103 protein-coding genes, 2 tRNA genes and 1 pseudogene (2 of these 106 only partly in view) are annotated in these 115,343 nt (G+C 70.6%); 35 read left to right on the forward strand and 71 right to left on the reverse strand.

The window, feature by feature from the left end; genetic code table 11:
* A protein-coding gene (gene mobF / locus BJ998_RS19000) for a MobF family relaxase (RefSeq protein WP_312890200.1) crosses the window boundary here: on the reverse strand, positions 1-4,383 show its 5' portion. The gene continues 78 nt to the left of window position 1, outside the view; the window shows 4,383 of its 4,461 coding nt (coding positions 1-4,383); it begins with the start codon at positions 4,381-4,383; the stop codon falls past the left edge of the window.
* Positions 4,384-4,401: 18 nt separating this feature from the next.
* Between mobF and BJ998_RS48645 the strand changes: the two genes are divergently transcribed.
* On the forward strand, positions 4,402-4,536 hold the full coding sequence (locus BJ998_RS48645) for a hypothetical protein (RefSeq protein WP_281392969.1): 135 nt from the start codon (positions 4,402-4,404) through the stop codon (positions 4,534-4,536).
* Positions 4,537-4,615: 79 nt separating this feature from the next.
* On the opposite strand, the gene BJ998_RS19005 is transcribed toward BJ998_RS48645, so the two are convergent.
* From BJ998_RS19005 to BJ998_RS19040, 8 genes are read right to left on the reverse strand one after another with little or no spacing between them, the layout of a single operon-like run.
* Positions 4,616-5,926: a hypothetical protein gene (locus tag BJ998_RS19005; protein ID WP_184863494.1), complete on the reverse strand. Its 1,311-nt coding sequence runs from the start codon at positions 5,924-5,926 to the stop codon at positions 4,616-4,618.
* The gene (locus BJ998_RS19010) at positions 5,919-7,010 is read right to left on the reverse strand and encodes a cell envelope integrity TolA family protein (protein WP_184863496.1); all 1,092 of its coding nucleotides are present in this window, start codon (positions 7,008-7,010) and stop codon (positions 5,919-5,921) included. Before BJ998_RS19010 ends, BJ998_RS19005 begins: the two co-directional genes overlap by 8 nt.
* Entirely contained in the window at positions 7,007-7,828 is an 822-nt protein-coding gene (locus BJ998_RS19015) for a hypothetical protein (RefSeq protein ID WP_184863498.1), read from the reverse strand. Before BJ998_RS19015 ends, BJ998_RS19010 begins: the two co-directional genes overlap by 4 nt.
* Positions 7,825-9,513, reverse strand: coding sequence for a DNA cytosine methyltransferase (locus BJ998_RS19020; RefSeq protein ID WP_184863500.1), 1,689 nt, complete (start codon positions 9,511-9,513; stop codon positions 7,825-7,827). The genes BJ998_RS19015 and BJ998_RS19020 overlap by 4 nt, the downstream gene beginning before the upstream one ends.
* Positions 9,510-9,893: a hypothetical protein gene (locus BJ998_RS19025; RefSeq protein ID WP_184863502.1), complete on the reverse strand. Its 384-nt coding sequence runs from the start codon at positions 9,891-9,893 to the stop codon at positions 9,510-9,512. The genes BJ998_RS19020 and BJ998_RS19025 overlap by 4 nt, the downstream gene beginning before the upstream one ends.
* A complete protein-coding gene (locus tag BJ998_RS19030) occupies positions 9,890-11,929 on the reverse strand; it encodes a type IV secretory system conjugative DNA transfer family protein (protein ID WP_184863504.1) in 2,040 nt (679 codons plus the stop codon). Before BJ998_RS19030 ends, BJ998_RS19025 begins: the two co-directional genes overlap by 4 nt.
* Positions 11,926-12,285 carry a helix-turn-helix domain-containing protein gene (locus BJ998_RS19035; protein WP_221338059.1) on the reverse strand — a complete coding sequence of 120 codons (360 nt, stop codon included), beginning with the start codon at positions 12,283-12,285 and terminating at the stop codon, positions 11,926-11,928. The genes BJ998_RS19030 and BJ998_RS19035 overlap by 4 nt, the downstream gene beginning before the upstream one ends.
* Positions 12,282-12,509: a helix-turn-helix domain-containing protein gene (locus BJ998_RS19040; RefSeq protein ID WP_246488620.1), complete on the reverse strand. Its 228-nt coding sequence runs from the start codon at positions 12,507-12,509 to the stop codon at positions 12,282-12,284. Before BJ998_RS19040 ends, BJ998_RS19035 begins: the two co-directional genes overlap by 4 nt.
* 195 nt (positions 12,510-12,704) lie before the next feature.
* On the opposite strand from BJ998_RS19040, the gene BJ998_RS19045 reads away from it, so the two are divergent.
* Positions 12,705-13,061, forward strand: coding sequence for a GntR family transcriptional regulator (locus tag BJ998_RS19045; RefSeq protein ID WP_184863506.1), 357 nt, complete (start codon positions 12,705-12,707; stop codon positions 13,059-13,061).
* 227 nt (positions 13,062-13,288) lie between these two features.
* Positions 13,289-14,524 (forward strand): helix-turn-helix domain-containing protein, encoded by a 1,236-nt coding sequence (locus BJ998_RS19050; RefSeq protein ID WP_221338060.1) that lies wholly within the window; start codon positions 13,289-13,291, stop codon positions 14,522-14,524.
* 40 nt (positions 14,525-14,564) lie between these two features.
* Here the strand turns inward: BJ998_RS19050 and BJ998_RS19055 are convergent, their stop codons facing one another.
* The 12 genes and pseudogenes from BJ998_RS19055 to dnaA form a co-directional block, all read right to left on the reverse strand.
* The gene (locus tag BJ998_RS19055; protein WP_312890201.1) at positions 14,565-15,857 is read right to left on the reverse strand and encodes a tyrosine-type recombinase/integrase; all 1,293 of its coding nucleotides are present in this window, start codon (positions 15,855-15,857) and stop codon (positions 14,565-14,567) included.
* An 86-nt stretch (positions 15,858-15,943) separates the two neighbouring features.
* A tRNA-Ala gene (locus tag BJ998_RS19060) sits at positions 15,944-16,016 on the reverse strand.
* A gap of 50 nt (positions 16,017-16,066) precedes the next feature.
* Positions 16,067-16,183: pseudogene (locus BJ998_RS46595) on the reverse strand (DLW-39 family protein); the annotation flags it as partial.
* Between the two features lie 253 nt (positions 16,184-16,436).
* Positions 16,437-16,510 (reverse strand) — tRNA-Ile (locus BJ998_RS19065).
* A 49-nt stretch (positions 16,511-16,559) separates the two neighbouring features.
* Positions 16,560-17,426 (reverse strand): DUF3566 domain-containing protein, encoded by an 867-nt coding sequence (locus tag BJ998_RS49190; protein WP_184863508.1) that lies wholly within the window; start codon positions 17,424-17,426, stop codon positions 16,560-16,562.
* A gap of 46 nt (positions 17,427-17,472) precedes the next feature.
* A complete protein-coding gene (gene gyrA / locus BJ998_RS19075; RefSeq protein WP_184863510.1) occupies positions 17,473-19,986 on the reverse strand; it encodes a DNA gyrase subunit A in 2,514 nt (837 codons plus the stop codon).
* A 49-nt stretch (positions 19,987-20,035) separates the two neighbouring features.
* Positions 20,036-22,012 carry a DNA topoisomerase (ATP-hydrolyzing) subunit B gene (gene gyrB / locus BJ998_RS19080; protein WP_184863512.1) on the reverse strand — a complete coding sequence of 659 codons (1,977 nt, stop codon included), beginning with the start codon at positions 22,010-22,012 and terminating at the stop codon, positions 20,036-20,038.
* A 271-nt stretch (positions 22,013-22,283) separates the two neighbouring features.
* The gene (locus tag BJ998_RS19085) at positions 22,284-22,799 is read right to left on the reverse strand and encodes a DciA family protein (RefSeq protein WP_312890202.1); all 516 of its coding nucleotides are present in this window, start codon (positions 22,797-22,799) and stop codon (positions 22,284-22,286) included.
* Positions 22,800-23,001: 202 nt separating this feature from the next.
* The gene (gene recF, locus BJ998_RS19090; RefSeq protein WP_184863514.1) at positions 23,002-24,138 is read right to left on the reverse strand and encodes a DNA replication/repair protein RecF; all 1,137 of its coding nucleotides are present in this window, start codon (positions 24,136-24,138) and stop codon (positions 23,002-23,004) included.
* 3 nt (positions 24,139-24,141) lie between these two features.
* Positions 24,142-25,056, reverse strand: a complete 915-nt coding sequence (gene gnd / locus BJ998_RS19095) for a phosphogluconate dehydrogenase (NAD(+)-dependent, decarboxylating) (RefSeq protein WP_184868775.1) — start codon at positions 25,054-25,056, stop codon at positions 24,142-24,144.
* Between the two features lie 34 nt (positions 25,057-25,090).
* Positions 25,091-26,227: a DNA polymerase III subunit beta gene (gene dnaN, locus BJ998_RS19100; RefSeq protein WP_184863516.1), complete on the reverse strand. Its 1,137-nt coding sequence runs from the start codon at positions 26,225-26,227 to the stop codon at positions 25,091-25,093.
* A 1,338-nt stretch (positions 26,228-27,565) separates the two neighbouring features.
* Entirely contained in the window at positions 27,566-29,113 is a 1,548-nt protein-coding gene (dnaA, locus tag BJ998_RS19105; RefSeq protein WP_184863518.1) for a chromosomal replication initiator protein DnaA, read from the reverse strand.
* A 565-nt stretch (positions 29,114-29,678) separates the two neighbouring features.
* Between dnaA and rpmH the strand changes: the two genes are divergently transcribed.
* The 8 genes from rpmH (at position 29,679) to BJ998_RS19145 (ending at position 35,045) form a co-directional block, all read left to right on the forward strand.
* Entirely contained in the window at positions 29,679-29,822 is a 144-nt protein-coding gene (gene rpmH, locus BJ998_RS19110; protein ID WP_084579815.1) for a 50S ribosomal protein L34, read from the forward strand.
* A 12-nt stretch (positions 29,823-29,834) separates the two neighbouring features.
* The gene (rnpA, locus tag BJ998_RS19115; RefSeq protein ID WP_184863520.1) at positions 29,835-30,221 is read left to right on the forward strand and encodes a ribonuclease P protein component; all 387 of its coding nucleotides are present in this window, start codon (positions 29,835-29,837) and stop codon (positions 30,219-30,221) included.
* Positions 30,218-30,484, forward strand: a complete 267-nt coding sequence (gene yidD / locus BJ998_RS19120) for a membrane protein insertion efficiency factor YidD (RefSeq protein WP_184863522.1) — start codon at positions 30,218-30,220, stop codon at positions 30,482-30,484. The genes rnpA and yidD overlap by 4 nt, the downstream gene beginning before the upstream one ends.
* 4 nt (positions 30,485-30,488) lie before the next feature.
* Positions 30,489-31,580 carry a membrane protein insertase YidC gene (gene yidC / locus BJ998_RS19125; protein WP_184863524.1) on the forward strand — a complete coding sequence of 364 codons (1,092 nt, stop codon included), beginning with the start codon at positions 30,489-30,491 and terminating at the stop codon, positions 31,578-31,580.
* Positions 31,581-31,608: 28 nt separating this feature from the next.
* Positions 31,609-32,142: a Jag family protein gene (locus tag BJ998_RS19130; protein ID WP_184863526.1), complete on the forward strand. Its 534-nt coding sequence runs from the start codon at positions 31,609-31,611 to the stop codon at positions 32,140-32,142.
* A gap of 205 nt (positions 32,143-32,347) precedes the next feature.
* Positions 32,348-33,034 (forward strand): 16S rRNA (guanine(527)-N(7))-methyltransferase RsmG, encoded by a 687-nt coding sequence (gene rsmG, locus BJ998_RS19135; protein WP_184863528.1) that lies wholly within the window; start codon positions 32,348-32,350, stop codon positions 33,032-33,034.
* Positions 33,035-33,141: 107 nt separating this feature from the next.
* The gene (locus BJ998_RS19140; protein WP_184863530.1) at positions 33,142-34,059 is read left to right on the forward strand and encodes a ParA family protein; all 918 of its coding nucleotides are present in this window, start codon (positions 33,142-33,144) and stop codon (positions 34,057-34,059) included.
* Complete coding sequence (locus tag BJ998_RS19145) at positions 34,056-35,045, forward strand: ParB/RepB/Spo0J family partition protein (RefSeq protein ID WP_184863532.1); 990 nt, start codon at positions 34,056-34,058, stop codon at positions 35,043-35,045. The genes BJ998_RS19140 and BJ998_RS19145 overlap by 4 nt, the downstream gene beginning before the upstream one ends.
* A 189-nt stretch (positions 35,046-35,234) precedes the next feature.
* On the opposite strand, the gene BJ998_RS19150 is transcribed toward BJ998_RS19145, so the two are convergent.
* Entirely contained in the window at positions 35,235-36,188 is a 954-nt protein-coding gene (locus BJ998_RS19150; protein ID WP_184863534.1) for a D-alanine--D-alanine ligase family protein, read from the reverse strand.
* Positions 36,189-36,209: 21 nt separating this feature from the next.
* The gene (locus BJ998_RS19155) at positions 36,210-37,529 is read right to left on the reverse strand and encodes an aminotransferase-like domain-containing protein (RefSeq protein WP_312890203.1); all 1,320 of its coding nucleotides are present in this window, start codon (positions 37,527-37,529) and stop codon (positions 36,210-36,212) included.
* A 155-nt stretch (positions 37,530-37,684) separates the two neighbouring features.
* Between BJ998_RS19155 and BJ998_RS19160 the strand changes: the two genes are divergently transcribed.
* On the forward strand, positions 37,685-38,323 hold the full coding sequence (locus tag BJ998_RS19160; protein WP_116174433.1) for a GNAT family N-acetyltransferase: 639 nt from the start codon (positions 37,685-37,687) through the stop codon (positions 38,321-38,323).
* Between the two features lie 45 nt (positions 38,324-38,368).
* Here BJ998_RS19160 and BJ998_RS19165 read toward each other — a convergent pair whose 3' ends face one another.
* The 9 genes from BJ998_RS19165 to BJ998_RS19205 all read right to left on the reverse strand — a co-directional run bounded on the left by BJ998_RS19165 (position 38,369) and on the right by BJ998_RS19205 (position 48,801).
* Positions 38,369-39,514: an N-acetylmuramoyl-L-alanine amidase gene (locus BJ998_RS19165; RefSeq protein ID WP_184863536.1), complete on the reverse strand. Its 1,146-nt coding sequence runs from the start codon at positions 39,512-39,514 to the stop codon at positions 38,369-38,371.
* Between the two features lie 202 nt (positions 39,515-39,716).
* Positions 39,717-40,043, reverse strand: a complete 327-nt coding sequence (gene trxA, locus BJ998_RS19170; RefSeq protein WP_184863538.1) for a thioredoxin — start codon at positions 40,041-40,043, stop codon at positions 39,717-39,719.
* A gap of 31 nt (positions 40,044-40,074) precedes the next feature.
* On the reverse strand, positions 40,075-41,052 hold the full coding sequence (gene trxB, locus BJ998_RS19175) for a thioredoxin-disulfide reductase (RefSeq protein WP_184863540.1): 978 nt from the start codon (positions 41,050-41,052) through the stop codon (positions 40,075-40,077).
* Positions 41,053-41,166: 114 nt separating this feature from the next.
* Positions 41,167-42,054 carry an RsmA family anti-sigma factor gene (locus BJ998_RS19180; protein WP_184863542.1) on the reverse strand — a complete coding sequence of 296 codons (888 nt, stop codon included), beginning with the start codon at positions 42,052-42,054 and terminating at the stop codon, positions 41,167-41,169.
* Entirely contained in the window at positions 42,051-42,668 is a 618-nt protein-coding gene (sigM, locus tag BJ998_RS19185; protein WP_184863544.1) for an RNA polymerase sigma factor SigM, read from the reverse strand. The genes BJ998_RS19180 and sigM overlap by 4 nt, the downstream gene beginning before the upstream one ends.
* Positions 42,669-42,787: 119 nt before the next feature.
* Positions 42,788-44,356 carry a protein kinase family protein gene (locus tag BJ998_RS19190; protein ID WP_312890204.1) on the reverse strand — a complete coding sequence of 523 codons (1,569 nt, stop codon included), beginning with the start codon at positions 44,354-44,356 and terminating at the stop codon, positions 42,788-42,790.
* 70 nt (positions 44,357-44,426) lie between these two features.
* Complete coding sequence (gene murJ, locus BJ998_RS19195) at positions 44,427-46,085, reverse strand: murein biosynthesis integral membrane protein MurJ (protein WP_246488621.1); 1,659 nt, start codon at positions 46,083-46,085, stop codon at positions 44,427-44,429.
* Positions 46,082-48,274 carry a DUF6049 family protein gene (locus BJ998_RS19200; protein WP_184863546.1) on the reverse strand — a complete coding sequence of 731 codons (2,193 nt, stop codon included), beginning with the start codon at positions 48,272-48,274 and terminating at the stop codon, positions 46,082-46,084. The genes murJ and BJ998_RS19200 overlap by 4 nt, the downstream gene beginning before the upstream one ends.
* A complete protein-coding gene (locus tag BJ998_RS19205; RefSeq protein WP_184863548.1) occupies positions 48,271-48,801 on the reverse strand; it encodes an NUDIX hydrolase in 531 nt (176 codons plus the stop codon). Before BJ998_RS19205 ends, BJ998_RS19200 begins: the two co-directional genes overlap by 4 nt.
* 92 nt (positions 48,802-48,893) lie before the next feature.
* On the opposite strand from BJ998_RS19205, the gene BJ998_RS19210 reads away from it, so the two are divergent.
* The gene (locus tag BJ998_RS19210; protein WP_312890205.1) at positions 48,894-50,345 is read left to right on the forward strand and encodes a CCA tRNA nucleotidyltransferase; all 1,452 of its coding nucleotides are present in this window, start codon (positions 48,894-48,896) and stop codon (positions 50,343-50,345) included.
* A gap of 16 nt (positions 50,346-50,361) precedes the next feature.
* On the opposite strand, the gene BJ998_RS19215 is transcribed toward BJ998_RS19210, so the two are convergent.
* On the reverse strand, positions 50,362-51,645 hold the full coding sequence (locus BJ998_RS19215) for an MFS transporter (protein ID WP_312890206.1): 1,284 nt from the start codon (positions 51,643-51,645) through the stop codon (positions 50,362-50,364).
* A gap of 72 nt (positions 51,646-51,717) precedes the next feature.
* Between BJ998_RS19215 and BJ998_RS19220 the strand changes: the two genes are divergently transcribed.
* Positions 51,718-52,290, forward strand: coding sequence for a YqgE/AlgH family protein (locus BJ998_RS19220; RefSeq protein WP_184863550.1), 573 nt, complete (start codon positions 51,718-51,720; stop codon positions 52,288-52,290).
* A 20-nt stretch (positions 52,291-52,310) separates the two neighbouring features.
* Here the strand turns inward: BJ998_RS19220 and BJ998_RS19225 are convergent, their stop codons facing one another.
* Positions 52,311-52,718 (reverse strand): SdpI family protein, encoded by a 408-nt coding sequence (locus BJ998_RS19225; protein ID WP_312890207.1) that lies wholly within the window; start codon positions 52,716-52,718, stop codon positions 52,311-52,313.
* Positions 52,719-52,784: 66 nt separating this feature from the next.
* Here BJ998_RS19225 and BJ998_RS19230 point away from each other — a divergent pair, with 66 nt between their 5' ends.
* The gene (locus BJ998_RS19230; protein ID WP_184863552.1) at positions 52,785-53,939 is read left to right on the forward strand and encodes an esterase-like activity of phytase family protein; all 1,155 of its coding nucleotides are present in this window, start codon (positions 52,785-52,787) and stop codon (positions 53,937-53,939) included.
* Here BJ998_RS19230 and BJ998_RS19235 read toward each other — a convergent pair.
* A complete protein-coding gene (locus BJ998_RS19235; RefSeq protein ID WP_184863555.1) occupies positions 53,936-55,267 on the reverse strand; it encodes an outer membrane protein assembly factor BamB family protein in 1,332 nt (443 codons plus the stop codon). The genes BJ998_RS19230 and BJ998_RS19235 overlap by 4 nt on opposite strands.
* A 164-nt stretch (positions 55,268-55,431) precedes the next feature.
* Between BJ998_RS19235 and leuS the strand changes: the two genes are divergently transcribed.
* The gene (leuS, locus tag BJ998_RS19240) at positions 55,432-58,233 is read left to right on the forward strand and encodes a leucine--tRNA ligase (RefSeq protein WP_184863557.1); all 2,802 of its coding nucleotides are present in this window, start codon (positions 55,432-55,434) and stop codon (positions 58,231-58,233) included.
* A 31-nt stretch (positions 58,234-58,264) separates the two neighbouring features.
* Here leuS and BJ998_RS19245 read toward each other — a convergent pair whose 3' ends face one another.
* Entirely contained in the window at positions 58,265-59,020 is a 756-nt protein-coding gene (locus tag BJ998_RS19245) for a TetR/AcrR family transcriptional regulator (protein WP_184863559.1), read from the reverse strand.
* Between the two features lie 110 nt (positions 59,021-59,130).
* Here BJ998_RS19245 and BJ998_RS19250 point away from each other — a divergent pair, with 110 nt between their 5' ends.
* Both BJ998_RS19250 and BJ998_RS19255 read left to right on the forward strand, forming a co-directional pair.
* Entirely contained in the window at positions 59,131-61,284 is a 2,154-nt protein-coding gene (locus BJ998_RS19250) for an MMPL family transporter (RefSeq protein WP_184863561.1), read from the forward strand.
* A 236-nt stretch (positions 61,285-61,520) separates the two neighbouring features.
* Complete coding sequence (locus BJ998_RS19255; protein ID WP_184863563.1) at positions 61,521-61,787, forward strand: glutaredoxin domain-containing protein; 267 nt, start codon at positions 61,521-61,523, stop codon at positions 61,785-61,787.
* 1 nt (position 61,788) lies between these two features.
* Here the strand turns inward: BJ998_RS19255 and BJ998_RS19260 are convergent, their stop codons facing one another.
* Together BJ998_RS19260 and BJ998_RS19265 are read right to left on the reverse strand one after the other, a co-directional pair.
* Positions 61,789-62,829 (reverse strand): YncE family protein, encoded by a 1,041-nt coding sequence (locus BJ998_RS19260; RefSeq protein WP_184863565.1) that lies wholly within the window; start codon positions 62,827-62,829, stop codon positions 61,789-61,791.
* 167 nt (positions 62,830-62,996) lie between these two features.
* Complete coding sequence (locus BJ998_RS19265) at positions 62,997-64,931, reverse strand: DUF2339 domain-containing protein (RefSeq protein ID WP_184863566.1); 1,935 nt, start codon at positions 64,929-64,931, stop codon at positions 62,997-62,999.
* Positions 64,932-64,998: 67 nt separating this feature from the next.
* Here BJ998_RS19265 and BJ998_RS19270 point away from each other — a divergent pair, with 67 nt between their 5' ends.
* Together BJ998_RS19270 and ptsP are read left to right on the forward strand one after the other, a co-directional pair.
* Positions 64,999-65,892, forward strand: coding sequence for a ribokinase (locus BJ998_RS19270; protein ID WP_184863568.1), 894 nt, complete (start codon positions 64,999-65,001; stop codon positions 65,890-65,892).
* Positions 65,893-65,895: 3 nt separating this feature from the next.
* The gene (ptsP, locus tag BJ998_RS19275; protein WP_184863570.1) at positions 65,896-67,554 is read left to right on the forward strand and encodes a phosphoenolpyruvate--protein phosphotransferase; all 1,659 of its coding nucleotides are present in this window, start codon (positions 65,896-65,898) and stop codon (positions 67,552-67,554) included.
* A 44-nt stretch (positions 67,555-67,598) separates the two neighbouring features.
* On the opposite strand, the gene BJ998_RS19280 is transcribed toward ptsP, so the two are convergent.
* The gene (locus tag BJ998_RS19280; protein ID WP_184868782.1) at positions 67,599-68,237 is read right to left on the reverse strand and encodes a response regulator; all 639 of its coding nucleotides are present in this window, start codon (positions 68,235-68,237) and stop codon (positions 67,599-67,601) included.
* 11 nt (positions 68,238-68,248) lie between these two features.
* Positions 68,249-69,403, reverse strand: a complete 1,155-nt coding sequence (macS, locus tag BJ998_RS19285) for a MacS family sensor histidine kinase (RefSeq protein ID WP_312890208.1) — start codon at positions 69,401-69,403, stop codon at positions 68,249-68,251.
* Positions 69,404-69,511: 108 nt separating this feature from the next.
* Between macS and BJ998_RS19290 the strand changes: the two genes are divergently transcribed.
* The gene (locus BJ998_RS19290; RefSeq protein ID WP_312890209.1) at positions 69,512-70,726 is read left to right on the forward strand and encodes a GGDEF domain-containing protein; all 1,215 of its coding nucleotides are present in this window, start codon (positions 69,512-69,514) and stop codon (positions 70,724-70,726) included.
* On the opposite strand, the gene BJ998_RS19295 is transcribed toward BJ998_RS19290, so the two are convergent.
* Complete coding sequence (locus tag BJ998_RS19295) at positions 70,727-71,863, reverse strand: AI-2E family transporter (RefSeq protein ID WP_184863574.1); 1,137 nt, start codon at positions 71,861-71,863, stop codon at positions 70,727-70,729.
* Positions 71,864-72,062: 199 nt separating this feature from the next.
* Here BJ998_RS19295 and BJ998_RS19300 point away from each other — a divergent pair, with 199 nt between their 5' ends.
* Both BJ998_RS19300 and BJ998_RS19305 read left to right on the forward strand, forming a co-directional pair.
* Positions 72,063-72,944: a hypothetical protein gene (locus tag BJ998_RS19300; protein WP_184863576.1), complete on the forward strand. Its 882-nt coding sequence runs from the start codon at positions 72,063-72,065 to the stop codon at positions 72,942-72,944.
* A 199-nt stretch (positions 72,945-73,143) separates the two neighbouring features.
* The gene (locus BJ998_RS19305; protein WP_184863578.1) at positions 73,144-76,584 is read left to right on the forward strand and encodes a beta strand repeat-containing protein; all 3,441 of its coding nucleotides are present in this window, start codon (positions 73,144-73,146) and stop codon (positions 76,582-76,584) included.
* Positions 76,585-76,633: 49 nt separating this feature from the next.
* On the opposite strand, the gene BJ998_RS19310 is transcribed toward BJ998_RS19305, so the two are convergent.
* The gene (locus BJ998_RS19310) at positions 76,634-77,488 is read right to left on the reverse strand and encodes a GGDEF domain-containing protein (protein WP_184863585.1); all 855 of its coding nucleotides are present in this window, start codon (positions 77,486-77,488) and stop codon (positions 76,634-76,636) included.
* A 107-nt stretch (positions 77,489-77,595) separates the two neighbouring features.
* Positions 77,596-78,471 carry an exonuclease domain-containing protein gene (locus BJ998_RS19315; RefSeq protein WP_184863587.1) on the reverse strand — a complete coding sequence of 292 codons (876 nt, stop codon included), beginning with the start codon at positions 78,469-78,471 and terminating at the stop codon, positions 77,596-77,598.
* Positions 78,472-78,506: 35 nt separating this feature from the next.
* On the opposite strand from BJ998_RS19315, the gene BJ998_RS19320 reads away from it, so the two are divergent.
* Positions 78,507-78,800, forward strand: a complete 294-nt coding sequence (locus tag BJ998_RS19320; protein WP_184863589.1) for a hypothetical protein — start codon at positions 78,507-78,509, stop codon at positions 78,798-78,800.
* On the opposite strand, the gene BJ998_RS19325 is transcribed toward BJ998_RS19320, so the two are convergent.
* Positions 78,787-79,146 carry a DUF3224 domain-containing protein gene (locus BJ998_RS19325; RefSeq protein WP_184863591.1) on the reverse strand — a complete coding sequence of 120 codons (360 nt, stop codon included), beginning with the start codon at positions 79,144-79,146 and terminating at the stop codon, positions 78,787-78,789. The two genes, BJ998_RS19320 and BJ998_RS19325, sit on opposite strands and share 14 nt — an antisense overlap.
* 31 nt (positions 79,147-79,177) lie before the next feature.
* On the reverse strand, positions 79,178-80,125 hold the full coding sequence (locus BJ998_RS19330) for a GlxA family transcriptional regulator (protein WP_184863593.1): 948 nt from the start codon (positions 80,123-80,125) through the stop codon (positions 79,178-79,180).
* Positions 80,126-80,226: 101 nt separating this feature from the next.
* Between BJ998_RS19330 and BJ998_RS19335 the strand changes: the two genes are divergently transcribed.
* The gene (locus BJ998_RS19335; RefSeq protein ID WP_184863595.1) at positions 80,227-80,916 is read left to right on the forward strand and encodes a DJ-1/PfpI family protein; all 690 of its coding nucleotides are present in this window, start codon (positions 80,227-80,229) and stop codon (positions 80,914-80,916) included.
* Between the two features lie 9 nt (positions 80,917-80,925).
* Positions 80,926-81,834, forward strand: coding sequence for an oxidoreductase (locus BJ998_RS19340; protein ID WP_184863597.1), 909 nt, complete (start codon positions 80,926-80,928; stop codon positions 81,832-81,834).
* Here BJ998_RS19340 and BJ998_RS19345 read toward each other — a convergent pair.
* The 16 genes from BJ998_RS19345 to BJ998_RS19420 all read right to left on the reverse strand — a co-directional run bounded on the left by BJ998_RS19345 (position 81,815) and on the right by BJ998_RS19420 (position 93,916).
* Entirely contained in the window at positions 81,815-82,189 is a 375-nt protein-coding gene (locus BJ998_RS19345) for a VOC family protein (RefSeq protein ID WP_184863599.1), read from the reverse strand. The two genes, BJ998_RS19340 and BJ998_RS19345, sit on opposite strands and share 20 nt — an antisense overlap.
* A 154-nt stretch (positions 82,190-82,343) precedes the next feature.
* On the reverse strand, positions 82,344-83,168 hold the full coding sequence (locus BJ998_RS19350) for a class I SAM-dependent methyltransferase (protein ID WP_184863601.1): 825 nt from the start codon (positions 83,166-83,168) through the stop codon (positions 82,344-82,346).
* Positions 83,165-83,503: a VOC family protein gene (locus tag BJ998_RS19355; RefSeq protein ID WP_184863603.1), complete on the reverse strand. Its 339-nt coding sequence runs from the start codon at positions 83,501-83,503 to the stop codon at positions 83,165-83,167. The genes BJ998_RS19350 and BJ998_RS19355 overlap by 4 nt, the downstream gene beginning before the upstream one ends.
* Positions 83,500-83,670 carry a ribbon-helix-helix protein, CopG family gene (locus tag BJ998_RS19360; protein ID WP_184863605.1) on the reverse strand — a complete coding sequence of 57 codons (171 nt, stop codon included), beginning with the start codon at positions 83,668-83,670 and terminating at the stop codon, positions 83,500-83,502. The genes BJ998_RS19355 and BJ998_RS19360 overlap by 4 nt, the downstream gene beginning before the upstream one ends.
* A gap of 39 nt (positions 83,671-83,709) precedes the next feature.
* Positions 83,710-84,813: a serine hydrolase domain-containing protein gene (locus tag BJ998_RS19365; RefSeq protein ID WP_184863607.1), complete on the reverse strand. Its 1,104-nt coding sequence runs from the start codon at positions 84,811-84,813 to the stop codon at positions 83,710-83,712.
* 44 nt (positions 84,814-84,857) lie between these two features.
* Positions 84,858-86,045, reverse strand: a complete 1,188-nt coding sequence (locus BJ998_RS19370; RefSeq protein ID WP_184863609.1) for a cytochrome P450 — start codon at positions 86,043-86,045, stop codon at positions 84,858-84,860.
* A 12-nt stretch (positions 86,046-86,057) separates the two neighbouring features.
* On the reverse strand, positions 86,058-86,858 hold the full coding sequence (locus tag BJ998_RS19375) for an ABC transporter permease (RefSeq protein WP_184863610.1): 801 nt from the start codon (positions 86,856-86,858) through the stop codon (positions 86,058-86,060).
* A complete protein-coding gene (locus BJ998_RS19380) occupies positions 86,855-87,796 on the reverse strand; it encodes an ATP-binding cassette domain-containing protein (protein WP_184863611.1) in 942 nt (313 codons plus the stop codon). The genes BJ998_RS19375 and BJ998_RS19380 overlap by 4 nt, the downstream gene beginning before the upstream one ends.
* A gap of 34 nt (positions 87,797-87,830) precedes the next feature.
* On the reverse strand, positions 87,831-88,676 hold the full coding sequence (locus BJ998_RS19385; RefSeq protein WP_184863612.1) for a DUF4097 family beta strand repeat-containing protein: 846 nt from the start codon (positions 88,674-88,676) through the stop codon (positions 87,831-87,833).
* A 73-nt stretch (positions 88,677-88,749) separates the two neighbouring features.
* Positions 88,750-89,280, reverse strand: a complete 531-nt coding sequence (locus BJ998_RS19390; RefSeq protein ID WP_184863613.1) for a YlcI/YnfO family protein — start codon at positions 89,278-89,280, stop codon at positions 88,750-88,752.
* A gap of 178 nt (positions 89,281-89,458) precedes the next feature.
* Positions 89,459-90,820 (reverse strand): replicative DNA helicase, encoded by a 1,362-nt coding sequence (gene dnaB / locus BJ998_RS19395; protein WP_184863614.1) that lies wholly within the window; start codon positions 90,818-90,820, stop codon positions 89,459-89,461.
* A gap of 404 nt (positions 90,821-91,224) precedes the next feature.
* Entirely contained in the window at positions 91,225-91,680 is a 456-nt protein-coding gene (rplI, locus tag BJ998_RS19400; protein ID WP_184863615.1) for a 50S ribosomal protein L9, read from the reverse strand.
* A gap of 18 nt (positions 91,681-91,698) precedes the next feature.
* The gene (gene rpsR / locus BJ998_RS19405; RefSeq protein ID WP_184863616.1) at positions 91,699-91,941 is read right to left on the reverse strand and encodes a 30S ribosomal protein S18; all 243 of its coding nucleotides are present in this window, start codon (positions 91,939-91,941) and stop codon (positions 91,699-91,701) included.
* Between the two features lie 52 nt (positions 91,942-91,993).
* Positions 91,994-92,482, reverse strand: coding sequence for a single-stranded DNA-binding protein (locus BJ998_RS19410; protein WP_184863617.1), 489 nt, complete (start codon positions 92,480-92,482; stop codon positions 91,994-91,996).
* A 4-nt stretch (positions 92,483-92,486) separates the two neighbouring features.
* On the reverse strand, positions 92,487-92,783 hold the full coding sequence (gene rpsF, locus BJ998_RS19415; protein ID WP_116174880.1) for a 30S ribosomal protein S6: 297 nt from the start codon (positions 92,781-92,783) through the stop codon (positions 92,487-92,489).
* 116 nt (positions 92,784-92,899) lie between these two features.
* Entirely contained in the window at positions 92,900-93,916 is a 1,017-nt protein-coding gene (locus BJ998_RS19420; protein ID WP_184863618.1) for a hypothetical protein, read from the reverse strand.
* 120 nt (positions 93,917-94,036) lie between these two features.
* On the opposite strand from BJ998_RS19420, the gene BJ998_RS19425 reads away from it, so the two are divergent.
* From BJ998_RS19425 to BJ998_RS19440, 4 genes are all read left to right on the forward strand, one after another.
* Entirely contained in the window at positions 94,037-94,807 is a 771-nt protein-coding gene (locus BJ998_RS19425; protein WP_184863619.1) for a deoxyribonuclease IV, read from the forward strand.
* Positions 94,804-96,078 (forward strand): glycosyltransferase 87 family protein, encoded by a 1,275-nt coding sequence (locus BJ998_RS19430; RefSeq protein WP_184863620.1) that lies wholly within the window; start codon positions 94,804-94,806, stop codon positions 96,076-96,078. The genes BJ998_RS19425 and BJ998_RS19430 overlap by 4 nt, the downstream gene beginning before the upstream one ends.
* Positions 96,062-97,357 carry a glycosyltransferase family protein gene (locus tag BJ998_RS19435; RefSeq protein ID WP_184863621.1) on the forward strand — a complete coding sequence of 432 codons (1,296 nt, stop codon included), beginning with the start codon at positions 96,062-96,064 and terminating at the stop codon, positions 97,355-97,357. The genes BJ998_RS19430 and BJ998_RS19435 overlap by 17 nt, the downstream gene beginning before the upstream one ends.
* Positions 97,358-97,434: 77 nt before the next feature.
* Entirely contained in the window at positions 97,435-98,529 is a 1,095-nt protein-coding gene (locus BJ998_RS19440) for an SGNH/GDSL hydrolase family protein (RefSeq protein ID WP_312890211.1), read from the forward strand.
* A gap of 54 nt (positions 98,530-98,583) precedes the next feature.
* Here BJ998_RS19440 and BJ998_RS49565 read toward each other — a convergent pair whose 3' ends face one another.
* The gene (locus BJ998_RS49565) at positions 98,584-98,877 is read right to left on the reverse strand and encodes a type II toxin-antitoxin system Phd/YefM family antitoxin (RefSeq protein ID WP_376775875.1); all 294 of its coding nucleotides are present in this window, start codon (positions 98,875-98,877) and stop codon (positions 98,584-98,586) included.
* Between BJ998_RS49565 and BJ998_RS19450 the strand changes: the two genes are divergently transcribed.
* Positions 98,876-99,346, forward strand: coding sequence for a hypothetical protein (locus tag BJ998_RS19450; RefSeq protein ID WP_184863624.1), 471 nt, complete (start codon positions 98,876-98,878; stop codon positions 99,344-99,346). The two genes, BJ998_RS49565 and BJ998_RS19450, sit on opposite strands and share 2 nt — an antisense overlap.
* Here the strand turns inward: BJ998_RS19450 and BJ998_RS19455 are convergent.
* The 4 genes from BJ998_RS19455 to BJ998_RS19470 form a co-directional block, all read right to left on the reverse strand.
* Entirely contained in the window at positions 99,316-100,893 is a 1,578-nt protein-coding gene (locus tag BJ998_RS19455; RefSeq protein ID WP_312890212.1) for a glycosyltransferase family 87 protein, read from the reverse strand. The two genes, BJ998_RS19450 and BJ998_RS19455, sit on opposite strands and share 31 nt — an antisense overlap.
* Before the next feature lie 48 nt (positions 100,894-100,941).
* Entirely contained in the window at positions 100,942-102,879 is a 1,938-nt protein-coding gene (locus tag BJ998_RS19460) for a transglycosylase domain-containing protein (RefSeq protein ID WP_184863626.1), read from the reverse strand.
* Between the two features lie 35 nt (positions 102,880-102,914).
* Complete coding sequence (locus BJ998_RS19465) at positions 102,915-105,686, reverse strand: transglycosylase domain-containing protein (protein ID WP_184863628.1); 2,772 nt, start codon at positions 105,684-105,686, stop codon at positions 102,915-102,917.
* A gap of 94 nt (positions 105,687-105,780) precedes the next feature.
* Entirely contained in the window at positions 105,781-106,185 is a 405-nt protein-coding gene (locus BJ998_RS19470) for a DUF5318 domain-containing protein (protein WP_184863630.1), read from the reverse strand.
* A 204-nt stretch (positions 106,186-106,389) separates the two neighbouring features.
* On the opposite strand from BJ998_RS19470, the gene BJ998_RS19475 reads away from it, so the two are divergent.
* Together BJ998_RS19475 and BJ998_RS49195 are read left to right on the forward strand one after the other, a co-directional pair.
* Positions 106,390-107,466 (forward strand): inositol-3-phosphate synthase, encoded by a 1,077-nt coding sequence (locus tag BJ998_RS19475; RefSeq protein WP_184863632.1) that lies wholly within the window; start codon positions 106,390-106,392, stop codon positions 107,464-107,466.
* 147 nt (positions 107,467-107,613) lie between these two features.
* On the forward strand, positions 107,614-108,585 hold the full coding sequence (locus BJ998_RS49195) for a GDSL-type esterase/lipase family protein (RefSeq protein WP_184863634.1): 972 nt from the start codon (positions 107,614-107,616) through the stop codon (positions 108,583-108,585).
* On the opposite strand, the gene BJ998_RS19485 is transcribed toward BJ998_RS49195, so the two are convergent.
* On the reverse strand, positions 108,555-109,532 hold the full coding sequence (locus BJ998_RS19485; protein ID WP_184863636.1) for a hypothetical protein: 978 nt from the start codon (positions 109,530-109,532) through the stop codon (positions 108,555-108,557). The two genes, BJ998_RS49195 and BJ998_RS19485, sit on opposite strands and share 31 nt — an antisense overlap.
* A gap of 132 nt (positions 109,533-109,664) precedes the next feature.
* On the opposite strand from BJ998_RS19485, the gene BJ998_RS19490 reads away from it, so the two are divergent.
* Positions 109,665-109,829, forward strand: a complete 165-nt coding sequence (locus BJ998_RS19490; RefSeq protein ID WP_184863639.1) for a hypothetical protein — start codon at positions 109,665-109,667, stop codon at positions 109,827-109,829.
* 230 nt (positions 109,830-110,059) lie between these two features.
* Positions 110,060-110,743 (forward strand): SDR family oxidoreductase, encoded by a 684-nt coding sequence (locus tag BJ998_RS19495; RefSeq protein ID WP_184863641.1) that lies wholly within the window; start codon positions 110,060-110,062, stop codon positions 110,741-110,743.
* A gap of 9 nt (positions 110,744-110,752) precedes the next feature.
* On the opposite strand, the gene BJ998_RS19500 is transcribed toward BJ998_RS19495, so the two are convergent.
* From BJ998_RS19500 to trmB, 4 genes are all read right to left on the reverse strand, one after another.
* Positions 110,753-112,090, reverse strand: coding sequence for an amidohydrolase family protein (locus BJ998_RS19500; RefSeq protein WP_184863643.1), 1,338 nt, complete (start codon positions 112,088-112,090; stop codon positions 110,753-110,755).
* A 12-nt stretch (positions 112,091-112,102) separates the two neighbouring features.
* Complete coding sequence (locus BJ998_RS19505; protein WP_184863645.1) at positions 112,103-113,263, reverse strand: sensor histidine kinase; 1,161 nt, start codon at positions 113,261-113,263, stop codon at positions 112,103-112,105.
* A 269-nt stretch (positions 113,264-113,532) separates the two neighbouring features.
* The gene (locus BJ998_RS19510; RefSeq protein ID WP_312890213.1) at positions 113,533-114,660 is read right to left on the reverse strand and encodes a nitric oxide synthase oxygenase; all 1,128 of its coding nucleotides are present in this window, start codon (positions 114,658-114,660) and stop codon (positions 113,533-113,535) included.
* Between the two features lie 154 nt (positions 114,661-114,814).
* Positions 114,815-115,343: the 3' portion of a tRNA (guanosine(46)-N7)-methyltransferase TrmB gene (gene trmB, locus BJ998_RS19515; protein WP_221338915.1), read on the reverse strand. The gene runs 119 nt beyond the window's last position; only the last 529 of its 648 coding nucleotides appear in the window; the start codon falls outside the window, past its right edge; the stop codon is at positions 114,815-114,817.

Here is a 115,343-nt window from a genome sequence, read left to right on the forward strand (position 1 = left end):
CTGGTCGTCGGCGTGCCAGCGGGTGACCTGCTCGGTGTAGGCGTCCTCGGCGGCACGCTCGTGGTCGTCGGCCTGGCGGGCCGCGATCTCCGCCAGGGCCCGCTGCGCCTGCGTGATCGCGTGCGCGGTCTCCTCCGCGCTGGGCACCCGGACCGTGTCCTCCTTGATCGGGGCTGGCTCGGTCGCGGCGATCTCCCGCAGGTCCGGCACGCCCGTCTCGGCCGCATCCTCGTTCGGGACCGGCTCGACCGCGGCCAGGTCCTCGGCGCGCTCGGCCGTGACGTCGGCCAGGTCGTGCTCGTCGGTGACCTCGCGGTGCGGGTCCTCGGCCGACATCGCCTCGTGGTGGGCCGCCAGCCACTCCTCAGCCGTCACGAACTCGTCGACGTGCCCGGACTCGGCGTGCCGCGCGGACAGCTCCGCCTGCGCCCGGTCCTTCGCGGCGCGCGTCTCGGCGGTGTGCGCCAGCCACTGCGCCCGCGCGTAGTCGACCTCGGCCAGCTGCGCGGCGCGCTGCTCCAGCGCCTCGGCCAGTGCCTCCGCCTCGGCGGCCTCCCGCTCCACCTGCTCGCGCTGCTGCTCGTCCTCGATGCCGGCGGCCTCGGCGTGGCGCAGCGCGGCCTGCTGCCGCTGCTGGGCGATGGCCTGGCGGGTGCCGGCCAGCTCGTTGGCCACATACCGCGGGGCCCACGCCTCCTCCCGCGCGTGGGCACGGATCCGCAGCCGCAGCTGGCCGTCGCTCATCTCCAGCTCGTCCCTGTCGGCCTCCGGCCGGCCCAACGCGCGCCAGGCCGCGCGCCACGACGCGTACGCCTCAACCTGGCCCGGCTTGGGTGCCGGGCCCAACGCGTCGGCCGGGTCGTCGTGCCCGACCAGCTCCCGGTGCGTGGCCACCGTCGCCGCCTTGCTCGTCCACACCGCGCGCTCGCGCGGGTCCTCCGGCAGCGGGCCGAACGCCTCCACCGCCCACTGCGGCGGCTGCGCAGCAGCCTGGTTGCCCAACTCGACACGGCGGGCGTCGGCCGCGGCGGCGAGGGTGTCCACGTAGCGCTGCCATTCCGGGTCCTCCACCTTCGGAGCCCAGTCGGCGAACCGATTCCCGCGCGGGTCCAGCGTCACCGCCGCGGTGATCCGGTGGTGGATCACGTGCGTGAGCTGCCGGGCCCCGTCCAGCGACCGCTCGGTGACCGCGTCGGCCAGCACTCGGCGCGGGTCGTGCCCGGCCAGCTCGGCGCGACGCAGCAGGCGGCCCAGCGCGGGTCCGCTGTCCTCGGCGGCCAGCCGGGCCCGGTCCTCCTGCGACAGGTGGCCCTCGTCGACCAGCTCGTCCAGCCACCGCACGGTCCGATCGGCAGTCGCCAGCTCACTGGCGTAGGCCAGCAACTCCGCCGGTGTCCGAATGTTGCCGGCTTCCCTTGTGGACTCCACAGCGGTGGCCAACGCCGACTGCTCCGGCGCGGCCGCCTCCAACGTCGCGGCCAACACCGCCTCCGGTGTCCGCCGCACCTCGTCCTTCGCTGAGCCGTCCGCCTCGTCAGCGGGGCGGGTCACGGTGGTGACGTGCGCGGTGTTGCCGTGCCGGCCGCGGCTCATCCCCACATACAGCGCGCTCGCGGCCGTGCCCGCGGTGACCACCGTGTGGCAGGTGTCCACCGTCATGCCCTGCGCCGAGTGCACGGTGGAGGCGTAGCCCAGGGTGAGGTGCTCGGCCACGTAGGAGGCGGGCAGCGTCATCCGGTCGCCGAGTTGCTCGCCGGCCGGGCCGCGCCCGAGCAGGCGCGCGACGACCATGCTTCCGTCCTCCCGGGTCTCCACCACGCGGTACTGCTCGCGGTTGATCGGGCCGCGCCGGTTGCCGGCGTAGCCGGCCAGATGCCAGCCGTTGCGGCGGGCCTGCACCAGGTCACCGACCCCGGCGTAGGTGCCTTGGGCGGCCAGCGGCACCCCGGTTTCGGTGACCTTGCCCAGGCGTACCAGCTCGGCGCGGATGCTCGCCGACAGTCGGGCGGCCTGCTCGTTGCTGTCGACGATCAGCAGCGAGTGGCGGCCGCCCAAGGTGTCCGCGAGCCACGCGCGGGTCGCGGAGGCTTCGGCGTCCTCGGTGCTGCCGCCATCGATCAGACGGCCCTGCTTGTGGTATCGCTTCAACACGGTGGCGTCCCCGGAGCGCAGCCGCAAAGAAGCGATCCGCTCCCACCCGGCGGAGAACCGGCGGGCCTCTGCCAGCTCGTAGCTCGCGCCGGCTTGCGCCAACAGTTCCATGCCGCCGGCCGCGCCGACTGCGGCCAACTGCCGGTGGTCTCCGGTGAGCAGCAGCTTCGCGCCGGCGGTGGTGACGTGCCGGTGGATCACCGCGAGGTCGGCGGTGTTGGCCATCGCCGACTCGTCGACCACCACCAGGTCCCCGTTGCGCAACTGCCACTCGCGGTCCTGCTCGCTGGCGCGGCCTTGGCCGATGCGGTGCTGAACGCCCAGCCACTGCGCGATGTTGCGGGCGGAGACTCCTTCCCCAGCCAGCACTTCGCTGGCGACCTGGCTGGACGCCAGGCCGATCACGCGCCGCTGCTGGCCGTCCCACAACGCGGGGTCCTGCCATGCCTTCGCGAGGGCACCGACCACGAAGGACTTCCCCGTCCCGGCCGGGCCGACCAGGCTCTCCACGTTCGCGCCGGACGTGAGCACGCCGCGCACCGCGGCCGCCTGGTCCACGCCGAGCTCGATCCCGGTCTCGGCCAACCCGGTGACGAACGCGTCCACCGAGACCGACGACAGCGCCGGCGCGTCCCGCTTCACGGTGGCGGCCAGCAGCGCCCGCTCGCTGCGCACGTGCGCGGCGGTGGCGTACAACTGCTGTCCAGGGGCCTGGAACGAGGACTGGCCGTTGGCCAGCCGCAACTCGCGCGGGATCACGTCATCGCCCGGGCGGTCGGCGTCCAACGCCACCGCCGACTTCAACGCCTCCATGGTCAGCCCGTCCAACAGCTCCGTGATCTGCCGCCCGGTGAGGGAACCCAGGTGGTCGGGCAGGGCGTCGCTGATCGCGCGGGTCAGGTCCGGCGCCGTCCAGGCGGCTTTCTTCGACTGCACGTCGGCCAACGCGGTCTCGATCACCGCGTCCCGCGACCAGCGCTGCGGCTCCCGCTGCTGCCCGGACTGGTTGAGCACCTGGCGGGCGACGCCCGCGAGGCCGCCGGCGACCTCGGCGCGCAACTCCCGGTCCCAGCGCTCCAGGCGCTGCTCGACGGTCTCCCCGTCGTGCGACTTCGCCTTGCGCGTGGCGAACGTGGCTTGGCGCTGCAACCGGTCCAGCTCCAGCGTGTTCGGGGCGCGCCCGAACTTCGTCTCGAACGCCTGCACCAACTCGGCGGTGCGGCGGGTGATCGCGCGGCGGCGGGAGCTGAACAGCTCCATCACCTCCGGCGCCACCCCCACGACCTCGCGGGCCTTGCCGTCCGGGCGGGTCGCGAACTGCACCCCGAGGGCACGGGTGAGGTGTTCTTCCATCGTCCGCTCGCCCACGGCGGCGGCCGCGCCTCGGAACTTGTGGATCCCTTTGGAGTCCAGCGTCCGCCACACCCCGTCCGGGCCTTGGACGCGGTTGAGGATCGCGTTGTGGATGTGCAGCTGCGGGTCGTGCTCGCGGGAGTCGTGCTGGAAGAACGAGGCCACCACCCAGTCGTGCGCGTCGGCGAACCGGCCCGCGGCTCCGCCGTGGTGCCCGATCCGCACATAGCCGGCGTGCTCGGCCAGGTAGTCCAGGGCGGCGCGGTTGCCGGCCCAGATCGCGTCCTCGACCGCCTGCTTGTGCGCCGCCCAGGACTGCACGGCCCGCTCGGCGTCAGCGCGGCGGCGCTGCCACACCTCGGCCTGGTCCGGGTCGGCGTCCGCCAACTCGGCCGCCTGCCGCGCGGCGTTGCCGGCCCGCACCTCCTGGGCCTCGAACGCGGCGTGCAGCACGGTGACCGACTTCTGGACGCTGAACGTCGCGTCCAAGAACGGGACGTTCCGGCGGGCCCGCTTGGACGCGTCCAACCGGAGCTCGGCGCGGCGTTCAGCGCTGGCGTTCGGCTCGGCGTCCAACGCCGCGTTGTACAACTCGTCCTCAGACAAGTACTTACGCCCGGTGTGTCCAAGCGTGGACGCCTCCGTCCACTTGGACGGGTCCTTGAACGCCGGGTCACGCGGGTCGATGAACCGCTCGTACACCGCGGTCATGTCCTGCTCGTCGACCAGCCCGGTCAGGCCCAGCGCCTCGGCCCCGGCGCCGTGCCAGCGGCCCGGCGGCTCCCCGTCGGCGACCGCGCCCGTGTAGTAGTTCTCCCGCCCGGCGGCGACCTGCTCGGTCAGGTACTTCGGCGAGTAGCCGGTGGCGATGCTCAGCACCACGACCACCCCACACCCGTGCTCGAAAACGACACCGCGAAGATCAACACCAAGGGCGCGGTGGCCGCGCCCGGCGTCGCCGGCAACGCCGGCGCGCCACACCTTCGGATCGTGATGCCTAGGTGTGCACGTTCTTTGGTGGTGGGTTCTTGATACTGAGAGTGATTGATAGGTGACTGACTGGTGATGGTGACTGGTGAGCTGATGGTGCTGAGATGTGGGGTGGTCGTGATCATGACTGGGTGCTCGCTTGCTCGATGTCGTGCACGATCTGGAGCTGACCGGGTTGCTCTCGGAGCTCCTTGAGCGCGTTGCCGGCGGTGCCGCGCGAGGTGCCCGCCAGGGCCATCAGCTCCGAGACGGTGGGCAGCTGGCCGCCATGGGCGGCGGCATGTCGGCGGGCGGCAGCCCGCGCCCGGTCCTTCGCCAGTGCGCCCGCGTGCGGCGACGCCTCGTGTTCACCGTCCGTCCCGACCGGCAGCGGCAACCACCGCGCCGACCGCGCGCTCGACGGCATTGGACGGTCACCGCTCGCCGACGGCCCCGACGGCTGAACACCGCCGTGGACAACTACCGGCTGAACAGTTGGACGCTGCTCGTCGTTAGACACCGTGGACGCCTCGTCTACTCCCCCGGCCGTACGGAACGCGTCCACTCGCGTTGCCCCGCGCGCCACGCCGTTCCCCGAGCGCGGTCGAGCGTTGCCGGTAGCCGGCTCCCACGGCGACGGCGGCGTCAGCTTGGTCAACGCGTCCAAGCTCTTCAACGCCGCCAGCTCCGCCAACATCCGCTCCCGGGCGTCCTGGTCGTAGGCGACGCCGGCCACCCGCACCGCGCGGGCCAGCCGCTGCTGCCGGAACCGGCCACCTTCGGCGGCGGCCAAGCGGGCGGCCCGCACCGCCGCCCGGTGCCGAGTCCTCGTGGCCGCGTCCCGGTCGTCGTTGGCCAGCCCGAACCGCGACAGCACGCGCTCGCGCATCTCCTTGACCAGCTGTGCCCACCCGGTCGACGCTGACGGCGAGGCGTGGCGGATTTCCACCCCGAGAGCCAGGTGCAACGCCACGATGCCCAGCACCGGGCCGAGCGCCACGCGGGCGATGCCCTCCCAGAAGTCGGACTCCGCGATCGCCATGTACGCCGAGAGCACCGTCAACATCCACGCGACCGCGCGCGGCGCGCCCGGCTGCCCGTCCGGCTGGCGCACATTGGCGCGCATCCCGTAGGCGCACGCGACGAACGCGGCCTCCAGCACCGCGAACATCACCACGCGCTCGGGCACGTCGGTGATGTGCAGCCGCTCCCCGAAAAACCGCCACGACGTGTTCACCGACACCCCGGTCGACATGCAAGCGACCACGTAGAACAGCGGCGCACCCGACGTCGGGTCCTCACCGCGACGACGCGCAACCGCGGCGGCCAGAGCCCGAACCAGCCGCCGCAGCACCACGACCACGACGACCAGCACGACGACGGCCACAGCCGCGCCGGCGGCGGTCACCAGCAGCGGATTGCCCTGCCACAACCTGATCAGCCGATCAAGCATCGCCCAGCACCTCCCCCGCCAGCACGCGGTCGGCTTCCCGGAGGGACTCCTCGGCGGCCAGGTCCTCGGCCTGCCACCGGGCCAACTGCTCTGTGCTGGCCTCCTCGGCCACATCGGCCTCCACCTGGGCATCGGCCAACTCGTGCAGCTCACGCACGGCCTCGCCGGCACGCTCGACCGCACAGCGCGCGCGCCACCGCGCCTCCCACGCCTGCTCGGCCGCGTACTCGGCACGCCACTGCTCGGCCTGGAGTTCCGCGCTGGCGTCGGCCAGCCGGGAGAACTGCTCGGGCGTCACCCCGACACGGGCCAGATCGGCATCAGTGATCATGCCCTCCGGCAGCTGCTCAACACGGGCGCAGATCGCCACGGTCGCATCCGCATCGGCGTCGGCTGTAGACCTGGTGGCGGGCACCGCATGCGGAGGTCGCCACGGATCAGGCCCCTCGACCGATACAGCCTCGTCGTCGATGTGGCTGGCAGCCCTCACGCGGTGGCCGTCTCCCGACTCCAATTGGTGTGGCCAGATGACATCTGCCTCGGCTTCGATCACGGCGTCCAACTCGGCCTCAAATTCAGGCCGCATTGCCTCAAGTCGTGCCGACTGCTGCTCCCGCCACTCCCGCCAGAACGCGGAATCCTGCGACCCGAACGGATCCACCACCGTGTCAGAGTCCGCGTCTGGGCTGGGCATGGTACGGCTGGTTGCGTCGGCCGGTTCTGCCGCGACCGGCCGCCACGGGTCGGGCCCTTGCCGGTCGATCGTCTCTGTCTGGCCGACGCTGCTCGGTGGAGCCTCGGGAACGACGGGCTCGTAGTACTGCGCCGACCAATCCGACACGGGTTCGGTCACCGTCAACGTCGCTCCGGTGCGGCGATTGCGTACGACGTCACCGACGTTGAACTCGGCCGCCGCTTCACTACGGATACTGGCGGCCTGCCTGCGGAGCAGCTCCCCGCGCAGGCTCCGATCGTGCGGAGCCAAAGCGTCCGCGTCCGCCAGGATCTGGTCGGCCCACACGGGATCGCGCCTGCGGAGCTCGGCCCACCGCGGGCCGGTCCGCCCCTCGAACTCGCCGTTCATCGCCTGCCACCTCCCCAGCCATGCCGGGTGCTCGCCTGCTCCAAGTTGCGCTCGCTCGGCTCCGGCGCGGGCTCACCACGACGCATCGCCCACCACGCCGCGATCGGCTCCATCGCCTCGGCCACCGGCACCACCGGCTGAGACTGCTGCTGGGCGCCGCGCGGCAGGTGGTTCTCCAGGGAGCACGTGCCCACGATCTGCTTGATTCGCCGCACCACACCCGGCCGGTACCGGTCGTGCCAGTCCCCCGCCCGGTTCACCGTCGCGTCCTCCGCCCGGTAGGCCAGGCACCAGGAGGCCATCAGCCACAGCAGCTCCTCGACCACGTCGGGGTGCCACAACCAGCAGTCCGGCAGACCCTTGGCGGCGTCGGCATAGCGCAGGTACACCTCCCCCATCCACTCCGACAGGTCCCGCAACAAGCCGTTGGCAGCGGCGAAGTCCTGCGGCATGTCCAACCAGGACGGCGCCGGCGTCGGCTTCGGCCGGCGGATCTTGGCCTGCACCTGCTCGGCCAACTCCCCCACCACCCGGGCCAAGTCCTCGACCTGCGCGGCCAGGCCGTGCATCGGCTGCACGATCCGGCGCAGCGCCTCGACCTCACGGGCCAGGCCGGCCACCGACGCGGCCGTGGCGAACTCCTGCTCGGTCGGCTTGGCCTCCTCGGCGGTCTCGCGCTGGCGACGCTCGCAGGCATCCCGGTTCGCGCACTGCACCTCACGCGGCGCATCGGCGGACTCGTAATAGACGCCCGGCACCGGCTCGAAGTCCCGTACACCTCGGCGTCCACACAGGACGCACGTCATGATCTCGGTCATGCCGTTCGCACCTCGTCTCCGGTGATGGCCTCGACCACGGCAGCGATCAGGTCACGCGCGATCGGCGGCGTGACCGCGTTGCCACACATGCGGACCTGTTCCCGCTTGTTGCCCAGCAGCACGAACTGCGCAGCGAATCCCATGCCGCGCTTGACCTCGTCCGGCAGCATCATTCGGAACACGCAGTCGTTGATGTCCGGCAGCGCCTGCACCACCGCGTCGCCGGCCACGGTGGTCTGCGTCGGCAACGGGCCGCGCAGGGACCGGAACATGCCGGTGTCGTAGGCGTAGAGCACGTTCGGGTCCCACAACCGGGTGTCCGCCTCGGTGCCCTGCCACGGCGTGAGCGAGAGCAGCCCGTGGTGGTTGCCGCCGGCGGCGAAGGTGTCCAGCGGCTCCGTGCTCGACTTCGACCGGTTGTTGTTGCGCAGTGGCACCAGCACCAGCGCCTCGGACTCACGGGTCGTGCGGGTGCGCATCGGCTCCCACAAGGGCTGGCTGTCGTCGTTCCAGGTGCCGCCGGCCGGCACGAGCAGTCCGGTCTCGTTGCGGGCGGTCTGCGCTCGGTGCGGCTCCAGCGCGCTGCGGGCCACCTTGCCGTCACGGCCCTCGGCCGGCACGAGGAACAGGTAGCGTCGCACCGCGCTGCGCAGCGCGTCCACCTGGGACTGCGGGCCGAACTGGTTGAGGGCAGTGGCGATACGGGCCATCGTCTTCGGGAACAGCGGCCGCTTGCGGTCCCCGATCCGGGTGCCCGGCGTGCCCAGGTCGATCGCGGAGATCGCCGGCAACGTGTACGGGTGCACGATGCCGTGCCGACACGAGACCTGCGGGCAGCGGTAGGTGTACTGCTCCCAGTACGAGCCGTACGGCCGGCGCGGGTCCTTGGGCGCCGTCATCGCGTTGACCGGCCGGTCGCAGGTCGGGCACCACGCGGTCGGCCTGGTCCACTTGTCGAAGTCCGGGTCCCGGTACTTCTCCAACCAGAACACCACGTACACGCGGTCACGCAACTGTGGAGCCGGCGCGCCGAGCTTGTGCGCGAACGCCGAGTTCAGCGTCAGCACCTTGTGCCGGTACCCCAGCTTGCGCATCCTCGCGATCCACTTGGGGAAGTACCACCACTTCAGCAGTTCCGGGGTGTTCTCCACGATCACGGCCCGGTACCTGTGGTGCTCGGCGAACCGGGGCACGTCGTGCATCAGCGCCCGGGACCGCTGCTTGGCCTCGGCCGGCAGCGCCTGCTTCTCGTCGTCCTCGTCATCGGTGTTGTCGAGGTCAAACAGGGTCGGCCGGGTGGCCTCCTCGGTGAAGTCCCGCCGCTCACCACGCGCGCCGGACCAGAACGTGCAGCTGGGCGAGGCCCACAGGAAGTCGGTGCGTGGGTAGCGGCGGGGGTCGACGTCGTGGATGTCGGCCACGTCGTGGTCGACGTGCGGCATGTTCGTGTTGTGGGTCTCGACCGCCAACGACCAGTGGTTGCTTGCCATCCGCACGCGGACACCGGGCACGGCCTCGGCACCGCTGGAAGAGCCGCCGGCGCCGCAGAACAGATCGGTGACGGTCCAGTCGCCGCCGCCGGGCCGTCCTTGGGCCGCGAACTCCGGGAACTCCAACAGCACATAACGGAAGAACTCGTCGTCGACTGCCTGCTGGTTGGGCTGCTCGAACAGGAGCGTGGTCATCGCCGACCACCCGCCTGCGCGATCACCTGCGCCACCCACGCGCGCAGGTCGGTGCTGGGCAGCCGCCGCGCCTCACGGGTGTACCGCTCGGCGACCGCCATGTACTCCGGGCTCGCCGGCCGCGCGGTGTTGAAGGTCATGCCGATCAGCCGCTCGGCGACCAGGTCGTAGAGCTCCCAGTGCTCCAGGTCCAGCGTCACCGTCGCACCGGACAGCGCGGTCACGGGGATGGCCGCGACGCGCGTCTGGCCGTAGAGGTGGAACGGAACGTTCAACGAGACGTGCCGCTCGGCGTCGGACAGGCCCACGGTGACCGCGCTGATGCTCAGGGCGTGTCCGTTGACCCACCGTTCGTGGCCGATCAGGTTGAGGTGCATCATCGCGACCGGCTCCCCTCGTGCTCGTCGACCGGCTGCTCGTTGATCGGCGCGGCCGGCAGGGCCGGCGGCTGCTCCAGTGCTGTCGCGGCGGCGTCGACCACAGCGGACACGGCGGAGCGCATCGCGGCACGACGGGCCCGAGCCGCGCTCCATCGCGTGGTCATTCCCGTCACCCACGCGCCCACATGGTCGCTGGCGGTCACCCCGGCCGTGATCCAGGCGTTGAGGCGGGCCGACCAGATCGCGGCCAGCCGGGCCCGCCACACCTGCCGCTGGTACGCCTTGACGTCGCGGCGCTTCCACGCCATCTGCACCCGCCCGATCGCCGGCGCCATCCCCCGACGGATGATCACCACGCGGCCAAACGGCAACTGCGCGATCTGCCCGGCCGACAACACCGGCACCCGACGCGTGGTGTGCGACTGGCGGTCACCGTCCACATCGAACGTGTCGACCTTCTCGTCCCGGTCCCCCGTCAACGTCGAGTAGGCGCCCAGGTCGTCCGGGTCCCGACTCCCACCGAAGATCATCAGCGTGGCGACGTTGTTCAAGATCGCGGCCGCGCCGGTGTCGCCCCACCGCTGCCGCAGCTGCGCCCGCGACTGCGCCGCGATGTGGATCGTGACGTTGCGGCCCCCCATGTCGGCGGTCCAGTTGTCCAACGGGATCGGGCAGATCAACGCCGCTTCGTCCAACGCCAGCGTTAGCGGCGGGTCCAGCCGGCCGCCCGGCATGGTGCCGGCGATCCGCCGGGACTCCCGCGCGATGTGCCCGGTCAGCGCGGTGACCAGCGGGGCGACCACGCCGTCCTCGGCGCCCAGCATGTAGACCGTGCCGCGGGTGTCCAGCAGCTGCTGCACGTCGAAGCCGTCGCCGGTCGCCGACGCGGCCGCAGTCGAGTCGGTCAGCCAGCCCAGGGCGGGCATGATCGTGGCGCAGATCGACGAGCGGGTGCGGTCGTTGGTGCCCAGGAACTGCTGCGCGTCCGACTCGAACGCCGGCTCCGGCGACCGCCGCAAACAGCGCTGCACGTCGGTGGCAGCCGCCTCCGGGTCGGCGACCCAGGCCAGCACGTCGCGCATCGTCGCGCCGCCCAACGCGGCGGCGTGCATCAACGCGGCCAACACGCGGCGGGCCTGCCCGGCCCAGAACTCCCGATCCCCACCCGCCCCTGGGGCGGACACCCCGGACAGCAGGTCGGTGGCCCGGGTGGTGGCGGTGGTGGGGTTGTCGCAGCCAGCCAGCGGGTCGAACGTGATGGTCGAGGGCAGCCCGCCCATGCCGCTGGGGTTGAACACGTGCACCGGGCCCAGCCGGCGGCGCAGCGGGCCGGTCGTGTTGAGCAGGTCGGTGCGGGTGCTGGTGGCGATCACCGCGCCCGGGGCGTCCAGGATCCGACCGGCCAGTTCACCGGTCTTCCCGCTACGCGGACCACCGATCCGCAGCGTCACGTCCTCCACCGGCGACCAGATCCGCAGCATCCCGACCCGGGCCAGCGGGGTGGCCAGCTCCCGGATCGGCACCAGCAGCCGCCGCCACCAGGTCACCTCACGCAGGCTTGGCCGCAGCACCGACGCCTTGCGGCGGGCGGCGAACCACGACGACGTGCGGAAGATCGACCAGGCCGAGGCCACGCCGTCGTTGCGGCGCCCGCGCGCGGCCCACCGGTTCACGGTGCCAGCCGAACCGCCCTGGCGGTGCCACCACCGCGCCACCGCCAGCAGCACCAACAGGCCGCCGATAACCAGCGGGTACGGCCAGTACTCCCGGCCCGGCGTTGTGGTGGGCAGATCACCGGTCGCGAACCACACCGACCAAGCGACCGCACCAGCACCGAGCAGACCGAGACGGGCCAGGGGCCGCTGCCCGATCGAGGCGATTAGAGCCAGCAGCACGATGACGCCACCGATCGTGATCAGCCAGGGCCACGCCTGCGTCGGGAACTTGCCGGCGGGCAGGCCACGCAGCAGCCAGCCAGCGGCACCGATCACGACACCCACGAAGGCGACGGACAGAAGGTCTCGCGACTTACTCATGCCGCACCTCCAGCGCGCTGAGCGGTCCACTGCTGGGTCCAGGTCTCGGCGTCGATGCACTCCGCCGTCTCGATCGCGTCGTTGAGCAGCTGCTCAACCGCCTTCGCCGGCACGACGTACCGGCCCTGTCGGCCACCGATCCGCAGCTGAACGGCCGGGAATCCACCGGCCTGGATCAGGCGGTAGAGGTACTCCTGCGAGATGCTCAGCAGTACGGCCGCCTCCGACACCGAGTACGTCGGAACACCAGCCGACCGCTTCTGCAATGCGGTGCGCATCGCGGCAGTACGAACAAGTTCACGGGCGGCGGTGCGCTGCACCGGAACGCCGCCAGCGAGATTCGGCCGCTCGGTCATCGGACACCGCCCGCCGGCTGCGCGGTCTTCGCGCCCGGGGTCTCGCACGCCGCCAGGTACTCCAGGAACGCGTCGCCCGGGATCCGGACCGCACCCTTGCCCGTTCCCACTCGAACGGCCCGCAGCGCACCGGACTCGACGGCCCGGTAGATCGTCGTCAGCGAGACATCCAGCGCCTCAGCCAGGAACTTCACCCGATACAGCCGGGTAGGCTCAACCTGCATCGTTGCTCCCAAGTTTTCGATGCGGGCCCCGGCTGGTGTTGCAGCACCGGTCGGGGCTTCTTGCTGTGCGGCGGTCGCTCCCGCGACGCGGGATCGGAGCGCCAACAAGGACAGCTTAGACGTCTTAGATGCCTCGGGCAATGCAGCGAAAGGAGCAAAGACAGCTCGGATGGCCAAGCTCGTATGCTTGTCAACATGGAACGGCTCGACCTGGACGACTCCAGCCCGTCGTACATGCAGGTGGCCGCCCGGCTGCGCGCCGCGATCGACGCCGGAACTCTGCAGCCGGGCGAGCAGCTGCCTACGCACAAGGCGCTTGCGGATCAGTACAAGGTGGCTGTCGAGACCGTGAAGCGGGCGCTTGGCGAGTTGCGAACCGCGGGCCTCATCGTCACCAGGCAGGGAAAAGGCTCCTTCGTCCGCAGCGATAGGCAGCCGGAGCGCCGCACCCAGTCGACGGATCTCGGACGGCAGGTTGAGGAACTGACCCGCGAGTTGAGCGCGGTCAAGGAACGGCTGGCCGCTGTCGAGGCGCGGTTGGAGCCGAGGTAGTCGTTCGGCGTTGCAAATGGGCGCGGTAGTCGCCCATTCGTCTGGTGGTGCTGCGTTTGCTGTCATGTCACCAACGATCGGCTTCGCAGCATGGTGCTCGGCAGTGTTAGTGCAGGTGACAGCGTTGCCGGCCGGTGATGTGACCGGATCACCAGCGCGACACCTCCCGTGTCACCACCGCGCAGTGGGAGACTGGAGGAGAGCGAACCAAGGGCGCTGGAGGTGTCATGAGCGACGGAGTGCCGGAGTGGGCGCGGCGCATCAAGGCCCTGCGCGATGCCCGAGGGCTCTCGCAGACAGCGGCAGTCGCCCGGATGCGGGAGCACAGCGATGACGAACTTCCGGAGTCGGATCACCTCGTTCGCCGCTGGAAGGCGTGGGAGCGTGGCGACAACAAGCCGAGTCCGGTCTATGCACCGCTGATCGCCGCGGCGCTCGGCACTGTGACGGCTACGATCTTCCCGCCAGAGCAACGCCATGATTCAGCTGACATTCTTGCTGTTACCGGTATGACGACGTTCGATATCGTGAGTCGGATCGAAGTCTCCGACCTCAACGACGCGGCGTTGACCGGGCTCCGAATGACGGTCGATCGTTTGTGCTCCGAGTACGCATCACAAGATCCGCTCAATCTGATCGTCGAGGGCCGACAGTGGTTGCGCCGAATGGTCGAAGTTCAGAACGGCCGGCTCACCTTCGCTCAACGCCGCGAGACGCTTGAGCTCATGGGTTGGCTCGCCCTTCTGGTCGGATGTCTCGAATACGACCTTGGCGACCGACGCGCGGCCGAGGGAACTCGACAGTCCGCGCTTCGCATCGGACTGGAAGTCGGTAGTCCAGGTATTGTTGGCTGGGCACACGAGATGCGCGCCTGGTTCGCACTCACGTCCAATGATTACCGAGGCGTCATCGCCGCGGCCGAAACTGGGATCGAAGCAGCACAGCCCCACAGTGTCGCCGTACAACTGCTGGCGCAGCAGGCCAAGGCTTACGCCCGTATGGGCAGGAAAGACGACATGAACGCCGCGTTGGAGCGCGGCCGACTGTTGCTCGACAGGTTGCCCTATCCCGAAAACGTTGAGAACCACTTCGTGGTCGACCCCGCTAAGTACGACTTCTACGCGATGGATTGCTACCGCCACGTCGGCGAAGACAAGTTGGCGCGAGCATTGGCCGACGAGGTGATCCGGTTCGGCACGGACATACATGGCGAAGAACGCTCGCCCATGCGGATAACCGAGGCGCGTATAACCCTTGGCGTGGCCGCCGCACGCGAAGGCGATCTCGAAGAGGCACTCAGCCACGGTCAACGTGCAATCGCGTCCGGAAGGCGTTCCATCCCGTCACTGGCGATGGTGTCGCGCGACCTAACGGACGTTCTTACCGATCGCTTTCCCCGCGAAGCGGATGCCATCGCCTACGTCGACGAAATCCGCAACATTCAGCGCCCGCCGTTGGCGTGACGGCCGCAGCTGGCTGATGCCGGCCCCACCGCGCCTGCACTTACTTCGGCCGCTTCAGCCGGTTGCCGAGGATCTCGGCTGCCCGCTTGTCGGCTTGGTCGGTCCAGGCGCTGTATACGCGCAGGGTGGTGCCCGGCGCGTGGCCAAGCCGACCGCCGACCGTTCGGACATCGACGCCAGCGGTGAGCAGCTGGGTGGCGGAGTAGTGGCGCATAGCGTGCAGGTGACTGTCGATGCCCAGGCGCTTGCAGAGGCGGGCATACCGGTGGGTGATCCCGCTGCCGTTGCAGGGGCGGTCATGCGTCGGGCTGTAGGAGAACACGTAGGCGTCCGCGGTCGTGCTGACATCGAGGTCGCGGCACGCCTTCTCGTAGCGCTCATGGTGCTCTGTGAGCAGCTCGACGGTGACCGGGTCGAGGGAGACCCGACGCATGGTGCCGGTCTTGGTGTCCCAGCAGTAGAGGGCGGAGTCGGTGAGGTCGACGTCCCGCCAGCGCAGGGCGACCAGCTCCCCGCGGCGCAGGCCGGTGACGTTGACGAGCCACACCAGCGTGCCCCACGCAGGGTCCTCCGCCCAGGCGCCGTCCACGATGCGCGCGGCCTGGTCGACCGTCGGCGGCTTGGGTTGGGGCTTGGGCTGCTCGGGCTTCTTGGCAACCTCGGCGGGGTTGCGGTCGATCCAGTCCCACCGCACGGCGGCCGACAGCGTGCCGGCGATGATGAAGTGGATTTTCAGGATCGAGGCGTTGGCCAGGGGCCGGCAGGCGTGCGGCTTGCACTCGGTGACCTGGCAACTCGCAGTGGCGCAGTCGTGATCGGGGTAGCCGCCAGCTGGCGGCCGACCGGGCGGGTACTTGTGGCGCACCACCCGGCACTCATGGTCGCCCTCGACGCGGTGATCGACTCCTGGCCGTCCGTCGCAGCGAGCGCGGCAGCGTCGCAGCTCGGCGTAGAGCTTCTCCAGCACCCGGGCCGACACCTTCGACATCGGCTCCTCGCCGAGTCCAGGCTTGCCGTTCACCGTGGCGTTGATGTACCGGCGGACGTACATCTCGTAGGTCTCGCGGGTCGCCTGCTCCAGTTCCTGGACGCGCAGCCACTCCTCGATCGCGTAGCCGAGGGTGCCCTTCGTGCGGGCCTGGTTCTGCTTGTCGACTTGGGCCAGCAGGCGGGTGAGGATGCGCTGCGCCTCGGCCTCGTCGGTGGTCGACTCGTCGAGGTAGACGCGCTTGCCGGTGACAGGGTCGGTACCGGCGTAGACCAGCACGCGGAAGGAGTTCCCGCGCTTGACGATGGAGCCTCGCTGGCGCCTCTTACGACCGGGTTGCCGCACGCTCCGAGCGTACTCGCAACCACTCTGACAGCCAGTGATCAACTAATGTGATCATGAAAGCTGGCGTTGTCGCTGGTCAGATACCGTGGAGACAAGGGGAATCGAACCCCTAACCCCCGCCTTGCAAAGGCGGTGCTCTGCCAATTGAGCTATGTCCCCGAGGGGCCGCGACCGTCAGGCCGTCGTACCCCGGTGTTCGCCCAACCTCAGTCGGTCGGAGCCGTCGCCTCGCGCCACAGGTCGGCCTCGGCCTTGGCGGAACGCTGCCGCCGCACGAAAAACAGCACGACCCCAGCCACAGCCGCGAGCGCGATGAGCTTCTTCACGTCGAGTCGCCTCCTTGGCGCTTGCCACCCCTACACAGGACAGGTAGTCCCAACATACACGTGCTTCCCGACCAGGCACCCGGCTCCATCGCACCCCCACGGTCCGAAGGGCGACGGCGAAGCCGAGCCCGAGTCGGGGGTTCGAGGGGGCGGAGCCCCCTCTGCGGGGCGTGGGGCGGAGCCCCACAAGACACCGGAAACGATAAAGGTCTGGAAGCTGCGCTTCCAGACCCACTACACCCAATCGGTTCCGTGGGCCCAGGAGGACTTGAACCTCCGACCTCTTCGTTATCAGCGAAGCGCTCTAACCGCCTGAGCTATGGGCCCTTACGGGGGAGAAGATTACCGTACTCCTCTCCCCTGATCCAAACCGGGTCTACTCCCGCTCGGAGAGGGTCACTTCGACGCCTCCGGCCAGGTCAGCGGACACGTTGTAGATGAACGCGCTGACGGTGGCCATCGCAGTGAACAGGATCACGTTCACGAGTCCGACGACGGCGGCGATGCCGAAGACGCGGCCGGCGCTGATGAGGTCGCCGCCGCTGTTGTCGCCGCCTTGCACCAGGTCGTTGTAGGTGCCGTTGAGCTTGGTCCACACGTTCATGCCGCCGAGCACGCTGTACAGCACGCCGACGGCGACCATCCAGACCAGGAACATGGCGAAGCCGAGGACGAGCGCCAGCTTGAGCACCGACCAGGGGTCGACGCGCTTGATCTGGAGGCTGGCCCGCCGGGGCCCGCGGCCGGGGCGGCGCAGCGCGGTGGGCGCGGCGGTGCCCCGGGGCGGGGTGGGCGTGGGCCCGCCGAGGTTGACCGACGTCCGGGTGGACACGGTCGGCGAGTCCAGCGGGGACGCGGCCGGCTCGGGCGGCGTGACCGGACGGAAGTTGGTCGTGGCCTGCGAGCTGGTGTCGACGGGCTCGTTGTCGTACGCCGTGGACGCGATGGTGCCGGCGTTCGCCGCGGCGGCGGCCGCGGCGTTGTCGGCGGTGACCCGCTGCCAGGGCGGCGGCGCCGAGGAGGCCGCCGGCTCCGCGGCGGCGGCTTCCCCGGCACTGAACTTGGCGGTCTCCTGCTCGTGACTGGCGGTGGCGCCGTTGGTCGCCGGCTCGGCCGCGTCCGCCGCCTCTTCCGGCTGCTCCGGCTTGGCGGGAGCCTCCTCGGTCGCGACGGACTTCTTCTCGACCTCGCCGTCCTGCTCGGTCTTGGCGTCCGGCTGTTCCGGATTCTCCGGAGTTGTCACGAGCGGTCCTCAGTCAGCTTGTTGGTGTGTTCCCTGCCGCGCCTGCCTACTCGGCCACGTCCGGAGCGGAGGTCTGGTCGTCCTCTCCGGAGACGTCCGTGGGCTCGTCGGCGTTGCGTGCCACACCCATCAGGGTGCCGCCCTCGTCGAGGTTCATCAGCCGCACCCCCTTCGTCTGTCGGCCGGCCTTGCGCACCTGTTCGACGCTGGTACGGATCACTCCACCAGATGATGTGATGGCGTACAACTCGTCGTCCTCGTCGACGATCAAAGCACCGACCAGCCGGCCGCGCTTGCGGTCGTACTGGATGGTCAGCACGCCCTTGCCGCCGCGTCCCTGGATCGGGTAGTCGTCGATCGGGGTCCGCTTGGCGTAGCCGCCGTCGGTGGCGACCAGCACGAACTTGTCGGGCTGCACGACGCCCATGGACAGCAGCTCGTCGCCGTTGTTGAAGCGCATGCCCAGCACGCCGGAGGTGGCCCGGCCCATCGGCCGCAGCGTCTCGTCGGTGGCGTGGAACCGGATGGACTGCCCGTCGGCGGAGACCAGCAGCAGGTCGTCCTCGGCCGCGCAGAGCACGGCACCGACCAGTTCGTCGCCCTCCTTGAGGTTGATGCCGATCAGGCCGCCGGACCGGTTGGAGTCGAAGTCGGCCAGCCGCGACTTCTTCACCAGGCCGGTCTTGGTGGCCAGCACCAGGTACGGCGCGACCTCGTAGTTGGGGATCTCGATGACCTGGGCGATCTCCTCGCCCGGCTGGAACGCGAGCAGGTTGGCCACGTGCTGGCCGCGCGCGTTCCGGTTGGCCTCCGGCAGCTCGTACGCCTTGGCCCGGTAGACCCGCCCCATGTTGGTGAAGAACAGGATCCAGTCGTGGGTGGAGCACACGAAGAAGTGGGCGATGATGTCGTCCTGCTTGAGCTGCGCGCCCTGGACGCCCTTGCCGCCGCGCTTCTGCGAGCGGTACAGGTCGGTCTTCGTCCGCTTCGCGTAACCCGTCCGGGTGATGGTGACGACCACGTCCTCGACGGCGATGAGGTCCTCCATGGAGACCTCGCCGTCGAACGGCAGGATGCGGGTGCGCCGGTCGTCGCCGTACTTGTTGACGATCTCCATCAGCTCGTCGCGGACGATGGCGCGCTGCCGCTCCGGCTTGGCCAGGATGTCCTGCAGGTCGGCGATCTCGAGCTCGATCTCGGCCAACTGGTCGACGATCTTCTGCCGCTCCAGGGCGGCCAGCCGGCGCAGCTGCATCTCGAGGATGGCGTTGGCCTGGATCTCGTCGACCTCGAGCAGCTCGATCAGGCCGACCCGGGCGTCCTCCACGGTCGGCGACCGGCGGATCAACGCGATCACCGCGTCCAGCTGGTCGAGCGCCTTGACCAGGCCGCGCAGGATGTGGGCCCGTTCCTCGGCCTTGCGCAGCCGGTACTTGGTCCGGCGGACGATGACCTCGACCTGGTGCTTCACGTAGAGGCGGATCATCTGGTCCAGCCGCAGCGTGCGCGGCACGCCGTCGACCAGGGACACCATGTTGACGCCGAACGTGTGCTGCAGCTGGGTGTGCTTGTACAGGTTGTTCAGCACGACCTTGGCCACCGCGTCCCGCTTGAGCGTGACCACGATGCGCATGCCGGTCCGGCTGTTGGACTCGTCGGCGATGTTGGCGATACCGGTGAGCTTGCCGTCGCGGACCAGGGTGGCGATGTTCTCCACCAGGTTGTCCGGGTTGACCTGGAACGGCAGCTCGGTGGCGACCAGGATGGTGCGCCCCTTGCTGTCCTCCTCGACCTCGACGACGGCGCGCATGCGCACCGAGCCGCGGCCGGTGCGGTAGGCGTCCTCGATGCCGCGGGTGCCCAGGATCAGGCCGTGGGTCGGGAAGTCGGGGCCCTTGATCCGGGCCATCACGGCTTCCAGCGTCTCCTCGTCGGGCGCCTCCGGGTTCTCCAGCGCCCACACCACCGCGTCCGCGACCTCGCGCAGGTTGTGCGGCGGGATGTTGGTGGCCATGCCGACGGCGATGCCGGCGCTGCCGTTGATCAGCAGGTTGGGCACCCGGGACGGCAGGACGATCGGCTCCTGGATGCGGCCGTCGTAGTTGTCCCGGAAGTCGACGGTCTCTTCCTCGATGTCCTGCAGCATGTGCATGGCCAACGGGGTGAGCCGGCACTCGGTGTACCGCATGGCGGCGGCCGGGTCGTTGCCCGACGAGCCGAAGTTGCCCTGGCCGTCGACCAGCGGGTAGCGCATCGCCCACGGCTGGGCCAGCCGGACCAGCGCGTCGTAGATCGACGAGTCGCCGTGCGGGTGGTAGTTGCCCATCACGTCGCCGACGACGCGGGCGCACTTGTTGTAGCCGCGGTCCGGCCGGAAGCCGGAGTCGTACATCGAGTACAGCACCCGCACGTGCACCGGCTTGAGGCCGTCGTACACGTTGGGCAGCGCGCGACCGACGATCACGCTCATCGCGTACGCGATGTAGGAGTTCTGCATCTCCTGCTGGATGTCGACCGGCTCGGTCCGCCCGTGGTTGTCGGGCGGCAAGGTTTCGGTCACGACTAGGAGTTCCTTTCACACAAGGGCGAGGAGGCGGAGGGCCGGGACGTCACACGTCGAGGAACTTGACGTCCTTGGCGTTGCGGGTGATGAAGGACCGCCGGGCCTCGACGTCCTCGCCCATCAGCACGCTGAACAGCTCGTCGGCGGTGGCCGCGTCGTCCATGGTCACCTGGAGCAGCACCCGGTTGGCCGGGTCCATCGTGGTCTCCCACAGCTCCTGCGCGTTCATCTCGCCGAGACCCTTGTAGCGCTGGATGCTGTCGTCCTTGCCGATCTTCTTGCCGGCGGCCAGGCCGGCCTCGAGCAGCCCGTCGCGCTCGCGGTCGGAGTAGGCGTACTCCGGCTCGACGCCGCGCTGCCACTTGATCTTGTACAGCGGCGGCTGCGCCAGGTAGACGTGCCCGTGCTCGATCAGCGGCCGCATGAAGCGGAACAGCAGGGTGAGCAGCAGGGTCCGGATGTGCTGGCCGTCGACGTCGGCGTCGGCCATCAGCACGATCTTGTGGTACTTGAGCTTGCTGATGTCGAAGTCGTCGTGGATGCCGGTACCGAAGGCAGTGATCATGCTCTGCACCTCGGTGTTCTTCAGCACGCGGTCGATGCGCGCCTTCTCCACGTTGATGATCTTGCCGCGGATCGGCAGGATCGCCTGGTACATGGAGTCCCGGCCTTCCTTGGCCGAGCCGCCCGCCGAGTCACCCTCGACGATGTAGATCTCGCACTCCTCCGGGTCCGTCGACCGGCAGTCCTTGAGCTTGCCGGGCAGGCCGCCGATGTCCAGCGCGCCCTTGCGGCGGACCAGCTCGCGGGCCTTGCGGGCGGCCAGCCGGGCCTGCGCCGAGGACACCGCCTTGTTGATGATGATCTTGGCCTCGGCCGGGTGCCGGTCGAACCAGTCGGCGATCCACTCGTTGCACGCCTTCTGCACGAAGGACTTGGCCGAGGTGTTGCCGAGCTTGGTCTTGGTCTGGCCCTCGAACTGCGGCTCCTTGAGCTTGACCGAGACGATGGCGGCCAGACCCTCGCGGATGTCCTCGCCGGAGAGGTTGCCGTCCTTCTCCTTGACCAGCTTCTTGTCCTTGGCGTACTCGTTCACCACCCGGGTGAGCGCCGCGCGGAAGCCCTCCTCGTGGGTGCCGCCCTCGTGGGTGTTGATCGTGTTGGCGAAGGTGTAGACCGACTCCGAGTAGCCGGTGTTCCACTGCATGGCGATCTCGACCTCGAGGTCCTCGCCCTTCGCGTCGAACGCGACGACCTTCTCGTGCAGCGCCTCGCGGGACCGGTTGATGTGCCGGACGAAGTCCTCAAGGCCACCCGGGTAGTGGAAGGTCTGCTCCTTCACCCGCGCCACCTGGCCGTCGGCGTCGGCCTCGGCCTCCTCGTCGGCGACCCGCTCGTCGCGCAGCACGATGGTCAGTCCCTTGTTCAGGAACGCCATCTCCTGCAGCCGGCGGGACACCGTCTCCAGGTTGTACTCGGTGGTCTCGAAGATCTCCGGGTCGGCCCAGTAGGTGATGGTGGTGCCGGTCTCGGTGGTCGGCTCGCCCTTCTCCAGGGGACCGGTCGGCACCGAGTTCACGTAGGTCTGGCTCCAGTGGAAGCCGTCGCGCTTGATCTTCACCTCGAGCCGGGTGGCCAGCGCGTTGACCACGGACACGCCGACGCCGTGCAGACCGCCGGACACCGCGTAGGAGTCGCTGTCGAACTTGCCGCCGGCGTGCAGCGTGGTGAGCACCAGCTCGACCGCCGGCTTCTTCTCCACCGGGTGCTCGTCGACCGGGATGCCACGGCCGTCGTCGATGCACTCCACGCCGCCGTCGGCGCGCAGCACCAGCACCACCTTGGAGGCGTGGCCGGCCATCGCCTCGTCGACGGAGTTGTCCACGACCTCCCAGATGAGGTGGTGCAGACCGCGCTCGCCGGTGGAGCCGATGTACATGCCCGGCCGCTTGCGGACCGCCTCGAGGCCCTCGAGCACGGTGATGGACTTGGCGCTGTACTCAGCGTTGTTGTTGGCAGCCACGAGCTTTGCTGTCTCCCTCTGGGACGCCACGCAGGACTGGTGTGCGAGCCTGCGCGGACGGACCGTCCAGCGCTGCCGTGCTCACATCCTCCCGAAAGTATACCGGGCGACCCCGCCGAAAAGGCGGCTAGGACCCGCCTGAGAACGTCACAGAAGCCCGGAAGTGAGTGAACGAGGGTCCGCCGGGCTGCGGATGTCACTCGGTCCGGCTACGTTCGTCTCCGTAAGCCGTGATTTCCCCGCTGCCGTGTTTCACATGAAACATGGTGTGTCAGCCGTAGGTGTCGCGTGGCCCGCGACCTGGGGCATGTAGCGGCCCGAATCGCCAGTTGGGCGCCGACGGGCCCTGCACCTTGAGGCGCTTGACGACGTTCGGGCCGACGCCCTTGGCGATCTGCTGCAGCAACTGGCGCTGGAGCAGCCGCAGCTGGGTGGCCCACGCCGTCGACTCGGCCTGCACCACCAGTTCGCCCTCACGCAGCGTCACCGGCTTGGCGTGCTGGGCCACCTCGGCGCCGACCAGCTGCGGCCACTTCGCGAACACCTGACCGCCGGAGAGCTGCTCGCTCCAGCCGCGGTCCATGGCCATCCGGGACACCAGGCGGCCGAGCGGCTGCGGGTCGCGGTCGTCCGCCCCCGCGCCCGACCACCGCCGCCGGCGGCCGCGGTTGACCGCGGCGGTGGAGCGCCGCGCCGGCTTGCGCGACTTGGCCGCCTCCCGGGCGGCGGCGAGCGCCGCGCGGGCGAGGTCGGATCCGGTCAGGCCCTCCGGCAGCCGGTCGATCACTCGTTCGGGTTGTCCACCATCAGGTGACGGATTGGGGGTAGATCCCGCCCGATTTGCGCCGTTTGCCGCATTATTGGCCGGTTTCGCTGTGGATCGACGCCCCGGAGTCACCGAGTTATCCACATCATCCACAGGTTTATCCCCAGATGTGGGGTAAGACGGGCCGGAGATGCGTACCCCTTGTGGCGGATTGCCCGCGGGTTCATCGGACACGGTTCACCTCACCGTCGCGGACCTGGTACCGGGCGCCGGCCAACTCCTCCGGCACGTCCTCGGCGACGGCCGCGGTCACCAGCACCTGCTCCGCGTTCGCCGCCACCTTCGCCAGCTGCTGCCGGCGCCGGCGGTCCAACTCGGCGAACACGTCGTCGAGCACGAGCACCGGCTCGGCCCCATCATCGCGCAGCAGGTCGTACGCGCCCAGCCGCAGCGCCAGCGCGAAGGACCATGACTCTCCGTGACTCGCGTAGCCCTTGGCCGGGTTGTCACCGAGCGTCAGCTCCAGCTCATCCCGGTGCGGGCCGACCAGGCAGACGCCGCGCTCCACCTCCTGCGGCCGAACCCGGGCGATCTCCGCGAGCAGCGCCGCCTCCAGCTCCGCGACGTCGGCCCGCTCCCGCCGGGGCAGCGCGTCACCGAGCGTGGACCGGTACCGGATCGAGACAGGCCGCGATTCGGGGGCGACCCCCGCGTAGTTGGCCGCGACCAGCGGCGCCAGGTCGTCGATCAGGTCGAGCCGGGCGGCGAGCAGTTGCGCGCCCTGCGCGGCCAGATGGCCGTCCCACACCTCCAACGTGCTCAGATCGCCCCGACCGCCGGCCCGCCTCGCGGCACCCGCCGACTTCAGCAGGGCGCTGCGCTGCTTGAGCACCCGCTCGTAGTCGGAGCGAATGCCGGCATACCTCGGCGCGCGGGCGACCAGCAGGTCGTCCATGAACTTGCGGCGCTCGCCTGGGTCGCCCCGCACCAGGGCCAGGTCCTCCGGCGCGAACAACACCGTGCGCAGAATGCCCAGCACCTCGCGCGGGCGAGGCACCGGGCCGCGGTTGATCCGTGCCCGGTTGGCCTTGCCCGGCGTGATCTCCAGTTCGACCAGCAGCTCACGGCCGGCGTTGACCACCGCGGCGCGGATCACCGCGCGCGGGCTGCCGGTGCGGACCAGCGGTGCGTCCGTGGCCACCCGGTGCGAGCCCAGGGTGGCCACGTAGCCGATCGCCTCGACCAGGTTCGTCTTGCCCTGGCCGTTGGAGCCGACGAACACGCTCACGCCCGGGTCGAAGGCCAGATCGGCCTGCGCCCAGGAGCGGAAGTCGACGACCTGGAGATGCCTGACGTACACCGGTCAGTGCGTGGAGCCGCCGCCGGACGACGGACCGGCCATGTGCACCGCGTGACCGCCGAACTGGTTGCGCAGCGCGGCGACGGCACGCATCGCGGGCGAGTCGTCCTGGCGGGAGGCGAACCGGGCGAACAGCGCGGCGGAGATCACCGGCGCCGGCACCGAGTGGTTGATCGCCTCCTCGACGGTCCACCGACCCTCGCCGGAGTCCTCCACGTAGCCGCGCAGGTCGTCCAGCTCGGGGTCGGAGTCCAGGGCACGGACCAGCAGGTCCAGCAGCCAGGACCGGACCACGGTGCCGCGCTGCCACGCCTTGATGGTCGCCGGCACGTCCGTGACCAGCTCGGACGCCTCCAGCAGCTCGAAGCCCTCGGCGTAGGCCTGCATCAGGCCGTACTCGATGCCGTTGTGCACCATCTTCGAGAAGTGGCCGGCGCCGACCGGACCGGCGTGCGCGAAGCCCTCCTCGCGCGGGCCCTCGGGGCGGAGCGCGTCGAAGATCGGCATCGCCTGCTCGACCCACTTGTGCTCGCCGCCGACCATCAGGCCGTAGCCGACCTCGAGACCCCAGACGCCGCCGGACACGCCGCAGTCGAGGTAGCCGATGCCCTTCTCGGCCAGCGAGGCCGAGTTGGCCGAGTCGTCGGTGAACCGCGAGTTGCCGCCGTCGATCACGAGGTCGCCCTCGCTGAGCAGCTCGCGCAGTTCCTCGACGGTCTGCCGGGTCGGGTCACCGGCCGGGACCATGATCCACACCGTCCGCGGCGCCGCCAGCGCGCCGACCAGGTCGGCCAGGCTGGCGACGTCGGTGACGTCCGGGTTGCGGTCGTAGCCCACCACCTCGTGGCCGGCCTTGCGCAACCGCTCCCGCATGTTGAAGCCCATCTTGCCCAGGCCGATGAGTCCGAGCTGCACGATCGCGGTCCTCTCCGTGTTGCAGGCTGCAGGTAGGTCAGCCGGGCAGGCGCACCGGCATCAGCAGGTAGAGGTACCCCTCCGCCACGCTTCCATCCTCGCCCACCGGCTTGATCAGTGCGGGCCTGCTCGGTGTGGTGAACGACAAGTGGGCACGATCCGTGCGCACCGCCGCCAGGCCGTCGAGCAGATAGCCGGGGTTGAACGCGATCGTCACCGGGTCGCCGGTGAACTCCACGGGCAGCTCCTCCTCCGCGCTGCCCTCGTCGTCACCGCCCGCGGACAGCCGCAGGCCGCCGTCGCTGAACTCCAGCCGGACCTGGGTGCCGCGCTCGGCGACCAGCGACACGCGCTTGATCGCGTCCTGCAGCGAGGACACCTCGATGATCGCAGCCGCGTTGTGCTCGGCGGGGAGAAGTTGCCGGTACTTCGGAAACTCGGCATCCAGAAGTCGGCTGGTGGTCCGCCGCCCGGTGCCGGACAGGCCGAGCAGGCCGTCGCCGGAGGCCAGGGACAGCTCGACCGTCGAGCCGGCGCCGCCCAGCGTCTTGGCCGCCTCGGCCAGGTTGCGGGCCGGGACCAGGACCGCGGTGTCGACCTCGTCGGCCGGCTCCCAGTCGAACTCGCGCATCGCCAGCCGGAACCGGTCGGTGGCGACCAGGGTCAGCTTGCCGCCGTTGAACTCGACCCGGACGCCGGTCAGCATCGGCAGCGTGTCGTCCTTGCCGGCCGCGACCGCCACCTGGCCGACCGCCTCGGCGAAGACCTCACCGGCGAGCGCGCCGGCCCGCTGCGGCATCGCCGGCAGCGCCGGGTAGTCCTCGACCGGCATGGTCGGCAGGCTGAACTTGGCGCTGCCGCACGTGATCGAGACGCGGGCCCCGTCGACGGCGATCTCCACCGGGTGGTTGGGCAGCGCCTTGGTGATGTCCGCGAGCAGTCGGCCGGAGACCAGGGTCTTGCCGCCGGCCGCGATCGTGGCCGGCACGCCGACCTGGGCCGAGACCTCGTAGTCGAAGCCGGAGACCGTCAGCGCGTCGCCGGTGTCGCCCTCGTCCGAGCCGGCGTCCAGCAGGACACCGCCGAGGACCGGGACCGGCGGCCGCGACGGCAGGCTTCGGGCGACCCAGGCCACGGCGTCGGCTAGACCGTCGCGCTCGACGCGGATCTTCATGAGGGCGTCCTTTCCTTCGGCACGACCTTGGTCGTCCCCGTGTCGTCCGGGCTCGGCACACGACCGGGTCCTAGGGGAGCCCAACGGTAGAGCGTGCGGGGCCGCTTCGTCATGTCGGGGCTTCCCCGGCCGGACCGCCGCTGTCCCCAACTTCGGCCACCCCCTGTTTTTCTTCTTTTCATCTCTTCGAAGAGATCCCCAGTAACAGCAGTAAGGGTTGTGGATTGTGTGGACAACCGGGGTTTGCGCTGTTCAGGTGATGGCTGGGGGTGTGGGCAAGTACCCCGGGTGACCGGTGGACAACTTGGGGCCCCCGTGGACAACTTCTCGGCTGCTCCGTTCGGTCCACAGATCGGTCGAGTTGTCCACATCCCCATCCCCAGATGTGGGCTGGTTCGTCCCCAGGCGTTGCACAGGGTGAAAGTGGCCCAGGTCTCCCCGATGTGGGTGACTGTGGACAACTTTTCTGGGATCCGGGGCCGATCGGGCACCCCGGGCCGCCAGAAAAGTTCATCCGCCGAGGGTTGCGGCCGGCGAGTTTTCTGAGGGCGGCCGGCCCGCGACCGGGGTCGGTGGTCAGAAAGATCACGGAGGCCGCGCCCAGGTCGATGGGCGGATCCGGGCCGCGGGCGGGGCGGGAGCCGCCGGCGCAGAGCTTCTCATCGAGGGGCGGACCGGCCCGCAACCCGGTCAGCGAGTCGGCGACTTTTCCCGGCCGGGGGTGGGGCGCTCCGGCGGGGGCAGTGAGAAAGGGGTCGGCGGCGGCCGGGGCGGCGGGCCCAAGGGCTGACCGGCGGCCGGGCGGTGAGCTCCGTCGACTGGTCGGCGGGCGTGGCCGACGCCGGCTTTCTGGCCGAGGTCGATGGCGGCTCCGCGAGGCCGACCAGAAAGGTCGCGCCTCTCTGATCAGAGCCCGGCCGGCTGGCTCGCGACCGCGCCGCCACCCGCTGCCGATCTGGCCGGCACCGCGTCCGGTCGACCTGGTGTCGGCGGACCGTCAGTCTTTCTGGCTGGGCTCGGCGCCGGGCGCGCCCCCTCAGTCAGAAAGGTCGCGCCGTGGACCGGCGGCCCCGCGGGCCGAGGTGGTCCGGCGCGTAGATCAGTAAGGTGCGGCACCGCGGACGCGGCCGCCATCTTTCTCACTGGCTTGGGTGACCGCGCCGGGCACGTGGTGAGAAAGGTCGGCCAGGGGGCAACCCGGCGGCGGGAAGGTTTCTCACCGGGGCCGGCGGCGGACCGGGGTGCCTCGTGAGAAAGAAGTCGGCGTCGGGCGGCCAGGGCCGGACAGCCGCGAGCGGCCCACCGGGATGCGGGGGCCGCTCAGGGACGAAACGGGGGTCAGCCGCGGGCGCGCTGCTTGATGCGGGAGGTCAGCTCCTGCACCTGGTCGTAGATCCGCCGGCGCTCCGCCATCTCCTTGCGGATCTTCTTGTCCGCGTGCATGACGGTGGTGTGGTCGCGGCCGCCGAAGGTCTGGCCGATCTTGGGCAGCGACAGGTCGGTCAGCTCCCGGCACAGATACATGGAGATCTGCCGGGCCTGGGCCAGCGCCTTGGTCTTGCCCGGGCCGCACAGGTCGTCGATGGTCACGCCGAAGAACTCGGCGGTCACGGCCATGATCGTCGGGGCGGTGATCTCCGGGGCGTGCGAGTCCGGGATCAGGTCCCGCAGCACGATCTCGGCCAGCTGCACGTCGACGGGCTGCCGGTTCAGCGACGCGAACGCGGTGACCCGGATCAGCGCACCCTCCAGCTCCCGGATGTTGCGCTCGATCCGGGCGGCGATGAACTCCAGCACCTCCGCCGGCGCGGCCAGCCGGTCCTGCGCGGCCTTCTTGCGCAGGATGGCGATCCGCGTCTCCAGCTCGGGCGGCTGGATGTCGGTGATCAGGCCCCACTCGAACCGCGTGCGCAGCCGGTCCTCCAGGGTCTCCAGCCGCTTGGGCGGCCGGTCCGAGGACACCACGATCTGCTTGTTCGAGTTGTGCAGCGTGTTGAAGGTGTGGAAGAACTCCTCCTGCGTTCCTTCCTTGCCCTCCAGGAACTGGATGTCGTCGACGAGCAGCACGTCGATGTCCCGGTAGCGGCGCTGGAAGGCGATCTTGCGGTCGTCCCGCAGGGAGTTGATGAAGTCGTTGGTGAACTCCTCGGTGGACACGTACCGCACCCGCATCCCCGGGAACAGCCGCTGCGCGTAGTGCCCGACGGCGTGCAGCAGGTGGGTCTTGCCCAGACCGGACTCGCCCCAGATGAACAGCGGGTTGTACGCGCGCGCCGGCGCCTCGGCCACCGCCACCGCGGCCGCGTGGGCGAACCGGTTGGACGCGCCGATGACAAAGGTGTCGAAGGTGTACTTCTCGTTCAGCCTGGTCTGCGAGTTGGTCTGCTGGCTCGGCTGCGCCGCCGGCGGCCCGCTGAACGTCGGCCAGATCTCGTGCACGGTGGCCAGCGCCTCGCGCTCCTCGTCCACCTCGTCCTCGGACTCGCCGTCCTCGGACAGGGTGATCGCCGGCATCGGCGCGGTCTGCTCCGCGGGGGCGACGGCCGGCGGGCGCGGAGCGGGCGTGGTGATCAGCGGCTGCGGGGTGGGCGCGGGCGGCGGGCCGGCGGCGGCGCGCGGCACCACGGTGTCGACCTTGACGGCCAGCGACACCGGGCGGCCGAGCCGGCGGGACAGCGCGGCGGTGATCGGATCGCGCAGCGCCCGCTCGATGGCCTCCTTGGCGAAGTCGCTCGGCGCGCCGAGCAGGACCGTGCCGTCCAGCAGCCCGATCGGCCGGGTCACCCGCATCCAGGCGCGCTGCAAGGAGGACAGGGCCCCTGCGGCGAGCAGTTCCTGGACGACCTGGTCCCATACCTGACCGAGGTTGGTCTGGTCGTCGGACACGCCCTGCTCCCCTCCCCTCGCCTGTTTCGCCGACGCCGGGTCGGCGTGCGAATGCGCAGCAGCCCCAGAGCGTCACGTCCGGTTGCGCTGTGGACACCGGACCGTGTAGTCCACAGGTTGTCCACAACTGTGCACGAAGGTACGCCGGGACACATCGGCGCCTCGCACTGGGTCGGCCAGCGGCGGGGTCCGGGTTCCGCGCGGACGGTTCGGCGCCACGTGTGGGGAGCCCCGGGCCGGGCCCGAGGGCGAAACCGCGGAGGAGCACGCTAACAAGGCGTGGCAGCCGCCACAAGACGAACCGGCCGGTCACTCCCCCACCGTGACCGTCTGTCCCCTGATGGGGTGGCTGGGCTGCCGATTTGAGAACCGGCGCGTAGCTGCGTACTCTCGAATGGTCTCCCGCTGGCAGCGGGCGTCTTCGCGCGCCCGTGCCAATGAGCGCCGGAACGTGATCCGGCGCCCACGACTCTCGTCCGGTGTGGCCGTGTAGTGCGGTGACCGTGTGAGTGCGGCTGGGGGACACCACCAGACCTGCTTGCAGTGAGCACCGGGAGACCCAGAAGTGAGCAAGGGTAAGCGCACCTTCCAGCCCAACAACCGTCGTCGCGCCAAGACCCACGGGTTCCGGCTGCGGATGCGTACTCGCGCGGGCCGCGCGATCCTCGCCGCTCGCCGCGGCAAGGGCCGCGCCCGCCTCTCGGCCTGACCCCGACGCGCCGTGCTCCCCGCGGCCGCCCGGCTGACCAGTAGCCACGACTTCGGCCTGGTCGTCCGCCGGGGTCGCCGAGCCGGCAGACCCCGGCTCGTCATGCACGCCCTGACGAGCCCGGCGGACACCACAGCACCGACGTCGCCCACCCGGACCGAGCTCGCTCGGACCAGGGTGGGCTTTGTCGTGAGCAAGGCCGTCGGCAACTCGGTGGTGCGCCATCGGGTCAGCCGGCGGTTGCGGCACCAGATGGCGCAGCGGCTCGAACAGCTGCCGGCCGGCACGGCGGTCGTGGTGCGGGCGCTGGCGCCCGCCGCCACCGCGACCAGCGCCGAGCTCGGCCGGGACCTGGACGCCGCGCTGCGCCGCCTCGGCCTGGCCGGTGGTGCCTCGTGACCGTCGCCGCGAAGGTGCTGGTGGCCCCGATCCGGGGATACCAGAGGTGGATCTCCCCCCTGTTCCCCCCGAGCTGTCGCTTCTACCCGAGTTGCAGTGCATATGCGGTGGAGGCGCTGACCGTCCATGGTGCGGTGCGCGGCAGCTGGCTGACGATTCGCCGGCTGCTGCGCTGCGGGCCCTGGCATCCTGGAGGCTTGGACCCGGTGCCGCCACGGCAGCCGCGGACCGGCGCCAGTTCCAACACCGCTGCCGAGGAGTAGCTCAGTGCTCAACTTCATCTATTACCCCGTGTCGGGGATCTTGTGGGTATGGCACAAGGTCTTCGGCGCCATCTTCGGTGACGGGGCCTTCGGCGGTGCGGCCAGCTGGGCGCTCTCAGTGGTGTTCCTCGTGTTCACCCTGCGAGTGATTCTGTTCAAGCCGTTCGTCGCGCAGGTCAAGTCCATGCGCAAGATGGCCGAGTTCCAGCCCGAGATCAAGAAGCTGCAGAAGAAGTACGCCAACGACAAGCAGAAGCTCGCGGCGGAGATGCAGAAGCTCCAGTCCGAGCACGGCGTGAACCCGCTCGCCGGCTGTCTGCCGATCCTGCTCCAGGCGCCCGTCTTCATCGGCCTTAACCACGTGCTGCGGTCGTTCAACCGCCCCGGGCTGTCCTACGACCAGAACATAAAGATCGCGAACTACTGGATCCCGACCGAGGACGTGCAGTCGTTCCTCCAGGCCCGCCTGTTCGGCGCGCCGTTGTCGTCGTACATCGCGATGGCCGACAACGAGCTGAACGCGTTCGTCCCGCACGTGGGTCGGCTGGACGTCATCCTGGTGTCGATCCCGTTGATGATCGTGGCCAGCATCGCGACGCACCTGACCGCCCGGCACAACGTGGCCCGGCAGACCGCCGCGGTGACCGCGAACCCGCAGACCGCGATGATGAACAAGCTCACCCTGTACTTGTTCCCGCTCGGCGTGCTCGCCTTCGGCGCCTTCCTGCAGATCGGTCTGCTGTTCTACTGGCTGAGCAACAACGCCTGGACGCTCGGTCAGCAGTACTTCGTCTACCACCGGATCGACCGGGAAGAGGCCGAGGCGAAGGCCAAGAAGGTCGAGCAGCGCAACAACCTCGCGCCCAAGCCCGGGCAGAAGCCGATGCAGCAGGTGCGCAAGGTCGGCAAGTCGGCCGAGCCGGCGGACACCACTGACGCCGCCGAGACGGCGAGCGCGGAGAGCGAGTCGACCGGCAACGGGTCGAGCGCGCCGGCCAACGGCAGCGCCGTCAACGGCAGTGGCGACGCGTCCACCAAGATCCCCGGTCTGGCCCCGGACCGAGCCCGCAAGAAGCAGAGCCGTAAGCGTCGCTGACGCCGAGCTGTTCTGGAGAGGAGAGAACGTGTCGGAGACGTTGCAGGCGGCCGATGCCGACCAGGAGACGACCGAGGAGCGGTCGTCGTCGAACACCGAGGATCTGCTCGTCCAGGAGGGCGACATCGCCGGTGACTACCTGGAGCAGCTGCTGGACGTGCTCGACTACGACGGCGACATCGACCTGGACGTGGAGGCCGGCCGCGCGATCGTGAGCATCGACGGCGGCGAGGAGCTGGAGAAGCTCGTTGGCCCGCGCGGCACCGTGCTGGAGGCGCTGCAGGAGCTCACCCGGCTCGCCGTGCAGCAGGAAACCGGTGTGCGCAGCCGGCTCATGCTGGACATCGCCCGCTGGCGTGAGGGCCGCCGCAGCGAGCTCCGCGAGCTCGGCCGCTCCGCCGCCGAGAAGGTGCTGTCCACCGGCGAGAAGGTTCGGCTCCAGCCGATGACCCCCTTCGAGCGCAAGGTCGTGCACGACGCCGTCGCCGCCGTGAAGGGCACCTACAGCGAGAGCGAGGGCGAGGAGCCTCAGCGCCGCGTGGTGGTCTTCAAGGAGCAGTGATCGAACGCTCGACCGGCGCGGCCCGTTTCACGTGAAACGGGCCGCGCTTTTTTGTGCCCGGAGTCGGGTAGGCGCGTCCTTCGAACGGGTGCCACACAGCGACGGGAGGCGTTTGTTGGTCGCTGTGTTTCACGTGAAACGGGGTCGTCGGGGAAGATGGGGCGGACACGGTTTCACGTGAAACGTGCGGACGGATTGGGAGCGTATGAGCGAGGCGTTGGAGCCGTCGGCGGACCTCGTGGAGCGGGTGTTCGGCGACGGGGCGTCGGGGGCCATCAAGTTCGCCACGCTCTTGGCCGACCATGGAGTGGAGCGCGGTCTCATCGGCCCGCGTGAGGTCGAACGGCTCTGGGAGCGCCATCTGTTCAACTCGGCCGTACTTGCCGAGTTGGTGCCACAGAATTGTCGGGCGGTGGACGTAGGCTCGGGGGCGGGACTTCCCGGCATCCCGCTGGCGATCGCCCGACCCGACGTCCGGCTGACCCTGTTGGAACCGATGGCTCGGCGCGTCGCCTGGCTCCAGGAAGTCGTGGACACCCTCGGCCTCGACGTCGAGGTGATGCGTGGCCGGGCGGAGGAGCCCGAGGTGCGACGCCGGCTCGGTGGCAGCGACATTGTCACCGCCCGTGCGGTCGCGCCGCTGGAGAAGCTGGCGAAGTGGTGCCTGCCGCTCCTTCGGTCCGGCGGGCAGTTGCTGGCGCTCAAGGGCGCCAGCGCGGCCGAGGAACTGGAACGCGATGCGGCAGCGGTGGCGAAGGCGGGTGGCCGCCGCCAGTGGGTGGCCACCTGTGGCGCCGAGGTGCTTGAGGTGCCGACGACCGTCGTCGTGGTGGAACGAGACGAACAGGTGGGGCGTCGTGACGGCGGGCGTCGGAGACGGAAGGATGGGTGAGCGTGTACTCGGATCCTCAGATCGGAGCACCGCATGTTCCACGTGAAACAGCGCGACTCGCAGAGGCACACGACGGGCCCGTCGGAGCCGGAGAGGTACTACGCCCGATGAATCCAGGAATGAGCGAGTCGGTCATGGCCGGCGAAGGCGCGACTTGGACTCCGATCGAAGCCGAGGCTCAGCGCGCCGCCAAGGTGCTGCACCCGGATTCGTTGAAGCTCCCTCGACCGGCGCAGCGCCGCATCATGACCGTGGCCAACCAGAAGGGCGGCGTCGGCAAGACGACCAGCACGGTCAACCTCGCCGCCGCACTCGCCCTGCACGGGCTGAAGACGCTCGTGATCGACCTCGACCCGCAGGGCAACGCCAGCACCGCTCTCGCCATCGAGCACCGGTCCGGCACACCGTCCGTCTACGAGGTGCTGATCGGCGAGATCTCCATCGCCGACGCGGCGGCGGTCAGCGAGCAGTCCCCGAACCTCTACTGCGTGCCGGCCACCATCGACCTCGCCGGCGCGGAGATCGAACTCGTCTCCATGGTCGCCCGCGAGTCCCGGCTCAAGGAGGCGCTCTCCAGCGAGGCGCTCGACGAGCTCGGCATCGACTACGTCTTCATCGACTGCCCGCCCTCGCTCGGTCTGCTGACGGTCAACGCGCTCGTCGCGGCCAAGGAGGTGCTGATCCCGATCCAGTGCGAGTACTACGCCCTGGAGGGACTCGGCCAGCTGCTGCGCAACATCGACCTCGTCAAGGCGCACCTGAACCCGGCGCTGGATGTCTCCACCATCCTGCTCACCATGTACGACGGCCGGACCAAGCTGGCCGACCAGGTGACCAGCGAGGTGCGTGGGCACTTCGGCGACACCTGCCTCCAGACGGTCATCCCCCGCAGCGTGAAGGTCTCGGAGGCGCCCGGCTACGGCCAGACGGTGCTCGCCTACGACCCGGGTTCGCGCGGCGCGATGAGCTACCTGGACGCCGCTCGTGAGATCGCCGACCGCGGCACGGAAATGGAGCGCGCATGACCCCGCCGGAACGCAAGGGTGGCCTGGGCCGCGGCCTCGCGGCGCTCATCCCCCAGGGTCCGCCCCCCGGCGAGACCAACGGCGCCGGCGTGAAGCTCGGCGCCGCCACGGACGAGGCTCCCCCGGCGGTCGTCGGGGGCAACACGGTGGCCGGCGCGGTGTACCGCGAGGTGCCGATCACCGAGATCAAGCCGAACCCGAAGCAGCCCCGCCAGGTCTTCGACGAGGACGCACTGGCCGAGCTGGAGCACTCCATCCGCGAGTTCGGCCTGATGCAGCCGATCGTCGTTCGCGAACTGGGTCGCGGCTCCTACGAGCTCGTGATGGGTGAGCGCCGCTGGCGCGCCTCCCAGCGCGCCGGCCTGGACGCGATCCCCGCCATCGTGCGGCAGACCGCCGACGACGCCATGCTGCGCGACGCGCTGCTGGAGAACATCCACCGCGCCCAGCTGAACCCGCTCGAAGAGGCGGCCGCGTATCAGCAGCTGCTCGACGAGTTCGAGGTGACGCACGAGGAGCTCGCCTCCCGCATCGGCCGCAGCCGGCCCGTCATCACCAACACCATCCGGTTGCTCAAGCTCCCGCTCCCCGTCCAGCGCCGCGTCGCCGCCGGGGTGCTGTCCGCCGGCCACGCCCGGGCGCTGCTCGGTCTGGAGGACTCCGGATCGCAGGAAGACCTCGCCGCGCGGATCGTCGCCGAGGGCCTCTCCGTCCGGGCCACCGAGGAAGCCGTGACGCTCGCGAAGAACGAGGCCCCGGCCAAGCCGAAGCCCGCTCCCCGCAAGCCCATCCACGCCCCCGGGCTCCAGGACCTCGCCGACCGCCTGTCGGACTCGTTCGACACCCGCGTCAAGGTCGAACTCGGCCGCCGCAAGGGCCGGATCGTCGTCGAGTTCGGGTCGGTCGACGACCTCGAACGCATCGTCGGCCTCATCGCGCCGGATGCGGCAAATCGGACACAGATCGGGGACATCCCATCACCTTGACCACTTACGTCACGGTGACGAAGGGCTTGGAGCGGCCCCGAGCGGTGTTCTGTGGGCCATGGGAGGACGAGCGGCGACGGTCGCGTTCGGAGACGAAAGCGACCGCGGCGCCCGGTGTCCCGAGGAGTGGTGAGGCGCGGCTCGGCCGAGCGAGCGGCGGCCGGGAGATCGACCGCGGCGGAGTCGGCGCTAGCGGGGACCGCGGGCGACGGCGCGTTCGATGAGGGCGGCGAAGGTGTCGCCCAGGGACCGGCCGGCGGCTTCGATGGCCATGGGCAGTAGCGACGTCTCCGTGAGGCCCGGGGACACATTGACCTGGAGGAAATTCACCGTGCCGTCGGGGGCGACGATGGCGGTGGTGCGAGAGACGTCTCGAAGGCCCAGGAGGCGATGGGCGGCGACCGCGAGCTCGCCGACCTCGGTGGCGACAGAGGGGTCGAGCCGCGCGGGGGTGTGGAAGTCGGTGAGGCCGGCGGTGTACCGGGCGGTGTAGTCGTAGGTGCCGGTGGTGGGGCTGATCTCGACGGCGGGAAGGGCCTCGGGGCCGGCAGGACCCTCCAGGACGCCGACGGCGACCTCGACGCCGTCGACGAACTGCTCGGCCAGCACGGTGTCGCCGTAGGCCAAGCAGCCGACCATGGCGGCGGGAAGCTCGGCGGCCTCGCGGACGACCTGGGTGCCGAGGGCGGAGCCGCCCTGGTCGGGCTTGAGGATCAACGGCAGGCCGATGCGGTCCACGAGGGCGTCCAGGACGGCCTGGGCGCCCAACTCGCGGAAGGTGCTGTGCGGCAGCACAACCCAGTCGGGGGTGGCCAGACCGACCCGGGCGAGCTCGGCCTTGGCGGTGGGCTTGTCCCACGCCCGCCGGCAGGAACGGGAGTCGGTGCCGACGTAGGGAACGCCGAACATCTCCAGGATCGACTGGATGGAGCCGTTCTCGCCCTCACCGCCGTGCAGCGCGACGACAACGGCGTCGGGGCGGTTGCTGCGCAGGCGTTCGAGCAGGCCGGCGTCGGCGTCCCACTCCTCGACGGTCAACCCGACCGAGCGAAGGGCAGCCGACAACCGCCTACCCGAGCGCAGCGACACGTCCCGCTCGTGCGACAACCCACCCGACAGCACGGCGACCCAGCGATCCGACATGGGAGCCACCGTAGATGACGGTCAGGCGGTGTCCGGAGTCGGCGTCTGCGCGCCGGACAGCCGGCGGTGCTGGACGGTGCCGAAGGTGTCGAGCAACTCCAACTCGCCTTCGAGCACGGCGGCCAGGCGCCGAACGCCCTCCCGGATCCGCTCCGGGGTCGGGTAGCAGTACGACAGCCGCATCTGGCGGCTGCCGAAGCTGTCGGCGTAGAACGCGGTGCCGGGCACGTAGGCCACGCGCTGCGTGACGGCCCGCGGCAGCATCGCCTTGGTGTCCAGCCCCTCGGGCACGGTCAGCCACACGTAGAAGCCGCCCTCGGGCTTGGTCCACGTGCACCCGGCCGGCAGTTGCTGCTCCATGGCGGCCAGCGTGGCGTCCCGGCGCTCCCGGTACGCCTCCCGGTAGGTCTTGATCTGGCCCTTCCAGTCGTGCTGCGACAGGTACCGGCTCACCACGGCCTGGGTGAACGCCGGCGGGCACAGCGTGGCCGACTCGGCGGCCAGGACGAGCTTCTCGCGGACGGCGTGCGGCGCGAGCACCCAGCCGACCCGGAGGCCGGGGGCGAAGGTCTTGGAGAACGAGCCGAGGTAGACCACGTTGGTCGGGTCGGCGGAGCGCAGCGCCGGGTAGGTCTGGCCGTCGAAACCGAGCAGCCCGTACGGGTTGTCCTCGACGACGAGCACGTCGTGCTGGGCGCAGATCTCCAGGATCTCGGCCCGTCGCTGCACCGACAGCGTCACGCCGGCGGGGTTCTGGAAGTTCGGGATGGTGTAGAGGAACTTCACCCGGCGGCCGCTCGCCGTCACGGCGGCCAGCGCCTGGCGCAGCGCCTCGGGCACCAGGCCGGCGTCGTCCATCTCGACGTGCACGACCTGAGCCTGGTAGGCGGAGAAGGTGCCCAGCGCGCCGACGTACGACGGGGCCTCGGCCAACACGACGTCACCCGGGTCGCAGAAGACCCGGGTGACCATGTCGAGCCCCATCTGGGAGCCGACGGTGACCACCACGTCGTCGGGGTGCGCGGTGATGCCCTCGAGCGCCATCACCTCGCAGATCTGCTCACGCAGCTCGACGGTCCCCTGGGCGGAGCCGTACTGCAGCGCGGTCAGCCCCTCGCTGGCCATCAGCTGGCCGACGTCCGCGGCGAGCGATTCCAGCGGAAGTGCGGAAAGATAGGGCATGCCACCGGCGAGGGAGACAACCTCGGGGCGGCTCGCCACCGCGAAGAGCGCTCGGATCTCAGATGCCGTCATGCCCGCCGTGCGCGCCGCGTAGCGGCCGAGGTGCGGGTCGAGGCTGCGTCCGGCCTGGTGCGCCGGCTGAGATCCGGTGTCGCTCACGCCTGCCTCCCTCAACTTGTGAGGCGTGGTAGATCAGATGAGTGTAACGGGCGTCCCGATCGGGGCTGAGTCCTTCCGACGCTCGTCACACCGGCCTATGCTGGTTCGGTTCCCGTGGGGTCACGCGGGGTTCAGGTCTGCGCGTGGGAGGTCGGGTGTCGCGGCGCGTTGTGGGCGTCACTCTGGACAACCTGGAGCACCTCCCCAAGCGGTGCCGGAAGTGCGTGTTCTGGGAACTCGCCCCGCACCTGAAGGAGCAGGCCGAGGAGTACGGGCAGACCGACTTCGAGAAGGAGGCCTGGGTCTCCAGCGTGCTGCTGGAGTGGGGCTCCTGCGGCCGGATCATCTACGTCGACAACGTGCCCGCCGGTTACGCCCTCTACGCGCCGCCGAGCGCGGTGCCCAGGGCCGTCGCCTTCCCCACCGCCCCGGTGTCGGCCGATGCGGTGCTGCTGACCGCGCTGCGGGTGCTGCCCGAGTTCGAGCGCGGCGGCCTGGGCCGCGTGCTGGTGCAGGCGGTGGCCAAGGACCTCACCCGCCGCGGCGTGAAGGCGATCGAGGCGTTCAGCGACGCGTCCATCGACGACGAGTCCAGCTGCGTCATCCCGGCCAACTTCCTGCTCTCCGTCGGCTTCAAGACGGTCCGCCCGCATCCGCGTTGGCCCCGCCTGCGCTTGGAGCTGCGCACGGCGCTGTCGTGGAAGGAAGACGTGGAGGCGGCGCTGGAGCGGCTGCTCGGCACGGTGACGATCACCGGCGTCGGCAGCGCCGAGCCCAGCCTGCGCCCCGCATGAAAAATCGCCCCGCTCGCAAGCGGGGCGATTTGTCGATCTCCTCGCCTACTCGGCCTTGGCCAGCTCGTGCCGGATCAGGTCCGCGAAGGTGAAGGTGCCGGTCGGCTGGTCGTTCTCACCCAGCAGGTAGAGCCGCTTCACCGCGACCAGGATGCCCTCGGCCACGGTGTCCCGGAAGGCCGGATCCGCCAGCTTGGCCCGGTCCGAGACGTTGGTCAGGTAGCCGACCTCCACCCGCACCGCCGGGCAGCGCGTCATCCGCAGCATGTCCCAGGTGCGGCCGTGGGTGCGGCAGTCCGGCAGCCCGGTGCGGGCCACCAGCTCGCGCTGGATGAAGCCGGCCAGCGTCTCCCCGACCGTCGACGTGGTGGTGCCGTTGCCGGTGCCGTAGTGGAACGTGGCGACACCGCTGGCCAGCGGCGAGGCGTTGGCGTCCGTGTGCAGCGACAGGATCAGGTCCGCGCCCGCCTCGTTGGCGAACCGGGCCCGCTCCCGCTCCGGCGGGCACTGGTCGGGGCCGCGGGACAGCAGCGCCTCCATGCCGGTGGCCTGCATCCGGCCCTCCAGCCGGCGCGCCAGGTCCCACACCAGGTCGGCCTCGCTGTGCGTGCCGACGACAACACCGCGGTCCCGGCCGCCGTGACCCGGGTCGATGACGATGCGCTTGCCGCGCAGCCGCGGCCCGGCCCGGCGGACCTGCTCCTGCTCGCGCAGCAGCACCGGCCGGCCGCCGCGCACCTTGGGCGTCAGCTGGCGCAGCGCGCGCACGGTCTCCGCGCCGCAGATGCCGTCCACGGTCAGGCCGTACTCGCGCTGGAAGTTGCGCAGCGCCAGCTCGGTCTGCTGGTCGAACACGCCGGTGTGGCGGCCCGCGTCGAAGCCGAGCTCCAGCAGCCGCTCCTGCAGGGCGGCCACGTCGTCGCCGGTCATCGGGTGCGAGACCAGGTAGGTCAGGGGTCGGTCGCCGAGCTGGTAGGTGGCGGCACGCAGGGACGCGTAGGTGGCCGAGCCGACCAGACCGTCGGTGATCAGGCCCCGTTGCTGCTGGAAGGCACGCACCGCGTGCTCGACCTCGGCGTCGAAGACGACGTCGCCGTCCTGCGGGTTACCGGACAGCAGCCCCAGCGCGATGAGAGTCGACCTGATCTCGGCAACTGCCGGACCGACGTCACCGCGACGGAGAACCTGCATACACCCTCGCTCGTCTAGGGCGCCGGATACTCCGGCGCGGTGTGTGACGCTTCATTGTGCCCTGTCCGTGACAATGCTCAGAACGGGGCTACACAGAGCGTTCGGCCCACTACGCAACTGGTCCGAACGGCCCAGACGAGCGCGGCCCGCGCGTCGAAGAGTAAGACGCGCGGGCCACACGAAAGGGTTGCCTCTCGGCGTGTCACAGCACGCCGGACAGCTCCGCCAGCATCGCGGCCTTCGGCTTCGCGCCCACGATCTGCTTCACCGGCTCGCCGCCCTGGAACAGCATCATCGTCGGCACCGACATGATCTGGTACTGCCGGGCGATCGCCGGGTTGGCGTCGATGTCCAGCTTGGCGATGGTCAGCTTGTCCGAGTGCTCGGCCGCGATCTCCTCGAGCACCGGCGCGACCATCTTGCACGGGCCGCACCAGGTCGCCCAGAAGTCGACCAGCACGGGCTTGTCGCTCTTGAGCACGTCCTGGTCGAAGGACGAGTCCGTGACGGTGACGGTGTTGCCGGCCATGGTGATCTCCTACGTGGGTGGAAGGGGGATGTCAGTTGACGGGGACGGCGGTGGCCTCGGGCTCGGGCGCGGCGCCCGCGTGCTCGGCCAGCCAGCGTTCAGCGTCGATGGCCGCCGCGCAACCGGAGCCGGACGCGGTGATCGCCTGCCGGTAGGTGTGGTCGACCAGGTCGCCGGCGGCGAACACGCCGTCGAGCTTGGTGTAGGTGGAGGGCGCCAGCACGCGCACGTAGCCGTCCTCGTCCAGGTCGACCTGGTCCTTCACCAGCGCGCTGCGCGGGTCGTGGCCGATCGCCATGAACAGGCCGGTGACCGCCAGCTCCGACTCCTCGCCGGTGCGCGTGTCGCGAACCTTCACGCCGCTGACCGTCGTGTCGCCGAGCACCTCGAGCACCTCGGTGTTCAGCTGCCACTTGATCTTCTCGTTGGCCCGGGCGCGCTCCAGCATGATCCGGGAGGCGCGGAACTCCTCGCGCCTATGGATGATCGTCACGCTGCGCGCGAAGCGGGTGAGGAAGGTGGCCTCCTCCATCGCCGAATCGCCGCCGCCGACCACCGCGATGTCCTGGTCGCGGAAGAAGAAGCCGTCACAGGTCGCACAGGCCGACACGCCGCGGCCGAGCAGCTTCTGCTCGCCGGGGATGTTCAGGTAGCGCGCGGCCGCGCCCATCGCGAGGATCACCGCGCGGGCGGTGTAGCGCACGCCGTTGGCGGTGACGTACTTGACGTCACCAGTCAGCTCGACCTGCTCCACGTCCTCGGTGCGCAGCTCGGCGCCGAAGCGCTCGGCCTGGGCCCGCATCTGCTCCATCAGCTCGGGGCCCATGATGCCGTCGCGGAAGCCGGGGTAGTTCTCGACCTCGGTTGTGGTCATCAGGGCGCCGCCGAACTGCGTGCCCTCGAACACCAGCGGCTTCAACTGCGCCCTGGCCGCGTACACCGCCGCGGTGTAGCCCGCGGGGCCGGACCCGACGATGATCAGGTTCCGGACTTCTGATTCCGCCGCCACTGACACGACCTCCGTATCGCGCTCGCCAGACGTTCTGTTGAACGCGATGGTAGGTGTCCGGCATTCCGCACCGGAGAGTGACGGCCGGCACCGGGCCGGCCGCCTCCTCCCCGGTCAGCCGCCGATGGTGGTGTTGGCCAGGGTGGCGGGGTTGCCGGCCGCACAGTCCGTGCCGACCACCAGCAGCTGGTAGTGGACGGCCTTGCCGGTCGGCAGCAGCAGCATCACGGCGGGCTTGCCGTCGACGGTGGCCCGCCGGCCGAAGATCGGCTTGGCACCGGCGTCCAGGCCGTTGGCGACCAGGCAGGCGCGCAGCTTGCCGGCATCGGTGAACGGCCCGTAGTCCTGCGCCCCGATGGCCTTGGCGCCGGCGCCGGGCAGGTCACCGCTGTGCAGCGTCAGCGGGCCGTTGTTCTGCGGATCGGTCTGGATGCTGGTGTTGGGGATGGCCTGCGGTGTCCCGCCGGTGCTGCCACCCGGCACCGTGACGACCACGACGCCGACCGCGACCGCGGCGGCGGTGAGCAGGCCGCCGGCGATGCCGAGCAAACGGTTGCGCCGGCGACGGGCCTCGGCGAGGTCGACGACGGGAGCAACCGGCGCGGAGGCGTGCGGCGGGGTCATCGGCCCGGCGGCCGGCCGCAACGGCACGGGCGGCTGTGGCGAGGTCCCCGGCGGCATGGCGCCGGTGGTGGTGACCTGCGGGACCACGGGTGGCACGGGGCCGGCCGCGGGTGCAGGGAGCTGGTGCGGTGTCACCGGCGACTGCGTGGCGCTGCGGGCAGCGGCCTCAGCGGCCAGGGCAGCGTCGATACGGGCGGCGACGTCGTCGGGCATGCGCATCGGCGGCAGCGCGGCCAGCTCGGCCTGGGTGGCGTCGAGGGCGGCCAGCACCGCGAGAGCGTCGGCGTCGAGGCGCGACCGGTCGCCGCCGTCCGCGTGCAGGTCGGCGAGCAGGTCAACGGACCACGGCTGCCCGCCGTGGGGCGAATCCCCGTTCATCGGCCCTCCCAGTGGCGTTGCGGATGCGAACCCGGTGCACTACCTGGGACGTTCGCATCTGCACTTGGGTTCCGCAGGTGCCCGAGAAGTTTCGCCAGCTTCGTCCGGCCCCGTGCGCAGCGGCTCTTCACGGTGCCCTCGGCGATGCCCAGCATCTTGGCGGTCTCCGCCACCGAGTATCCCTCGACGTCGACCATCACGATGGGCACGCGCTGCTCGGCGGGCAGCTCGTGCAGCGCGTCCTGGACGACCATCCGGGTCTGCAGCTCCGACACGGCGTCGCGGGGCACGCTGGGCTCGTGCCCGCCCTCCTCCGGCAGCGGCACGGTGGGACGGGCCTGCCGGCGGCGGATCCGGTCGAGGCAGGCGTTCACCACGATGCGGTGCAGCCAGGTGGTCACCTGCGACTCGGCGCGGAACGACCCGGCGGCGCGGAACGCCGAGATGAAGGCCTCTTGGAGCGCGTCAGCCGCCTCGTCGGGATCACGCAGGGTGCGAACGGCCACCGCCCACATCCGGTCCCGATGTCGCCTGACCAACTCCCCGAAAGCATGCGGATCGCCGGCGGCATGAGCCGCTATCAGGTCGGCATCCGAGCTGGCGGCTGCGGTCACCCGGTGAGGATATCGGTCCTGCGTTCAGGCTCTTTGACGCGGCCGAACGGATGATCACGGACGGGGAGAGAAGAGCAGCGGCCAGGAGGAGGGACAGGGTGGGACGAAGCACCGGCGGGTCACCGCGCGCCGATGAACTTCACCTCGGAGATCTGCGACGCGAACAGCTTGCCGCTCGGGCTCATGCTGGTGATCCAGACCACGATGCGGTCGCTCGGCGAGGCCATCTTCACCGGGATGGTGGTCTCGCCCGAGGCCAGCGTGCCGCTGCCGACCACCAGGGTCTGCTGCAGCTGCGGCTGGCCGCTGGCGGCGGTGCGGATCTCCACCTTGGTGCCGGCGCTGGGCGAGGTGATCACGACCTGGGCCAGCTTCACCGGCTGGCCGAAGGTGGCCATCAGCCCGATGCCGGGCTTGAGCGCGGGGAAGTTGGACAGGTACTTGTCCGTGCGCCACGAGGTGTTGGGGTCGCCGTCGATGGCCAGCCCGCCCTTGTTCGGGCTGTCCGGGTCGCTGGCCACGTTGAACACGCTGACGCTGGCCGGCTTCACCGGCCCCGAGGTCGGCGTCGGCGCGTTGTTGACGGACTGCTTGGTGTCGCTGGTCGGCACGACCTGGCTGATCACCAGCGGCGGGCCGCCGTCGCCCTTAGTGTTGGACTCGTTGAAGAAGCCGACCACCTGCATGGCGATCCAGCCCAGCACCAGCAGCGTGGCCACGGCCAGCGCGCTGACGCCGATGGCGAGCTTGCGGGTCCGCTTCTTGTCCTTGACCGGGCGCTGCGTCGTCCAGACGACGTCGTCCTCGGGCTCCTCGGCGACCACCGGGATCAGCCCGGTCTCCGCCTCCGCCTCGGCGATCTCGTCGAGCACCTGGAGGATCGCGGCGCCGGTGCGGATGCCACCGACGCTGGTGTCCTCCAGGCTGCGCACGGCCACCGTGGACAGCGAGTGCGGGACCATCGGGTGCAGGCTGCGCGGGGCGACCACGCTGCCGTTGGGGCCGATCGGCGCGACCGGCAGCCCCTCCGGCCCGCCGGGCAGCGCCCACCGGCCGGTCAGCAGCAGGTACAGGATCGCGCCGAGGCCCTTCACGTCGTCACGGGACGTCGCCTCGGCGCGCGGCCCGGGGAACGCCAGCCGGAGCTGTCCCTCGGGGGTGACGCGAATCCGCTGCGGGTGCTCGGTGCCCAGCACGAGGCCGGCGTGGTGCGCGCCCTCGACGGCGGCGGCCAGCGGCTCCAGCAGCCGGGACGCGGTGGCGGCCGGCAGCGGCCCGTCGGCGATGAGGTCGATCAGGTCGGTGCCGTTGGTCCACTCGGCGACGACGATGCCGAGGACCTGCTCCCGCGGCGCGATGCCGTTGCCGGGGCTGAGCACGTCCAGGATCCGGGACACGCCGGGATGCGCGTAGCTGGCGGCGTGCATGGCCCGTTCGATGGTGCGTCGAACCCTGGCGGCCGCGCGTGCGTCAGCCTGGTTACCGAGCAACACGGTGAGGGCGACGTCCCGGCCGAGCTGTCCGTCGCGGGCCCGCCACAGCTGCGCGTTGCAGCGGGCGTCCGTGCCGGAGTAGCTGAGCAGCCGATAGCGGCCGTCGCCGACCATGCCGCCCGGTAGGAGGGCAGGACTGGGCGGCCCGGCAGTGCCTCTGCCGGGCGGGGCCATCTCGGTCGGCCAGGTGCTCACCGCGTGCTTCTCCCGTCCCGCTCGGGGTCGAGGGTACGTGAAACCGGTCGGTCGGGCCCCGGGTGAACCCTCAGGTCCTGCGCACGAATCGGGTGATTCGGCTCAGCGCCGGCTGAAGTTCGTGCACCCTGAGCAACGTCATCATGCCGAATGCGCACGCGAGACCGAGCAGCCCACCACCGACCAGGGTCAACCATGCACCGCCCGCGCGGTGGATACCCCCGGGAATGTAGTGGGTAACCACCAGAGCCACGGCGAGTGCGGCGGCCGCGCCCCAGACGGAGCTGACGCCGGTCTTGACGTAGGTCTTCACCACGCGGCGGCTGCCGAGCTTGCCGAACCGGCGGCGCAGCCAGAGCTCCCCCATCACCATGCCGACGGTGTAGGTGAGGCCGTTCACGCAGGCGATGCCGTAGACCACGTCCTGGGCCGGCAGCAGGAACGGGCAGGCGAAGGTCAGCGGGACCTGGAAGATCACCATGAGCAGGCGCAGCACGGTCGGCGTGCGCGAGTCGTTGAACGCGTAGAACACCCGCAGCTGGAGCAGGGTGACGGCGTAGGGCAGCAGCAGGAAGGCCGACGCCGTCACGCCTAAGCCGAGCTCGAACGCGCCCGCCGACTCCGAGGACTTGATCGAGAACAGCGCGACGCCCATGGCCGGCCCGAGCACGGTCATCAGCGCGCTGATCGGCACCAGCATCACGGCGGTGAGCCGGCTGCCCTGGGACAGGTAGTCCAGCACGCCGGGCACGTCGCCCTCGGCTGCCGCCTGGCTCATCTTCGGCATGATCGCCGTGAGCAAGGACACGCCGAGCACGCCGTAGGGCACCTGCAGCAGGTTCCACGACTGCAGGTAGATCGACAGCCCGCCGCCGGCCGCGCCGGTGGCGACCCGGGTGGTCGCCCACACCGTCACCTGGCTGACCAGCACGTAGCCGAAGGCCCAGCCCATCAGCCCGCCGAACTGGCTGATCCGCTTGTCCCAACCCCACCGCCAGCGCAGCTTGAAGCCGCTGCGCAGCAGCGCCGGCACCAGCACCAGGGCCTGCGCGGCCACGCCCAGCGAGCTGCCGATGCCCAGCACCAGGAACTTGGCGTCGGTGAAGTGGAACGGGTTCAGGTCCCGGTCCCCCGGCACGATCATGTACGCGGCCAGCGTGCCGAACATGATCACGTTGTTGGCCACCGGCGCCCAGGCCGGCGCCTTGAAGATGTTCTGGGCGTTGAGGATCGCGCTGAACAGGGCGCTGATGCCGTAGAACAGGATCTCCGGCAGCACCAGGTAGCCGAACGCGGTGACCACCTCGGGCCGGGACTGGCCGGTCGAGCTGTCCACGAACACCCGGGTCAGCAGCGGCGCGCAGGCCACCGCCAGCAGCGTCACCACGAGGAGCATGACGGTGCCCATGGTGACCAGGCGCTGGGTGTAGGCGACGCCCTTGTCCTCGTCGTCGTGCCGGGCCTTGATCAGCACCGGGATCATCACGCTGGTCAGCACGTTCCCGACGAACAGCTCGTAGATCATGTTCGGGAAGTTGTTGGCCGCGTTGTACGCGTCCTGGGTCGCCGTGATGCCCAGCAGCACGGTCAGCGCCAGCCGCCAGCCGAACCCCGTGACCCGGCTGATCAGGGTGGCGATGGCCATCGAACCGCTCGCCTTGGCCAGCGACGGGGTTTCCTCGGCCTGCAGGTCGGCCGCTCTGATGACGATCGTCGCCGGCTCGCTCAACTCTCGCTCGACCTCTCGTCGCCGGGCACGCCGGCGGTCAGCTTCTCGGGTACGGGCGCGTGCACCGGCTCGGTGGCCTCGGCGGGGGCCTCCGGCGGCTGTGCCCTGCGCTTGCGGGACGCGGTGATCCGGCGGTAGATGCGCCGGCCGGACAGGCCGAACAGCGCGGCGGCGGCGACGCCGGTGATCACCAGGTTGACGGTGCCGAACGCGGTGGACGCCAGCTCGATACGGGCCGGTCCGCCCAGCGCGGTCCGGCCGGAGGTGGTGGTCAGCGAGACGGTCACGGTGAACCGGCCGCTGCGGGCCACGGTCGAATTGATCAGCACGTCGCGCGGCAGGCCGGCGGAGATCCACTGGTACGAGGGCTCGGCGTTGACCCCGCTCAGCGACTGCAGCCGCACCTCGACCTTCACCCGGACCGGCAGGTTGTTGAAGACGCGCACCGGCAACGGGCTGTCCTCGGACGCCAGCGTGATGGGGCTGTACGGCTGCTGGATGCCGACCTGGCCCTCCATCGCGCCCAACATCCCGGACGGCACCGACAGCGCGGCGGCGGCGCCGGCGTCGTTGCCGCGCCAGGCCCCGGACCCGGCGCGCAGCAGGGCGTCGAACGTGGGCGACATCACCTGCTCGGGGGTGACCTTCGAGGTCGTTTCCTGCTCCAGCGAGTCGTAGAGATCCCACGCATGGGTGGTCGCCTCGGCCACGTTCTGGGCGGCGACCGCGGACAGCTCGGCGCCCTGGGCGGAGTACCCGGGGGCGACCTTCGCGGTCGGCGTCGGGCCCGAGGCCAGCGTCGCCAGCCCGGCCGGGGCCAGGTACTGCTGGTCGGCCAGCGTCTGCACGCCGTTGAGCAGCGAGACGGCGTCCGCCTCGGACGCGGCCCACTGGTGCGGCGGGGCGATCACGATCGGCGCCGTCGAGCCGGCGTGCATCACCAGCGCGGACAGCGCCGCCGCCGGGCCGGTGGGCAGCGCGGCCGTCACCAGGTCATCGATGCGGATCACGCGGGGGCCCTTGTCGCCGAGCTGCGTCGGGTCCGAGCCGGGAACGGTCGCCGCGGACAGCAGCACGCTGCTCACCTTGGCGCCCTTGAGCAGGTCGCTGTCCAGCGTCTTCTGCGAGTTGTCGGTGAAGGCGGCCAGCGTCTTCGGGTCCAGCTGGCCGTCGATCGGCCAGGCCATGCCGGTCAGCGGGGCGACGCCCAGCACGTCGTGCAGCTCGTTGCCGGCCAGCGCGTACTGCACCAGCGACGTCGCACCGGCGCGGGCCAGCGCGTTCAGGTCGGTGTCGGCCCCGGGCAGCGCGAACACGCAGCGGCCGGGAACGTCCTGCTTGAGCCGGTCCAGCCAGGCGTGCGCGGCGGCCTGGCCCTTGCCGGCCACGGTGCCGCCCGGGACCTGCACGTGGTAGCCGGCCGACATCGCCTGCACGGTCGCGACCAGGTCGGGGTCGATGGCCAGGCAGATGGCCTGGGTCAGACCGACCGGGGCCGTCTCGTACGCACCGAGCAGACCGTCCAGGCGACCGCCCGCGGCCAGCTCACCGGCCAGGTCGTCGTCGGTCAGCACGGCATTGCCGTTGGTGTCGGCGTTGATCAGGCGTGGCCGGTCGGACAGCGGCCACAGCACGGTGGCCTTGGCCGGCGTCGGCGGCTTGGCCAGCGTGTCGCCGCCGGGCAGTGCCAGCACCGGCAGCACGGTGGTGGCCTGGCCGACCTTGGCCAGCCCGCCGAAGTCCGGCACGCCGTTGACGTTGACCATCAGCGGGTACACGCCGGGCGCGTCGACCTCCAGGCTGTTCGCGCTCACAGCGTGCAGGGTGACGGCGATGGTGAAGTTCACCGACTGACCAGGCGCGATGGACGGCGCCGCCGGCTGGAAGTCGCTGAACTTCACGCCGTTCTGCGGCTTGGACAGCGCAGTGCGCAGCCCGTTCTCGTCCAGCTTGGCGCCGCGCTCCAGGCGGATCTGCGCCTGCGACACCCGCCGGTCGCCGACGTTGGTCAGCCGGCCGCTGACCGTGACCAGGTCCGGCGTGCCCGCGGTGACGGGCTCCGGTGTCACCTGGCTGATGTCGATCCTGATGCGGTTCTGCTGGTCGGACTCCTGTGCGGTGGCGCTCGACGGGGCCAGCGTCAGCGTCGCGATACCCGCAGCCGCCACGGCGGCCAGCAGCTTCCTCACGCCGTCTCCGCCCCGGAACGCTCGCTGGAGGCTGACCCGTCGGAGAGCAGGTCGAGCGCCAGCCGCACCAGGCGGCGCTCGTCGGCGTAGGCGAGCAAGTCGTCCAGCTCGCCCAGCGGCACCCATGCCACCTCGGTGACCTCCACGTCCTCGTCTGACAGTTCTCCGCCCACCGCTTCGAGCAGGAAGTGGTGGACCGTCTTGTGCACCCGGCGGTCCTCGGCCACGAACCAGTAGTCGATCGTGCCGAGGGTGCGCAGGACCTTGCTCTCGATGCCGGTCTCCTCGCTGACCTCCCGGATGGCGGTCTGCTCGGATGTCTCCCCGGCCTCGATGTGTCCCTTGGGCAGCGACCACAGCAGCCGGCCCCGTCGGTCGAGCCGGCCAATGATCGCAGCGGCCGCGTGCGCCTCGTCGAGGACCAGCCCGCCCGCGGAGGTCTCGTCGACGGTCCGCAGCCGACGGCCCCGGCGCCGGTTGCGGCGCCCCGGCTTGGTTCCGCCGGAACGACCGGTCGACGGGGACATGCACGCGATGGTAGTGGTCAGCCCCGTGTGCTGGCCGTTGCAGGGCGATCGCGCTCCGACACCGAGTGTCGATACCGATACGCTGCCTTGCCGTGCCCGGTTCGAAATCCCCCGTCCTGTCCGACTCCGTGCGTGAGAATGCCGTGGTGGAACTGCTGCGTGTCGCCCCAGTGGCCGAGGAGCTCGCCGCCCGCTTCGCCGCCGCCGGCCACCAGCTCTACCTGGTCGGAGGACCCGTACGGGACGCGATGCTCGGGCGGATGGGCAACGACCTGGACTTCACCACCGACGCCCGGCCGCAGCAGGTGCTGTCCCTGGTCCGGTCCTGGGCGGACGCGGTCTGGGAGACCGGCATCGCCTACGGCACGGTCGGCCTGACCAAGCACGGCCACCAGCTGGAGATCACCACCTTCCGGGCGGACGCCTACGACCGGGTCAGCCGCAACCCCGAGGTGACCTTCGGCGACTCCATCGACGCGGACCTGCTGCGCCGCGACTTCACCGTCAACGCGATGGCCGTCGAGGTGAGCGAGCGTCGATTCGTCGACCCGTACGGCGGCGTGCAGGCGCTGGCGGACAAGGTGCTGGACACGCCGGCCACCCCGCAGGAGTCCTTCGCCGACGACCCGCTGCGCATGCTGCGGGCCGCCCGCTTCGTCAGCCAGCTCGGCTTCACACCCGCGCCACGTGTGGTCGAGGCCATGACGTCGATGGCCGACCAGATCACCCGCATCACCGCGGAGCGGGTGCAGACGGAGCTGTCCAAGCTGCTCTGCGGCGCGCACCCGAAGCTGGGCATCGAGCTGCTGGTGTCGACCGGGCTGGCCGCGCACGTGCTGCCGGAGCTGCCGGCGATGCGGCTGGAGATCGACGAGCACCACCAGCACAAGGACGTCTACCAGCACTCGCTAGTGGTGCTGGAGCAGGCGATCGCCCAGGAGGAGGACGGCCCGGACCTGATCCTGCGGCTGGCCGCGCTGCTGCACGACATCGGCAAGCCGGCGACCCGCCGGTTCGAGGACGGCGGCGGCGTCAGCTTCCACCACCACGAAGTGGTCGGAGCGAAGATGGTGCGCAAGCGCCTGCGCGAGCTGAAGTACAGCAAGGAGATCGTCACCGACGTCGCCCAGCTGGTGTTCCTGCACCTGCGCTTCCACGGCTACGGCAAGGGCGAGTGGACCGACTCCGCGGTGCGCCGCTACGTCACCGACGCCGGCCCGCTGCTCAGCCGGCTGCACAAGCTGGTCCGCGCCGACTGCACCACCCGCAACAAGCGCAAGGCCCAGCACCTGCAGCGGACCTACGACGAGCTCGAGGAGCGGATCGCCCGGATCGCCGCCGAGGAGGACCTGGCCCGGGTCCGGCCGGACCTGGACGGCAACGAGATCATGCGACTGCTGAACGTGCCGCCCGGTCCGATCGTCGGCAAGGCCTGGAAGTTCCTCAAGGATCTCCGGCTGGACCGCGGGCCGCTGGAGCACGACGAGGCGGTGGCCGAGCTGCTCGCGTGGGCCCGGGAGCAGGGCGTCGACGTCCCGGAGTGATGTTTCATGTGAAACGTCAACGGGGGCTGTTGGGGTGCGCCCGCAGCACGAGCACGTAGCCGGCCAGGCCGACCAGGTAGACGGCGGCGGTGCCGATCACCACGCCCGGAGACCGGCCGTCCATCGGCACGATGGTGGCCACCACCGCCACGCCGATGACCATCGCCGCGTTGAACACCGTGTCGGAGACGGCGAACACCCGGCCCCGCGACTGGTCGGCCACGTCGCGCTGGATCGCCGCGTCCACGTTCAGCTTCACCGTCTGCCCGCACAACGTGACCACGAACGCCGCGGCGAGCAGCGTCGGCACGGTCATCGGCAGGCCGAAGGCGATCAGGCCGACGCAGGCCACGACCAGGCCGCTGCTCACCACCGTCGGCCGGCCGAAGCGGCGGACCAGCCCCGGTGTGAGGAAGCCGGCGACGACCAGGCCGGCGGCGCCGGCGGCCACGGCCTCGGTCAGGCCGCCCGCGCCGGCGCGCATCACGCCGTTGCTGTGCAGCGTGTACTTCATCAGCAGCACGATGACCAGCAGGGACGCGCCGTACGCGATGCGGTGCGCGGTCAGCGCGATGAAGCCCGCCGCCACGCTCGGCACGCGCAGCGCCGCCCGCCCGCCGTCGACCATGCCCTTGGCCACCGCGACGAACGCCTCGCTCGGCTCGTCCACCTCGTCCGGACCGAGCACACCCGGGGCGAACTGGGCGGCGAACAGCGCCGACACCAGCGCGCCGACGATCGCCACCGACGTCACCTGCGCGGAGCCGACATTGCCCGCGCCGAGCACGTTGCGCAGCCCGAACGCCGTCGCACCGCCGATCGCCGCCGCCGCCGACGCCAGCGTGGCCACCATCGAGTTGCCGGTGACGAGATCCCTCGGTTCCACCAGGTGCGGCAACGCCGCCGACAGGCCCGCGCCGATGAACCGGCTCGCGCCCATCACCAGCAGGGCGGCGGCGTACAGCGGGCCGTTGCTCAGCCCGAAGCCGTCCGCCGCGGCGGCCAGCAGCACCAGCAGCACCCGCAGGACGTTGGCGACGATCAGCAGCCGGCGGCGGTCCCAGCGGTCCAGCAGCGCGCCGGCGAACGGGCCGACCACCGAGTACGGGACGAGGATCACGGCGAAGCCGCCGGCGATGGCCAGCGGGTCGGCCTGTCGTTCGGGGTTGAACAGCACGGCGCCGGCCAATCCCGCCTGGAACAGGCCGTCCGCCCATTGCGATGCGAGCCGGCAGAACAGCAGCCGCCGGAATCCCGGATCACCCAGCATCCTGCGCACGGCGTGTCCGTCTGCGACCACGGCAGCAGACTACGTCCCGGAGATCGGCGCGGTCCCCGATATCGCGCCCTCGCTTAGTGGGATCATGGCGGCGTGCGCCCCGACCGCGACGTCGAGCCCGGTTCACTGCTGGTGGCCTCGCCGAAACTGCTCGACTCCAACTTCCGCCGCACCGTGGTCTACGTGATCGACCATCGGGGCGCCGGCACGCTCGGTGTGGTGCTGAACCGGCCGAGCGAGGTCGCGGTGCACGACGTGCTGCCGGCCTGGGGCCCGTACGTCAGCCGGCCGCAGGCGGTGTTCGTCGGCGGCCCCGTGGACCAGAAGACGGCGCTGTGCCTGGCCGCGCTGAACACCGGGGAGGACGTCGGCAGCACCGACGGCGTGATCGCGGTCCGCGGCCCGGTGGCGATGGTGGACCTGGACTCCGACCCGGAGTCCCTGGTGCCGAAGGTGCGTGGTTTACGGGTGTTCGCCGGCTACGCCGGCTGGGACGTCGACCAGCTCGCCGGCGAGATCGAGCGCGGCGACTGGTACGTGGTGGCCGGGCTGCCCGGCGACGTGCTCACACCACCGGGCGTCGACCTGTGGGGTCGGGTGCTGCGCCGCCAGGGCATGCCGCTGGCGCTGCAGGCCAGCCATCCCGGGGACGTGCTGCGGAACTGACTGTTCGTGCAGGCTCGTGGTCAGCGCTTGACCAGGCTGCAGCCGCCGCAGGCGCAGCCGGCGCAGCCCGCCGGTAGCGTCGGCTCCGGTTCAGGCAGGGCGTCGGCGGCCTTGGTGCCGGTGGCCGCGCCGGCGACCACGATCGCCAGCATGCCGACGACGCCGACGGCCAGCGGGATGATCGAGTCGTGCAGCGCCAGGGAGGTGGCCGCGCCGATCACGCCGACCAGGCCGGCGACCACGGTCGGCAGCCCGGCGACCCGGTTGGCGAGGGTGAACGCCTCCTCGCTGCGCATCGCCGCCTCCGTGCGCACGCCGAAGAACCGGTTGCGGCGGAGCGTGCCGCGCAGGCCTAGCCCGCCGATCACGCCGAAGGACACGCCGACGAGCAGGACAACCACCGATACCGTCGTGACTGCGAGGTTCACACCGTGGAGGGTAGGCGTTATCCGATGTCCACCAGGACTTCACCCCGGTCGTATGTGCTGCACGCCATGTTCAGACGCAGCCTCACCATCGCGGCCGCAGCCCTGCTGGCGACCGGCCTGACCGCGGGCGCCGCCGTCGCGGGCCCGGCCGAGGTCCGCCTGCTCGGCGAGCAGATCGTGCCGTTCAACCTCCCGTTCCAGGGCACGACCGTGGGTGGCCTGTCGGCCATCGACCGCGACCCCCGCACCGGCCAGTACGTGCTCATCAGCGACGACCGCTCCGCGATCAACCCGGCCAGGTTCTACACCGCCAGGATCGACGTGGACGCCGCCGGCATTCACGGCGTCGAGTTCACCGGCACCCACCCGTTCCAGCGCCCGGACGGCAAGACCTACCCGACGATCAAGGACTGGACCGCCACGCCGTGCACCGCCTCGCGTGAGGTGTGCGACCGGGACGGCACCGTCGACCCGGAGGAGCTGCGGGTCGACCCGTGGACCGGGAACATCACCTGGAGCCAGGAGGGCGAGCGGATCCTGCCCAGCACCCTGCTGGACCCGTCGATCCGGCAGGCCCGGCCGGACGGCAGCTACGCCGGCCAGTACCCGCTGCCGGCCAACGAGCGGATGAGCGCGGACGCCGTCGGCCCCCGCCAGAACCAGACGCTGGAGGGCATCACCTACGCCGGCGCCGGCACGCTGCTGGTCAGCGAACTGGAGGACCCGCTGCAGCAGGACGGCCCCGACCCGACCGCCACCTCGGGGGCGCTGACCCGGATCACCGTGCAGAGCCGGTTCGGCCCGGTGCTGGCCCAGTACGCGTACCCGATCGACCCGCTGTTCGCGCCGTCGCCGAGCGCCGCCGACACCAACGGCGTGTCCAGCATGGTCGCCTACGACCCGATCGACCCGACCCGCTACCTGATGGTGGAGCGGGCCTTCGTCACCGGCGTCGGCAACAAGGTCCGCGTGTACGAGATCGACACCAAGGGCGCCACCAACATCAGGGACGTGGCCTCCATCGCCGGCAAGAAGATCAAGCCGGTGGCCAAGAAGCTGCTGGTCGACCTGGACACCCTCGGCCTGCCCAAGGTGGACAACATCGAGGGCATCACCTGGGGCCCGACGCTGCCCGACGGCGAGCGGACGCTGCTGCTGGTCAGCGACAACAACTTCAACTCCGGCCAGATCACCCAGGTGATCGCCCTCGCGGTCCGCTAGGCGCCGGCCACCGACACCACGCCGTCCATCGTGCCCACGTACGCGTGGTCGGTGGACAGCGTCGGCGAGGCGAAGCGCGGTGTGGGGCCGATCTGGACCTGGCCCCGCACCGTCCCCTTGCTCACGTCCAGGGCGTACAGCACTCCCCCGGCGGGATCGACCACCCAGACCGCGCCGTTGCCGACCGTCGGCGAACCGGCGGCGGCGACCGGGGAGGTCCACAGCGGGGTCAGCTGCCCGTGGCTGTCGTAGTCCATCGCCTTCGGACCGTTGGCACACGGGATGACCACGAGGTTGGCCGACACCGCCGGCGCGCCCTGCGACGGGCAGGTCTCCAGCTGCGAGACCACGTGCGACAGGTCGGTCTCGTCCAGCACGTAGGAGATGCCGCGGTTGCCGGTCACCAGCACGTGCGAACCGATCATCGCCGGGCTGGTCGCACCGAGATCCAGGCCGTTGGCGTTGTCGTCGCCCCAGTTCGGCGGCGTGAAGATGTCGACCCGGTTCAGCTTGCCGGCGGCCAGCACCAGCACCGAGTCGCTGTCGTCGTACTCGCCGCCGGTCGACGCACCGGCGCCGGCGACGTAGAGCAGTCTGGAGTTGTCGACCACGCCGCCCGCCGGTCCCGAGAAGCCGGCTTTGCGTCTGGTCGGCACCGTGTAGCTGTGCGCGTCGGTGCCGTCGGTGCGCATGGACATCACCGTGCCGACGTAGTTGCCGCAGTCGCCGGGCAGGCCGCCGTAGCTGAAGAAGACGCGGTCATCGTTCACAGTGAGTCCGCCGCTCTGCAGGTAGGCGACGGTGTCCCCCTTCGGCGGGTCCGCCATCGCCCGCACCACGACAGTGCCGGTCGCCACGTCCAGGCCGACCAGCGTGTGACTGCCGCCCGCGGTCTCGGCCACCGCGAACACCCGGCCGGTGACCCGGTCGTAGGCCATGGTGCCGGTGATGCCGACCGTGTCCATGTCGCCGCAGGGCACGCCCTTCTTCGGCATCGGCGTGCCTAAGTGCGTGTGCCACTGCACCTGGCCGGTCGCGGGGGCGAGCGCGTAGACGGTGTCGTTCTGGGTGGCGGCCAGGATGCGACTGCCGACGACCAGCGGCTCGCCGTAGACGGCGCCGTCGAGCTTGGTGTGCCAGGCCAGTGAGAGCGTGCCCGGCGGCGCGAGGCTGTACTGCTCCCCGCCGCGCTGGTTGTCCCGGTGGTAGGTGAGCCAGTCGCCGGCCGCGACGGGCTGCAGGACCGTGGTGGTCGGGACAGGGAGTGGCGGGGGTGTCGCGGTGCAGGCCGCCACCGACAGAACCAGGCCGATCCAAACCCAGCGCATGAGCTAAAGAGTGTGCGCTAAACTCGCCCCATGAGCACGGTCCGCCTGCTCCTTATCTAGCCGCGTTGGCCTTCTGACGAAGCGGCCGACGCGGCAGCCCTCCATGCCCATCCGGGCTGGAGGGTTTTGTGTTGTCAGGGGCAGGTACGACGAGAGGGACTTCGATGACCGAGACCGCCGAGGCGGCGCCGGCCCACCGTTACACCGCTGAGCTGGCCGGCGAGTTCGAGCGGCGCTGGCAGCGGTACTGGGACGAGCACGGCACCTTCCACGCGCCGAACCCGGTCGGCAAGCTGAGCACGGACGCGCCGCTGCCCGCCGACAAGATGTTCGTGCAGGACATGTTCCCGTACCCGTCGGGCGCGGGCCTGCACGTCGGCCACCCCCTGGGCTTCATCGGCACCGACGTGTTCGCCCGGTTCCACCGGATGAACGGCCGCAACGTGCTGCACACCATGGGCTTCGACGCGTTCGGCCTGCCGGCCGAGCAGTACGCCGTGCAGACCGGGCAGCACCCGCGCAAGACCACCGAGGACAACATCGCCACCTACCTGCGGCAGATCCGCCGGGTGGGGCTGGGCCACGACGAGCGCCGCCGGATCTCCACCATCGACCCGGAGTACTACCGCTGGACGCAGTGGATCTTCCTGCGCATCTACAACTCCTGGTACGACACGAAGGCGGGTCGGGCCCGGCCGATCGCCGAGCTGGAGGCGGAGTACGCCAAGGACCCGTCCTGGGCGACGCTGTCCGCCGACGAGCGCCGTCAGAAGATCGACTCGCAGCGGCTGGCCTACCTGTCCGAGGCGCCGGTGAACTGGTGCCCGGGCCTGGGCACCGTGCTGTCCAATGAGGAGGTCACCGCGGACGGCCGCAGCGAGCGCGGCAACTTCCCGGTGTTCCGGCGCAACCTGCGCCAGTGGATGATGCGCATCACCGCGTACGCCGACCGCCTGGTGGACGACCTGGACCGGCTGGACTGGCCGGAGAAGGTCAAGTCCATGCAGCGCAACTGGATCGGCCGCTCCTACGGCGCCCGGGTGCGGTTCGCCGCCGGCTCGGAGTCGATCGAGGTCTTCACCACCCGGCCGGACACCCTGTTCGGCGCGACCTATCTGGTGCTGGCCCCGGAGCACCCGCTGGTGGACACGCTGACCACCGCCGCATGGCCGTCCGATGTGGACGCTCGGTGGACCGGCGGCGCGGCGACGCCGGCGGAAGCCGTTGCGGCGTACCGGCTGGCGGCCTCCCGCAAGTCCGATCTGGACCGCCAGGAGAACAAGGAGAAGACCGGTGTCTTCACCGGCGCGTACGCGGTCAACCCGGTCAACGGCGCCAGCATCCCGGTGTTCGTCGCCGACTACGTGCTGATGGGCTACGGCACCGGCGCGATCATGGCGGTGCCCGGCCAGGACACCCGCGACTGGGACTTCGCCGAGGTGTTCGGGCTGCCGATCATCCGCACCGTCAAGCCGACGGAAGGCTTCGAGGGCAAGGCGTTCACCGGTGACGGCCCGGCGATCAACTCCGGGTTCCTGGACGGCATGGACGTCGTCGAGGCCAAGAAGACGATCATCGAGTGGCTGACCGAGCAGGGCGCCGGCGAGGGCACCGTGCAGTACAAGCTGCGCGACTGGCTGTTCTCCCGGCAGCGCTACTGGGGCGAGCCGTTCCCGATCGTCTACGACGAGCACGGCGTCGCCCACGCCATCCCCGAGGACCAGCTGCCGGTCGAGCTGCCCGAGGTGGACGACTACTCGCCGCGCACCTTCGACCCGGACGACCCGAACACCGAGCCGTCGCCGCCGCTGTCCCGCGCCACCGAGTGGATCAACGTCGAGCTGGACCTGGGCGACGGTCCGAAGATGTACCGCCGGGACGCCAACACGATGCCGAACTGGGCCGGCTCCTGCTGGTACCAGCTGCGCTACGTGGACCCCGAGAACAGCGAGCGCTTCGTCGACGCGGTCAACGAGAAGTACTGGCTGGGCCCGCGCCCCGAGATCCACGGCGCAGGCGATCCGGGCGGCGTCGACCTGTACATCGGCGGCGTCGAGCACGCGGTGCTGCACCTGCTGTACTCCCGGTTCTGGCAGAAGGTGCTGTTCGACCTGGGCGAGGTCAGCTCGGACGAGCCGTACCGCCGGCTGTTCAACCAGGGCTACATCCAGGCGTACGCCTACACCGACGAGCGCGGCGTGTACGTGCCGGCGGCCGAGGTGGAGGAGCGGGACGGCAAGTTCTTCTGGCAGGACCAGGAGGTCAACCGCGAGTACGGCAAGATGGGCAAGAGCCTGAAGAACGTCGTCACCCCCGACGAGATGTGCGAGACGTACGGGGCCGACACCTTCCGGCTGTACGAGATGTCCATGGGGCCGATGGACGTGTCCCGGCCGTGGGCCACCAAGGACGTCGTCGGCGCGCAGCGCTTCCTGCAACGGCTGTGGCGCAACCTGGTCGACGAAGAGACCGGGCAGCTGCGGGTCACCGACGCCGAGCCCGACGAGGACACGCTGCGGGCGCTGCACAAGGCCATCGCCGGGGTCCGCGAGGACTACGCGGAGATGCGCTACAACACCGCCGGCGCGAAGCTGATCGAGCTGAACAACTTCCTGACCAAGGCCGGGTCCACGCCGCGGTCGGTGGCCGAGTCCCTGGTGCTGATGCTGGCGCCGCTGTGCCCGCACATCGCCGAGGAGCTGTGGCAGCGGCTGGGCCACACCGAGTCGCTGGCGCACGGGCCGTTTCCCGTCGCCGACGAGCGCTACCTGGTCGCCGACACCGTGGAGTACCCGATCCAGGTCAACGGCAAGGTGAAGGCCCGCGTGACCGTGCCGGCCGACTCCGACCAGGAGCAGGTCAAGGCGGTCGCGCTGGCCGACGCCAAGGTGGCCGAGCTGCTGGCCGGCAAGGAGCCGCGGAAGGTCATCGTGGTGCCGGGCCGTCTGGTCAACATCGTGGCGTGACGTCTGCCTGAGGGGTCTCGGTCGAGACCCCTCAGGAGGCGTTGGCCAGGCCGATGTCGTCGAAGAGCTCCGTGAGCATGGACTCGAACAGCGGCTCCGGGTTGGACACCGCGAACGGGAAGCGGCCGAAGACCTCCAGCGCCACCTGGCCGTACAGGCGGACCCAGAACTGCAGCATCAGGTAGACCACGGAGAGGTTGAGCGCCTCCTCGGGCAGCTCGATGCCCTCCTGCTTGATCTGCGCCAGCAGGTGGCCGCGGAACGCCGCGAGGTCGGTGCGCAGCTCGTCGGGAACCCGCTCCTCCTCCGGCACCAGCAGCTTGTGCGTGGCCAGCAGCCGGCCGGCCATGTTCAGGAAGATCCGGCCGAACTGGTCCTTGGCCGGGCGCATCATGACGCCCGTCGACTCGTCGATCTCGCAGGTGGCGGAGTCGTCCGGCGAGGCGAACACGAGGGTGAACTCCTGCGGGTGGGCCAGCGCCCAGCGGCGGAAGCCGCGGCAGACCGCCAGCACGCCGCCGATCGCGTCGTGCTCGTCGATCCGGGTGAGGTCGGCGGTCAGGTCCGCGCCCAGGTCGACGCAGATGTCGTCGATCACGCGGCGCAGCAGGTCCTCGCGCGAGTCGTAGTACCGGTACAACGCCGGGGCGGTGATGCCCAGCTCACGGGCGATCGCGCGCAGCGTGACGGCCTCGCGGCCCTGCTCCACCAGTAGCCTGCGTGCCTGCTGGCGGATTTCCCGCTCGGTGTCGGCGCGGGGCCGATCACGTCGCGTGGTCTCCGTCATAGTTCACCCCATCGTGTTGTAAACACCGTTAACTGTCCCGTACCGTCGACCGGGTTAACGGTGTTTACGGGTGCCTGTCCTAGGGGAACGGTACAACGACGGAGGGGTTGATGTTCGCGTCCTGGGGAACGGTGGCGTATCGACGCCGCTGGATCGTGATCATCGCGGTGCTGTTGCTGACCGTGATCGGTGGGGCCTGGGGGTCCGGCGTGAGCGACCGGCTCACCCAGGGCGGCTACGACGACCCCGGCAGCCAGGCCGCACAGGTCGACAAGATCATCGAGGACTCCATCGGCAAGCAGGGCGGCGACGTCGTCGTGCTGTACACCGCGCCGGCCGGCACCACGGTCGACGACCCGGCGCTGGCCAAGAAGATCACCGACAAGCTGGCGGACCTTCCGAAGGACGACGTCAGCAAGGTGGTGTCGTACTGGAACACCCACCTGCCGGCGCTGGCCGACGCGAGCAGGACCCACGGCCTGGCCACCATCACGCTGGCCTCCACCGACCAGACCAAGCAGAGCGAGCAGTACGCGGCGATCGCCGACAAGCTCGCGGTCGACGGCGTGCAGACGCAGATCGGCGGGCAGGCGCCGCTGCAGAAGACGATCACCGACAAGTCCATGACCGACGTCGAGTTCGCCGAGCTGGTGTCGCTGCCGCTGGTGCTCGCACTGCTCGTGGTGATCTTCGGCAGCGTGGTCGCCGCGTTGATGCCGGTGCTGGTCGGCGGCCTGTCCATCCTCGGCGCGCTCGGCGTCCTGCGGCTGATCTCCCTCGGCCTGGACGTGAACACCTTCGCCGTCAACGTGGCGTCGCTGCTGGGACTCGGATTGGCCATCGACTACGGCCTGTTCACCGTCGGCCGGTTCCGTGAGGAACTCGCCGCCGGCCGGGACACTGCCGAGGCCGTGCGCCGCACCGTCGCCACCGCCGGGCGGACCGTCGCCTTCTCCGCGACGCTGCTGGTGATCGCGCTGGCCGGGCTGATGGTGTTCCCCCTCGACTTCCTCAAGGCCGTCGCCTACGGCGGCATGTCCGCGGTGGCCATCGCCGCCATCGTGTCGCTGACCCTGCTGCCGGCTCTGCTGAGCGTGCTCGGTCCCCGTATCGACAAGCTGGCCGTGCCGTGGCGGCGGGGCAAGACCGCCAACCCCGAGCCGCGCTGGCTCAACCGGGTCGCCGGCACCGTGATGAAGCGGCCCGCCCTGTTCGTCGTGCCGATCGTCGCCGTCCTGCTGGTGCTCGGAGCGCCGTTCCTCAACGTCAAGTTCGGCGCCGCCGACGAGAAGCAGCTCCCGCCGAGCGACCCCGGCCGGCAGGCCATCGAGTCCATCACCAAGGCGTTCCCGTCCACCGGCAACTCCGTCGCCTCCATCGTGGTTCGGGGCAAGACCCTCAGCCAGGCCGATGTGGGCCAGTTCGTGTCCGACGCCGGCAAGATCGCCCCCGACGTGCACCCCGTCGGCGCCAAGGGCGATGTGTACGTGTTCAACGGCAACCTGCCCGGTGATCCCCTCGGCGACCAGGCCAAGGACGCCGTCACCGCCCTTCGGGCGCTGCCCCACCCCGCCGGCACCGAGGTTCTGGTCGGCGGCTTCACCGCCAAGCTGGCCGACAGCACCCAGTCGATCTTCGACCGGTTGCCATGGATGGTGGCCATCCTGGTCGGCGCCACCCTGCTGCTGATGTTCCTGGCGTTCGGTTCCGTGCTGCTGCCGGTCAAGGCCGTGCTGATGAGCGCCCTGAGCCTGTCCGCCACCTTCGGCGTGCTGACGTTCGTCTTCCAGGAGGGGCATGGCGCCGGCTGGCTCGACGTCACGCCGCAGCCGATGCAGGTCGGCGTCATGGTGCTCATCGGCGCCCTGGTGTTCGGGCTGTCCACCGACTACGAGACGTTCCTGCTGTCCCGGATGGTCGAGGCCCGGAACAAGGGCCTGTCCACCCCCGAGGCCGTGCGCACCGGCCTCGTCCGCACCGGCCGCATGATCAGCGCCGCCGCCCTGCTGCTCATCGTCGTCACCGGCGCCTTCGGCCTGTCCAGCATCGTCATCATGCGCTTCATCGGCGTCGGCATGATCGTCGCCTTGGTGCTGGACGCCACCGTCGTCCGTTTGATGCTCGTGCCGGCCGTCCTCCGTCTGCTCGGCAACGCCGCTTGGTGGGCCCCGGGACCGCTGCGGCGGCTCCAGGAACGCGTCGGCATCCAGGAGTCCGACGAGCTGGACGAGGAGCCCGTGCGCGAGCCCGAACTGGTGCACTGACCTGGGAATTCTCCGGTTGTCCACAGGGGCGGAGTTATCCACATCTGGATCTCCGCCCCACCCGGCGAAGGCCCCTGCTCGGTAGAATGGAGTCGGGCTGCCTCCCCAGGGAGAGGTGGGGGCTGTGTGTGCCGCCGGGTCGCATCGGCCGTCTGCGGGGTGGGGCGTTTGCGGTATGGCAACGGTGAGAACGCTGGGGACGGAATAGCGGGATTGTGGGAGAGGTTGGCTTTCAAGTGACCACTGAAGTGCTTGTGCACGTGCGGCCCGGCTGCCCGTTCTGCGACATGCTGCGCTCCAACCTCAAGCGCAGCGGCCTGCCCTACCGGGAGCTGGACATCTGGCAGGACCCGGCTGCTGCGGCGGCGGTCAGGGCCGCGGCGAACGGGAACGAGACGGTGCCGACGGTGAACGTCGGCAGCACGTGGATGGTCAACCCCTCGATCCAGCAGGTGCTGGCGGCGGTGAAGGCCGAGGCGCCGGAGCTGTTGCCGCAGAAGTGACTCAGCCGGCGACGGCGATGACGGTCGCGGGATTGCGGCTGTTGGCCAGGTCGATGGTGGACGTGGTCTGGCCGGTGCCGCCGTCGAGGACGGTGATGGCAGGGCCGGTGGCCAGGTAGACGCTGTGGTCCCGAGGTGAGACGGCGATGCCCCGCGCGGTCAGGACGAGGGTCTGGACCGGGCGCCGGGTGGTGGTGTCCACAACGGACACGGTGCCATCCTGCAGGTTGGTGACATAGAGACGGTCGCCGCCGACGGCCAGCTCGCACGCGCCGACGCCGACGGGGATGTGGCCGACGACCTGGTTGGTGCGGTTGTCGATGACGCTGACGGAACCGTTGGTGTCAGCCAGCCGGCTGGTGTGCGACACGTAGGTGGTGGCCCCGTCGGGACTGACGGCGACGTACTGCGGCAGCACGTCGAGGGGCACGGTCCGGGTGGCGGTGGCGATCCGGGTGTCGATCACGGTCAGGCTGGCGCCCTGGTTGTTGACCACGTACAGGTGCGAGCCGTCGGGGCTGATGGCGATGCCGGTGGGCGAGGCGCCGACCTGGATGACGGCGGCCAGCGAATCCGAGGCGGTGTCGAAACCGAGCACCACTCCCTGCCCGTTGGCGGTGCCGGTGATGTAGAGCCGCTTGCCGTCGGGCCGGACCACGGCCGAGTCGAGCTCGGCTTTCACCCGGATCCGCTTGACCACCGTGGCGTCGGCGACGTCGACCACGGCGACGGTGCCGGACCAGCCGTTGACGACGAACGCGGTCCGGCCGTCCGGGCTCAGCGTCAGGCCGGTGACCATGGCGCCGGTGTCGACCACGGCGCTGACCTGGCCGGCGGCGACGTCGACGATCCGCAGCTCGCCGTTGTCCCCGGCGACGAGCGCGTGCACGGCGGCGGCGCTGACGGCGGGTCGGATCTCCACCGGTTGCTCGGCCACCACCCCGACGGCCAGCATCGCGGTCGCGATCCCGGCCGCGACCAAGGCCCGCATTCGCCGAGCGCCGAACCGACGCTGGCAGCGCGTGGTGGTCACAAGCCGCATGGGAGCATTTTGACCATGCTCCCGGCCACTCGCGCACCCGGGACGGGTGAACGTTTCCGTCCGGCCGGGAAAACGTAGATGCCCTGGTGCCGAGTCGCTCGGGGGGCTACGCGACCGGCGCCAGGGCACCTCACCGGCGGACGAATCGACCGGTACACCTCTGTGTATCAGTCCGGCACCTGATTTGTTACGTCTCGCGACTCATCCGTTATGACTCCTCCATGTACGACCAGACGGGCGTATCGGGTACCGGCCAGGAGCAGTAGCAGGCCGGCGACGAGGAACGCGATCACCCGGGCCAGCCCGTCCAGCGCCGCCAGGTCGAACAGGATCAGCTTGACCACGGACGCCCCGACCAGCACCAACCCGACCGCACGCAGCGCCGCGGAGCGGATCCCGCGCAGCAGCAGGGCGATGGCGGCGACGGTCCACGACACCGTGATCACGGTGTGGCCGAACAGGAATCCGGAGCGGTCGGGCGAGACCAGCAGCGCGGTGGCCAGCACAGCGCCGGTCGCGCCGTAGAGCATCACGAGGCCGGCGACGATCCACGGCCCGGCGTTGCGGGTGGGCGGGCCGATGACGTCCATCCGGTACGCGACCAGCGGGATCGCGATGGCCACGAGGGTCATCAGCAGCCCGGTCAGCGCGGTGCTGACGGTCATCTCCGCGCCCGGCCGGTAGAGCACCAGCGTCACCGGCGTCACCACGGTCAGACCCCACAGCAGGCCGCAGATCGCGGTCAGCAACGAGGCGAGCAGCGCGGCCCGGTGCCGGACCAGGTCGGCGGCCAGCACGAGCACCAAAGCTTCACCCAGAAGTGTGATCGCCTGGGTGGGGCCGGTCAGCGCGTGCATGGTCGCGTCGACGACGGCGATCGAGCCGAGGATCGCGGCGGTGACCGTGACGGGGGTGCTGAGCCAGCGGTCGCACACCGCGACCCCGAGCATCAGGGCGGCCACGATCACGGCCAGCCACGCCGCCTCCGACCGCGTCAGCGCGAACCCGGCGACCAGGGCAGCGACGGGGGCGGTGGCCAGCAGGATCACGGGCGTCGCCATGTCCTGCTGGTTCCGCACGGTGACGATGACGGCGATGGCGACGCCGACCACCGTGGCGGCCAGCGCCGCGCCGGCGGTCTGCAGCGGATCGCCGGACCGGAGGGTGAACACCGTCGTCACGAGGCTGGCCAGCACCGGCGGGATGCCGGCGACCAGGGCCAGCGACGGCCAGCTCCGCACCAGCTGGACCGGCATCGCGCCGATCTGCAGCACGACCAGGAACGACACCAGCAGCGGCGTGAAGCCGTGCGTCAGGAACGGGTCGCACAACGCGCAGCCGATGATCACCCAAACGGCGATGAACTGGGCGTTCCATCGGGCCGACAGCAGTAGCCCGCCACCCGCGACCAACAACGCCACCAGCAGGCCGGCCCATTGCGGCATCAACTCGTACAGCGAGGTCGCGGCGGCGATGTCCAGGTAGAGCACGGCGATGCCGGTCGCGGCCAGCGCGTAGGCGCCGCTGCGGCCGGCGGGATTCCGGTGCACCCACAGGCCGCCGGCGATCAGCGCCAGGCCGAGGCCGCCGCCGACCAGGACCCGAGGCTCCGGTCCGAGCCAGCCGCGCTGCACGGCCAGCACCATCAGCAGCACGATGCCGAGCAGGGTGACGGAGCCGCCGATCCAGGCCACCACCTTGCTGCCGGCACCCTCGCGGCCGAGGCGTTCGGGCAGCGGAGGCGGGGGCACGTAGGTGGGCAGCCCGGACTGGGGCCAGGTCGGCCCGGCCGGCGGGGAGAGCGGCGGCGGTTGGGACGCGGGTTGCTGCGGCGGGCCCGGAATCGGCGCGCTCATCGCTGCCGCGATCGGCTGCATCGGCAGCTGCATCGGAGCCGGCATTGACGGCTGCATCGGTGATTGCATGGCCGCGGGCATTGCCGCCTGCGTCGGTGGTTGCATCGGCTGTGCCGTCGGCGCCGGGGCGGGCGCGGGTGGCGTGGCGAGCTGGGCGTGCTGTAACTCCTGGCTGACGACCTGGAGCCGCCGGCCGATGAAGTCCAGCTCGGCGGCCAGTCGCGCCAGTGGTTCCGAGGTGGTCATGCCGAAAGGATGAGTCCTGACCTCGCCGAACGGATCCGTAGCACTACTCACGTGGCAGGGTTGTGATGTGACTGTTGAGGTGGTGGTGGTCGGGTCGGCGAACGCCGACGTCGTGGTGCGGGTGGAGCGGCGGCCGGGGCCGGGCGAGACGGTGCTGGGCTCGGACACGGTGCTGGCGGCGGGCGGCAAGGGGGCGAACGCGGCGGTGGCGGCGGCACTGCAGGAGGCCCGGGTCGCGCTGCTGGGGGCGGTGGGCGACGACCAGCACGGGGAGCTGCTGCGAGAGTCGATGAGCGGGGCGGGCGTGCAGCTGGACCTGGTCCGCACGACGGATCGGCCGACCGGAGCCGCCTACATCACGGTCACCCCGGACGGGGAGAACACGATCGTCGTCTCCCCCGGCGCGAACTCGGCGGTGGACGTCGACCAGGTGGAGGCGGCCAAGGATGTGATCGCCGGCGCGAAGGTGCTGCTGGCGTCGCTGGAGGTGCCGCTGCCGGCGATCGAGCGGGCGGTGGCGCTGGCGAACGAGGCGGGCACGAGGGCGGTGCTGAACCTGTCGCCGGTGGCGAAGCTGTCGCGGCAAACGCTTGCGGCGCTGGACCCGCTGGTCGTCAACGAGCATGAGGCGCAGTGGCTGATGGACGGCGCGACCGACCTGACGAAGCTGCTGGACCTGGGCCCGAAGTCGGCTGTTGTCACGCTGGGCAGCCGGGGTGCGCTGGTCATCGAGAAACACGGCACGACCGAGGTGGAGTCGCCGCGGGTGACGGCGGTGGACACGACGGGTGCCGGCGACGCGTTCGTCGGTGCGTTGATCACGCAGCTGGCGGCCGGGGACGACCTGGCCGCGGCGGCACGAAGGGCGGTACGGGTGGCGGCGGTGTCGGTGACGCGGCCGGGCGCGCAGGCGTCGTACCCGACCCGTGGTGAAGTCGATTCAGCGAGGGGTATGGTCTAGACCATGTCGAGCGCGCGACTCAAGGGTGTCGGAGTGAGTGCGGGCCGGGCCTCGGGCCCGGTCGTGCGGGTCGCGGACCCGCTGCCGGAGCCGGCGGCGACGCCGGAGCCCGCGGATCCGGCGGCCGAGGCGGCCCGGATCCGGCCCGCGGCCGAGGCGGTCGCCGCCCGGCTGACCGAGCGCGCCGACGCGGCCACCGGCGAGGCCAAGGCGGTGCTGGAGACCACCGCCGCGATGGCTGCCGACCCGTCGCTGGCCAGCCAGGCGGAGAAGCTCGTCACGGCGAAGTCGCTGCCGGCGGCCCGCGCCGTGTTCGACGCCGCCGAGACGTTCGCGGCCGCGCTGGCCGCGGCCGGCGGCTACATGGCCGAGCGGGTCCGGGACATCCGGGACGTGCGTGACCGCATCGTCGCCGAGCTGATGGGCGTCGAGCCGCCCGGCGTGCCGACGCTGACCGGGCCGTCCGTGCTGATCGCCCGCGACCTCGCGCCGGCCGACACCGCCGGGCTGGACCCGGCCAAGGTCCTCGCGCTCGTGACGGAGGAGGGCGGGCCGACCAGCCACACCGCCATCCTGGCCCGGTCGCTGGGCATCCCGGCCGTCGTCGCCACCACCGGTCTGCTGTCGCTGGGCGAAATCGCCGGCCTGATCGTCGACGGCGACACCGGCGTGGTCGAGGTGCCGGCCGGCCGCGTCGAGGTGCTGGCCGCCAGCTCGGCCAAGGAAGCGCACTGGAACGGCGTCGGCATCACCTTCGACGGCAACCGGATCAAGGTTCTGGCCAACGTGGGCTCCGCCGCCGACGCGACGACCGCGGCGGCCAACGGCGCCGAGGGTGTCGGCCTGTTCCGCACCGAGTTCTGCTACCTGTCGGCGACCAGCGAGCCGACCGTCGCCGAGCAGACCGCCGCCTACAGCGCTGTACTCAAGCCCTTTGCCGGCAAGCCCGTCACCGTCCGGACGCTGGACGCCGGCGCGGACAAGCCGCTGGCGTTCCTCGCCCCTGACCCGGAGCCCAACCCGGCGCTGGGTGTGCGCGGTCTGCGCGTGGCGTTCACCCGCACCGACGTGCTGGACCGGCAGTTGGAGGCGATCGCCGCGGCCGCCGCCGAGACCGGAGCGCAGGTGCAGGTGATGGCGCCGATGGTGGCCACCGCCGAGGAAGCCGGCTGGTTCGCCGAGCGCGCCCGCGCCGCCGGCATCCAGAAGGTCGGCGTGATGATCGAGGTGCCGGCGGCCGCGCTGACCGCCCGCGAGATCTTCGACGCCGTCGACTTCGTCAGCCTCGGCACCAACGACCTGGCGCAGTACACCTTCGCCGCGGACCGGCAGGTGGGCGCGGTCGCCGCGCTCAACGACCCGTGGCAGCCGGCCCTGCTGCGGCTGATCGCCCTGGTCGGCAAGGCCGCCGGCGAGGTAGACAAGCCGGCCGGCGTCTGCGGCGAGGCGGCGGCGGACCCGCACCTGGCGGCGGTGCTCGTCGGCCTCGGCATGACCAGCCTGTCGATGAACGCCGGCGCCCTCAACCGGGTCGGCGCGGGCCTGGCCGAGGTGCACTTCGACCAGTGCCAGCTCGCCGCCAAGGCGGCCCTGGCCACGCACGACCCCGAGCACGCGCGGCTCGCGGCCAGGGCGGCGCTCACCCCGCGCCGCCAGCACTGACCGGACGCCCGTCGGCGCCGATCGCGCCGGCGGGCGTCCGGCGGTCAGTGCTGTTCCGCGTCCAGGCCGTGCTCGATGGCGTAGCGGGCGAGCTCGACCCGGTTGTGCAGCTGGAGCTTGCGCAGCGTGGACTGGACGTGGTTCTCCACGGTCCGGTGCGATATGCCCAGCCGGGTGGCGATCTGCCGTGACGTCATGCCCTTGGCCACCAGGCGCAGGACCTCGGTCTCGCGGTCGGTGAGCTCCGGCGTGGGCTCGGCCCCGGCCGGCTGCGCGGCCATCCGCCGGTACTCGCCGAGCACCAGGCCGGCCAGCCCGGCGGTGAACACCGCCGCGCCCTCGGCGGTGCGGTTGACGGCGTCGACCAGCTCCTCGACGGACGCGGACTTCAGCAGGTAACCGGAGGCGCCGGCCTTCACGGCCTCCAGCACGTCCTCGTGCTCGCCGCTGGCGGACAGCACCAGCACCCGCGTCTCGGGCCGGGTGGCGACGATCTGCTGGGTCGCCTCCACGCCGGTCTGCGCGCCGAGGTTGAGGTCCATCAGCACGACGTCCGGCCGGACGGTGCCGGCGATCCGCACCGCGGCCGCCGCGTCGCTGGCGGTCGCGACCACCTCGAAGCCCCGCTCCTGCAGGTCGCGGGCCACGCCGGCCCGCCACATCGGATGGTCGTCGACGACCATCACCGACACGCTCACGCTTGTCCCCCCGTCGGCACGTGCAGTTCCCACTCGGTGCCCTCGCCGGGCCCCGTCGTCAGCTCAACGGTGCCACCCAGGTCGGCGATCCGTCCTCGAATCGACTGCGAGACGCCCAGGTGGCCCTCCGCCTCGGCGATGGCCAGCCGCCCGTCGGGAATGCCCACGCCGTCGTCACGGACGCTCAGCACCACCTCGTCGCCGAGGTCCTCCAGCAGCACCCACGCCCGCGCGCCGGGACCGGCATGGCGGTCCACATTGGACAGCGCCTCCCGTACGGCGGCGCTCAGCTCGCCCGCGGTCACCTGCGGCACCAGCACCGGAGTTGCCGGTGCGGCCACGGAGATCGTCGACGTGGCCATCAGCTGTATCCACTGCCGCAGATCCGTGTCGCCATCCACAGTGGACTCCAACGGCCCGGAGGCGATCAGCGACCGCAGCGCGATCTCCTGCTCGCCGGCCAGCTCCGCGATCTCGGCGGCCTCGCCGCCGACCTCCAGCCCGCGCTTGCGCACCCGGGCCAGCACCTGCAGCACGCTGTCGTGAATGGACCGGGCCAGCCGCTCCCGCTCGGCGGTCGCGGCCTCGGTGCGCAGCGCCTGCCGCACCCGGGCCGCGGAGTTGCGGGTCGCCTCCGACGCGACGCCGACCACGAAGCTGACGCCGATCAGCAGCACGGTGTCCTCGGCGAGGTAGATGTTGAAGTAGCCGCGCGGCAGTACGTTGGCCACGGCGGTGACGCCGCCGAACAGCAGCCCCCAGTACCGGCCGCCGTAGATCGCGCCGCCGACCGGCGCGCCGCTGGACCACAGGGTGGTGATCGTCTGCGCCCCGGACTGCATCTGGGCCGGGCCGACGATCGGCGCGGAGCTCAGCATCAGCACGGTGTTCAGCACCAGGTCGGCGATCACCAGCTGCGGTCGCCGACCGGCCGGCGTCAGGTAGAAGTACGTGAGCACCCCGGTCCACACGGTCATCACGGCCGCGACAACCCACGCGGCCCACTCGAGCCGGAAGGTGTGCAGGTTGAACCAGATGCTGGCCAATGCGAACACCCAGGTCACGATGCGTAGCACGATCACACCCCGCCAGAACGGCGTGGCCGGATCGTCGTCGGGCCTGATCCCCGGAATGGCTGGTCTGCGGTTCACCACCTGCTCCCTCCCCGCCGACATCCTGCCGTGACCGGGTGGTTGTCGGTATCCCTGACCGGTGGACTTCTGCTCGCCTGACGGTGTGTGCGACGCTCAAGACATCGGGTGACGATCGGATTGGCATTGCGCGACTGGTCGATGTGGACCCTGCCGAGGCCCGCGTTGGTCTACTGGATGTCGGTGGACCTCGCCGCACTGGCCGTCGGCGGCTACGTCATGGCCGCGACCGCCCCGCCCACGCTGGAGGACCTCGGGCGGTTCGGCGCGATCGCCTGCACCGGGCTGGTGGTCATCGTCATCACGGCGATCGCGACGCAGCTGTCCAACGAGACCCGGCGTAACCCGTGGGCGCTGCACATCTGCTACCTCTCGGCCGGCCTGCTGGTGCTGCCGCCGAACCTGGTGCTGCTGCTCCTGCTCGGCCCCGCCCTCTACGGCGTGCTGGGCCCCGGCCCGGACGCGCACCGCTGGCTGTTCACGCTGGCCGCGACCACGCTGTCGGTGTTCGCCGCCCGCGCCACCATCGGCTGGCAGCACCCGAACTGGGACTTCGGCATGCTGGTGCTCGGCGGCATCGTGCTGCTGATGACCAGGGCCGTGCTGGTCGCCGTCGGCCTGCGGCTGCGCGCCCCGTCGGCCGGCGCGGACGAGGTGTTCGGCGAGCCGATCGACGTGGTGCTGGGCATCGTCGCGGCGAGCACCGGCGCGCTGATGGCGCTGGCGGTGCTGTCCGACCCGATCCGGGCGCTGCTCGCCGGGCCGCCGATGTTCCTGCTGGAACGGGCCGCGCAGCTGCCGCAGTGGCGCCGCTCCGCGCAGCGGGACGCCAAGACCGGGCTGTCCAACGCCGTGCACTGGGACCTGCGGGCCCGCGACGAGCTGGCCAAGGCCAGCGCGCGCCGGCGGCCGGTCGCGATGATGCTGCTGGACCTCGACCACTTCAAGCGGGTCAACGACCGGGTCGGCCACCTCGCCGGGGACGCGGCGCTGGCCGCCGTCGCCCGCGAGCTGCGCGGCAGCGTCCGCAGCGGCGACGTGGTCGGCCGGTTCGGCGGCGAGGAGTTCGTGGTGCTGCTGCCGGACACCGGCCCCGGCGTCGCCGAGTCGGTGGCCGAGCGGGTCCGGCACGCCATCTCGCTGCTGCGGGTGGCGACCACCGCCGCCGACGGCCAGGCGCACGTGCTGTCCGGCCTGACCGTCAGCATCGGAGTGTCTACTTCGGACCGTTACGGCTACGACGTGTCCGCGCTGCTGGTCGCGGCCGACTCGGCCCTGTTGTCGGCCAAGGGCTACGGTCGCAACCTGGTGGCGATGGCCTAGCTACTTGCCATGTCCCGGTTCCACCTTGGGCGGCCGGGTCGGGTCCACTTCGGACGGATCGATGCCCTGGTCGTGCAGCAGCGACCGGATGCCCGAGTTCAGCACGGCCAGGATCGGCACGGACATCAGCGCGCCGGCGATGCCGCCGAAGGTGAAGCCGGCGGCGATCACCAGCACCACCGCCAGCGGGTGCAGCTGCACCGCCCGGCCCAGCAGCAGCGGCTGCAGGATGTGGCTCTCCAGCTGCATCACCGCGATCACGATGGCCAGCACGATCAGCGCCGACACGAAACCCTTGGCCACCAGGGCCACCAGCACCGCGACGGTGCCGGCGATCACCGCGCCGACGATCGGGATGAACGCGCCGAGGAACACCAGCGCGGCCAGCGGCACCGCCAGTGGCACGCCGACGATGGCGATGCCGACTCCGATGCCGACAGCGTCGACCACCGCCACGGCGGCGGTGGCCCGCACGTAGCGCACCAGGGAGGCGAAGCCGCGACGGCCGGCCAGGTCCACCCGCGGCCGCACGTCGGCCGGGATGATCCGGATCAGGAACGACCAGATGCCGCCGCCGTCGTGCAGGAAGAAGATCGTGGTGAACAGCACCAGCAACACGCCGGTGAGCAACTCGCCGAGGGTGGCGGCGGTGCTGAGCGCGCTGGTGGTGATGGTGAGCTGGTTGTCCTGGATCAGCTTGACGAGCTGGTTGGGCAGGTCGGTCAGCTGGGCCTCGGACAGGCGCAGCGGGGGGCCCTCCAGCCAGTCGGTGATCGCCTTGACCGACTGGGCCACCTGCTTCTGCAGGTCCGGCAGGCCACCGACGAACGCGCTGATCACGCCGTACAGCACGCCGCCGACCACGGCGATGCCGCCGACGACGACGATCGCCGTCGCCACCCCGCTCGGCACCCGCCAGCGCACCAGCTGGGCGACCGCCGGCGCCAGCAGCGCGGCCAGCAGCAGCGCCACGGCCACCGGGATGATCACCACCGCCAGGTAGCCGACGATCCACGAGATGAGCCAGACCGCGCCGGCCACGGCCAGCAGCCGCCAGCTCAGCGCGGCGCTGACCCGCAGCACCTTGGGCACGGACTGGCTGACGTCCTCGGGGCGGCCGGGCCGGGGCGAAGTCACACGATCACCGTAGCCGCCGCGCCCACCCGCGGCACTGTTCACACCTTCAGGGGATCTTGCGGTGTCAAAGGTGCGGCGGCCGTTCGGAACTGACAATCTCTCGGCGTCGACATCACGGACGCCTCTCGCGCCCCTTCACCGATGTCGGTGTTTCCCCAGGCGAGCGGAAGAGGATCTTCATTTGTCGACGGACGGGCACGTGATCACGGGGGGCGGCCGGCTGCGCCGCGCGCTCTCCCGTGCGCTGCTGACCGTCGGCGGCGCGGCCGGCCTGACGGCCGCCGCGTGGTGCCTCTCCACCGCCTGCGCGTCCGCGGGAACCCTCGGTGACCACCTCCCGGTGGCCAACCCGGTCAACCACGCGGTCGTGACGCAGGGCCACTCGCCGGAAACCGCATCAGCGGACAACGGGGTGCACGAGATGGCCCGCGCGGTCGCGACCGCCAGCAAGCCGGCCGTGAGCTCCCTCGACGAGCACCAGACCCTGGCGAGTGGGGCGAGCCTGCCCTCCTCCGCCGATTTCGACCGGTTCGCCCACCAGGTCCAGGACGACTTCGTCCGGGTGGGGCGGCACGTGGCCACGCCGGCCCCGTCCGCTCTGGTGGGAGACTCGGTGACCCTGGTGCGCCACGTGGTCCAGTTCCCGCTGGCCACGCTCCCGGTGCGGCTGCCGATCCCGGTGATCGGCGATCTCTCCGGCGCGTCCACGTCGACCGACGGCAGGCAGCAGCCCGTCTCCCCGACCGGGTCCGACCCGGCCGGCGCGACCGGCTCCGCCACGTCCGCGGCCTTCGTCGGCGCGTCCGCCGCCGCGTCCACCGTGCGGCACCCGCTGCCGCCGTACCGGAGCTCGGACCTGTCCGGCCCGAGGAACTCCACGCCGCTGCCGGCCGTGCCCGCCCAGGCGCCGTCGGCCCCCTGCTGCTTCGGACACGGTGGCCCCGGCACGCCCGGCGCCCCGACCTCCGGGCAGCTTCCTTTCGGCTCCACCCTCGGCGCCGCTGCGTACAGGTCCGTCGTGGCCACCTCGCAGTCGGTGTCCGTGTTGACCGGCAAGCAAGCCGGCATCACGCCTGACTGATTTCCGCGCGCGGCTGGCGGTCGCAGGGCAGTTCGCCCGCACCGTTTCCGGTCCGTGCGCGTTCTTCTGCGCCCGTCCAGCCGCGCTAACGACCCGGGATGCACCCACCCCCCTCAGCTAGGTGCATCCCACTTCCCCGGGTGGCCGTTGCCCCCGGTCACCCGTTAGCCCCGCAAGGGACATACCCGAAGGAGAAGTAATGCAGACGTGGGCGAAGCGCGGACTTCAGGCCGCGCTCCTCACCGGTGGCTTGATCGCCGTCGGCACCGGCGTCGCCAACGCCTCCGAGTCCGGGTCGGCTCACCCGCTGGGTGTCCCCGCCGCCGACCTGGTCGACGTCAACGTCAAGGTGCCGATCCACGAGACCAACAACCAGTTGGGCACCGTGCTGGGCCAGACCACCCTGCCGGGCATCAGCCAGACCGTGGGCACCCGCGAGCTCACCGGCAAGCTGGCTCCGCACCCGCTGGCGACGCAGGCGAAGAACATCCCCGTCGCCGTGCCGCAGAACATCAGCCGCGGCAACACCATCCCGATCGACCTGTGCGTGCCGGTCGACGTCTCCGGCAACGCCATCGGCGCCACCGGCGACGCCGCCACGTACAACCGGTCGAAGGTCGGCTGCGAGGCCCAGTCGGTCACCGAGACCGACGGCAAGCACGGCTCGATCGCCGGCAACATCATCGCCGTCGACTACGGCCTGCCGATCCAGCTCGACAACAACGCGATCGCCGCCCTCGGCAACGCGGCCGCCGCCGGCACCGCCGACGCGTACACCGCCACCGGCACCACGCCGTACGTCAGCAACGGCGACAAGGGCACGCTGGCCGGCAACATCGTCGACGCCGCCCTGGGCACCCCGGTCCAGCTGACCGGCAACGCCATCGGCGTCGGCGGCAACTCGGAGACCGCCTCCAAGGCGGGCACCGACGTCGCCACCGGTGGGTCGCTGCAGAGCAGCGGCAACGGCGGCACCCTGTCCGGCAACCTGGGCGGCGTGCCGCTGGGCCTGCCGATCGAGGCCAACGGCAACGCGATCTCCTGGGTCGGCAACGCCGACGCCAAGAACGCCAGCCACGGCGCCGTGCAGGCCGGCGACACCAGCGACGGCTTCTACGCGCTGACCTCGGGCGACCCGAGCACGCTGTCCGGCAACATCGCGCAGGCGCCGATCGTCAGCAAGGTCCTGCTGGCCGGCAACGCGGTGTCCTGGATCGGCAACACCACCGCGCTCGGCGTCACCGAGAACGACCTGGTGTCCGGCGGCAAGGCCGGCACCACGGGAGTGAAGTCCACCGGCTCGGGCAACATCGTCGACCCCGAGGTCGCGCTGCCGGTCGAGGTCTTCGGCGACGGCGTCACCTGGATCGGCACCGCCGAGGCCGCCAACCTGAACAAGGTCACGGCCCTGGCCGGCGGCAACACCTACACCGACGGCGACAAGTCGACGCTGGGCGGCAACGACGCGGTCGCGCCGATCGCCGGCGCGGTCGACGTGTTCGGCTCGGGCGGCTCGCTGATCGGCAACGCCACCGGCACCGCGGGCAACCAGTCCTCGGTCGTCGACGGCGGCTACAACGGCACGCTGGGCAACAGCGCGGTCGGCGGCGGCAACATCGCCTCCGTCCCGGTGGCGCTGCCCGCCGAGATCTTCGGCGCGGGCGCCTCGCTGGCCGGCAACGCCGACGGCCTGGCCAAGGAGGTCAAGGACGTCGAGGCCGGCGACAAGACCAACACCAACGACGACCGCGGCACGGTCAGCAGCAACATCGCCTCGGTGCCGGTCACGGTCCCGGCGCAGGTCTTCGGCGACGCGGCCGGCCTGGTCGCCAACGTCAGCGGCGCCTCGCAGTCGCAGACCACCACCACCGCCGGCCACGACGTGGAGACCGACGGCGACAAGGGCAGCGCGTCCGGCAACGCCGCGCAGGTCCCGGTCTCGCTGCCGGCGCAGCTGTTCGGCGACACCGCCACCCTGGTCGGCAACGGCGACGCCATCGCCAAGGGCGTCACCAGCTCCACCGCGGGCGGCGACGTCGACGCGTCCGGCAAGGGCGGCTCCATCACCGGCAACATTGCCGACGTGCCGGTGGCCGGTGCGGTGCAGGGCTTCGGCGCTGCCATCGCCGGCGCGGGCGTGGACAACGCCACCGCCGCCAACCTGACCAGCTCGAACGCCGGTGGCACCGACACCACCAGCGGCCAGGGCGGCTCGGTGGCCGGCAACGTCGCACAGGCGCCGATGGCGCCGGTCGTCGGCGTGCTGGGTGACACCGTCACCGCCGCGGGCGTCGGCAACTCCGTCGCCGACAACAAGGTGTTCGACACCGCCGGCAAGGACGTCCTGACCAACGGGACCGAGTCCGCGATCTCCGGCAACGTGGCCAAGACGCCCGCTGCCGCGACCGCGCAGGTGCTGGGCGACGCGGTGACCCTGGGCGGCATCTCCAACGCCCTGGCCCACAGCTACACCGACCCGTCGGCCGGTGGCGACACCACCACCTCCGGCAAGCTGGGCTCGGTGGCCGGCAACGTCGCGCAGGTGCCCGCCGCGGCCAACGCGCAGGTGATCAGCGACTCGGTGGGCGCGCTCGGCAACGCCGCGGACGACACCACCGCGTGGACCGGCAACTTCGCCGGCGGCAACACCCACACCACCGGCATGTTCGGCGCCATCTCGGGCAACCTGGCCCAGGTCCCGGCCGTCGCCAACGCCGAGGTGCTGGACGACGCCGTGGGCGCGGGTGGCCTGGCGTTCGACAGGAGCTCGACCTCGGCCATCAACACCGCCGGTGGCGAGGCCACCACCTCGGGCGTGCTGGGCTCGGTCGCCGGCAACCTGGCCTCGGTGCCGGTCGTCGCCGACGCCCAGGTGACGCAGGACGCGGTGTCCGCCGCGGGCCAGGCGTTCCACGCCGGCGCGAACAAGGTCGTCGACCTGGCCGGTGGCGACGTCGCCACCAACGGCACGGGCGGCTCCATCTCGGGTGACCTGCTGCAGGCCCCGATCGCTGGGATCGCCGGTGTGTTCACCGACGCCGTGACGGTCGGGGGCATCTCGGCCACCAAGGGCATCAACGTCACCGACGTGGCGTCCGGCGGCCACCAGACCACGGCCGGCCTGCACAAGACGCTGTCCGGGCTGAACGGCCACGCGCCGGTCGGCGCCCTGGTGCAGATCTTCAACGTGCCGCTGAAGGTGTTCGGGACCGCGCTCGCGCACGGCGTGAACGACACCTCCGCGGTCGTCGGCGAGGAGAAGCCCGCGCTCGACCTGCCGATCACCAGCCGTCACCTGCTCGGCGCGACCGAGCTGCCGACGATGCGCGACCTGCCCACCGAGGCCGGCCTGCCGCTGACCGGCATGGGCGTGGACAGCGTCATGGGCCTGTTCAACCTGCTGCCGATGGGCGGCCTGTCGCACGCGGTGCCGGGCCTGCCGGCGCAGGAGCGCGACCTGCCGTCGCTGACGGGCACGCTGCCCACGGACAACCTGATCCCGGGTGCGCACCTGGTGCAGGTGCCCGGCCTGGACGGCCTGCAGGTGCGGCCGAACGTGGCCGGCGGCGCCCGTGAGCTGCCGGGTCAGCAGCTGGTGACCGACCTGGGTGCGGTGACCAACGGGCTGCACATCGCCTGAGCCAGTTGACTGAGGGGACCCCCGGGACAGCCACTCCCGGGGGTTCTTTCTATGTGACGCGAAGTCTCTTCTCGACGTGCCCGACGACGGTGTGCGCGGGCGCGGAGCCGTCGCTGGTCGCCCAGCACACCCGCACCTTCGGGTGCAGCCGAACCTTGCCGACGAGCACCGCCCGCTCGGTCAGCTCCCGCACCCGGGCCGCGATCGGCTCGCCGGTGCCGCACGGGTGCTCCGCGACCACCGCGAACTCGTCGCCGCCGTAACGGGCCACGGTGTGGTCGTCGCGCAGCCCCTGGCGCAGCCGCCCGGCCAGCACGGTCAGCAGCCCGTCGCCGACATCGAAGCCGTGCTCGGCGTTGACCTCGGCCAGCCGGCGCACGTCCACCAGCACGAAGGTGCTCAGCGAGCCGTTGGTGCGGGACCTGGTCAGCGACTGTTCCAGCCGGTCCAGCAGCAGCGCCCGGCTGGGCAGTCCGGTCAGCGGGTCGATCAGCCCCCGGCTGTGCGGCACGTCGGTGTGCACCGGCTGCAGCACGGTGAGCACGCTCGGCCGGCCCCGGTGGCTGACGGCGTGGAAGTCGGCCCACAGCCGCGAACCGGCGATCCCGTCGCGCACCACCACCATCGGCACGGCGAGCCGGCCGTTGCCCCGCAACACCTGCGCGGCCAGCTCGGCGCCCTGCGGCAGCGGCGCGCCGGAGTCGTCGCAGGCCTGCCAGCCCGCGGGCCGCCGGTTGCCGAGCAGATCGGCCCTGCTGAGCCCGAGCAGATGCCCGGCCAGGCTGTTCGCCGCCAGCACCGCCCCATGTTCGTCCTGCAGCAGCACCCCAACGGGAAGCTCGGACACCAGCTCGTCCCAGACCGTCCCGGTGGTCGTCGGTGCCGCCGTGTCCACGGCACTCATCCGGTTCGCACCTTCCTCAGCAGGGAGGTTTCCACAGTGAGCCTGCCCCCGAGGTGGCTCGTTAACAAGGGGCCCGATCCACCCGTACCGGTGATCTTTGGTGATATTCAGGTGATCAGTGTCGCGAACAGGTCCGCCGAGACGATGGGGACGCCGTACCGGCGGGCCGTTCGTGCCTTGGTGGACATGGTTTCCGGGTCGGCGGCGACCAGCAGCGCGGTCTGCCGTGTGACATAGCCCGCATTGACCCGCAGTCCCGCCGCGAGTGCCCGTTCTACCAGCTCATGGCGGGGTTGTTCGGCCTGCCCGGTGAACACCACGAGGTCGCCGATGCGGAGTGAGGGAACCTCACCTGTGGGCACCGGCGGCACGTAGCTGCCGCGCCGGTACTCGGCGACCTCGTCCGGCGGCAGCGTCGGCCAGCGCCAGGTTGACGCCGCGGCAAGCAGATCCGTCCACGGCTCGGGTCGGCCGGCCCGGCTCAGGTAGTGCGCGAGCAGACCGGCGGCGGCGTGGGCGTCGTCGAGCGCCGAGTGGGCGTCGCGCAGTTCGACGCCGGCCGCGTCGCAACTGGCCTTCAGCGACCGGCCACTGCGGTGCGGCAGATAGGCCGCGCCGAGCGCCATCGTGCACAGGCCCAGCTCCGACGACAGCGGCACCGGCAAGCCGAGTCGGTCGAACTCCGCGGCCAGGAACCGTGCGTCGAAGGCCAGGTTGTGCGCCACGACGACCCGGCGGGCCAACCGCGCCGCCAACGCGCCCGCCACCTGCGCGAACGACGGCGCGCGCCGGGCGTCGCCCGCGTTGATCCGGTGGATGTGCTGCGGCCCGAGATCACGGCCGGGATTGACCACCGTGCACCACTCGTCGGTGATCACGCCGGTCCGGTCGACCGCCACCACGGCGACCTCGACCACCCGATCACGGCCGGTGGCCGCGAATCCCGTCGTCTCGACGTCAACGACCGCATAGCCATCCGACACGCCTGAAAGCTACAAGCTGTGCCACGATGGCCCGCGTGAGGTGGCTCGAAGCGTCCACGCCGTGGCTGATCGCGGTGATCGTGGCCTGGGTGGCGGCCGGGCTGTTCGAGTTCCTGCTGATCCGCCCGCGGGAGAAGGCCGCGCTGGAGGGCCGGGGCTGTCCCTACTGCGGCACGCAGTGGAACGGGCTCAAGGCGTGCGCCAACTGCGGCCGCGACCTTGTCCGCGAACAGAACCACATCGTGACCCGGGTGCTGTTCACCCTCGGGGCGCTGGCCACCGGGCCGGTGATCGGCATCGTGGTCGTGCACCTGCTCACCGGGAAGTGATGGTGTAGGGCACCTCCTGGCTCGGGCCGGACCTGTAGGTCCCGGTCGCCTTGATCTCGTTGCCGACACGGACCTCGAAGCTGGACTCGATGCCGCTGGCGTCGAAGGTTCCGTTGTGCGCCAACACGTAGCTGCCCGGCTCGTCGTCGAACGAGCCGGTGAGCAGCTCGTAGCCGACGAACGTGCCGGTCCCGTCCGGCCGGTAGTGCAGCAGCAGCTGCGCCCGGCTCTCGCCCTTCAGCGGTCCCTCGTAGACGAAGTCCACGTCGGCGTGCGCGACCTTCGGGCCGCCCTTGGCCTCGGCGACGAGCTTCTCATCCCACCTGGTGTATCGGAACGTGCTCATGGCCGTAACCCTGACAGCTATACCTGACAGATCATGTCAGGTTCCGATAGCGGGACGGAGGAATTCCGTACTGGCCGACGAACGCCTGTCGCAGCGTCTCCGCCGAGCCGAAGCCGCAGCGGCGGGCGATCGCCGCCAGCGGCAGCGGGGTCGAGGTCAACAGCCGGGCGGCGGCCTCGGTTCTGGTCTCCCGCACGTACTTGGCCGGCGGGCGGCCGGTGTGGTCGAGGAACAGCCGGGTCAGGTGCCGCTCGCTGACGCCGGCCCGATCCGCCAGCGCGGTCGTGCCGAGGTCGTCGTCGAGATTGGCGGCGATGTGCGTGACCAGCTTGCGCACCACCGAGTTCTCCGGCGTCGGGGCCTGCACGTACATGCTCACCTGGGCCTGGTTCCCCGGCCGCTGCAGGTACGTCACCAGCGCACGGGCGACCGCCCGGGCCAGCTCCGCGCCGTTGTCCTCCTCCACGAACGCCAGCGACAGGTCCAGCCCGCTCGTCACGCCCGCGGCCGTGTAGACGTTGCCGTCCTTGATGTACAAGGGTTTCGGGTCCACCTGGATGCGCGGATACCGCTCGGCCAGGCGCTGCGCGACGACCCAGTGCGTGGTGCAGCGCCGGCCGTCGAGCAGGCCGGCCGACGCCAGCACACTCGTGCCCGAGCACACCGAGGACACGCGCCGGCTTTCCCTGGCCAGCCTGCGGACGTGCGCCACCAGCACCGGATCGTCGGCGGCCTTCTCGTGTCCGAGGCCGCCCGACACGACCAGCGTGTCCAGCGGGCCCGTGATCCGTTCCAACGCATGCTGCCCGGCCAGCACCAGACCCGAGCCGCTGCTCGCCGGCTGCGCGCCGAGTGTGGCGAACTCGATCGAGTACTGCGGGTCCGCGCCGAGCCGGTTGGCCGCGTCGAAGGTGTCCGACACGCAGGCCACGTCGAGCAGTTCGACGTCCGGGTAACCGACGATCACCACCCTGCGCATGCGGCGACGATACCCGTCCGAAAGACAGGGATACCAGGATTCAGGACATCGGCTCCCGACCTGATTGCCGAGCGCCGGCCGGCGGGAAGATCGTCGACGGCATGAAGGACATCGCATTCGTGCTGTACCCGGGCTTCACGGTGCTGGACCTGGTCGGCCCGCTCCAGGTCCTCAGCGCGCTGAGCGCGTTCGACCCCGAGTACCGGACCGTGGTGCTCGGCGAGGACAAGGCGCCGGTGCCCACCGACACGCCGCTCGGCGTCACCGCCAGCCACACCTTCGACGAGGTGCCCGCCCCGCACGCCGTGTTCCTCCCGGGCGGCGGCGTGCCGACCATGACCGCGCTCGCCGACGAGAAGCTGCTCGGCCGGGTCCGGTCGACGGCCGAGCACGCGGAGATCGTCGGCTCGGTCTGCACCGGCTCGCTCATCCTCGGCGCCGCCGGCCTGCTCCACGGCCGTCGCGCCACCACGCACTGGATGTGCCGGGACCTGCTGGCCAAGTTCGGCGCCACGCCGGTGGCCGAGCGGTGGGTGCGCGACGGCAAGTTCCTCACCGGCGCCGGCGTCTCCGCCGGCATCGACCTGGCGCTGCACCTGGTGCAGGAGCTGGCCGGCGAGGACGTCGCCCGCCAGGTGCAGCTGATCATCGAGTACGACCCGCAGCCGCCGCTGGGCGGCATCGAGTGGGCCGGTGTGGACATCGCCGCCCGCCGCCCGCTCGTCGACAACTGGCTGCGCACCGGACTCGCCGGTCATCCGAAGCTGCTGGCCGAGCTGATCGGCTCGTAGTGTTGGGGAATGACCAGGTGGACCACGGCCGACATACCCGACCAGACCGGGCGCGTCGCCGTGGTCACCGGGGCGAACACCGGGGTCGGCCTGGCCACCGCCCGCGCGCTGGCCAGGGCGGGCGCCACTGTCGTGCTCGCCTGCCGTGACCAGGCCCGGGCCGACGCCGCGGCCGCCGAGACCGGCGGCGAGCCCGTGTTGCTCGACCTCGGCTCGCTGGCCTCGGTGCGGGCCGGCGCGGAGCGGATCATCGCCGCCCATCCCCGCGTCGACCTGCTGATCAACAACGCCGGCGTGATGATGACGCCGCGCGGCCGCACCCAGGACGGGTTCGAGCTGCAGATCGGCATCAACCACCTCGGCCACTTCGCGCTCACCGGCCTGCTGCTGCCGGCGATGCTCGCGGTGCCCGGCGCGCGGATCGTCACCGTGTCCAGCAACGCCCACCGCGCCGGCGAGATCAACTTCGACGACCTGAACTCCCGCGACCGCTACCGCCCGATCGCCGCCTACGCCCAGTCGAAGCTGGCCAACCTGCTGTTCGCGTACGAACTGCAGCGCCGGCTGGCCGCCGCGAAGGCGCTGCCCGTCTCCGTCGCCGTGCATCCCGGTTCGGCCCGCACCGACCTCGCGCGGGAGAGCCCCCGCGTGGTGCGGTGGCTACTGGGCTCGCCGCTGATGTCGTGGATGGTGCAGGACAGCGACCAGGCGGCGCTGCCGTCGTTGCGGGCCGCGACCGACCCCGCCGTCCGCGGCGGCGACTTCTACGGGCCCGACGGGTGGAACGGGTTCAAGGGACACCCCGTTCGCACCGCGTCGGCGCCGCGCTCCCACGACGCCGCCGCGGCGCGCCGGCTGTGGGAGAAGTCGGAGCGCCTGACCGGCGTGGCCTACCGGTTCACAGATACGGCCGGGTGATCATCTCCAGGCCGTGCCCGGCCGGGTCGAAGAAGTACACGCCCCGGCCGCCGTGGTCGGTGTTGATCTCACCCGGCTGTTTCTGGAACGGGTCCGCCCAGTGCTCGATGCCCCGCTCGACCAGCCGCCGGTAGGCGCGGTCGAACAGCTCGTCGTCGACGAGGAAGGCGTAGTGGTGCATCTGGATGTCCACCGGCGGCTCGGCGAACTGCAGCAGCACGCCGTCGCTCAGCTGGATGTTGGTGAACACGCCCCAGGACGGCGCCTCGGGCACCTCGAACAGCTCCCGGTAGAAGCGCGCGGATTCCTCGCGGTCCCTGGCCGGAATGATGGTGTGGTTGAACGACACTGGCATCGGGTTGCTCGCTTTCTCTTGTGGTCTCACGGGTCGGGGTTGTCGGTCCCGATCCGGAGGGCCACGCGAGCGCCCGGTCAGCGGTCCACCGGATCGCCTTCCCGTGAGTGGCGCAAGGCCGTTCCGGTGATCACACCATCACCCTAGCCGGTTCTCAGGTGCTGGCAACCAGAAAATCCTCACCCGTCGACGGCGTGAAGCCGTCGGGCCGTCCCGCGAAGTACCGCTCCGCGATGGTTCGGCCGGACACGTGCTCCACGTGCGCGAAGCCGGCTTCCCGGGCCATGGCCAGCATTTCCTCGGGACGGTAGAAGCTGACGAACGGCGTGTTCGACCGGGCCGCGCCCTGCGCCGACATCTCCCGGCCGGGGCGGTCCCGCTCGTCGACGAGATCGAGCTCCAGCAGGTACGTCATCACCAGCGTCGAGCCCGGCGCGAGGGTGGCGACCTTGGCCAGGGTCGCCACCGTCGCCTCCTTCGTCAGGTACATCGACACGCCGGTCGACGCCATCACCGCCGGCTTGGTCGGGTCGAAACCGTTGTCCACCAACCGTTGCAGCCAGTCGTCGCCCGCCTCGAAGTCGACCGGGACCAGATGCAGCCACTCCGGCACGCCGTAACCGGTGTCCTGCAGGCGTTTCCGTTTCCACGCTTGTGTTTCCGGCTGGTCGATCTCGAACACCTGCCGTTCGCCCGGGTGGCGCTGGGCGAACGTGTCCAGGCCCGCGCCGAGGATGACGTACTGCTCGGCCGCGTGCCCCGCGACCAGGTCCTCGACGAACCGCGCCCGCCCGATCACCGAGCCCCGGAATCCCGCTGTGGCCTTGGGATCCATGTCCGCCCGCCGGCGCCAGTCGTCGTCCGGGTCGGCCAGTTCCAGGCCGATCTTGTCCACGAACACGTGCGGCGGCTGGTCGAAGTCAACGTGGATCGCCCGCCACAGCGCCACCCGCACCGCCGTGTTGTCCGGCCCGGTCATTTCGCCGGCGCCTGCAGCGTCCAGGTCCGGCCGTCCGGGTCGCGGACGACCATTTCCCGGGTGCCGTAATGGGTGTCTTCGAACGGCGTGACCACCTCGACCGTCGGGTCGAGCTGCACCTTCGTCTCGTCGGCCACCTTCAGCACCAGCTGCATGCTCGGGTCCTGGTTCGGCACCTCCGCGACGAACACGTGCGGGCCGTCACCGTTGCGCAGCTGGCCCGAGTTGTGGTCGGTCTCGAAGTCGAGCCGGAAACCCAGCGCCTGGAAGAACTTCGCGGTCCTGCCCCAGTTGTGGGTGGTCAGGTACACCGCATCGATGCCGTCCGTGGTCATGCCGGTCCCTCCCCTTCGGATTGCTGGCCGTGGGCGTCGAGGTAGGCGCGCAGCGCGTCGGCCACCAGCGCCGACAGCGAGAGGCCCTCCTCGACGGCGTGGTGCTTGACCTGCTTGATCAGGCCGATCGGCAGGTACACGTTGAACTGCTTGACGTCCTCACCCACGGCTAGAATGCTAGCATGGTAGCCCATTGAAGGTCATCGTCACATCCCGTACGCCGCCATGATCAACCCCAGGGCTCGGTCGTCGCCGGTGGTGGTCCCGCTCATCTTGTTCATGGCGTAGGCGAACGTCATCCGGGCGTCCATGTCGATGAGGGCCACCGAACCGCCGTAGCCGCCCCAGTAGACGGTGTTGGGATTGGGCATCAAGCCGTTGTTGACGGCGAAGCCGAGACCCCAGCGCATCCGGATGGGGAGGATCAGGTCCGGCCCCTCGATCTGGATCTCCAGCGCCCGCCGGCACCCCGCCTCCGACAGCAGCCGCTTGCCCTTGGCGACGCCGCCGTTGGCCAGCAGGGCGTGGATCTCCGCCACCGACCGGGCGTTCCCGTGGCCGTTGCCCGCCGGGATCTCCGCGCCCCGCCAGGCCCTCGTGCCGGTGACCGCCACGTCCAGCTCGGGATTCAGCGCCGCGTTGAGCTGGAGCTCGGTGCTGCCGGCGTCGAAGGGCGGGCCGTCCGGCGGCGCAATCAGGTCCGCCACCCGGGCGTCCTCCGACGCCGGCAGTCCGATGTGGAAATCCGCCCCCAGCGGCTCGGCGATCTCCTGCCGGAACACCGTGCCCAGCGATCGCCCGGTGATCCGGCGGACCACCTCGCCGACCAGGTACCCCTGGGTGCTCGCGTGGTACCCCGACGCCGTTCCCGGCTTCCAGAACGGCTCCTGCGCGGCCAGCAGCGCGGTCGCCTTCTCCCAGTCGTAGAGGACGTCCGCGGTGATCGGCTCCCGCCAGCCGGACAGCCCCGACGAATGGCTCATCAGGTGGCTGACCTTCACGGATTCCTTGCCGCCGGCCGCGAACTCCGGCCAGTACCTGGCCACCGGGGCGTCGAAGTCCAGCTCGCCGCGGTCGGCCAGCAGCAACGCCGTCAACGACGTCATGGTTTTCGTCACCGAATAGACGTTGACGATGGTGTCCCGGCTCCAGGGCCGGGTCCGGGTCTCGTCGGCGAACCCGCCCCACAGGTCGACGACCGTTTCACCCTCGACGGTGACGCAGACGGACGCGCCAACCTCGTCGTTTCGCTCGAACGCCTCGCGTACCGCCGCATAGCGGTCGTGGGCAAATCCCTCGCTCGTGAGCACGAGGCGGAGTGTCCGGCCCTCCGGATGGCCGGATCCACCGAATTTCAGTCGTCCCAGGTGACCGGGAGGCTCCGCACGCCGTAGATGTTCTGGTGGTCGGGACGCAGCGGCACGTCCGCCGGCGCGACGGCCAGCCGCAGCGTGGGGAACTTCTCGAACAGGGCGGGGAAGGCGACGCGCATCTCCACCCGGGCCAGCTGCTGCCCGAGGCACTGGTGGATACCGTGCCCGAAGGTGAGGTGGCCGATCGCACTTCGGTGCAGATCGAGCGTGTCCGGGTCGGCGAACCGCGCCGGATCCCGGTTGGCGGCCTGCAGCGAGAGCGTGACCGACTCGCCCGCCCTGATCACCTGGCCGCCCACCTCGACGTCCTCCAGCGCCGACCGCACCCCGGTGTGGGTGATGGTCAGGTAGCGCAGCAGTTCCTCGACGGCCTTGTCGGGATCGGCCAGCAGGGCCGGAATCTGCTCGGGCTGCCGCAGCAGCGCGAACGTGCCGAGCGCGAGCTGGTTGGCGGTGGTGTCGAGACCGGCGGCCAGCAGGAAAGTGCCGATGCCGCCCAGCTCCTCGTCGGTGAGGTCGCTGGAAGTCAGGTCGCTGAACAGGTCGTCGGTGGGCTCGGCCCGCTTGGCGACGACCAGTTGGCCCACGTACTCCTGCAGCTTCCCGTACGCGGTGAACTTCTCCTCGGCGGGCGCGTCCGGGTCGAACACCGACGTCACGTAGCCCTGGAACGTCTCGCGGTCCGCGTAGGGCACGCCGAGCAGCTCGCAGATCATCACCGCCGGCACAGGGTAGGCGAAGGCCGACACCAGATCCACCTGCGGACCCTGCCGCTCCATGGCGTCCAGATGCTCGGCGGTCACCTCCGCCACGCGCTCGCTGAGCTGGCGCATCCGGCGAACGGTGAACTTGCCGGCCAACAGCTTCCGGTAGCGAGTGTGCTCCGGCGCGTCGAGCCCGGTGATGTCACCGACCGGCGCCGGCGGGATCTCACCCATCTCCTCCAGACCGGGCAGCGGGAAGTGCATCAGCTCGTACCGTGAGCTGAAGCGCTGGTCGGCCAGCACCGCGCGGGCCTCGGCGTAGCCGGTGACCAGCCAGCCCTCGTGCCCGTCGGGATAGGTCATCCGCACCACCGGCTCCTGGGCGCGGATCTCGCCGAGCTCGGCGGGCGGGTCGAACGGGCAGCCCGTGGGACGGGCCAGCGGAAGGTTCGTGAGGTGCGACATCGTCGGCTCCCGTCAGTGGGCGTATTCGCGGTTGAACAGGCGCTTCGACCAGAGGTAGCCGCCGAGCGCGATGACGACGCACCACCCCAGCGCGAGCCAGCCGTTGTCGCCGAGCGGCCGGTCCATCAGCAGGCCGCGCAAGGTCTCGATGATCGGCGTGAACGGCTGGTACTCCGCGAACCAGCGCAGCCCGGCCGGCATGGAGTCGGTGGGCACGAAGCCGCTGCCGAGGAAGGGCAGCAACAGCAGCGGCATCGGCAGGTTGCTCGCGGTCTCCACACTCTTGCTCACCTGGCCGAGCGCGACGGCGAACCAGACCAGCGCGAACGTCACCGCGATCAGGAAGCCGGCCGTGGCCAGCCACCCCCCGAAGCTCGCCGCCGGGTGGAAACCGACCAGCAGCGCCACCCCGATCACGACCGCCAGGCAGAGCACCGCCTGGATCAGGCTGCCGAGCACGTGCCCGGTCAGCACCGAGACGCGGGCGATGTGCATGGTGCGGAAGCGGGCGATCACACCCTCGGTCATGTCCATCGCGATGGAGATCGCGGTCCCCTGCACCACCGAGGTGATGGTCATGAAGATGATCGCCGGCGCGACGTAGTCGACGTACGCCGACCGGTCCCCGCCGAGGCCCGCGCCCAGCGTGCCACCGAAGACGTAGACGAACAGCAGCAGGAAGACGACCGGCATCCCGATCAGCATCACCGTCAGCGACGGGTACCGGATCATGTGCTTGAGGTTGCGGCGCAACATCGTCAGCGAATCGCGCAGTGGATGGAACCGCTGGGCGGGTGGGGCGAGCGTGCTCATCGGATGGCCACCTTCTCGTTCTTGGCGTTGCCGGTCAGGGCCAGGAAGACGTCATCGAGATCGGTCGTGTGCACGGACAGCTCCTCGACCTCCACGGCCCGGTCGTCCAGCCGATCGATGAGCGTCTTGAGCGAGCGGAGACTGCCGTCGCTCGGCACCCGCAGCGCCAACGCGTCGCCGTCACGGGTGGCATCGCCCAGCAGGCCCATGGCCGAGTCGAGGCCGCCCGGGTCGGCGAACCGCAGCCGGATGTGCCCGCCGGGAATGCGGCGCTTCAACTCGTCCGCGGTTCCCTCGGCGACGAGTTTTCCGTTGTCCAGCACGGCGATCCGGTCGGCCAGCTCGTCGGCCTCCTCCAGGTACTGCGTGGTCAGGAAGATCGTGACGCCGCCGGCGACCAGGTCCCGCACGATCTGCCACATGGTGCGACGGCTGCGCGGGTCCAGGCCGGTGGTCGGCTCGTCGAGGAAGATCACCCGCGGGCTGCCGACCAGCGTCATCGCCAGGTCGAGCCGGCGGCGCATGCCACCGGAGTAGGTCGACGCCGGCTTGCGGGCCGCGTCCACCAGGTCGAACTGCTCCAGCAGTTCGGCGGCGCGCCGCTTGCCGTCGCGGCGGGCCAGGTGGTGCAGGTCCGCCATCAGCAGCAGGTTCTCCTCGCCGGTCAGCAGGCTGTCCACCGCCGAGAACTGGCCGGTGACGCCGATCGCGGCGCGTACCGCGTCCGCCTCGCGGGTCAGGTCGTGGCCGTCGATCCGGGCCTCGCCGGCGTCCGCGTTGATCAACGTGGACAGAATCCGGACGGTGGTGGTCTTGCCGGCGCCGTTCGCGCCGAGCAGGGAGAAGACAGTGCCGCGCGGCACGGTCAGGTCCAGGCCGTCCAGCACGACATGGTCGCCGTAGGACTTCCGTAAACCGGTGACGGAGATTGCCGACATGAGTCCCCCTCAGGATCTCTGGGTTCGGTGGATCTCAGGCGCGGTGGATGGTGATGGCGCCGAAGGAGGTGTTGGCCCGCACCTCGACGGTCTCGTCCGAGTCCTCGGGCCGGACGGCGTCGTCGAGCTCGTTGCGCACCTGGCCGAAGGACGTGTTCACGTCCAGCCACGCGGCGGTGCCGGCGGCGATGCCGACCTCCACGTCGCCCATGGCCGTGCTGAGCGAGATGGAACCGCGAGCGACCTCGCCGAGGCGGATACTGCCGTTGGAGGTCTTCGCGTCGACGCTGCCGCCGGCCCGCTCGATGGTGATGGCGCCGTTGGACGCGCGCACCCGGACATCGCCGTCGGCCGCGCCGATCTCGGTGTCGCCGTTGGAGTTCTTGACCTCCAGCGACCCCTCGACCGCGCCGATCCGGACCCTGCCTGAGCTGGTGTGGACCTCGGCGTTGCCCGCGACGTCGCCGGCGGTAATGTGCCCGGTCGAGGTGCGCAGGACCAGCGCGCCGGTGCGCTCCAGCCGAACATTGCCGGCCGAGGTCTTGAACTCGCAGCGGCCGAGCCGACCCGTGCCGTGCAGGTCGCCCACCGAGACCTCGCCGTGCACGCTGGAGCCGGCCGGCAGCTCGATGGTCACGTCGACGGACCGGGTCTTGTTGGAGAAGTCGAACATCCGGCCCTTCGGCCCGATCACCTGGAGCGCGCCGTTGGCGTAGTCGACCCGGACGCGCTGCGCGGCCTCCACATCCGACTTGTCCGACGGCGTGCTCGGCCGCACGTCGACGACGGTGTCGGTGCGGTCGCCGGCGACGACCTGGACGTTGCCGACGCTGAGTTCGACGGTGACGGAGATGGGCTCGGGCGTGGCGAAAGTAGGCATGGCTGTCCCCTCGAAGGGTGTAGATGAACCGTCTCCGCAGGTCAGAGACGTGTGGGTGAAATGCGGTGCGGTGTCAGCGAACCCAGCCGGTAAGCCGGTTCGTGCTCCGGCTGGCGGTGGCCCGCGGCTCCGGCCGACGCTCGCGGTCGGCCCGCTGCAGGCCCGCCGCCGCGGCCCGGACCAGCCAGGCGTTGACCGAGCGGCCCTCCTTGGCGGCGGCCTCCTCGATCGCCGCCTTGAGCGCCTCCGGCAGCCGGACGTTGATCCGTGAGCTGGGACCGTCCTCGGAGATCGGCACGCTCCCCTCGGGCGCGCCGATCTCCGCGGGCTCCTGCCCGGCGGTGTCCGCGGGCCGCTCCGTGGGCGGCAGGGACACGACGAACTGCGGGTCCCGCCCGCGCAGGCGCAGCTCGACCGAGCCGGGCGCCAGGTCGCTGGTGATCTCGTCGCTGGCGGCCGACAGCGCCTCCAGCAGGGTCATCCGGATCGCCGATTCGAGCGACCCGGTCAGGCGCTCCACCAACGCACGAGCCTCCTCGCCGTTGGCCTCGGCCAGGGTCGCGAACTCGCGTCCGAGGTTGCTGACGTACGTGGTGAGATCCATGGCACCACTATGGCACACGCTTGGCACCACCGCAAGCCATCTTGGCTCAATTTGGCACCAGAGTGGCACCGCTGATGGATGTGTTGTGGCGGTCTAGTCGCTTTTCGGCAGGTCAGGGCGCTGCCGGTGATGGCACCACCGTGTGCCATGGTGGTCGCCACGGTGGTGCCATCGTGGCTCAGCCCTGGGCCAGGTCGGCGAAGCGGCTGTAGTGCAGCTGGTGGGCCACCGTGATCGTCGCGGTCGGGCCGGCACGGTGCTTGGCCAGGATCAGGTCCGCCTCGCCGGCCCGCGGGTCGTCCCGCTCCCAGGCGTCCGGCCGGTTGATCAGGATCACCGCGTCCGCGTCCTGCTCCAGCGAGCCGGACTCACGCAGGTCGGACAGCATTGGCCGCTTGTCGGTGCGCTGCTCGGGACCACGGTTCAGCTGACTGATGGCGATCACCGGCACCTCCAGCTCCTTGGCCATCAGCTTCAGGTTTCGGGAGAACTCCGACACTTCCTGCTGCCGGGACTCGGTCCGCTTGCCCGAGGTCATCAGCTGGAGGTAGTCCACCACGATCAGCTTGAGGTCGTTGCGCTGCTTGAGCCGCCGGGCCTTGGCCCGGATCTCCATCATCGTCAGGTTCGGCGAGTCGTCCACGAACAGCGGCGCCTCGCTGATCTCGCTCATCCGCCGCGCCAGCCGCGTCCAGTCGTCGTCGGTCATCCGCCCACCGCGCATGTCCCCCAGCCGAATCTTCGCCTCGGCCGAGAGCATGCGCATGACGATTTCCGTCTTGCTCATTTCCAGCGAGAAGATGCAGCTGGTCAACCCGTGCCGAATCGAGCACGACCGGGCGAAATCCAGTCCCAAGGTCGATTTGCCAACACCCGGCCGAGCCGCGACGATGATCATCTGGCCGGGGTGCAGGCCGTTGGTGACGGCGTCCAGGTCGGTGAAGCCGGTGGGGATGCCCAGGGACTGGCCGCCGCGGGAGGCGATGGCGTCGATCTCGTCCATGGTCGGCTGGAGCATGTCCTCCAGCACCGAGTAGTCCTCGGACGTGCGGCGCTCGGTGACCTCGTAGATGGCGGCCTGGGCGCGGTCGACCACCTCGTCGACGTCGGCCCCGTCGGCGCCGTTGTAGCCGAGCTGCACGATGCGGGTGCCAGCCTCGACGAGCCGGCGCAGCACGGCCTTCTCCGCCACGATCTCGGCGTAGTAGCTGGCGTTGGCCGCGGTCGGCACGGTGGCGATCAGGGTGTGCAGGTACGGCGCGCCGCCGACGCGCAGCAGCTCGCCGCGGCGCTCGAGCTCGGCGGAGACGGTGATGGGGTCGGCGGGCTCGCCCCGGCCGTAGAGGTCGAGCACGCAGTCGTACACGGCCTGGTGCGCGGGCCGGTAGAAGTCGTTGGGGCTGAGCACCTCGACGACGTCGGCGATGGCGTCCTTGCTCAGCAGCATGCCGCCGAGCACCGACTGCTCGGCGGCGAGGTCCTGTGGTGGTTGCCGTTCGAAGCCGGGCTCGCCCATGCCACGGTCGTCCACCAACGCCACCGCGAACTCCCCAAGTCGAAGGTTGTCGTGCTCGTTGTACCCGGCACCCCTGACAGTTCCGGGCCCGCACGCTAGGTCCCCCGTCCGGAGCAGGCAAACCAGCCTGTGCACGCAGCTGTGGACAACTTGTGGACGGCCGCGCGGCATGGGGGCACAGGCCGGCGGACGGCTGGGGACAGGTTGTGGACAACCGCAGGGGGTACGCGCGGAACCGCAGGTCAGAGGCTGTGGGTAAGTTGTGGAAAAACTCACCCCGCGCCGACACGGCGTGTCGCGTTCGACCGGTTCTTCGGCGTGTCGCGCCCGGCGGGTGCGCCGGGGCTGTCCACAGCCGTTCGAGTCGACGCTGCTGCAAACGAGCGAAAGCTCCGCCCGAGGCGACCCGGGCGGAGCTTCCGTGTGAATCAGGCGGTGGGCACGACCGAAAGGGTCAGCGCCACCGTCACGTCCGGGTGCAGCCGGACGTTGACCGTGTGCTTGCCGGTGGTCTTGATGTGACCGGCGGTGTCCACGGTCCGCTTGTCGAGCACCGGGCCGCCCGCGGACTTCACGGCGGCGACGATGTCGGCGGAGGTGACCGAGCCGAACAGCTTCTTCGCGTTGGCGGCGGCCTTCGCGGTCAGCGTGATCGGGCCGAGGTTGTCGATCGCGGCCTTGATCTCCTTGGCGTGGTCCAGGTCGCGCACCCGGCGCGTCTCCTGGGCCCGGCGGATCGTGGCCACCTGCTTCTGCGCGCCGCGGGTCGCGAGGATCGCGAAGCCGCGGGGCAGCAGGTAGTTACGCCCGTAGCCGTCCTTGACCTCGACCAGGTCGCCGGGGCCGCCGAGACCGCTGACATCGGTGGTGAGGATGAGCTTCATCGGTGCACTCCCCTTTCGTCAGCGAGCGGTCGAGGTGTAGGGCAGCAGCGCCATCTCGCGCGAGTTCTTCACCGCGATGGCGATGTCCCGCTGGTGCTGCGAGCAGTTGCCGGTGACCCGACGCGCGCGGATCTTGCCGCGGTCGGAGATGTACTTGCGCAGCAGCGTGGTGTCCTTGTAGTCGATCAGGTTCGCGCTGCTGGAGTCCTTGCAGAAAACGCAAACCTTCTTCTTGGGCTTGCGCACAGGCGGCTTCGCCATGGGGTCTTCTCCTGGAAACTTTTCTCCGTGAATGAGGTCTGTGGGCCGCGATCTAGAACGGCGGCTCGTCGGCGAAACCGCCGGAGCTCGCCGGGGGCGCGGAACCCCACGGGTCGTCGACCGGGGCGCTGCCGCCACCGCCGCCGAACCCACCGCCGCCGCCACCGCCACCTGCGCGCTGGACCTTGTTGACCTTGGCGTTGGCGTACCGCAGCGACGGGCCGACCTCGTCGACCTCGAGCTCCACGACGGTGCGCTTCTCGCCTTCCTTGGTCTCGTAGGACCGCTGGCGCAGCCGGCCGGTCACGATCACGCGCGCGCCCCTGGTCAGGGACTCGGCGACGTTCTCGGCGGCCTGGCGCCAGATGTTGCAGCGCATGAACAGCGCGTCGCCGTCCTTCCACTCGCCGGACTGCCGGTCGAGGGTGCGCGGCGTGGACGCGACCGTGAAGCTCGCGACGGCGGCGCCGGACGGGGTGAAGCGGAGCTCAGGATCGGCGGTCAGGTTCCCGACCACGGTGATCGTCGTCTCGCCCGCCATGGGATCAGCCCCTGGCGGCGTCGCGGCGCAGGACCTTGGTGCGCAGCACCGTGTCCTGGAGGGACAGCTGGCGGTCCAGCTCCTTGACCGCGGCCGGCTCGGCGTTCACGTCGAGCAGGGCGTAGATGCCCTCGGGCTGCTTCTTGATCTCGTACGAGAGCCGGCGACGGCCCCAGACGTCGACCTTCTCCACGTTGCCGCCGGACGTGCGGATCACGTTGAGAAAGGTGTCCAGGGTCGGAGCGACGGTGCGCTCGTCGAGACTGGGGTCCAGGATGACCATCACTTCGTAATGACGCATGAAGACCACTCACCTCCTGTGGACTGGCGCGGCCACGGTCGTTCCGTGGCAGGAGGGCCTGTTGCGTCAGCAACCCGAAGAGGGTAACAGCCGGGGTCCGGTCGGCCGAAATCGCGTCAGATCGCGGCCACTCGGCGCAGCACCCAGGTGCGCACCAGCGCCGCCGTCACGCCGGCCAGCGCGAGCACGGCGATCAGCACCGGCGCGGCCACGCCGGTGCCCGAGCCGCTGCCGGGCAGCGCCTGCGCGCGGCCGGCGGTCTGCACGCCGTCGGCCGACGAGCTGATGCCGCTGAGGGTGCCGACCTGCGGGGCGTAGCCGGAGACGTTGCCGCCGTAGAGCACGCCGGGCGACGGGGCGAAGTCGCCGGGCACCGCGAACGGCAGGTTGGTGTACGAGAACAGCGGCACCCGGCCGTAGTCGTAGCTGCCGCTGCCGTTGAACTGGTAGAGCTGCACGCCGCCGTTGGTCACGCCGCCAGACGTGGGGAAGTTCACGCTGCCGCCACCGCCGGAGCCTCCGGTGGTGGTGCCTCCGCCGGTCGAACCGCCGCCGGTGCCACCCGTGCCACCGGTCGAGCCGCCACCCGTGGTCCCGCCGCCGCCACCGGTGCCCCCGGTGGAGCCGCCGCCGTTGCCGGGGAGCTGCGAGGTGCCGGTCTGGATCGGTGCGACGGCCGTGTTCACGCCCTGCACGGCCACGCCGCAGCCGGCGGTCAGCGCCTGCTGCACGCCGCCGACGAGCAGCCCGATGACCGGGCCGAGCAGCGGGATGTTCTTGAGCTGGGCGACGACCTGGCTGGCGATGGTGCCGCCGCTGATGTAGCCGCTGCCGGTGGGCAGCGCGCCGATCGGGATCGGCGGCAGTGCGGTGAACGCCTTCTGGAACGGCTGCGCCAGCGGCGGGCCGAGCAGCGGGATGGCGTTGAGCACGTTGGTGATGGGCTGCACGACCGCGCCGGGGCTGAGCGACACGGGCTGGCCGGGCTCACCCTGCACGGACGTCGCGCAGCTGCCGATGACGATGGGGGTCGCGGCGGCGTCGGCGGTGCCGGCCGTCGCGGCGAGACCGAGCGAACTGGTGGCGAGCACGAGCGTCGCTGCCGTCGCCAGCGTGCCGATTCGCCCTCGCATGCCCACCCCGTCCAGCCAGTGACCCGTCGGTAACTTTCAAATAGAAGAACGACGGTACGTCCAATCGGTGACGCGATGCCATACCCAATTCGTGTTCGATCTTGGACTACCCTGCTGGTCATGCGCATCGGAGCCCATGTCCGCGACGACGACCCGATCGGCGCCGCGCAGGAGCGCGGCGCCGAGGTCGTGCAGTTCTTCCTGGCCGACCCGCAGGGCTGGAAGGCGCCGAAGCCGCATCCGCAGACCGACGAGCTGCTGGCCTCGGACCTGACGGTGTTCGTGCACTCGCCGTACATCATCAATGTGGCGTCGACCAACAACCGGATCCGGATCCCGTCCCGCAAGCTGGTCCAGCAGCACGCCACGGCGGCCAAGAAGGTCGGCGCCAAGGGCCTGGTCGTGCACGGCGGCCACGTGACCAAGGGCGAGGAGGCCGACGCCGGCTTCGAGAACTGGCGCAAGCTGTTCGAGCGGCAGGCCGAGGCGGGCGGCTTCGACGTGCCGATCCTGATCGAGAACACCGCCGGCGGCGACAACGCCATGGCCCGCCGCTTCGACACGCTGGCCCGGCTGTGGGACGCGGTCGGCGACTTCGGCGCGGGTTTCTGCCTGGACACCTGCCACGCCTTCGCGGCGGGCGAGGACCTGGTCGGCATCGTGGAGCGGGTCAAGGCCATCACCGGTCGCATCGACCTCGTGCACCTGAACAGCTCGCGCGACGAGTTCAACTCGGCCCGGGACCGGCACGCCAACATCGCCGACGGCACGATCGAGCCGGAGCAGCTGGTCGCGGTGCTGGCCGCCGCGCAGGCGCCGGCCGTGGTCGAGACCCCGGACGAGGGCCAGGCCGCCGACATCGAGTTCCTGCGCGCCAAGCTCGGCGGGTGAGAGCGGCCGGACTGGCGCTGCTGGTCCTGCTGTGCGGCTGCACCCTGGTGCTCGGGTACGCGAACAAGGCCCGGTGCACCGGGCCGACCTACGACGCCCAGGGCCGGACCACACCGTCCTATCAGGTGCGCCGGTATCGGGACGTCTGCTACTCCGACATCCAGCACCTGTGGCTGGGCCGGCAGGTCGACCGGCACGTCTTCCCGTACGTCGACGGCGGCATCGACTCGTACGGCGAGCTGACCGGCGGCGCGGTCGAGTACCCGGTGCTGACCGGGCTGCTGATGTGGGCCGGCGCGTGGTTCGCCGACAACGACGGGCAGTACCTCTTCTTCTCGGCGCTGCTGCTGGCCCCGTTCGGCCTGCTCACCGGCTTCCTGTTGGGCAAGCTGGCGCGGTGGCGGGCGCTGGTGTGGGCCTTGGGCCCGCCGCTCGTGCTGTACGCCTTTCACAACTGGGATCTGCCGGCGGTGGCCTGTTCGGTCGCCGCCTTCTACTGCGTGCTGCGCAAGGACCGGCCGCTGGTCGCCGCGGCGCTGCTGGGCCTGGGCTTCGCGTTCAAGTTCTATCCGGCGATCTTCGTGCTGCCGCTGGCGTTTCATGTGCTCCGCCGGCGCGGCTCGCTCGACGCGGTACGGGTGGTCCTGGTCTCGGCCGTGGTCGCCGTGCTGGTGAACCTGCCGTTTGTCCTTGTGGGGCCGCAGGGTTGGGCCGCGTCGCTCACGTTCCAGGTGATCAGGCCGGTCGACATCACCGCCAACTCGATCTGGTTCTGGTGGTTCCGGCCGCTGTCCGACCCGGCCAACACCGTGTTCCAGTCGGTGGTCGGTGTGCTGTCGCCGGTGTTGATCCTGGCGTCGTTCGCGGTCGCGCTGGCGGTCGGCTGGCGGCGTCGCTGCGACCTCGCTCCGCACGGAACGCGCGGCAACAGCACCGACTTCCCGCTGCTGCAGGTGTCCGGCGCGATGCTGTGCGGATTCCTGTTGCTGTACAAGGTTGATTCGCCGCAGTACACGCTGTGGCTGCTGCCGTTCCTGGTGCTGCTGCCGGTGCACTGGGGTTGGGTCGCGGGCTACTTCGCCGTCGACGTCGTGCTCTACCTGGGCGTGTTCCGGTGGTACTACGCGATCGAGAACCGGCTGCCCGACGACATCTACAACAATGTGGCCGCGCAGGCCGTCGTCGCCGGCGTGTGGGGGCGGGCCGCGCTGCTCGCCTCGCTGTTCGTGGTGTTCCTGAAGACGGAGCGGACCAGTGTGGCTGTCACGTGAGCGGGGCCCGGTCGTGCTGCTCGGCGCCGTGCTGGTGGCGTTCCTCGCCGTCACGCACCTGAGCTTCGACCTCAACGCCGTGCTGGCCCTGGCGGCGCTTGTCGTGGTGCTGCTGGCTTTCCTACCGGGCGGTGGCGTGCCGCGGTGGGCGATCAGTGTTGCTGGCGTGTTGTCGCTGGTGGCGCTGCTGCTGAAGCCACCGGTGGAGAACGTCGTCACGACGCCGTGGCTGAGCGTCGGCATCGCCGTCGGGGCCGTGACCGCTGTGGTGGTGGCCGTGCTGCCTTGGCTGCCGGCGCGGTGGTGGTGGGTCGGGCTGATCGTGCTCGCCGCCGGATACGCGCTGGTCATCCTGGGTGGACGGCCGCTGATCGACGTGTGGGTCATCCTGCGGGACTCGGCCGGCGGGTTGCTGCGCGGGCTCAATCCGTACGAGATGCACTTCCCCGACGTGCCGGCCGGGCAGACCGACAACTGCTTCAACTACCTGCCGGCGACCTTCCTGCTCACCGCCCCCGCGCAATGGCTGTTCGGCGACGTGCGGTGGCTTGAGACGGGGTATCTGCTCGGCGCGTGCGCCCTGCTCGGCTGGCACACCCGGCGCTGGCCGCTCGCGCTGCTGGTCGGCGTGCTGCCCGGGACCTTGTACGTGGTGCAGCAGTCGTGGACCGAGCCGTTGCTGCTGCTCGGGCTGGTCGCCGGCTACGTGCTGATCGAGCGGGGCCACGCGAACTGGGCGATCGTGCCCGTCGCCCTGGCGTTGGCGACCAAGCAGCACCTGGTCGTGCTGGTGCCGCTGCTGGCGTTCTGGCCCCGGTTCGGTTGGCGGCGGGTGCTGGCCACATTCGGCGCTGCCGCCGTCGTCTGCCTGCCCTGGGTGATCGTCGATCCCGGCCGGTTCCGGGCCTGCACCGCCGACTTCTACCTGCTCACGCCCCTGCAGGACCGGTCGGTGTCGGCGTACCAATTGATTCCGGCGCCACTGGGCACCCTGGTCGTGGTGGCCGTGCTGATGCTGGCCTACTGGCTGGTCGTGCGGTCGCGAACGGGGTTCCTGCTCGGTGCCGGCGTCGTGTTGGCGGCGTTCGACCTGGTCAACAAGCAGACGTTCCTGAACCAGTGGGTGTTCGCCGCGGAACTGGTCGTCGCCGGGCTGGTTGTGATCAGCACCACCCCAGTGGGCGATACCCGGGATCGGCGTCCCGGAGTGAAGGTGGAGATCCGCCGCCGCGGAGGGGAGAGCGTGCCATGCGAACCCGATTCGGACATATCGCCCTAGTTGCCGTGCTCGCACTCGGGGTCACATCCGGCCTCGCCGCCGCGGGACCTTTAGACAATGCCGCCACCGCGACCTGGGTGGGGAGCTGGGAGGCCGCGCCGGCCAGCGGCGTCGACGGCACCACCAACGGCTATCCCAACTACTCGATCCGCAACGTCGTGCACACCAGCGTCGGCGGCAGCCAGGCCCGGATCAGGCTCAGCAACCGCTACGGGACCTCGCCCGTCACGTTCGGGCACGTCACCGTCGGCGTGCAGGCCCGTGTCGGCACCGCCGACGCCGCGTCCCTGGTCACCGTGAAGTTCCACGGAGCCGTGTCCACCACCGTCGCCGCCGGCGCCGACATCGTCAGCGACCCCGTGCCGCTGCGGGTGCCGTCCAACTCCAACCTGCTGGTCACGACCTTCGTGCCGACCCCGTCCGGGCCCGTCACGTACCACCCGCTGGCCATGCAGACGTCGTTCTTCACTCGCAACGGCGATCACACTGCCGACACGTGGGGCACCGCCTTCACCGAGACCACCTCCGTGTGGCACTACGTGACCGGCGTTGACGTGCTCAACTCGTCGTCGAAGGGCACCGTCGTCACGCTCGGCGACTCCATCACCGACGGCTACGGTTCCACGCCCAACGCCAACCATCGCTGGCCCAACTACCTGTCCGAGCGGCTCGGGCAGCGCTACGGCGTGGACGACGCCGGCATCAGCGCCAACCGGCTGCTGCTCGACGGCGGCGCCGGCGGCGAGGCCGCGGTGAAGCGACTCGACGAGGACGTGCTGTCCCGCACCAACGTGCACAGCATGATCGTGCTGCTCGGCGTGAACGACATCCAGCAGGACCCGCACCAGCTCGACCCCACCAAGATCGAGGGCGCGCTGCAGGACATCGCCCAGCGGGCGCACGCCAAGGGCATCCGCACCATCGCTTCGACCATCCTGCCGTTCAAGGGCTGGAGTGTGTGGACCGAGCAGTTGGAGACCGTGCGGCAGGCCGTCAACCAGTGGATCCGCACCAGCCACGCCTACGACACCGTCGTCGACTTCGACCAGGTCACCCGCGATCCCGCCGACCCGCAGCGGATGCTGCCCGCCTACGACTGCGGCGACCACCTGCACCCCGGCGATGCCGGCTACCAGGCCATGGCCAACGCCGTCGACCTCAACTCGCTCTGACTGCACCGCATGCGGCGCTCGCTCAGCCGAGCGCCGCGTTGGTGTCGGCGGTGGTCATGGTGTTCCGCCGACGTGACCGCAGGGCCGGACGACTCCATCGGCGATCAACTGATTCAGCGTCGTCGGCTGCTGGACCGGCATGATCAGAGCGATAGGCCTGCCGCGATCGGTGACGGTGAGCGTGTGTCCCCTGCGGACCTCAGCCAGGTATCGGCTCAGCCCGTCGCGTAGTTCTCGAATACCGACGTTCATGATGTTGATACTTACTGCGGCCACATTCGCCAGGCGAATGTGGCCACAGCTGGGCGACCGCGTCCGTGGTGACGCCGGGTGCGAGGATCTCGGCATGTTCCAACCGAGTACCTCGGCGTTCGGCGCGTTCCGGCGGCTGGCCCTGTCCGTGTTCTGGCCGTGCGTGCTGTTCGTCGTGGTCGGGCTGGTGATCGTGCTGCCGTCCGCGCCCGTGACGCTGACCCCGTACGCGCTGATCCCGCCCGTGATCGGCGCGCTCGGCGCGTATGTGGTCGGCGTGCTCGACCAGCGCAAGGCGCCGGCGAAGCGGCCCGACCGCAAGGCGGTGGTCGAGCTGGCCCGGTCGATGTTCTTCGCCCGGCTGTTCACCGGCGAGGTCGCGGTCCTGGTCGGCCTGGCCGTGGGCATGGCGGTCTGGGACCAGACGCCGCTGCTCGCAGGCCTGGTCACGACCGTGCTGCTGTACACGTGGTGGCTGCGCACCGACAACTTCCTCGGCGCGTTGCACCGGGTACTCGACCCGGTCGGCGCCGGTCAGCTCACCGACGCCGTCATCAAGCGCTGACGCCGGCGGAACGTGAACCTGTCGGCGGCGCCGTCGAGGAAGCCGCCCATCGGGTCGTCGTCGCCGGTCCGTCGCACCAGGTCCAGCTCCGGCCGGTAGATCTCCCGGATCACCAGGATGCACAGGCCGATCACGGCCAGGTCCCGTGCCACGACGAAGGTGAGGAACGGCCCCGCCGGCAGGCCCTTCTTGTCCGTGCCCAGGTAGAAGAACATGCGCGGCACCCACACCAGGGCGTCGATCGTCATCCACGCCAGCAGCGGCTTCCAGCGCGGGATCGCCAGCACCGCCAGCGGCACCAGCCACAGCGAGTACTGCGGGCTCCACACCTTGTTCGTCAGCAGGAACGCCGCCACCACCAGCAGACACACCTGGGCCAGCCGGGGCCGCATCGGCGCCGACATCGTCACCCACGCGATGCCCGCGCAGCACAGCAGGAACAGGACCGCGCTGACCGTGTTCAGGATCGTCGGCACCTGGTTCTGCGCCAGCGGGCCGTCGAAGCCGAGCCAGCCCGTGAAGTACTCGACGACGTTGTAGAGCGTGTCCGGGTCGACGCCGCGCTCGGTGTTCAGGCGGAAGAACTCCCACCAGCCCGGCCGGTACAGCAGATAGATCGGCGCGTTCACCGCCGCCCACATGGCCAGCGCCGACACCGTCGTCGTCAGGCCCTGCTTCATCCGGCCGCCGCGCCAACACAGCAGGAGCAGCGGTCCGAGCAGGAACAGCGGATACAGCTTCGCCGCCCCACCGAGGCCCAGCAGGATGCCCGCCAGGATCGGCTTCTTCCGCGCCCAGGCCAGCAGCGCCGCCGTGGCGAACGCGACCGCCAGCGTGTCGAAGTTGGTGAACGCCTGCACGATGACCAGCGGCGACACCGCCACCAGCGCCGCGTCCCACATCCGCCGGCGCGCTATTCGCATCACCGACCACACCACCACCAGCCAGGCCAGTGACAGGAAGAAGGCGATGAAGTCGAAGTAGGCGACCACCGTCATGGTGAACGGCAGGATGCCGCTCGAGGCGATCGAGATGTAGCCCTGCGCCAGCTTCGCGTTGAACCACTGGAACAGGCCCGTCAGCACCGGGTACTCCATGTACCGGATGTGCGCCTGCGGCGTGCCCTCGCCGTCGATCCACGACGTGCGGTACGGGAACGTGCCCGGCTGGTCCAGCCGCTCCGCCGTGTACAGCGGCACCACGTCCGAGTAGCACATCGCCACGTACTGGCGGTTGCCGCTCCAGTCCAGCTGCAGCACGCCCTTGTCGTCCTTGACGGTCTGGATGCACGGCGACTTCTGCAGCCAGCCCAGCGCCAGCACCACCACCGCCAGCAGCAGGATCACCCGCGTCGCCGTCCAGAACCACTGCCGCCCCACCGACGCGTGCCGGCCGAGCGGCCCGCCGAACGGCCGGCTCAGCGACCTGACCAGCGACTCCGTCCAGGTGGGCGCGACACGCTCGTCCGGCCCCAGCGACTCGGTGTCCTCCAGCAGGGAGGTGCCGGTCGGCTGCACGGACTCGTTCCCATCCGGTTCACCTGACACTCGGGGCATGCTACGGGCACCCACGTGTGCGCGTGGTCAGCGTCCTCATCAGCGGGTCGTCGGTGTGTGCGGAAGGTCCGAAGCGCCCGGTGGGAAGGCCTCGGCCGGAGCGTTGGAAGCCTTGAGGTAGCCGTTCATGAACGCTTGCCAGATCTTGCCGGGCAGGCCGTTGCCGCTGATCGGATTGCCGTCCTTGTCGCGGATCGCCTCGTACCGGTCGGAGCCGACATAGACCGAGGCGGCGAGCGAGCGGGTGTAGCCGACGGTCCAGGCCTTGGCGTTGTCGGCGCCGTCGAACGGCTGGACACCGGTCTTCACCGCGGTCGGCCACGGTCCGTTCAGGCCGAGCCCGTTCTGCTGGGCGCCGCCGGCCAGGGCCGCGGTGACGGAGTCGGCGATCTGCTGGCTGTTCGGCCCGAACGCGGCGGCCGCGTCGTCGGGACGGTCGAAGCTGCGGCCGTCGCCGAAGGTGATCTTGCTGATGAAGTGCGGCGACCGGTGCTGGCCGTCGGCGGCGAGCGTGGCGTACGCGGCGGCCAGGTCGATCGGGCGCACCTGGGTGGAGCCGCCGCCGTTGGCGATGCTGATGTCCGGATTGCCGCCGTTCTCCCCGACCAGCAGCTTCGTGCCGTCCACCTGGTCGGGCACACCAGCCTGGTGGGCGGCATCGGCGACCGCCTTGGTGCTGACCCGGTTGTAGACGAGGTTCGCGAACTCCGTGCTGATCGAGTACTGGAGCGCCTGGGCCAGCGTGCACGACCCCTTGCACGGGTAGTGGTCCTCGGCGTTGGCGATCTGCCGCGCGTCGAACGTCTGCGGGGAGGCGGAGTTGAACACCGAACTCGTGCCGATGCCCTGCTGCAGCGCGGCGACCAGGTCGAACGGCTGGAAGGCGGTGCCCGGCTGCTGCAGGGTCTGCGCGTTGTCGGTGGTGCCGGGTCCGGAGTTGCCCCAGTAGGCGGTGATGCCACCGGTCTTCGGGTTCACGGCCACCAGCGCCTGCCGCAGCGAACGCGGCTGCCCGTTCATCACCGAGTTGACCGCCTGCTCGGCCGCATCCTGCGCCTTGGGATCGATGGTCGTGTAGATCTTCACGCCCTGGCGCTCGGCCTGGTCCTCGGTCAGCCCGAACGGTTGCTGGGCGAGCTCGTCGAGCACCTGGTCCTGGATCGCCTGTCGCGGCCCGGACAGCGTCGTCGGCCGCGCCTTGTCGCGGTCGATCAGCGCGGGCGGAGCCGCGTAGCGGGCCCGGTCGCTCGCGGAGAGCCAGCCCTTGTCGACCATCTGCTTGATCACGTTGGTCCAGCGCCACGCCCGGTAGGTCGCGTCCTCGCTCTTGCTCGGCCCCTGGATCATGCCGGCCAGCTGCGCGGCCTCGGAGGCGTCGAGCTGGTTGAGGTCCTTGCCGAAGTACGCCTGCGCGCCGGCCCTGATGCCGTACGCGCCCCGTCCGAAGTAGACGGTGTTCAGGTAGGCGGTGAGAATGTCCTCTTTGGACCGCTCGTTGTTCATCTTGAACGCCGACACCAGCTCCACCCACTTGCGCCCGAGGTTCGGGGCGTCGTCGCCGGTGGCCTGCTTGACGTACTGCTGGGTGATGCCGGAGCCGCCGCTGTGCCCGCCGGACAGTTGGATCCACACCGCCCGCACGATGGACTTGATGTCGAAGCCGGCGTTCTCCTCGAAGGTGGCGTCCTCGGCCGCGAACACCGCGTGCTTGACCACATCCGGGATCTGGTCGTAGCTGATCTTCGACCGGATGCCGCCGGGCGCGATGTCCACCATCTTCGAGCCGTCGGCGTAGTACAGCGAGACCGTCTGCGTCTCCTGCGCGGCGATGGCGTCCGGGTCGGGCACGTCGACCACGAAATAGGTGATCACGAACGCGACCACGGGCACGAGAAAGGCGGCGGACACCAGCGCGTAGCACGTGCGCCGGATCCGCCGCCAATCCCACTTCTTCTTGCTGTCCCCCTGCTCCGCCACATCAGGTCAGACGCCGACCGTGGCGGAGTAGTTGCTCAGCCGCCGCCAGGGAATCCCCCTCCGCCGCCTGGACCGACTCCGCCGCCGCCACCCTTTGTCGTGGTCGTGGTTTCGGTGGTCGGGCAGTTGAAGAAGTCACACGGATTCGTCGGCTTGGTGTGCTTGGTCGACGTCGGCGACTCACCGTCCGTGTCCGTCGTGGTCGTCGTCGTGGTCGCGCCGGTCGTGGTCGTCACGGTCGGCTGGGTCGTCGTCGTGATGCCGCTGAAGTTGCCCTTGCCGCCCAGGTCCTTGAACGCCGGGAACTGCTCGACCGGCTTACCCTGCAGGTAGTCGGCCATGTACATCTTCCAGATGTACGCCGGCTCCTCACGGCCGTAGATGTCGTAGTTCTGCGACGGACCGATCTTGTTGTTGTAGAAGCCGTAGATCGGCGCGACACCGTTGTTGTTGCCGACCCACACCGCGGTCACGACCTGCGGCGTGTAGCCGACCATCCAGGCGTTCGCGTTGTGCTTGGTCTTCTCGTACTGCGCGGTGCCGGTCTTCGCGGCCAACGGCCGGGTCCCGACGTTGGCACACGTCGTGTGGGCCGGGTCGGCGCAGGAGCTCTTGGCCACGTCCAGCATCGACTCCGTGACGTTGCGGGCGAGCTGGGCGTTCTTCACCGAGTCCGTCTTGTCGAACGCCTGCGTCGGTGTCAGCTTCGGGTTCGCCTTGGAGTCGTACGGCGTGCCACCGGTGCTGTCCTGGATGGACGTGATGAAGTGCGACGGGATGTACATGCCGCCGTTGGCCAGCGTGGCGTAGCCCTGGGCCATGTCCCGCGGCCGAACCTCGTACTGGCCCAGCGCGATACCGTCGGCCGGCTGGCTGCCGCCCGGCGGCAGCAGCGCGGGCTGCGTGTTGCCGGCGATCGTCTGCTTCGGCGCGATGCCGGCGTCCAGCGCCGCCTGCCGGACGGTCGTCGCGCCGATGTCATCGGCCATCTTGTAGAAGACCGTGTTGATCGACAGCGTCATCGCCTGCTTGACCGAGCAGGGGTTCTGCGGGCACTCCTCGCCGTCGGAGTTGTTGATGACCTGGCCGGCGATGGTCTGCGGGCTGTGCCCGTCGTAAAGCGAGTTGATGCCGATCTGGGAGTTGGCCCGCATGCCCGCCAGGAACACGTACGGCTTGAACGACGAACCCGGCTGGTTCGGCGTGTTCGCCATGTCGTAGGAGAACTTCTTCGGGTCAGGGCCGCCGTACCAGGCCACGATGCCGCCGGTCTTCGGATCGATCGACACCAGCGCCGAGGCGATGTTCGGGTTGTGCGGCGTGTCCTTGGCCATCACCGTCTCGTTGGCCTTGACCGCCTGGTCCATCGCCTTCTTGTCGATGGTGGTGTGGATCTGCGCGCCCATCTTCTGCAGCGTCGGCCGGTCCATGCCGATGCCGAAGTCCGGGTCGGCCGCCTCGGCCAGGATCTGGCGCACCACGAACACCGTCGGGCCGGGCAACGCGCCGCCGTCGTCACTGCTGTTCGGGATCGGCTTCGGCTGCTCGGGGTACTTGGCGCGGTCGGCCTGGCTGAGCCAGCCGTTGGCGACCATCCGGCCCATCGTGTAGGACCACCGGGTGTTGGTCCACTTCGGGTCCTCGTTGTAGGCCGGCACGTTGATGCAGCCGGCGAGGAACGCGGCCTGGGACGGGTTCACCTGGTCGATGTTCACGCCGAAGTACGCCTGGGCAGCGGCCTGGATGCCGTAGGCGCCGCGGCCGAAGTAGACCGTGTTCATGTACGCGGCGAGGATCTGGTCCTTGCTCTGCTGCTGGCTCATCTTGATCGACTTGACCAGCTCGGTCCACTTACGGGTGTAGGTGTGGTCCTCGTTGCCGGTGGCCTTCTTCACGTACTGCTGCGTGATGCCGGAGCCGCCGCCGCCACCACCGGTCAGCTGGCCCAGCACGGCACGGCCGATGCCCTTGATGTCGAAGCCGCTGTTGGTCTCGAACGTCTCGTCCTCGGCCGCCTCGACCGCGTGCCGCACGACGGGAGGGATCTTGTCGATGGGCAGGATCGTGCGATCGCCGCCGGTGGACGGGCCGAGCGTGGCCATCACGCTGCCGTCGGCGTAGTAGATCGTCATGGTCTGCTGCTGGTTCAGGACCGTCTGCGGGTCCGGCGGCTCGACCATGAAGTAGGTGATGATGAACGCGACGATCGGGCCGACGAAGCCGACCGCGGCCAGCACGTACGCGCCGCGGCGGACCCGGCGCCAGATGCGCTTCTTGCGCAGCAGGGCCTCGTCGTACTCGTTGTCCAGGTACTCGTCGGGCTCGATGTAGTCCCCGGCGCCCGGCGGCAGGTCGTGCTCGCGGTGCGTCATCAGCTCCGGCTCGCGCTGGAACTCCTCGTGCACCGGCGGCAGCATGTCCGTCGGCTGGTTGAACGGGGTGCGCTGGGTCGGCGCGTTCGGGCCGCCGCGCTGGCCGGGGCCGGGCGGCCGGCCGGCCATGCCGTTCGGGCCGGGACCGCCAGGACCGGGACGTCCGCCCCGCCCCATCGGCGGCGGGGGACCGCCCTGGCCGCCGGGGCCCATCGGGCGGCGGGGCGGCTGCTGCCCCGGGTAGCCGCGCGGCGGGGTGTTCGGACCCCGCGCGGTCGGCTGCTGCGAGGGCGGCACCGGCGGTCGACCACCGGGCACCCGACTCGTCGGCGGCTGCTCACCGGGCCACGCCGGCTGGCCGCCGCCCCGGCGGCCGGGCTGCTCCGATTCGTCGAAGCTCGGCCACTGGGCCTCGTCACCACGCTCGTCACTCACCAAACGGCCTTCCAGATCGGTACCCACCAGGTAGGCAACCAGTCGTGCTCGTCCATCGTCTCTACTGCTAGACGCCGCACCCGAGGGAGGGTGTTCACTCCGCCGCGGTGCGCCGGCGCGGCTTGCGTGCGCGCAAGCCGCCCGTTCCCAGGACGTATGACTGCACCAGGTGGTTCCAACTACATGTACGGCAAACTTCGACGACGTACACGGTGAACTCCTCGTACAGGGAGCTCATCCGGTCCAGTTCGTCCGGTGTGCGGGCCGAGCCGGCGACGTGCTTGAGCTCGTCGCCGTAGACCCACGAGACCAGGGTCAGCTGCTCCTTGCGGCACACGGGACAGCTCGTCTCCGTCGGCTGTCCGTGGAACTTCGCCGCCCGCACCAGGTAGGGGCTGGCGTCGCAGACCTCCATCGTGCCGACCCGGCCCGAGTAGACCTCCGCGAGCAGCGCACGGCGCTGCAACGCGTAGTCCACCACCTGTCTCTGGGTCCGCACATGCAACAGGGTACGTGTCCCCTGCCGGGCCCCAATGGGCCGTTCAGGGCAGCACCGGCCACGCTGTGTCACGCACGCCACAAGGACAGGCCGCCGACAGGCCGGCGTGAGAGGGTGAAAAGCCGGGCTGACCAGCGATGGAACAGCACGTGCGCAGCGCCGCGTTGGCACTGGTACTGCCAATCACACCGAGGAGGAGTCCGGATGAGTGTGCGGGTAGCCATTGTGGGTGTCGGCAACTGCGCCGCATCCCTGGTACAGGGGGTGCACTACTACCGGGACGCCGAGCCGGGGACGCGGGTGCCCGGCCTGATGCACGTCCAGTTCGGCGACTACCACGTGCGGGACGTGGAGTTCGTCGCCGCGTTCGACGTGGACGCCAAGAAGGTCGGCCTCGACCTGTCCGAGGCGATCGTGACCAGCGAGAACAACACCATCAAGATCGCCGACGTGCCGCCGCTCGGCGTGCCCGTGCAGCGCGGTCACACCCTCGACGGGCTGGGCCGGTACTACCGGGAGACGATCGACGAGTCGGACGAGGAGCCGGTCGACGTCGTCAAGGCGCTGCGTGACGCCCGGGTCGACGTGCTGGTCTCCTACCTGCCGGTCGGCTCCGAGGAGGCCGACCGGTTCTACGCCCAGTGCGCCATCGACGCCCGGGTGGCCTTCGTCAACGCGCTGCCGGTGTTCATCGCCTCCGACCCGGCCTGGGCCGCCAAGTTCACCGAGGCCGGCGTGCCCATCGTCGGCGACGACATCAAGTCGCAGGTCGGGGCCACCATCACGCACCGGGTGCTGGCCAAGCTGTTCGAGGACCGCGGCGTGCTGCTCGATCGCACCATGCAGCTCAACGTCGGCGGCAACATGGACTTCAAGAACATGTTGGAGCGGGACCGGCTGGAGTCGAAGAAGATCTCCAAGACGCAGTCGGTGACCTCCCAGGTCGACCGCGACCTCGGCGCCCGCAACGTGCACATCGGCCCGTCCGACTACGTGCAGTGGCTGGACGACCGCAAGTGGGCCTATGTCCGGCTGGAGGGCCGCGCCTTCGGCGACGTGCCGCTGAACCTCGAGTACAAGCTCGAGGTCTGGGACTCGCCCAACTCCGCCGGCATCATCATCGACGCCGTCCGGGCCGCCAAGATCGCCCTCGACCGCGGCATCGGCGGGCCCATCCTGTCCGCCTCCTCCTATTTCATGAAGTCGCCACCGGAGCAGTACTCCGACTCCGAGGCGCGGGACGCCGTGGAGAAGTTCATCCGCGGCGAGCTGGAGCGCTAGCGGGCACGTCCGGCCGTCCGTCGACCGGGCGGCCGGACACAGTAACTGGTGTCGCCCATTCGGGTGCTGGCAGGATGCTCGGAGTGGGGATCCCGATGCGCCTGCCGGGCGCCTACCCGTTCGCGCGCCGGTTCGATCAGCCCGCACGTGCGTGAGGTGTGGCTCGACCCGGACGACTCGCAGCTGAGCTGGGACGGACTGGTCGAACTTCGACGCACGGGCGACTGGTGGCAGCCGTGGCGCCTGCCGGCGGACCGGATCCCGACCCGGAAGCTGGCGGAGTTGGCCCGGATGCCGGCGGGTGTTCGGGTGGGCATGCGCACGGACGCCCGCCTGTTGTCGGTGCCGCTGTTCGGCGACCCGGACTACTCCGCGCCGGTGGACGTGCTGGTCGACGGCCAGCTGGCGCACCGGATGGCGGTCAAGCCGGGCGAGCAGGTGCTGACGGTGGCGCTGCCGGGCCAGCCGGCGAACGTCGACGTCTGGTTGCCCAACTACGGGCGCACCAAGGTCGGCCGGTTGAGGCTGGCGGCGCACAGCATGGTCCGGGCGATGAGTCGCAGCGGCCCGCACTGGGTGGCGTACGGCAGCGCGATCACGCAGTGCCGGCTGGTGGACGGCCCCAGCCAGACCTGGCCGGCGGAACTGGCCCGCCAGCACGGCTGGCGGCTGACCTGTCTCGGGTTCTCCGGCGAATGCCATCTCGATCCCGTTGTCGCGCGGACGATCCGTGAGCAGCGTCCGGATCTGGTGACGCTGTGCGTCGGCGTGGACATCCACCACGCGGCGAGCTTCAGCCGGCGCACGCTCGGCCCGGCGCTGGAGGGGTTCCTGGAGGTGATCGCGGACCAGCCGGTCGTGGTGATCACGCCGCCGCTGGCGCCGGCCCGTGAGCACGAGGTCAACGCCGTCGGCCTGACCCTGGCGGACGTCCGCGACCTGGTCGCGGAGGCGGCTGGCGGCGTGAGCGTGATCGACGGGCGGGACCTGGTCTACGCGGACCTCGTGGTGGACGGCCTGCATCTCGGCCCGGACGGCTACCGGTCGCTGGCCGAGCGGATCTCGCCGCTGCTGGTGGCGGAGCTCGGTCAGAAGCCGGCGGCGGCGTATTCGGCGTAGTCGGTCGGCGGGGCGACGTCGACCCGGGAGCACTCGTTGTTGCCGGCCCGCGTCTTCGGCCACTGCGTGAGGTAGTAGATCTGCCGACCGGTCGTGCGCGCGGCCTGGGCGAAGCCGGCGGCGGCCTCCTTGTCGTTGTAGTAGGACTCGCCGATGATCACCGGTTGGCTCGTGAAGCCCTGCTGTCGCAACTGGTTGTCGGTGTAGGCGAATTGTGAGGACTCGTCGCCGTAGATGTGGATGTCCATCATGGACGGTCGGGTGCCGCCGTACATCTTGCCCACGTTGAGGACCTGGCCGGGATCGTTGCCGTTGATGGAGAAGCCGACGGTGTCGGCGTGACCGAACTTCGCCGTGTACGCCTGCCACAGCTGCTGGTCGTAGCGCAGCACCAGGGATTCGTCGGTGGACGCGGTCAGTTCGCCGCCGAGGTCGAGATGGAACGGCAGCCCGGCGGCGGCGATGATCGGGTGCACCGACTCGATCAGCTGCCAGTTCTCCTGGTACGTCGCGTCCTGCCAGGACGGCCAGTTGCGCGGGTCGTTGCCGTCGGAGGGATGCAGCACCACGGTGATCTCGGCGAAGCCGGCCTGTTTGACGTCGGCGAGCAGGCCGGCCAGGTTCTCCTGGTCCTGCGGCGGCAGCCGGCCGCCGGTGGAGTCCATCGCCGTGCCGTCGTCCGGGCCGTGATGGTGGTAGATGCCGATGGACAGCCGGTTCTGGCCGGCGCGCTTCATGCCGGCGAGCTGGTAGGCGATGATCGTCGGCGCCTTGTTGAACGCGTTGACCACCTGGTACGGCTGCCGGTAGCAGCCGTCGAGGTAGTAGAAGTCGTAGTTGGAGCCACCCGAGACCGCCGGCGGAGCGACCGGATCCGCGCCGGCGGGAACGGCGAGCGTCGCGGCGAGCAGGGTGACCGTCGCGACGACCAGTGTCCGAGTTCCCATGACGGAATCCCTCCCGTCCGGTCGCGCCTGTGCTCTCCCGAGCGTCGCACCGCCGCCGGGATCCGACCGGCGGACGGCGGCCGATTTCACCGCTTCGGGTGGGTTTTCGCAGGTTAGGCGGCGTGGTTGCAGGTGGAACAAGTGCAGTCGGCGCAGGCGCAGTTGGCGCACGAGTCGGTGCAGTTACCGCACTGGCAGCTCGCGTGGTTGCACGTGGCGCAGGTGCAGTCCGCGCACCGGCAGTTCGCGCAGGAGTCCGCGCAGTTGGCGCAGGCGCACGTGGAGCACTCGTCGTAGTGCACGCCGTCGCCCGCGTTGTGCTCGCGGTGCACGTGGCCGTCGTGCAGGTAGTCCACATGGTCGGCGTGCAGCACCGCCTCGTGCCCGCACCCCGGTCCGTGGGTGTGTCTGTGCAGCTCAGCGGGCCTGTGTTCGGTCACGGCGGTCATATTCCGATGCTCATATGCGCACCCGTGCACGTCCATCCGAAGCGCGGCCGTTCGCTCGAACGAGTTAGCTTGGGGATCATGACGTCCCGACCGACCGCCCTCATCACCGGTGCCTCCCGCGGCATCGGCGCCGCCGTCGCCGCCGCACTCGCCCCCACCCACGACCTTCTGCTCGGTGGCCGTGACGTCGAAGCCTTGAAGGCCTTCGCCACGCAGTTCCCTTCCGCCACCCCCTGGCCCGTCGAGCTCACCGACGCCGCCGCCCTGGCCTCCGCCACGTCGGCCATCGACCGCCTCGACGTCCTCGTCCACAGCGCCGGCGTCGCCACCATCGGCTCCCTCGCCGAGACCTCCGTCGACGTGTGGCGGACCACCATGGAGATCAACGTCCTCGCCGTCGCCGAACTGACCCGCCTTCTCCTTCCCGCCCTCCGCGCCGCTTCCGGCCAGGTCGTCCTCATCAACTCCGGCGCCGGCCAGCGCGCCAACCCCCAGTGGGGCGCCTACGCCGCCAGCAAGTTCGCCCTCCGCGCCTTCGCCGACGTCCTCCGGGCCGAGGAGCCCCAGTTGCGCGTCACCACCGTCTATCCGGGCCGCACCGCCACCGACATGCAGCGGTCCATCCGCGAGAGCGAAGGCAGCGACTTCCTCCCGAACGAGTACCTGACGCCGGAGTCAGTGGCCCAGGCGGTGACGTTTGCCCTGCTGGCGCCGCCGGACGCACACGTCAACGACCTGAGCATCCGCCCCCGCCCGCACTGACGCGGACCCTCAGGCGTCGGCCAGCAGGCGGTGGGTGACCTTGCGGACCTCCGCCGCCGCGGCGGCGCGGTCGAGCTGGGTGGATTCGCCGGCGGCGACCACGGGGGAGCCGGCGACCCAGACGTCCTGGACGCGACGGGAGCCGGCCGCCCAGACGAGGTTGGACAGGAGTTGGGGGTCGGGGACGTCGAGGCCGGCGGCGAAGGCGGGGTCGTCGAGGTCGACGTGGACGAGGTCGGCCCAGTAGCCGGGGGCGAGGGTGCCAAGGTCGTCACGGCCGATGGCGGAGGCGCCGCCACGGGTGGCCATGAGCAGGGCCTGGGCGGCGGTGAGGGCGGCGGCGTCGGACGAGGCGAGCCGGGCGAGCATGGCGGAGAGTTGGAGTTCCTGCCACAGGTCGAGGTCGTCGTTGCTGGCGGGGCCGTCGGTGCCGAGACCGACGTGGACGCCATGGCGGCGGAGGTCCAACAGCCGGGCGGTGCCGGAGGCGAGCTTGGCGTTGGAGCCGGGGCAGTGGGCGACGCCGACGGAATTGGCGGCGTAGAGCTGGATGTCCACATCGGACAGATGGACGGAGTGGGCCGTCAGGACCCGGCCCCCGAAGACGCCGAGGGAGTTGAGCAGCAGGGGCACGGAGCCGTGGGCTTCGCGCACATGCTGGTCCTCGGCGAGGGACTCGGCGACGTGGATGTGCAACAAGGCCCCACGCTGCTTGGCCTCGGCGGCGACGACGGGCAGGGCCTCGGCGGGCAGGGTGTAGGCGGAATGCGGCCCGTAGCCGAGCTCGATCCGCTCGCCCGGGCCGAACCGAAGACCGTCGGCGTCGATCCACGCGCTGATCTGGTCGGTCATGTGCAGCCAGCTGCCGAGCCGGTCCCAGCCGGGCGCGGCGATCACGGCGGGGGTGAGCACCATCCGAGAGCCGACCTCGAGCACGGCCTCGACCATCTGTTCGCCGTAGAAGTACATCTCGACGCTGGTGGTGACGCCGTGCCGAAGCATCTCCAACGCCCCGAGCCGCATACCGGTCCGCACGTCGTCGGCGCCGAGCCGACCTTCGGCGGGCCAGATGACGTCCTGCAGCCACGACATCAGCGGCAGGTCGCCGCCCATGCCCCGGAGCACGGTCATCGGGCTGTGCGCATGCGTGTTGATCAAGCCGGGCAGCAGGATGCCGGACAGCTGCCGGACGGCCACGCCCTCGGGCAGCACCGGGGCGTTGGACGCAGGCCCGACGTAGCCGAGCCGGCCGTCGGCGCCGACGTCGACCACGGCGTCGCGGACGACGGAGCAGGACGCGTCGCAGGGCAGCACGACCGGGGCGTGTAGCCGGAAAGCCTGAACCATGACCGGATTCTGTCATCCGCCGAGCGGCAGGTCGGCGACCACCGTCCAGCCGCTGCTCCCGGTCGGACCTGCGCTGAAGCTGCCGCCGAGCAGTTCGACCCGCTCCCGCATGCCGACGAGCCCGAAGCCGCCGGACCCGCCGGCGGGATTGCTGTGCTGACCGGTTCCGTCGTCGGCGACCCGCACCCGCACGGTGTCGTTGTCGGTGCGCACGTCCACATCGATCCGGCTGACGCCGGCGGCGTGCTTGCGGGCGTTGGTCAGCGACTCCTGCACGAGCCGGATCACGGACTGCGCCAGCTCGGGCGGCACGGGATCGGAAAGCTGCACGTCCAGCCGCACGGGCCCGCCGACCTGCTCGACGGTCCGCTTGATCTGCGCGGCCAGCTCGTCGTTGTCCCGGCTGGTCGGTGACGCCTCGGTGCCGCGCAGGGTGCCGACCAGGCGTCGCATGGCGGTCAACGCCTCGTGCCCGCTGGCGGTGATGATCGGCAGGACCGACCGGGCGGCTTCGGGGTCCTGGTCGGCGATCGCCTGCGCGGCCTGGGAATGGACGACGATGCCGGTGACGTAGTGCGCGACGACGTCGTGCAGTTCCCGGGCCAGGGCCAGCCGCTCGGCCTGTTGGGCGGCGGCGACCGAGGCGGCCTCGGCTTGGCGGCGTTCGCGGTCGCGGGCCCGGAAGTACAGGCCGGTGCCGACGGCGACGCCGAACAGGACGGCGAAGACGATGCCGGCGTTCACCACGTCGATCGGGCGGTAGTCGTCCCAGATGTTGGTGTCCAGGCTCAGCGCGATCACGTTGGCCGCGATCAGCGCCAGCGCGCCGGCGGTGGCCCGGCCCCGCGAGGCCTGCCGGACCACGATCGCGATCATCGCCATGCCGGCGGCGGTCGGGATGATGTCGCCGCCGATCCGTTCCCGGACCAGGAAGTGCAAGATCACGGTGCCGGAGAGGATGGCGACGGCGGCGGCGAGCGCGGCGTCGAACGGCCGCCGTGGCGAGACCACGGCCAGCACGAGCAGGACAAGGTCGAACGGCAGCTGCCACCACAGCCCGGGATCGAGCCCACGCCACTCCACCATCTGCAACAGGATCAGCAGCACGAGAGCGGTGGCCAGCGGCCACTGCCGGCGGGCCAGCGCCCGCCAGCCGAGGTACCCGTTCTCCACGCGGGACACCGTAGGACGTAGACGGGGCCGTCGCCGTCAACCTGTGGGCGGGCGCCCTGTCAGACCTGCGGCGTAGCCGAGGTCGATGCGCTGGGCCGACGCCCGATGACGCACCACACGACGACAGTTGAGCCAACGTCGTAGAGAGGGGTGCGAGATGGTGGCAACGGTGATGACCTGGAGCGGTGCGGTCGTCGGCCTGCTGGTGCTGGCGGTCATGGTGGTGACCGGCATCCTGGTGGACAGCGAGCAGCAGCAGTAGTCGGTCGTCAGCTCAATCGCTTGCGCAGCAGGGCCGCCAGCCGACCGCCGTGCGGCTCGGTGTTCACGGCGCCGGCGAACCGTGCCGGAGCGCCTTCCCGGGCCCGCTGCGCCGTCGTCGAGTCGATGCGGAACGCCGGCCGGTTGCCGCCGGCCCGTTGCCGGGAACGCAGCCAGGCCAGCCGGTGCAGCGCCTCGGCGTGGTGATCGGTGATCGTGACCTGGGCCGCGTCGAAGGAGTGCAGCACGGCCCGGTTCAGTTCGACGGTCGCACGGTCCCGCCACAGCGTCCGCTCGGTGCGGGTGTCCAGCCCGAGTCGCGTGGCGACCTCCCTGGCCACGGCGTACGCGCCCTCGTCGGCCAGGCTGCGGGTGCCGATCTCGGCCCCGACGAACCAGCTGTTGAACGGCGCGGCCGGATAGGTGACGCCGCCGATGACCAGCCGCATGTTGCTGATCACGGGCACGGCGTGCCAGCGCAACCCCAGCTCGACGAACCACGACAGCTCCGGGTGTTCGAGCGGCACCTCCTGGATCACGTCCCGTGGCACGGTGAACAGCTGCGGCCCCTCGTGCGCGGTCTCCACCACGAGCGGCAGGTGGTCGAACCGGCCCCGCTGGGTCGGCGGCCGCCAGCCCATCTTCGTCACGGCCTCGGTGAAGTCGGCGTAGCGCGGGTCGCCCATGACCCGGCCGGTGGCGTCGCGGTAGCCGGCGTAGCGCACGAGCTGCTCGTTCCAGATGCACGGCCCGGGCGTGGACGGCGTGTCCGGCGCGAACACCGTGACCAGCGGCTGGATCTGGCCGCTGTTGGTGGACAGCCGCAGGTGCTGCACGCATTCGGCGGCGACTGCGGCCGCGTTGCGCAGCCCCCTCAGGTCACGCACCTTGAGCCGCCGCCACGGCACGCCGCTGGTGCACCAGCCGCTGTCGCGCAGCGCGACCCGCGCGCCGTAGGCGAGCTCCTGGGGCGTGTGCCGGTACGTTCCCGTGTCGGCGATCTCGGTCCGCACCTGGGTCAGCCGCTGGCCCACCGGACCGGCCTCCGGGTGCGCGTCGTGGAACATGCGGAGGAACTCCTCGGCGGCGTCGAGGTCCACGCAGTCGAGGGCAGGGAGGGTTGCCAGAGCCGTCACGGTCGGCAACCGTAACCGCCGGCCGGGCTCACTCGTCACTGCCAGAAGGGGCACACCTCGGACTAGTGGATCTCCGTCCGAACGGGTGAGTGCTAGACGGAGAGTGGCCGACTCGACGCCGACCGCCCGCGACTTGAGTACCTGGTCGGGTGACCTAGCCGACCTTGGCGAACATCAGGTCGTGGCTGATCCGGCCCTCCTCGACGGCCCGGTTCTCGAACTTGGTGATCGGCCGCCAGTCGGGGCGCGGCGCCCACCCGCCCGGCTCATCGGCGTACACGTTGCGCAACCGAGTCTCGCCGCTACAGACAGTCATCATCTGCTCCGCGTACTCCTCCCAGTCGGTGGCCATGTGGAACACACCGCCGGGCACCAGCCGGGACGCCACCAGCTCGACGAAGGCGGGCTGCACGATGCGCCGCTTGTGGTGGCGGGCCTTGGGCCACGGGTCCGGGAAGAACAGCCGCACGCCACTGAGCGACTCCGGCTCCAGGTGCTCGGCCAGCACGGTCACGGCGTCGCCGCGCAGCAGCCGCAGCGTGTCGACCTCCAGGGCGTCCGCCCGGAGGATCAGCTGGGCCAGACCCGGCTTGTACACCTCGACGGCGAGGTAGTTGAGCTCCGGCTGCGCGGCGGCCAGCTGCGAGGTGGTCTCCCCCATGCCGGACCCGATCTCCAGCAGC

Source organism: Kutzneria kofuensis (assembly GCF_014203355.1).
In the GTDB taxonomy this organism is placed as follows: domain Bacteria; phylum Actinomycetota; class Actinomycetes; order Mycobacteriales; family Pseudonocardiaceae; genus Kutzneria; species Kutzneria kofuensis.

Coding starts and splice junctions, on each gene's coding strand:
- BJ998_RS19005 (WP_184863494.1), bottom strand. CDS start 5,926: ATGCTTGATCGGCTGATCAGGTTGTGGCAGGGCAATCCGCTGCTGGTG.
- BJ998_RS19010 (WP_184863496.1), bottom strand. CDS start 7,010: ATGAACGGCGAGTTCGAGGGGCGGACCGGCCCGCGGTGGGCCGAGCTC.
- BJ998_RS19015 (WP_184863498.1), bottom strand. CDS start 7,828: ATGACCGAGATCATGACGTGCGTCCTGTGTGGACGCCGAGGTGTACGG.
- BJ998_RS19020 (WP_184863500.1), bottom strand. CDS start 9,513: ATGACCACGCTCCTGTTCGAGCAGCCCAACCAGCAGGCAGTCGACGAC.
- BJ998_RS19025 (WP_184863502.1), bottom strand. CDS start 9,893: ATGATGCACCTCAACCTGATCGGCCACGAACGGTGGGTCAACGGACAC.
- BJ998_RS19030 (WP_184863504.1), bottom strand. CDS start 11,929: ATGAGTAAGTCGCGAGACCTTCTGTCCGTCGCCTTCGTGGGTGTCGTG.
- BJ998_RS19035 (WP_221338059.1), bottom strand. CDS start 12,285: ATGACCGAGCGGCCGAATCTCGCTGGCGGCGTTCCGGTGCAGCGCACC.
- BJ998_RS19040 (WP_246488620.1), bottom strand. CDS start 12,509: ATGCAGGTTGAGCCTACCCGGCTGTATCGGGTGAAGTTCCTGGCTGAG.
- BJ998_RS19045 (WP_184863506.1), top strand. CDS start 12,705: ATGGAACGGCTCGACCTGGACGACTCCAGCCCGTCGTACATGCAGGTG.
- BJ998_RS19050 (WP_221338060.1), top strand. CDS start 13,289: ATGAGCGACGGAGTGCCGGAGTGGGCGCGGCGCATCAAGGCCCTGCGC.
- dnaN (WP_184863516.1), bottom strand. CDS start 26,227: ATGAAGATCCGCGTCGAGCGCGACGGTCTAGCCGACGCCGTGGCCTGG.
- rsmG (WP_184863528.1), top strand. CDS start 32,348: ATGAGCGAGGCGTTGGAGCCGTCGGCGGACCTCGTGGAGCGGGTGTTC.
- BJ998_RS19140 (WP_184863530.1), top strand. CDS start 33,142: ATGAATCCAGGAATGAGCGAGTCGGTCATGGCCGGCGAAGGCGCGACT.
- BJ998_RS19145 (WP_184863532.1), top strand. CDS start 34,056: ATGACCCCGCCGGAACGCAAGGGTGGCCTGGGCCGCGGCCTCGCGGCG.
- BJ998_RS19150 (WP_184863534.1), bottom strand. CDS start 36,188: ATGTCGGATCGCTGGGTCGCCGTGCTGTCGGGTGGGTTGTCGCACGAG.
- BJ998_RS19165 (WP_184863536.1), bottom strand. CDS start 39,514: ATGCAGGTTCTCCGTCGCGGTGACGTCGGTCCGGCAGTTGCCGAGATC.
- trxA (WP_184863538.1), bottom strand. CDS start 40,043: ATGGCCGGCAACACCGTCACCGTCACGGACTCGTCCTTCGACCAGGAC.
- BJ998_RS19180 (WP_184863542.1), bottom strand. CDS start 42,054: ATGAACGGGGATTCGCCCCACGGCGGGCAGCCGTGGTCCGTTGACCTG.
- BJ998_RS19205 (WP_184863548.1), bottom strand. CDS start 48,801: ATGTCCCCGTCGACCGGTCGTTCCGGCGGAACCAAGCCGGGGCGCCGC.
- BJ998_RS19230 (WP_184863552.1), top strand. CDS start 52,785: ATGTTCAGACGCAGCCTCACCATCGCGGCCGCAGCCCTGCTGGCGACC.
- BJ998_RS19235 (WP_184863555.1), bottom strand. CDS start 55,267: ATGCGCTGGGTTTGGATCGGCCTGGTTCTGTCGGTGGCGGCCTGCACC.
- leuS (WP_184863557.1), top strand. CDS start 55,432: ATGACCGAGACCGCCGAGGCGGCGCCGGCCCACCGTTACACCGCTGAG.
- BJ998_RS19245 (WP_184863559.1), bottom strand. CDS start 59,020: ATGACGGAGACCACGCGACGTGATCGGCCCCGCGCCGACACCGAGCGG.
- BJ998_RS19250 (WP_184863561.1), top strand. CDS start 59,131: ATGTTCGCGTCCTGGGGAACGGTGGCGTATCGACGCCGCTGGATCGTG.
- BJ998_RS19260 (WP_184863565.1), bottom strand. CDS start 62,829: ATGCGGCTTGTGACCACCACGCGCTGCCAGCGTCGGTTCGGCGCTCGG.
- BJ998_RS19265 (WP_184863566.1), bottom strand. CDS start 64,931: ATGACCACCTCGGAACCACTGGCGCGACTGGCCGCCGAGCTGGACTTC.
- ptsP (WP_184863570.1), top strand. CDS start 65,896: ATGTCGAGCGCGCGACTCAAGGGTGTCGGAGTGAGTGCGGGCCGGGCC.
- BJ998_RS19280 (WP_184868782.1), bottom strand. CDS start 68,237: ATGGTCGTCGACGACCATCCGATGTGGCGGGCCGGCGTGGCCCGCGAC.
- BJ998_RS19305 (WP_184863578.1), top strand. CDS start 73,144: ATGCAGACGTGGGCGAAGCGCGGACTTCAGGCCGCGCTCCTCACCGGT.
- BJ998_RS19310 (WP_184863585.1), bottom strand. CDS start 77,488: ATGAGTGCCGTGGACACGGCGGCACCGACGACCACCGGGACGGTCTGG.
- BJ998_RS19325 (WP_184863591.1), bottom strand. CDS start 79,146: ATGAGCACGTTCCGATACACCAGGTGGGATGAGAAGCTCGTCGCCGAG.
- BJ998_RS19330 (WP_184863593.1), bottom strand. CDS start 80,125: ATGCGCAGGGTGGTGATCGTCGGTTACCCGGACGTCGAACTGCTCGAC.
- BJ998_RS19335 (WP_184863595.1), top strand. CDS start 80,227: ATGAAGGACATCGCATTCGTGCTGTACCCGGGCTTCACGGTGCTGGAC.
- BJ998_RS19340 (WP_184863597.1), top strand. CDS start 80,926: ATGACCAGGTGGACCACGGCCGACATACCCGACCAGACCGGGCGCGTC.
- BJ998_RS19345 (WP_184863599.1), bottom strand. CDS start 82,189: ATGCCAGTGTCGTTCAACCACACCATCATTCCGGCCAGGGACCGCGAG.
- BJ998_RS19350 (WP_184863601.1), bottom strand. CDS start 83,168: ATGACCGGGCCGGACAACACGGCGGTGCGGGTGGCGCTGTGGCGGGCG.
- BJ998_RS19355 (WP_184863603.1), bottom strand. CDS start 83,503: ATGACCACGGACGGCATCGATGCGGTGTACCTGACCACCCACAACTGG.
- BJ998_RS19370 (WP_184863609.1), bottom strand. CDS start 86,045: ATGTCGCACCTCACGAACCTTCCGCTGGCCCGTCCCACGGGCTGCCCG.
- BJ998_RS19375 (WP_184863610.1), bottom strand. CDS start 86,858: ATGAGCACGCTCGCCCCACCCGCCCAGCGGTTCCATCCACTGCGCGAT.
- BJ998_RS19380 (WP_184863611.1), bottom strand. CDS start 87,796: ATGTCGGCAATCTCCGTCACCGGTTTACGGAAGTCCTACGGCGACCAT.
- BJ998_RS19385 (WP_184863612.1), bottom strand. CDS start 88,676: ATGCCTACTTTCGCCACGCCCGAGCCCATCTCCGTCACCGTCGAACTC.
- BJ998_RS19390 (WP_184863613.1), bottom strand. CDS start 89,280: ATGGATCTCACCACGTACGTCAGCAACCTCGGACGCGAGTTCGCGACC.
- rplI (WP_184863615.1), bottom strand. CDS start 91,680: ATGAAGCTCATCCTCACCACCGATGTCAGCGGTCTCGGCGGCCCCGGC.
- rpsR (WP_184863616.1), bottom strand. CDS start 91,941: ATGGCGAAGCCGCCTGTGCGCAAGCCCAAGAAGAAGGTTTGCGTTTTC.
- BJ998_RS19410 (WP_184863617.1), bottom strand. CDS start 92,482: ATGGCGGGCGAGACGACGATCACCGTGGTCGGGAACCTGACCGCCGAT.
- rpsF (WP_116174880.1), bottom strand. CDS start 92,783: ATGCGTCATTACGAAGTGATGGTCATCCTGGACCCCAGTCTCGACGAG.
- BJ998_RS19420 (WP_184863618.1), bottom strand. CDS start 93,916: ATGCGAGGGCGAATCGGCACGCTGGCGACGGCAGCGACGCTCGTGCTC.
- BJ998_RS19425 (WP_184863619.1), top strand. CDS start 94,037: ATGCGCATCGGAGCCCATGTCCGCGACGACGACCCGATCGGCGCCGCG.
- BJ998_RS19450 (WP_184863624.1), top strand. CDS start 98,876: ATGTTCCAACCGAGTACCTCGGCGTTCGGCGCGTTCCGGCGGCTGGCC.
- BJ998_RS49565 (WP_376775875.1), bottom strand. CDS start 98,877: ATGCCGAGATCCTCGCACCCGGCGTCACCACGGACGCGGTCGCCCAGC.
- BJ998_RS19475 (WP_184863632.1), top strand. CDS start 106,390: ATGAGTGTGCGGGTAGCCATTGTGGGTGTCGGCAACTGCGCCGCATCC.
- BJ998_RS19485 (WP_184863636.1), bottom strand. CDS start 109,532: ATGGGAACTCGGACACTGGTCGTCGCGACGGTCACCCTGCTCGCCGCG.
- BJ998_RS19495 (WP_184863641.1), top strand. CDS start 110,060: ATGACGTCCCGACCGACCGCCCTCATCACCGGTGCCTCCCGCGGCATC.
- BJ998_RS19500 (WP_184863643.1), bottom strand. CDS start 112,090: ATGGTTCAGGCTTTCCGGCTACACGCCCCGGTCGTGCTGCCCTGCGAC.